This window comes from Caballeronia sp. LZ043, assembly GCF_031451075.1.
GTDB lineage: Bacteria > Pseudomonadota > Gammaproteobacteria > Burkholderiales > Burkholderiaceae > Caballeronia.
On sequence record NZ_JARUXT010000001.1, the window covers coordinates 2,341,625 to 2,442,830 of the forward strand.

84 protein-coding genes, 1 tRNA gene and 1 pseudogene are annotated in these 101,206 nt (G+C 64.7%); 30 read left to right on the forward strand and 56 right to left on the reverse strand.

The window, feature by feature from the left end; genetic code table 11:
• Both QCE64_RS10645 and QCE64_RS10650 read right to left on the reverse strand, forming a co-directional pair.
• Positions 1–3,769, reverse strand: a 3,769-nt coding sequence (locus QCE64_RS10645) for an ESPR-type extended signal peptide-containing protein (RefSeq protein WP_310003726.1), incomplete at its 3' end; no start/stop codon positions are given.
• 434 nt (positions 3,770–4,203) lie between these two features.
• Positions 4,204–6,498, reverse strand: a complete 2,295-nt coding sequence (locus tag QCE64_RS10650; protein WP_309918442.1) for an NADP-dependent malic enzyme — start codon at positions 6,496–6,498, stop codon at positions 4,204–4,206.
• A 253-nt stretch (positions 6,499–6,751) separates the two neighbouring features.
• Between QCE64_RS10650 and thiL the strand changes: the two genes are divergently transcribed.
• From thiL to QCE64_RS10670, 4 genes are read left to right on the forward strand one after another with little or no spacing between them, the layout of a single operon-like run.
• Positions 6,752–7,762, forward strand: a complete 1,011-nt coding sequence (gene thiL, locus QCE64_RS10655) for a thiamine-phosphate kinase (protein ID WP_309918444.1) — start codon at positions 6,752–6,754, stop codon at positions 7,760–7,762.
• Positions 7,752–8,273: a phosphatidylglycerophosphatase A gene (locus tag QCE64_RS10660; RefSeq protein ID WP_309931021.1), complete on the forward strand. Its 522-nt coding sequence runs from the start codon at positions 7,752–7,754 to the stop codon at positions 8,271–8,273. The genes thiL and QCE64_RS10660 overlap by 11 nt, the downstream gene beginning before the upstream one ends.
• A 28-nt stretch (positions 8,274–8,301) precedes the next feature.
• Positions 8,302–8,802, forward strand: coding sequence for a CinA family protein (locus tag QCE64_RS10665; RefSeq protein ID WP_309918449.1), 501 nt, complete (start codon positions 8,302–8,304; stop codon positions 8,800–8,802).
• A 16-nt stretch (positions 8,803–8,818) separates the two neighbouring features.
• Positions 8,819–12,148, forward strand: coding sequence for a DEAD/DEAH box helicase (locus tag QCE64_RS10670; protein ID WP_310003728.1), 3,330 nt, complete (start codon positions 8,819–8,821; stop codon positions 12,146–12,148).
• A gap of 9 nt (positions 12,149–12,157) precedes the next feature.
• Here the strand turns inward: QCE64_RS10670 and pyrF are convergent, their stop codons facing one another.
• The 16 genes from pyrF to mpl all read right to left on the reverse strand — a co-directional run bounded on the left by pyrF (position 12,158) and on the right by mpl (position 30,256).
• Complete coding sequence (gene pyrF, locus QCE64_RS10675; RefSeq protein ID WP_310003731.1) at positions 12,158–12,970, reverse strand: orotidine-5'-phosphate decarboxylase; 813 nt, start codon at positions 12,968–12,970, stop codon at positions 12,158–12,160.
• A gap of 78 nt (positions 12,971–13,048) precedes the next feature.
• Positions 13,049–14,173, reverse strand: coding sequence for an aldose 1-epimerase (locus QCE64_RS10680; protein WP_309918458.1), 1,125 nt, complete (start codon positions 14,171–14,173; stop codon positions 13,049–13,051).
• Positions 14,174–14,261: 88 nt separating this feature from the next.
• On the reverse strand, positions 14,262–15,140 hold the full coding sequence (locus QCE64_RS10685; protein WP_310003735.1) for an SMP-30/gluconolactonase/LRE family protein: 879 nt from the start codon (positions 15,138–15,140) through the stop codon (positions 14,262–14,264).
• Entirely contained in the window at positions 15,140–15,928 is a 789-nt protein-coding gene (locus QCE64_RS10690; RefSeq protein WP_309918465.1) for an SDR family oxidoreductase, read from the reverse strand. The genes QCE64_RS10685 and QCE64_RS10690 overlap by 1 nt, the downstream gene beginning before the upstream one ends.
• Positions 15,929–16,922: 994 nt before the next feature.
• Complete coding sequence (gene araH / locus QCE64_RS10695) at positions 16,923–17,939, reverse strand: L-arabinose ABC transporter permease AraH (RefSeq protein WP_310003737.1); 1,017 nt, start codon at positions 17,937–17,939, stop codon at positions 16,923–16,925.
• Positions 17,940–17,982: 43 nt separating this feature from the next.
• Entirely contained in the window at positions 17,983–19,497 is a 1,515-nt protein-coding gene (gene araG, locus QCE64_RS10700) for an L-arabinose ABC transporter ATP-binding protein AraG (protein ID WP_309918471.1), read from the reverse strand.
• Positions 19,498–19,557: 60 nt separating this feature from the next.
• Positions 19,558–20,565 (reverse strand): arabinose ABC transporter substrate-binding protein, encoded by a 1,008-nt coding sequence (locus QCE64_RS10705; RefSeq protein ID WP_309809827.1) that lies wholly within the window; start codon positions 20,563–20,565, stop codon positions 19,558–19,560.
• 142 nt (positions 20,566–20,707) lie between these two features.
• Complete coding sequence (locus QCE64_RS10710) at positions 20,708–21,487, reverse strand: SDR family oxidoreductase (protein WP_309918474.1); 780 nt, start codon at positions 21,485–21,487, stop codon at positions 20,708–20,710.
• Positions 21,484–22,173, reverse strand: a complete 690-nt coding sequence (locus QCE64_RS10715; RefSeq protein ID WP_309931030.1) for a 2-dehydro-3-deoxy-6-phosphogalactonate aldolase — start codon at positions 22,171–22,173, stop codon at positions 21,484–21,486. The genes QCE64_RS10710 and QCE64_RS10715 overlap by 4 nt, the downstream gene beginning before the upstream one ends.
• 16 nt (positions 22,174–22,189) lie before the next feature.
• Positions 22,190–23,167 (reverse strand): 2-dehydro-3-deoxygalactonokinase, encoded by a 978-nt coding sequence (locus QCE64_RS10720; protein WP_310003739.1) that lies wholly within the window; start codon positions 23,165–23,167, stop codon positions 22,190–22,192.
• Positions 23,164–24,108 (reverse strand): IclR family transcriptional regulator, encoded by a 945-nt coding sequence (locus tag QCE64_RS10725; RefSeq protein ID WP_309931035.1) that lies wholly within the window; start codon positions 24,106–24,108, stop codon positions 23,164–23,166. Before QCE64_RS10725 ends, QCE64_RS10720 begins: the two co-directional genes overlap by 4 nt.
• A 407-nt stretch (positions 24,109–24,515) precedes the next feature.
• A complete protein-coding gene (mtgA, locus tag QCE64_RS10730) occupies positions 24,516–25,277 on the reverse strand; it encodes a monofunctional biosynthetic peptidoglycan transglycosylase (protein WP_310003740.1) in 762 nt (253 codons plus the stop codon).
• Positions 25,277–26,119, reverse strand: coding sequence for a shikimate dehydrogenase (aroE, locus tag QCE64_RS10735; RefSeq protein ID WP_310003741.1), 843 nt, complete (start codon positions 26,117–26,119; stop codon positions 25,277–25,279). Before aroE ends, mtgA begins: the two co-directional genes overlap by 1 nt.
• Positions 26,116–28,176 carry an RNB domain-containing ribonuclease gene (locus tag QCE64_RS10740; protein ID WP_309918493.1) on the reverse strand — a complete coding sequence of 687 codons (2,061 nt, stop codon included), beginning with the start codon at positions 28,174–28,176 and terminating at the stop codon, positions 26,116–26,118. The genes aroE and QCE64_RS10740 overlap by 4 nt, the downstream gene beginning before the upstream one ends.
• 89 nt (positions 28,177–28,265) lie before the next feature.
• Positions 28,266–28,865, reverse strand: coding sequence for a YqiA/YcfP family alpha/beta fold hydrolase (locus tag QCE64_RS10745; RefSeq protein WP_309918496.1), 600 nt, complete (start codon positions 28,863–28,865; stop codon positions 28,266–28,268).
• A complete protein-coding gene (gene mpl / locus QCE64_RS10750; RefSeq protein WP_310003743.1) occupies positions 28,862–30,256 on the reverse strand; it encodes a UDP-N-acetylmuramate:L-alanyl-gamma-D-glutamyl-meso-diaminopimelate ligase in 1,395 nt (464 codons plus the stop codon). Before mpl ends, QCE64_RS10745 begins: the two co-directional genes overlap by 4 nt.
• 188 nt (positions 30,257–30,444) lie before the next feature.
• Here mpl and QCE64_RS10755 point away from each other — a divergent pair, with 188 nt between their 5' ends.
• The 9 genes from QCE64_RS10755 (at position 30,445) to QCE64_RS10795 (ending at position 38,608) form a co-directional block, all read left to right on the forward strand.
• On the forward strand, positions 30,445–31,092 hold the full coding sequence (locus QCE64_RS10755; RefSeq protein ID WP_309918501.1) for a UDP-N-acetylmuramate--alanine ligase: 648 nt from the start codon (positions 30,445–30,447) through the stop codon (positions 31,090–31,092).
• Between the two features lie 17 nt (positions 31,093–31,109).
• Positions 31,110–31,664 (forward strand): TlpA disulfide reductase family protein, encoded by a 555-nt coding sequence (locus tag QCE64_RS10760; protein ID WP_309918502.1) that lies wholly within the window; start codon positions 31,110–31,112, stop codon positions 31,662–31,664.
• 393 nt (positions 31,665–32,057) lie between these two features.
• The gene (gene accB / locus QCE64_RS10765) at positions 32,058–32,531 is read left to right on the forward strand and encodes an acetyl-CoA carboxylase biotin carboxyl carrier protein (RefSeq protein ID WP_309918504.1); all 474 of its coding nucleotides are present in this window, start codon (positions 32,058–32,060) and stop codon (positions 32,529–32,531) included.
• Positions 32,532–32,755: 224 nt separating this feature from the next.
• On the forward strand, positions 32,756–34,123 hold the full coding sequence (accC, locus tag QCE64_RS10770) for an acetyl-CoA carboxylase biotin carboxylase subunit (protein WP_309918506.1): 1,368 nt from the start codon (positions 32,756–32,758) through the stop codon (positions 34,121–34,123).
• A 34-nt stretch (positions 34,124–34,157) separates the two neighbouring features.
• Positions 34,158–35,060, forward strand: coding sequence for a 50S ribosomal protein L11 methyltransferase (prmA, locus tag QCE64_RS10775; RefSeq protein WP_309918509.1), 903 nt, complete (start codon positions 34,158–34,160; stop codon positions 35,058–35,060).
• A gap of 50 nt (positions 35,061–35,110) precedes the next feature.
• Positions 35,111–36,430 (forward strand): DUF3426 domain-containing protein, encoded by a 1,320-nt coding sequence (locus QCE64_RS10780; protein ID WP_310003745.1) that lies wholly within the window; start codon positions 35,111–35,113, stop codon positions 36,428–36,430.
• Between the two features lie 118 nt (positions 36,431–36,548).
• Positions 36,549–37,049, forward strand: coding sequence for a thiol peroxidase (gene tpx, locus QCE64_RS10785; protein WP_309809870.1), 501 nt, complete (start codon positions 36,549–36,551; stop codon positions 37,047–37,049).
• Between the two features lie 122 nt (positions 37,050–37,171).
• A complete protein-coding gene (locus QCE64_RS10790) occupies positions 37,172–38,110 on the forward strand; it encodes a carbohydrate kinase family protein (protein WP_309918514.1) in 939 nt (312 codons plus the stop codon).
• A gap of 18 nt (positions 38,111–38,128) precedes the next feature.
• The gene (locus tag QCE64_RS10795) at positions 38,129–38,608 is read left to right on the forward strand and encodes a hypothetical protein (RefSeq protein ID WP_309809876.1); all 480 of its coding nucleotides are present in this window, start codon (positions 38,129–38,131) and stop codon (positions 38,606–38,608) included.
• A 244-nt stretch (positions 38,609–38,852) separates the two neighbouring features.
• Here the strand turns inward: QCE64_RS10795 and QCE64_RS10800 are convergent, their stop codons facing one another.
• From QCE64_RS10800 to QCE64_RS10815, 4 genes and pseudogenes are all read right to left on the reverse strand, one after another.
• The gene (locus tag QCE64_RS10800) at positions 38,853–39,527 is read right to left on the reverse strand and encodes a histone H1-like DNA-binding protein (protein ID WP_309931047.1); all 675 of its coding nucleotides are present in this window, start codon (positions 39,525–39,527) and stop codon (positions 38,853–38,855) included.
• A gap of 30 nt (positions 39,528–39,557) precedes the next feature.
• Positions 39,558–39,891 (reverse strand): annotated as a pseudogene (locus QCE64_RS10805) (hypothetical protein).
• Between the two features lie 104 nt (positions 39,892–39,995).
• A complete protein-coding gene (locus tag QCE64_RS10810; protein WP_309809883.1) occupies positions 39,996–41,249 on the reverse strand; it encodes a ribonucleotide-diphosphate reductase subunit beta in 1,254 nt (417 codons plus the stop codon).
• A gap of 755 nt (positions 41,250–42,004) precedes the next feature.
• On the reverse strand, positions 42,005–42,223 hold the full coding sequence (locus QCE64_RS10815; protein WP_309811677.1) for a DUF3820 family protein: 219 nt from the start codon (positions 42,221–42,223) through the stop codon (positions 42,005–42,007).
• Positions 42,224–42,344: 121 nt separating this feature from the next.
• On the opposite strand from QCE64_RS10815, the gene QCE64_RS10820 reads away from it, so the two are divergent.
• Entirely contained in the window at positions 42,345–43,742 is a 1,398-nt protein-coding gene (locus tag QCE64_RS10820; protein ID WP_309918519.1) for an MFS transporter, read from the forward strand.
• A gap of 278 nt (positions 43,743–44,020) precedes the next feature.
• Here QCE64_RS10820 and QCE64_RS10825 read toward each other — a convergent pair whose 3' ends face one another.
• The 4 genes from QCE64_RS10825 to QCE64_RS10840 all read right to left on the reverse strand — a co-directional run bounded on the left by QCE64_RS10825 (position 44,021) and on the right by QCE64_RS10840 (position 49,552).
• Complete coding sequence (locus QCE64_RS10825) at positions 44,021–47,056, reverse strand: ribonucleoside-diphosphate reductase subunit alpha (RefSeq protein ID WP_310003747.1); 3,036 nt, start codon at positions 47,054–47,056, stop codon at positions 44,021–44,023.
• Positions 47,057–47,637: 581 nt separating this feature from the next.
• Positions 47,638–48,240: a 1,6-anhydro-N-acetylmuramyl-L-alanine amidase AmpD gene (ampD, locus tag QCE64_RS10830; protein WP_310003749.1), complete on the reverse strand. Its 603-nt coding sequence runs from the start codon at positions 48,238–48,240 to the stop codon at positions 47,638–47,640.
• Positions 48,237–48,578: a PP0621 family protein gene (locus QCE64_RS10835; protein WP_309918528.1), complete on the reverse strand. Its 342-nt coding sequence runs from the start codon at positions 48,576–48,578 to the stop codon at positions 48,237–48,239. The genes ampD and QCE64_RS10835 overlap by 4 nt, the downstream gene beginning before the upstream one ends.
• 29 nt (positions 48,579–48,607) lie before the next feature.
• A complete protein-coding gene (locus tag QCE64_RS10840) occupies positions 48,608–49,552 on the reverse strand; it encodes a cytochrome c biogenesis protein CcsA (RefSeq protein WP_310003751.1) in 945 nt (314 codons plus the stop codon).
• A gap of 121 nt (positions 49,553–49,673) precedes the next feature.
• Between QCE64_RS10840 and ffh the strand changes: the two genes are divergently transcribed.
• Positions 49,674–51,041, forward strand: coding sequence for a signal recognition particle protein (ffh, locus tag QCE64_RS10845; protein WP_309918533.1), 1,368 nt, complete (start codon positions 49,674–49,676; stop codon positions 51,039–51,041).
• 145 nt (positions 51,042–51,186) lie between these two features.
• On the forward strand, positions 51,187–51,738 hold the full coding sequence (locus QCE64_RS10850; protein ID WP_309809915.1) for a hypoxanthine-guanine phosphoribosyltransferase: 552 nt from the start codon (positions 51,187–51,189) through the stop codon (positions 51,736–51,738).
• 43 nt (positions 51,739–51,781) lie between these two features.
• Here the strand turns inward: QCE64_RS10850 and QCE64_RS10855 are convergent, their stop codons facing one another.
• Positions 51,782–52,381 carry a MarC family protein gene (locus QCE64_RS10855; RefSeq protein ID WP_309833395.1) on the reverse strand — a complete coding sequence of 200 codons (600 nt, stop codon included), beginning with the start codon at positions 52,379–52,381 and terminating at the stop codon, positions 51,782–51,784.
• Complete coding sequence (locus QCE64_RS10860) at positions 52,381–54,117, reverse strand: proline--tRNA ligase (RefSeq protein ID WP_309918536.1); 1,737 nt, start codon at positions 54,115–54,117, stop codon at positions 52,381–52,383. Before QCE64_RS10860 ends, QCE64_RS10855 begins: the two co-directional genes overlap by 1 nt.
• Positions 54,118–54,414: 297 nt before the next feature.
• On the opposite strand from QCE64_RS10860, the gene QCE64_RS10865 reads away from it, so the two are divergent.
• Both QCE64_RS10865 and QCE64_RS10870 read left to right on the forward strand, forming a co-directional pair.
• Positions 54,415–55,068 (forward strand): RNA pyrophosphohydrolase, encoded by a 654-nt coding sequence (locus QCE64_RS10865; RefSeq protein WP_309809923.1) that lies wholly within the window; start codon positions 54,415–54,417, stop codon positions 55,066–55,068.
• Positions 55,069–55,227: 159 nt separating this feature from the next.
• Positions 55,228–55,797: a CNP1-like family protein gene (locus QCE64_RS10870; protein WP_310003753.1), complete on the forward strand. Its 570-nt coding sequence runs from the start codon at positions 55,228–55,230 to the stop codon at positions 55,795–55,797.
• Positions 55,798–55,880: 83 nt separating this feature from the next.
• On the opposite strand, the gene proB is transcribed toward QCE64_RS10870, so the two are convergent.
• From proB to rplU, 4 genes are all read right to left on the reverse strand, one after another.
• On the reverse strand, positions 55,881–56,999 hold the full coding sequence (gene proB / locus QCE64_RS10875; protein ID WP_310003755.1) for a glutamate 5-kinase: 1,119 nt from the start codon (positions 56,997–56,999) through the stop codon (positions 55,881–55,883).
• 57 nt (positions 57,000–57,056) lie between these two features.
• The gene (cgtA, locus tag QCE64_RS10880; RefSeq protein WP_309918542.1) at positions 57,057–58,145 is read right to left on the reverse strand and encodes an Obg family GTPase CgtA; all 1,089 of its coding nucleotides are present in this window, start codon (positions 58,143–58,145) and stop codon (positions 57,057–57,059) included.
• A 193-nt stretch (positions 58,146–58,338) separates the two neighbouring features.
• Positions 58,339–58,599, reverse strand: coding sequence for a 50S ribosomal protein L27 (rpmA, locus tag QCE64_RS10885; RefSeq protein WP_014192314.1), 261 nt, complete (start codon positions 58,597–58,599; stop codon positions 58,339–58,341).
• A gap of 25 nt (positions 58,600–58,624) precedes the next feature.
• The gene (rplU, locus tag QCE64_RS10890; protein WP_008342953.1) at positions 58,625–58,936 is read right to left on the reverse strand and encodes a 50S ribosomal protein L21; all 312 of its coding nucleotides are present in this window, start codon (positions 58,934–58,936) and stop codon (positions 58,625–58,627) included.
• Between the two features lie 292 nt (positions 58,937–59,228).
• On the opposite strand from rplU, the gene QCE64_RS10895 reads away from it, so the two are divergent.
• The 9 genes from QCE64_RS10895 (at position 59,229) to yacG (ending at position 67,058) form a co-directional block, all read left to right on the forward strand.
• Positions 59,229–60,221 carry a polyprenyl synthetase family protein gene (locus QCE64_RS10895; protein ID WP_309918544.1) on the forward strand — a complete coding sequence of 331 codons (993 nt, stop codon included), beginning with the start codon at positions 59,229–59,231 and terminating at the stop codon, positions 60,219–60,221.
• 67 nt (positions 60,222–60,288) lie between these two features.
• Positions 60,289–60,365, forward strand: a tRNA-Pro gene (locus QCE64_RS10900).
• A 157-nt stretch (positions 60,366–60,522) separates the two neighbouring features.
• On the forward strand, positions 60,523–61,812 hold the full coding sequence (locus QCE64_RS10905) for an HlyC/CorC family transporter (protein WP_310003757.1): 1,290 nt from the start codon (positions 60,523–60,525) through the stop codon (positions 61,810–61,812).
• A gap of 73 nt (positions 61,813–61,885) precedes the next feature.
• Entirely contained in the window at positions 61,886–63,082 is a 1,197-nt protein-coding gene (locus QCE64_RS10910) for a GspE/PulE family protein (RefSeq protein ID WP_310003759.1), read from the forward strand.
• The gene (locus QCE64_RS10915) at positions 63,079–64,296 is read left to right on the forward strand and encodes a type II secretion system F family protein (RefSeq protein WP_310003760.1); all 1,218 of its coding nucleotides are present in this window, start codon (positions 63,079–63,081) and stop codon (positions 64,294–64,296) included. Before QCE64_RS10910 ends, QCE64_RS10915 begins: the two co-directional genes overlap by 4 nt.
• Positions 64,297–64,327: 31 nt before the next feature.
• Positions 64,328–65,251, forward strand: coding sequence for an A24 family peptidase (locus QCE64_RS10920; protein ID WP_309918554.1), 924 nt, complete (start codon positions 64,328–64,330; stop codon positions 65,249–65,251).
• Positions 65,252–65,282: 31 nt separating this feature from the next.
• Entirely contained in the window at positions 65,283–65,894 is a 612-nt protein-coding gene (gene coaE / locus QCE64_RS10925; RefSeq protein ID WP_310003762.1) for a dephospho-CoA kinase, read from the forward strand.
• Between the two features lie 152 nt (positions 65,895–66,046).
• Positions 66,047–66,802 carry a cell division protein ZapD gene (zapD, locus tag QCE64_RS10930; protein WP_309809957.1) on the forward strand — a complete coding sequence of 252 codons (756 nt, stop codon included), beginning with the start codon at positions 66,047–66,049 and terminating at the stop codon, positions 66,800–66,802.
• 64 nt (positions 66,803–66,866) lie between these two features.
• The gene (yacG, locus tag QCE64_RS10935; protein WP_309918562.1) at positions 66,867–67,058 is read left to right on the forward strand and encodes a DNA gyrase inhibitor YacG; all 192 of its coding nucleotides are present in this window, start codon (positions 66,867–66,869) and stop codon (positions 67,056–67,058) included.
• A 25-nt stretch (positions 67,059–67,083) separates the two neighbouring features.
• Here the strand turns inward: yacG and QCE64_RS10940 are convergent, their stop codons facing one another.
• The 4 genes from QCE64_RS10940 to secA all read right to left on the reverse strand — a co-directional run bounded on the left by QCE64_RS10940 (position 67,084) and on the right by secA (position 72,619).
• Entirely contained in the window at positions 67,084–67,515 is a 432-nt protein-coding gene (locus tag QCE64_RS10940) for an NUDIX domain-containing protein (protein ID WP_309918565.1), read from the reverse strand.
• Positions 67,512–68,375, reverse strand: coding sequence for an ATP-binding protein (locus QCE64_RS10945; protein WP_309918567.1), 864 nt, complete (start codon positions 68,373–68,375; stop codon positions 67,512–67,514). The genes QCE64_RS10940 and QCE64_RS10945 overlap by 4 nt, the downstream gene beginning before the upstream one ends.
• Positions 68,376–68,401: 26 nt before the next feature.
• Positions 68,402–69,643: a bifunctional glutamate N-acetyltransferase/amino-acid acetyltransferase ArgJ gene (argJ, locus tag QCE64_RS10950; RefSeq protein ID WP_310003764.1), complete on the reverse strand. Its 1,242-nt coding sequence runs from the start codon at positions 69,641–69,643 to the stop codon at positions 68,402–68,404.
• A 156-nt stretch (positions 69,644–69,799) separates the two neighbouring features.
• Complete coding sequence (gene secA, locus QCE64_RS10955) at positions 69,800–72,619, reverse strand: preprotein translocase subunit SecA (RefSeq protein WP_309809975.1); 2,820 nt, start codon at positions 72,617–72,619, stop codon at positions 69,800–69,802.
• Positions 72,620–72,917: 298 nt separating this feature from the next.
• On the opposite strand from secA, the gene QCE64_RS10960 reads away from it, so the two are divergent.
• Entirely contained in the window at positions 72,918–73,409 is a 492-nt protein-coding gene (locus QCE64_RS10960; protein ID WP_309931063.1) for a DUF721 domain-containing protein, read from the forward strand.
• Between the two features lie 53 nt (positions 73,410–73,462).
• Here the strand turns inward: QCE64_RS10960 and lpxC are convergent, their stop codons facing one another.
• From lpxC to coq7, 18 genes are all read right to left on the reverse strand, one after another.
• Positions 73,463–74,380, reverse strand: a complete 918-nt coding sequence (gene lpxC / locus QCE64_RS10965) for a UDP-3-O-acyl-N-acetylglucosamine deacetylase (RefSeq protein ID WP_310003766.1) — start codon at positions 74,378–74,380, stop codon at positions 73,463–73,465.
• A 263-nt stretch (positions 74,381–74,643) separates the two neighbouring features.
• Complete coding sequence (locus QCE64_RS10970; protein ID WP_309918579.1) at positions 74,644–75,147, reverse strand: peroxiredoxin; 504 nt, start codon at positions 75,145–75,147, stop codon at positions 74,644–74,646.
• Positions 75,148–75,437: 290 nt separating this feature from the next.
• Positions 75,438–76,646: a cell division protein FtsZ gene (gene ftsZ, locus QCE64_RS10975; RefSeq protein WP_309809990.1), complete on the reverse strand. Its 1,209-nt coding sequence runs from the start codon at positions 76,644–76,646 to the stop codon at positions 75,438–75,440.
• A gap of 109 nt (positions 76,647–76,755) precedes the next feature.
• Complete coding sequence (ftsA, locus tag QCE64_RS10980; RefSeq protein ID WP_309809993.1) at positions 76,756–77,988, reverse strand: cell division protein FtsA; 1,233 nt, start codon at positions 77,986–77,988, stop codon at positions 76,756–76,758.
• A 26-nt stretch (positions 77,989–78,014) separates the two neighbouring features.
• Entirely contained in the window at positions 78,015–78,767 is a 753-nt protein-coding gene (locus QCE64_RS10985; RefSeq protein WP_309809994.1) for a cell division protein FtsQ/DivIB, read from the reverse strand.
• A 50-nt stretch (positions 78,768–78,817) separates the two neighbouring features.
• On the reverse strand, positions 78,818–79,759 hold the full coding sequence (locus QCE64_RS10990; protein WP_309918582.1) for a D-alanine--D-alanine ligase: 942 nt from the start codon (positions 79,757–79,759) through the stop codon (positions 78,818–78,820).
• A 25-nt stretch (positions 79,760–79,784) separates the two neighbouring features.
• Positions 79,785–81,194, reverse strand: coding sequence for a UDP-N-acetylmuramate--L-alanine ligase (gene murC / locus QCE64_RS10995; RefSeq protein WP_309918585.1), 1,410 nt, complete (start codon positions 81,192–81,194; stop codon positions 79,785–79,787).
• A complete protein-coding gene (gene murG / locus QCE64_RS11000; RefSeq protein ID WP_310003768.1) occupies positions 81,195–82,313 on the reverse strand; it encodes an undecaprenyldiphospho-muramoylpentapeptide beta-N-acetylglucosaminyltransferase in 1,119 nt (372 codons plus the stop codon).
• On the reverse strand, positions 82,310–83,605 hold the full coding sequence (gene ftsW / locus QCE64_RS11005; RefSeq protein WP_309918590.1) for a putative lipid II flippase FtsW: 1,296 nt from the start codon (positions 83,603–83,605) through the stop codon (positions 82,310–82,312). The genes murG and ftsW overlap by 4 nt, the downstream gene beginning before the upstream one ends.
• A complete protein-coding gene (murD, locus tag QCE64_RS11010; protein WP_310003771.1) occupies positions 83,602–85,113 on the reverse strand; it encodes a UDP-N-acetylmuramoyl-L-alanine--D-glutamate ligase in 1,512 nt (503 codons plus the stop codon). Before murD ends, ftsW begins: the two co-directional genes overlap by 4 nt.
• A 71-nt stretch (positions 85,114–85,184) precedes the next feature.
• On the reverse strand, positions 85,185–86,354 hold the full coding sequence (gene mraY / locus QCE64_RS11015) for a phospho-N-acetylmuramoyl-pentapeptide-transferase (protein WP_309810012.1): 1,170 nt from the start codon (positions 86,352–86,354) through the stop codon (positions 85,185–85,187).
• A 17-nt stretch (positions 86,355–86,371) separates the two neighbouring features.
• Complete coding sequence (gene murF, locus QCE64_RS11020; RefSeq protein WP_309931067.1) at positions 86,372–87,802, reverse strand: UDP-N-acetylmuramoyl-tripeptide--D-alanyl-D-alanine ligase; 1,431 nt, start codon at positions 87,800–87,802, stop codon at positions 86,372–86,374.
• On the reverse strand, positions 87,799–89,343 hold the full coding sequence (locus QCE64_RS11025; RefSeq protein WP_309918597.1) for a UDP-N-acetylmuramoyl-L-alanyl-D-glutamate--2,6-diaminopimelate ligase: 1,545 nt from the start codon (positions 89,341–89,343) through the stop codon (positions 87,799–87,801). The genes murF and QCE64_RS11025 overlap by 4 nt, the downstream gene beginning before the upstream one ends.
• Positions 89,340–91,196, reverse strand: a complete 1,857-nt coding sequence (locus QCE64_RS11030; protein WP_310003773.1) for a penicillin-binding protein 2 — start codon at positions 91,194–91,196, stop codon at positions 89,340–89,342. Before QCE64_RS11030 ends, QCE64_RS11025 begins: the two co-directional genes overlap by 4 nt.
• Complete coding sequence (gene ftsL, locus QCE64_RS11035; protein ID WP_309810025.1) at positions 91,193–91,537, reverse strand: cell division protein FtsL; 345 nt, start codon at positions 91,535–91,537, stop codon at positions 91,193–91,195. Before ftsL ends, QCE64_RS11030 begins: the two co-directional genes overlap by 4 nt.
• Positions 91,534–92,475, reverse strand: a complete 942-nt coding sequence (gene rsmH / locus QCE64_RS11040; RefSeq protein WP_309931068.1) for a 16S rRNA (cytosine(1402)-N(4))-methyltransferase RsmH — start codon at positions 92,473–92,475, stop codon at positions 91,534–91,536. The genes ftsL and rsmH overlap by 4 nt, the downstream gene beginning before the upstream one ends.
• A gap of 28 nt (positions 92,476–92,503) precedes the next feature.
• Positions 92,504–92,932 carry a division/cell wall cluster transcriptional repressor MraZ gene (gene mraZ / locus QCE64_RS11045; RefSeq protein ID WP_309810034.1) on the reverse strand — a complete coding sequence of 143 codons (429 nt, stop codon included), beginning with the start codon at positions 92,930–92,932 and terminating at the stop codon, positions 92,504–92,506.
• Positions 92,933–93,383: 451 nt separating this feature from the next.
• On the reverse strand, positions 93,384–94,037 hold the full coding sequence (gene coq7 / locus QCE64_RS11050; protein WP_309811680.1) for a 2-polyprenyl-3-methyl-6-methoxy-1,4-benzoquinone monooxygenase: 654 nt from the start codon (positions 94,035–94,037) through the stop codon (positions 93,384–93,386).
• Positions 94,038–94,528: 491 nt separating this feature from the next.
• On the opposite strand from coq7, the gene QCE64_RS11055 reads away from it, so the two are divergent.
• Positions 94,529–95,692, forward strand: coding sequence for a porin (locus tag QCE64_RS11055; RefSeq protein WP_309918606.1), 1,164 nt, complete (start codon positions 94,529–94,531; stop codon positions 95,690–95,692).
• A gap of 155 nt (positions 95,693–95,847) precedes the next feature.
• Here the strand turns inward: QCE64_RS11055 and QCE64_RS11060 are convergent, their stop codons facing one another.
• Complete coding sequence (locus tag QCE64_RS11060; RefSeq protein WP_310003775.1) at positions 95,848–97,521, reverse strand: long-chain fatty acid--CoA ligase; 1,674 nt, start codon at positions 97,519–97,521, stop codon at positions 95,848–95,850.
• 125 nt (positions 97,522–97,646) lie between these two features.
• Positions 97,647–99,728 (reverse strand): molybdopterin oxidoreductase family protein, encoded by a 2,082-nt coding sequence (locus tag QCE64_RS11065; RefSeq protein WP_310003777.1) that lies wholly within the window; start codon positions 99,726–99,728, stop codon positions 97,647–97,649.
• A 164-nt stretch (positions 99,729–99,892) separates the two neighbouring features.
• Here QCE64_RS11065 and QCE64_RS11070 point away from each other — a divergent pair, with 164 nt between their 5' ends.
• Complete coding sequence (locus tag QCE64_RS11070; protein WP_309918614.1) at positions 99,893–101,083, forward strand: M20 aminoacylase family protein; 1,191 nt, start codon at positions 99,893–99,895, stop codon at positions 101,081–101,083.
• Positions 101,084–101,206 lie beyond the last annotated feature (123 nt).

Sequence of the window (101,206 nt, forward strand, 5' to 3'; positions counted from 1 at the left end):
TCGTCGCGAAGAGTTGCGAACCGTTCACCGCATCGGTCGAGCTGGCGGAGAGGCGGCCTGCGGCGACATTCGTGATGGTGCGTTCCGCGCCCAACGAACCCACCGATAACGTGCTCTGCGCATCGCTGCCCGCGAACGTGTAGTCCTTCCCGCCGATCGTCGCGCCTGCGGTATTCACGACGTCCGCCGTGATCGAGTTCGAACCGAGCGCGATGTCGTTTGCGTTGGTCGCCACCGCGCCCTGGCCGATCGCAACCGAGTCCTGACCCATGGCCGACGAATCCGCTCCCGTGCTGTTCGCGTGGAAGTACTTCGTGCCCGTGGCGACGATCGTGTTGATCGAATTGACCGCATTGTTGATGTCAGCGGCGTTCTGGTTGATTGCCTGATCGGCCGCGAAGAGTTGCGAGCCGTTGACGGCATCGGTCGAGCTGGCGGACAGGCGGCCCGCGGCGACATTCGTCACCGTGCGTTCCGCGCCCGACGAACCCACGGATAGCGTGCTCCCCGCGTTGCTGCCCGCGAACACGTAGTCCTTGCCGCCGAGCGTCGCGCCGGCGGTGTTCACCACGTTCGCCGTCGTCGAGTTGGCGCCGAGCGCGATGTCGTTCGCGTTGCTTGCCTTGGCGGCCGACCCCAGCGCGACCGACTTCGCACCGGCCGCGTTGCTGTTGCCGCCGAGCGCCGTCGCGCCGCTGGTCGCCAAGGCGCCATAGCCCATTGCCACCGCGAACTGTCCGGTGGTGCCTCCGCCCGTCGCACTGGCATAGCCGCCCACGGCGGTATCGCCGATATTTCCGGACCTGGAGTGGTTGCCGAGCGCCGACGAGAAGCTGCCATTGGCGCTTGCATTCACGCCGACCGCCGTGGCGCCGTCGCCGCCGCTTCCGGTCGCCTGCGCCATGCCGCCAATCGCCAGATCGCCATTGACCGACGTGGTGGCCTGGTATCCGATCGCCACGTTATTACCGCCCAGGGCCGTGGCGCTGGATCCGATCGCGATGGCTTCAAAACCCGAGGCCGTCGAATCCGCTCCCGTGCTGTTCGCGTGGAAGTACTTCGTGCCCGTGGCGACGATCGTGTTGATCGAATTGACTGCGTTGCTGATGTCGGCGGTGTTCTGGTCGATGGCCTGATCCGCCGCGTAGAGTTGCGAGCCGTTGACGGCATCGGTCGAGTTCGACGATACGCGGCCTGCCGCGACGTTCGTCACCGTGCGCTCCGAGCCTGCAGAGCCTACGGATACCGTGCTCCCCGCGTTACTGCCGGCAAACGTGTAGGCCTTGCCGCCGATCGTCGCACCAGTGGTGTTTGTGACTGCGCCCGTGGTGGAGAAGGATCCGAGCGCCACCGAGTTGTTCGTTGACGCGGTGGCTCCGTAGCCAAGCGCCTCCGAAAAGCTTCCAGACGAATTCGCATGTTCTCCGATTGCCACGCCGCCATTGTCAGCGGACACTCGCGAATCGACACCGATTGCCACGCCATTCATCCCGCTCGCCGTGGCCACCGCGCCGATCACGGTGTTGTTGCCATACGCAGCGCTGTTTGCATTGGCCGACATACCGATGGCAATGCTGCGGCCGGTTTGAAAGTCGCCGGCGGACGTTGCAGTCAGCGCCTGCGCGCCCGCGCCGATGGCGATGTTGCTGGGACCGGACGCCCCTCCCGCGCTCGCGCCATTGCCCATCGCTATTGCGTCCTTCGCGTCCGACGATGCGCCCTGCCCGACGGCGATGGCGTTCGAGCCTGACGCCACCGAATCCGCGCCCGTGCTGTTCGCGTGGAAGTACATCGAACCCGTGCTCTTGACGTTGTTGATCGCGGTGAATGCGTTGGCGATATCCGTCGTGTTCTGGTTCACGGCCTGATCGGTGGCGAAGATCTGGGAGCCGTTCACGGCATCCGTCGAAGTCGCCGACAACTGGCCGGCCGCGACGTTTGTCACCGTGCGCTCGCCGCCCGCCGAACCCACGGATACCGTGCTTCCTGCGTTGCTGCCGGCGAATGTATAGGCTTTGCCGCCGATCGTTGCACCCGTGGTGTTCACCACGGCCGCCGTGGTGGAGTTGGCACCCAATGCGACGCTATTCGTCTCGCTTGCTTTGGCACCGTAGCCCACTGCGGTTGCGCTGCTTGCGCTTGCCGTCGAACGTCCCCCGACCGATGACGCAGCGGTGGCCGAAGAGAGGGTGTTCGCCCCGAGCGCGAGTGCGTTATCGGCCGACGAAGTGGAGTCATAACCCAATACGATTGCTGCATTGACGTTGGCCAGTGCATTCACGCCCAGCGCCATCGTGCCCATCGCAGTGGCTTGCGCATTTCTCCCGATCGCCATGGCGGGATAACCGTACGCGCCACTCGTGGTCGCGTTCAAGCCGATCGCAATGTCCCCGGCGTATCCCGCTGTCGCCGCCTGCCCGATGGCAATCGCATTCGCACCCGCAGCCGTCGAATCCGCGCCTGTGCTGTTGGCATGGAAGTACATCGTGCCCGTGCTCTTGACGTTGTTGATCGCGGTGAATGCGTTGGCGATGTCCGTCGTGTTCTGGTTCACCGCCTGATCGGTGGCGAAGACCTGGGAGCCATTCACGGCGTCCGTCGAAGTCGACGACAACTGGCCCGCCGCGACGTTCGTCACCGTGCGTTCGCCGCCCACAGAACCGACGGATACCGTGCTTCCCGCATTGCTGCCGGCGAACGTATAGGCCTTGCCGCCAATCGTCGCACCGGTGGAGTTGACGACCGCAGCCGTCGATGAGTTCGCGCCCAGTGCTACGTCGTTCGCATTTCTGGCGTTTGCTCCGAAGCCCAAGGCCGTACCATTGGCTCCCGAAGCGGTGGTCCACGATCCGACTGCCACGCCATCGTTCGCCGACGTCAGAGCCTCGACACCAACAGCGGTCGAGTTAAAGCCGCCGGCGGTCGCTGTGGCGCCGATGGCCGTGTTGTTTCCCCACGAACTGCTTCCCGTGGCGTTCGCCTGATAGCCGATGGCCGTGCTTCGTCCGGTACCGTTGTTGTTGCCGCCGTTGCTTGCCGTTTGCGCCTGCGCTCCACCGCCGATGGCGATGTTGCCCCAGCCGGACGAGCCGCCTGCAACCGCGCCATTACCCATCGCGATGCCGTTCGAAGAGGATGCCGTCGCCGCCTGCCCGATCGCAATTGCATCTGAACCCGATGCCACCGAATCCGCGCCCGTGCTGTTGGCATGGAAATACGTGGTCCCGGCCGACTTCAGGTTATTGATCGACTGGTTCGTCGCGAACAGCTGCGAGCCATTCACCGCGTCCTGACTCGAGGTCGTGACGTCGCCCGCTGCCAGGCCCTTGATCTTGTGCGCCGTGCCCGTGCCGCCCAGCACGTTGTTCGCGCCGTTCATGTAAAGGTCGCTCCACGAGTACACGCCGTTCTGGCCATACATCGTCACATAACCCTGCATCACACCGGTGATGAACGCGGGTTCGCTGGTGGTAAAGCCCGCGCCGTTATTGGTGAACAGCCCCCAGCCATTCTGCACACCGCCGGAACTCGGAATCGCGCAAACACCGCTGTTGATGCCGGTGTCCGTGCCGTTCTCGCAAATCTCGATGCCCGCCGCGCCAACAGTTGCCTCCGCCGGCAGACTGCCGCCGCCCAGCGCCATCGCCAGCGAACTCACCGCTGCCGAGATCGCCTTCTGACTGCGCCTGGTTTTTCCCTTGGTGGTTTCGGGAGCCGCCACCCAGTTCCCGGTAGCCTCCGACCAAACAGTGCGGTGCGCCTTATTCATTTTCTGATCCTTATTAATTTGCCCATGGACACGACACGGAGAAAGCGACATGAATCACATCGCCCGGACGACGAAGGACCTTTGCTTCGTTTGATTCCGCTCGCGTGCGGGAACTCGTGTCAGCCGGATCGCATTCCGTCTGGAGTTCGTGCTGGAACATTAAGGTTCAGGACTAATCCCTGAAATGGCACGACTCTTAAAACCTCGGCGTGCCTCGGAGGCGTCTCATGGTGTACCGGGAATGCGCTCAATCCCGCGAAGGCGCTTCGGCGGGACTGTCAAGGACTGTACTGAAAAACTGCGCAGAGATGGGACAAGGAATCGAACAGACGCCGCAGCGCTCAGAAACCCCGCAGCTAAAAAAAAACGCGGCGGAAAAATCCGCCGCGCTCTACACCGCCATCTTGCGCCCGAAGCGCTCAGCTCGGCTTACCTCACCGCGCCGCCGACGCATCCGCCACCAGCAGCGCCGTCATGTTGACGATCCGCCGCACCGTCGCCGACGATGTCAGCACATGCACCGGCTGGGCCGCGCCGAGCAGGATCGGCCCGATCGCGATGCCGCTGCCCGCCGCCGTCTTCAGCAGATTGTAGGAGATGTTCGCGGCATCGATGTTCGGCAGCACCAGCAAGTTGGCATCGCCTTCGAGCGTCGATTCCGGCAGCACTTCCTTGCGCAGACGCGCATCCAGCGCGACGTCGCCATGCATTTCGCCGTCCACTTCCAGATCCGGCGCGCGTTCCTTCAGCAGGGCCAGCACGTCGCGCATCTTCTGCGCGGTCGGCGCGTTGCTCGTGCCGAAGTTCGAGTGCGACAGCAGCGCGATCTTCGGCACGATGCCGAAGCGCCGCACTTCTTCCGCCGCCATGATCGTGATTTCAGCGAGCTGCTCCGGCGTCGGGTCCACATTGACGTGGGTATCCACCAGGAAAATCTGCCGGCCCGGCAGCACCAGCGCATTCATCGCCGCATAGACGTTCGCGCCTTCCTTGCGGCCGATCACCTGATCGATGAAGTGCAGATGCCGGTGCGTCGTGCTCACCGTGCCGCAGATCATGCCGTCGGCTTCGCCTTTCTTGACGAGCATCGAACCGATCAGCGTCGTGCGCCGGCGCATTTCCAGTTTGGCCATCTGCTCGCTGATGCCCTTGCGCGCCATCATCTTCGCGTAGGTCTGCCAGAAGTCGCGATAGCGCTCGTCGTGATCCGTATCGACCACCGTGAAATCCACGCCCGGTGTCAGGCGCAGGCCGAACTTCTGGATGCGCTGCTCGATCACCGCCGGCCGGCCGATCAGAATCGGCTTGGCGATCTTCTCGTCCACCGCGATCTGCACCGCGCGCAGCACGCGCTCTTCCTCGCCCTCGGCGAATACGATGCGCTTCTTCTCCGGCTCCACGCTGCGCGCCAACTGGAACACCGGCTTCATGGTCGTACCGCTGTGATACACGAACTGCTGCAAGTGCTGTTCGTAGGCGTCCATGTCCTCGATCGGACGCGTCGCCACGCCGCATTCCATCGCGGCCTTCGCCACCGCCGGCGCGATCTTCACGATCAGGCGCGGGTCGAACGGCTTCGGAATCAGATACTCCGGACCGAACGACAGATCCTGGATGCCGTAAGCGGTCGCGACGATATCGCTCTGCTCCTGACGCGCCAGTTCCGCGATCGCGTTCACCGCTGCGACTTCCATCTCCTTCGTGATGACGGTCGCGCCGACATCCAGCGCGCCGCGGAAGATGAACGGGAAGCACAGCACGTTGTTGACCTGGTTCGGGTAATCGGTGCGGCCCGTGGCCAGTACCGCGTCCGGACGCACTTCGAGCGCGAGTTCCGGCAGGATCTCGGGCGTCGGGTTGGCGAGCGCGAGAATCAGCGGCTTTGCGGCCATCCCCTTGACCATGTCCTGCTTGAGCACGCCGCCTGCCGAAAGGCCGAGGAACACGTCGGCGCCTTCCATCACTTCGGCCAGCGTGCGCGCGCTGGTTTCGCGGGCAAACAGTTCCTTGTCCGGGTCCATCAGTTCCGTGCGGCCCTTGTAGACCACGCCGGCCAGGTCCGTCACGAAAATGTTCTCGCGCTTCATGCCGAGATCGACGAGCAGGTTCAGGCAGGCCAGCGCCGCCGCGCCCGCGCCGGACGCCACCAGCTTCACTTCGCCGATGTCCTTGCCGACCACTTTCAGGCCGTTGGTGATCGCCGCCGCGACGACGATGGCCGTGCCGTGCTGGTCGTCGTGGAAGACCGGGATCTTCATGCGCTTGCGGCACTCGCGCTCGACGATGAAGCAGTCCGGCGCCTTGATGTCTTCGAGATTGATGCCGCCGAAGGTCGGCTCGAGCGCGGCGATCACGTCAACGAGCTTGTGCGGATCGCTTTCGTTCAGCTCGATATCGAACACGTCGATGCCGGCGAACTTCTTGAACAGCACGGCCTTGCCTTCCATCACCGGCTTGGACGCGAGCGGTCCGATGTTGCCGAGGCCGAGCACGGCCGTGCCGTTCGACACGACGCCGACGAGGTTGCTGCGCGCGGTGAAGCGCGCGGCGTTCAGCGGATCCTCGACGATGGCCTCACACGCGAACGCGACGCCCGGCGAGTACGCGAGCGCGAGGTCGCGCTGGTTGATCATCTGCTTGGTCGGGGCGATGGCGATCTTCCCCGGGACGGGAAATTCGTGATAGTCGAGCGCTGCTTCGCGCAACTTGGTATTGGCGGGAGTCGTCATAAGGCGGGCCAGTGGTGCGGGATTTAGAATGGAAGTTCGAACGCATTGTAGCGCCAATCAGCGGGCGTTTCGGGCAGCGGCCCGTGCATTTCGGCTACAACTGCCATGACCGGAAAAGGTCTGATCGCCCGGCCAGGCAAGGCTCGCCGCCTGTCGTTCGATTTTTTTGAGATGTGCCGCGGGCGCCCGAGGGCGACGGCGGGCGCGCCTCGTTCCGTTCTTGCAGCGCACAAAAAACCCTTCACGGCAAACCATGCTTTCCGAGTTTTCACTGATCGACCGATACTTTGCCCGCCGCGCGACGGCGCCCGCACCGCGTCATGACGATGCCGCCGCGACGCCGCTCGGCATCGGCGACGACTGTGCGCTGATCGCGCCGCCCGCCGGCAGCCAGTTGGCCATTTCGACGGACATGCTGGTGGAAGGCCGCCATTTCTTCGCCGATGTCGATCCGGCCGCGCTCGGGCACAAGGCGCTCGCCGTGAACCTCTCCGACCTGGCCGCGATGGGCGCGCAGCCGCATGCGTTCACGCTGGCGCTGGCCTTGCCGCGCGCCGACGAAGCGTGGCTCGCCGCGTTCAGCGACGGGCTGTTCGCGCTGGCGTCACGGCACGGCTGCGCGCTGGTCGGCGGCGACACCACGAGCGGGCCGCTCAATCTCTGCATCACCGTATTCGGCGACGTGCCGCACGGCATGGCCCTGCGCCGCGATGCCGCACGTCCCGGCGATGACATCTGGGTGTCGGGCACGCTCGGCGACGGGCGCGCCGGTCTCGGCCTGCTGCGCGGCGAGTGGCAGGCGCCCGATGCCGCCGCGGCCGCTGACTGGCGCCGCGCGCTGGAGCGGCCCGAGCCGCGCATCGCGCTGGGGCTGGCGCTGCGCGGCGTGGCGCATGCGGCGCTCGACATCTCCGACGGTCTCGCCGGCGACCTGATGCACATCCTGAGACGCTCGCGGGTGCGCGCCGTCGTCGATGCCGATGCCGTGCCGTGCTCCGACGCGCTGCGTACGATGCCCGATGCCGTGCGCCGCCAGTGCGCGCTCGCCGGCGGCGACGACTACGAACTCTGCTTCACCGCGCCGCAGTCGGCGCGCGACACGCTCGCCGCGATCGCGCAGCGCGTGCAGGTGCCGCTGACGCGCATCGGTACAATCGAATCTCCGGATGAATCCGGGGATGCGCCCGCCCTCGCCTGGCGCGATGCCTCCGGCGCCCCGCTCTCCCTGACGTTGCAAGGCTTCGATCATTTCCATGCAGACTGACCCGACCCTCGCGGGTGAAACCGCGGCGCCGCGCCGCGCAAGCGCGCGCTTCATGCTCACGCATCCGCTGCACATCCTGTCGCTTGGCTTCGGCAGCGGGCTGTCGCCGGTCGCGCCCGGCACCGTCGGCACGCTGTTCGCGTGGCTGTCGTTCGTCGTGCTCAATCCGTATCTGACGGTGGCGGAATGGGGCGCGCTGATCGTCGTGGGCTTTATCGCCGGATGCGGGTTCACCGGCTTCACCGCGACCAAAATGGGCATCGCGGATCCGTCGCCGGTCGTGTGGGACGAGATCGTCGCGTTCTGGCTCGTGCTGCTGCTCGTCACGCCCGCCACCTTTACCGGGCAGATGTGGGCGTTTGTCGTGTTCCGCTTTTTCGACATGGTGAAGCCGCCGCCCATCCGCTATTTCGATCGCCATCTGAAAGGCGGATTCGGCATCATGTTCGATGACCTCGTCGCGGCGTTCTTCACGCTGCTCGTGATCGCGCTGTGGCGCATGACCGTCTGACTTCCACCTTCACCTTCGGATCTCTGCCATGCCAACCGACACCGTCGTACACCAACTTGCGATCCGCGTCGGCAACGCCCTGCGCGACGAGCGGCTGATGCTCGCCACCGCCGAATCCTGCACCGGCGGCATGGTCGCCGCCGCGATCACGGACATCTCGGGCAGCAGCGCATGGTTCGAGCGCGGTTTCGTCACCTATTCGAATCTGGCGAAGACGGAAATGATCGGCGTGCCCGCTGCGCTGATCGAGCAGCACGGCGCGGTGAGCGAGCCGGTCGCGAAGGCCATGGCCGAAGGCGCGCTGCGCAACAGCCGCGCGCAGGTTTCGGTGTCGATCACGGGGGTGGCGGGCCCGGCGGGCGGCAGCGAGGCGAAGCCGGTGGGCACGGTGTGCTTCGGCTGGAGCAACCGGCTGCACACGACGGTCGAAACGGTGTTGTTCAAGGGCGACCGCGATCAGGTGCGCACCCAGGCGGCAGCGCACGCGCTGCGTACGCTGCTGGAGTTCATCGATCAGCGCGAGCGTTGAGACACACGTTCATCGTATGAGCAAAGCACGCAGCGACGCGCCCCGTCCCGTCCGTTTCACGCGCGACCAGGTGGCCCGCTGGATGGGCCCGAAGACATTCGACAAGGCGCTCGGCTACGTCCGCGCCGTCGCCGACATCAGTTGGGAGGGAAACATTCTGCGCGCGCAGGTCAAGGGCACGCAGGCGCGGCCCTACGCAGTCGAAATCTCGCTTCACGAGGAGCGTCCGCACGGCTATTGCTCGTGTCCTGTCGGCCATGAATGCAAGCATGTCGCGGCGACGCTCCTCGCCTGCCTGGAGCGTGAAGACGAAGCCGCGCGGAACGGCGTGAGCGTTGAAGTCGGGCAATGGCTCACGCGCTTTCGCGCGAGCGTTCAGGCGGTCCAACTGGCGCAGGCGAAAGCGTCGAAACCCGCGACGGGTGCGAAACACCAGATTCTCTATGTGCTCACGCTGCCGTTTTCCACCGCGGCAAGCCTCGAACTGACCCTGCTGAAAGCGCGACTCGGCGTCGACGGCGACATTCGCGCAGTCGAACCGTGGTACCCGAACTACGCCGCGTGGAACAGCCCGCCCCGCTTCGTGACCCCTGAAGACGACGCCATCGCTCGCGCGCTGCGGTCGGAGCGTCAAGCGGCGAACCATGGTTACGCGTTGTGGGCTGCGCGCGGAGCGAAGATCTGGCACATGATGCTGACGACCGGCCGCCTCTACTTCGAAGCGAATCCCGGCGCCATGCGACTGCTCGAGCCGCTGCGAGAGGGCGCGAGCCGCCGCGCGAACATCGAATGGAATCCGCACGGCGACGACATGATCCTCGCGTCGCTCGAAACCGAGCCCGAATCCAACGTCGTGCTGCCGACCGAGCCGGCCTGGTACATCGACCTCGTCACGAGCGAAACCGGCGTCATCGACGCGCCGATGCCCGACGCGCTGCTCGCCGATTACTTGTCCATGCCCGCGCTGACCCCGCGGGAAGCGAACCTGGTACGCGCTGCGCTCGCCGAATGCGCGCCTGAACTGCCCGCCCCGCCAGAGGACGGCGACATGGGTATGCGCACGATCGAGGCCGAGCCGGTTCCGGTGCTGACGCTCGACACGCTTCTGCTCGATGCGCCCGGCAGGCTCGACATGCCTCCGACCGAACTCGACCTCGCGCGCCTCGAATTCGACTACGACGGCGTCAAGATCGCGGCGAACAGTCCGCACATGCTCGTGCGGCTCGCGGGCGGTGAACTGGCTCGCGTCGCGCGCCGGCGCGTTGCGGAAAACAGCTGCGCCCAACGCCTGCTCGACAGCGGTCTGAAGCCGGTCTCCGGCGCGCCCGTCAGCCACGATGATTCACCCTGTGCGGGCGCCTTCTTCATGCCGGACCGGGACGCGTGGCCGGGCTTCGTCGAACAGGACGTGCCCGCGCTGCATGCAGCGGGCTGGCGCGTGGTGATCGCGCCCAATTCGCGCTTCGACCGTGTCGAGATCGACGAAATCGATGCCACCGCGCGCGCCTCCGAAGACGGCTGGTTCGATCTCGAACTTGGCATCATGGTGGAGGCGGAGCGCGTGCGTCTCGAACCGCTGCTCGCCGAACTCTTCGCACGCGACCGTCGCTGGCTCAACGGCTCGATCGACATGATCGACGACCGCCATGCCATCGAATTCCGCACGCAGACGGGCCGTCGTTTCGAGTTGCGCGCAGCCCGAATCAAGCCGCTCGTGCATGACCTGCTCGACCTGTTCGACCGCACCGGGCCCGGCGCTGCGGCGCCCCTGCGGCTGTCGGCGCTGGAGGCCGGCCGCCTTTCCGGAACGAACCTCGCCGGAACGAATGACAAACAGCGCTGGCAGTTCGATGGCGACGCGTTGCTCGTCAAGCTGGCGCAACGGCTGGGCAGCGCCGCCAGACCGCGACGCATCGAGGCCCCGCGCGGCCTGCACACCACGCTGCGCGACTACCAGCGCGATGGACTCGACTGGATGCAGTTTCTGCGCGAGCACGACCTCGCCGGCGTGCTCGCCGACGACATGGGCCTGGGCAAGACCGTTCAGACGCTCGCGCACATACTCGTCGAGAAGGAAGCGGGCCGGCTCGCGCAGCCGGCACTGATCGTGGTGCCGACGACGCTTGTCAGCAACTGGATCGAAGAAGCGCGGCGTTTCGCGCCCGCGCTGAAAGTGCTGGATCTGCATGGGCCGCGACGCCATGAGCGTTTTGCGGAAATCGCCGCACACGATTTCGTCGTGACGACGTATCCGCTCGTCTGGCGCGATCAAGACACATTGGCGCAGCACGACTTTCATCTGCTGATCCTCGACGAAGCCCAGCAGGTCAAGAACGCGTCGAGCAAGGCGGCGGGCGCGCTGCGCACCTTGCGCTCGCGGCATCGGCTGTGCGTCACCGGCACGCCGCTCGAGAATCATCTGGGCGAACTCTGGTCGCAATTCGATTTTCTCTTGCCCGGGTTTCTCGGCACGCAGAAGGAGTTCTCCTCCCGCTGGCGCAGGCCGATCGAAAAGCTGAACGACACCACGCGCCGCGCTCTGCTTGCCCGCCGGATCCGACCGTTCATGCTTCGTCGCCGCAAGGACGAAGTCGCGACCGAACTGCCGCCCAAGTCGACGATCGTGCGCCGCGTCGAACTGGAAGGGCCGCAACGCGACCTCTACGAAACCGTGCGCGCCGCGATGCAGAAGAAAGTGCGCGACGCCGTTGCAAAACAGGGCGTCGCGCGCAGCCATATCCTGATGCTCGACGCGTTGCTCAAGCTGAGGCAGGTCTGCTGCGACCCGTCGCTCGTCAAAATGCCCGGCGCGAAGAAGGGACAAGGTTCGGCGAAGCTCGCCCTGCTGCTGGAGATGCTGCCGGAACTCATTGAAGAGGGACGGCGCGTGCTGGTGTTCTCGCAGTTCACGGGAATGCTCGCGATCATCGCGCATGCGCTCGATCAGGCGGGCCTCGCCTACGTGACGCTGACAGGCGAGAGCGTCGACCGGAAGACGCCGGTGCGGCGTTTCCAGGCGGGCGAGGTACCGATCTTCCTGATCAGCCTGAAGGCGGGCGGCGTGGGGCTGAATCTGACGGCGGCGGACACCGTCATTCATTACGATCCGTGGTGGAATCCGGCCGCCGAGAATCAGGCGACGGATCGCGCGCACCGCATCGGACAGGACAAGCCGGTGTTCGTGTACAAGCTCGTCGCGGCCGGAAGCATCGAAGAAAGGATTTTGGCGATGCAGGAGAGCAAGGCGGCGCTTGCGGCGGGAATCCTGTCGGCGAACACGAGCCTGACGCAGATGTTTTCCGCCGAGGATCTCGAAGCGCTGTTCGAACCTATCCCCGGCGAATGAGGCGTCGCGTTACCGATACTGATTGATGCTGTCGCGCGTCTTCTTCGCTGCATCGGCTGCGGCCTGCGCGTAGTCATCGCCCTTGCCGGCATAGATGATCGCGCGCGACGAGTTGATCAGCATGCCCGCGCCGTTCGCGGTGCGGCCGGCGCGCACGGTTGCTTCGACATCGCCGCCTTGCGCGCCGATGCCCGGAATCAGCAGCGGCATGTCGCCGACGATGCCCCGCACCGTTTCGATTTCCTTCGGGAAGGTCGCGCCGACCACGAGCCCGAGCTGCCCGCTCGCGTTCCACTTCTCCGCCGCGAGCCGGGCGACGACCTGATACAGCGGCTGGCCGTCGGTGGTGAGGAATTGCAGGTCGGAGCCGCCCGGATTCGACGTGCGGCACAGCACGATCACGCCCCGGCCCTCGTGTTCGAGATACGGCTGAATGGAATCGAAACCCATGTACGGATTGACCGTCACGGCATCGGCGCGATAGCGCTCGAAGGCTTCCTTCGCGTATTGCTCCGCGGTGCTGCCGATATCGCCGCGCTTTGCATCGAGAATCACGGGAATGCCGGGATGGCGCTCATGAATGTGCGCAATCAGCGCTTCGAGCTGGTCTTCGGCGCGATGCGCGGCGAAGTAGGCGATCTGCGGCTTGAACGACGACGCATAAGGCGCGGTGGCATCGGCGATGGACTTGCAGAACTCGAAGATCGCGTCGGAGCGGCCGTTGAGCGCGCCGGGAAACTTCGTGGGCTCGGGATCGAGGCCGACGCACAGTAGCGATTGAGTCCGCGACCACGCGGTCTGGAGGGTCTGGAGAAAGGACATGGCGGGGATTTCGTTGAACGTCGATGCGCCGCATTTTAACGTGCGGCGCAGCGCTTCCCCTTCCGCTTCATGACACGTTCAACGCGCGGCGGCCGTGCGCGTGCGTGCCTTGGCTCCGGCCCGGGTCTTCGGACGGCCGCGGCGCGTGGCCTCGCCGGTCCGTTCGACGGTGAAGCGGAAGGTCCGCGTCAGCCGTTCGCCCGGTTCGAGCGCGGTCATGCCGTGCGCTTCGGCGCCGCCGGGCAGGTTCACTGCGTTGATCGGGTGATCGACCGGTTCGAAGCAGAAGAAATCCTCGCCGGGCGGCGCATAGAGCACGTAGTAATCGGTGTCGGCGGCGATGGTCAGCGACAGCCGCCGCTTCGGCCACAGCACGCTGGTGCGCCCGCTCCAGCCGGTGAAGGCGTTGTTCACCATGGCGGTGGGCATCGGATAGGCGACGCCGAATTGCCACGCGGGCGGCGCCGGCACGTGCCGCACGGGAAGCCAGTCGTCGCCGCACAGCCACAGGCCGCCCGCCGCCGCCGAGAGTTCGGTGTCGGCCTCGCGCATCAGGAACGGATGCAGGCCGAGCCCGAAGGGCAAGACGGCGTCGCCGGCGTTCTCGATCTCGAGCGTGACGAGGAGGCTCGCTTCTTCCAGCGCAACCATCTGCGCCGCGCGAAAGGCGTACGGCTTGCCGTCGCTGCGATCGAGCGTCAGCCGCACGCGTCCGCCGTCCTCGCCGTCCGCGCGTCCCTCATTTTCCACGTCCCACGCGCCGAGCCAGCCGTCGCCGTGCAGCGGCAGCGGTTCGCCGGCACGGTTGCAGGGCACGTCGATGGCGCGGCCCGAGAACTGGAAGCGCCCGTTGCCGATGCGGTTCGAATACGGCAGGAGCGGATAGCACGCGAGCTGATTGGGATCGGTGTCGGGTCCAGGCTCGATGCATGGCCGGAAGATCGGCACGAGCGCGCCTTCGTCGCGCCAGTCGAAGCGCGTGATGCCGCCGCCCAGCGCGGGTGCAAGTTCGAGCCGGAGATGCGCATTGGAGAGCGTGATGCAGCCTTCGGTGCGCGTGCCGCCCATGGCGATGACGGCCGTGGCCGGACCCGGCCGCACTGGCGGTTCGGTGGCGGCGGCCAGACGCGAGCGGCGCGCCTGGGCTTGCAGCTGGGACGTCGATGCAGGATTCGGTCTGGGTTCTGTGCGGGCAACAGTCATGACGCGTGCTCCATCGAGAGGCGAAAAACCCGGCGCGGCCGGGACGGGTCGGGCGGCGCGTCATCGCGCGCCGCCTCGAATGCTGTTGTCAGGCGCGGCCCGCGAATGCCGTTTCCGGGAGGCCGCGCACGCCGGGCGTCGCGACGAACACGCCGCCTGCGTGGGCATCGCGACGCAGTGCGTCGTCATCGAGCCCGATGCGTGCGCTCGTCACGAACAGTGTGGCGAAATCCGGGCCGCCGAACGCGGTGCAGCTCGGCTGCGTGGTGGGCACGTCGATGCGTGCCGTCTCGCGGCCGTCGGGTCCGTAGCGGACGACGCGCGCGCCGCCCCATTGTGCGTTCCAGAGGCCGCCGTCGGCGTCGACGATGGAACCGTCCGGCACGCCGGTCATGTCGGTCAGTTCGACGAACACGCGGTCGCCGGTGAAGTCAGGATAGTGGCACGCGCGGATCTGGCGCGTCGGTGAATCGCAGTAGTACATGGTCTTGCCGTCGGGCGCGAAGCCGATGCTGTTCGAGATCGCGCACGCGCCGAGCGGCAGTCGCTCCAGCGCAAGATCCGGGTTGAGCCGATAGAACCCGCCCACGGCTTGCGCGTCTTCGACGTCGTGCTTGGTGCCGAACACGAAGCGTCCGTCGCGGTCGCAGCGGCCGTCGTTGAGACGGGTGGGCAGACCGGCTTCGACTTCCATGATGGTGTCGATGCGGCCGGTTGCGATCTCGTAGAACGCGAGCCGCGACGCGAGGCCGAGCAGCAGAAAGCGCGTGTCGGCGCAGGGCGTGAAGCACGCGAGGCGCTCGGGCATGTCGAACGACTCGCTCGAACCGTCGAGCGGATTGCAGCGCCATAGCCGGGCGCCTTCGATGTCGGTCCACCAGAGGCGGTGGCTGGCCGCGCACCAGGTTGCGCCTTCGCCGAGGGCGCATTGGCTGTCGACCAGGAGCCGGGCATGGGAGGTGTCCATCAGGCCCAGCCTCCGTCCACGATGATGTCTTGTGCGGTGATCATGGCGCTGTCGTCGGAGGCGAGGAAGAGCGCGGCGCGCGCGAGGTGTTCCGGCAGCAGTTCCCCGCCGATGCATTGGCCTTGCTTGATGGCTTCGCGGCCGGCGTCGTCGAGCCAGAGGCGCTTTTGTTTTTCGGTCATGACCCAGCCTGGCACGAGCGTATTGACGCGGATGCCGAACTTGCCGAGATCGCGGGCGAGGCCGCGTGTCATGCCTTGTACCGCCGACTTGGCGGTGGTGTAGACGGGGAAGTTGCCTTGCTTGAGCATCCAGCTGATGGAGCCCAGGTTGATGATGGAGCCGCCGCCGAGTTGCTTCATGTCGTCGATGACCGCCTGTGCGGCGAAGAACTGATGACGGATGTTGACGGCGATGCCTGCGTCGTAGGATTCGGGGGTGACGTCCTCGATGGCGTGGCGTTTGTCGTTGGCGGCGTTGTTGACGAGCACGCCGATGGGGCCGAGGGTGCTGCGGACGTCGGCGATGCCTTTGCGCAAGGCGTCAATATCGGTGAGGTCGACGTTCAGGAACGTCGGGCGGGTTTGGTGTTGCTGCAATGCCGCGCCGAGGCGGTCGGCGAGTGCTTCTCCCGCTTCTGTGTTGATGTCGAAGAAGGCGACTTTCGCGCCTTGGGCGAAGAAGTGTTCGACGAAACCCTCGCCGATGCCGGTCGCGCCGCCGGTGATCAGGATTGTTTTGCCTGACAGGCTGGGGTAGGTGGCAAGTTTGGGTTCGGGTTGGGGCATGGTTTTGAGGTCAGTGGATGGGTTGGTTTGCCCCTCGCCGGGGCGGGGGTCTTCGCTTGCGGCCCTTCGCGTGGTCTGTTTCTCTCGCCTGCGCTTCTATGGACTTCCCGGTTTCGCGTCGGTCTATTAGCACTGCCCCTCCCCAGGGCGAGGTTCTGCGCTTGGCCCTTCGCGTAGTCTGTTTCTCTCGCCTGCGCTTCTATGGACTTCCCGGTTTCGCGTCGGTCTATTAGCACTGCCCCTTCCCGGGGCAAGGTTCTGCGCTTGGCCCTTCGCGTGGTCTGTTTCTCTCGCCTGCGCTTCTATGGACTTCCCGCTTTCGCGTCGGTCTATTAGCACTGCCCCTCCCCGGGGCGGGGGTAACTTTCTTTGCTGCTGCAAAGAAAGTCACCAAAGAAAGCAGCTTTTTTCTCGCCCAGCGTCATTTAGCGGCACGACACAGAACCATGTTTCTGGCACTGCAGTAGAGAGTGCCCTCATAGGCCACACCGGGCGTGGATCGCGGACCCACTATGCAACCGCGCCCTCAATCAAACTGGTACAGCCCCTCAAAGCTCCGGCGCTGCGCTACGCGCCGCCGACCGGTCAATCAGGGATGCCAGTGCACTCTTGCTAACGCGTCCATCTCATTGCTCCTGCGTCCCCTGCCTCCCGCCGGCTTCCCTTGCATACCTTACGGCAGCGCGTAGCGCTGGGCCGGAATTTTCAGGTGCTGCACCAGTTCGTTAAACGGCAGTTTGTCTCAGTGGGTCCGCGATCCACGCCGGGTATGGCCTGTGAGGGCACTCTCTAGTGCCGGGCCAGTGAGGCATTTCTGTGTCGTGCCGCTAGTGGACCTTGGGCGGTAAGAAAGCTGCTTTCTTTGGTGACTTTCTTTGCAGCGGCAAAGAAAGTTACCCCCGCCCCGGGGAGGGGCAGTGCCAATAGACCGACGCGAACACAGGTATTCCATAGAAGCGCGAGCAGAGAACCAAGCGCAAGCAGAAGCAAAACATCAATCCCGCGAACCGCGATTCTTCAACTGATCGAGCAAGACTGCAGCAAGCAAAATCGCCCCTCTCACAAGATACTGATAAAACGCATCGATATTGAGAAGATTCATCACATTCTCAACCGTGCCCATAATGAGCACGCCAATCACCACGCCAGAGATCGTCGCCCGTCCGCCGAGCAGCGACACACCCCCCAACACACAAGCCGAGATCACGTTGAGCTCGAATCCTTGAGCAGCATTCGGCTGCCCCGACGTAATCCGCGATGCAAGAATCACCCCCGCCAGCGCCGTCACCGCGCCTTGAATCAAAAAGATCCAAACCCGCGTCCGCTCGACATTAATCCCCGCAAGCCGCGATGCCTCCGGATTACCCCCAATCGCCAGCGTGTTACGCCCATACACAGTCTGGTTGAGCAATACGCCAAAAACGATGAAACACGCAAGCGTGACCCAGATCGGCAGGGAAATCCCGAACATCGCAAGCCCGCCAAGCGCAATGAATGTATCCGACGACACACCCACCGCCTGCCCGTGCGACACGATAAAACCCAGTCCACGCACGATCTCCATCGTGGCCAGCGTCGTAATCAGCGCGTTGATCCGCAAGTACGCAATCACCGCCCCATTGACGAAGCCGATCACCGCACCCGCCGCCACCGCCGCAACAATCGCAATGGCCGTGTTATCCGTCGCGTTCAACACCATCGCGCACAACACACCCGCAAACGCGATCGTCGAACCCACCGAAAGGTCAAAGTCCCGCGACGCAAGACAGAACATCATCGTGCACGCGACCATGCCGATCTGCGAAATCGACAGCGCCAGACCCAGCATGTTCTCGATCGAAAAGAAGTGATCGACCGTCAGCGACATCGTCACGAACATCACGACGAAGATCACGATCAAACTGTATTCCGTGATCTGCTGCCACCACTTCTGCTTGTCACTCTTCTGCGGGATCAGCGTGCTCACCACCGTCTCGGCCGCCTGCCCCACGATGTTTTCTCTGGCTTCCATGTTTGACTCCTCTCTTGTCCTGTTCCGTCGCCGTCCGCCCGGCTCACGCCGCCTGCGCGACGCTGTCCGACTGCGGCAGCGCCAGACTCAGCACCGCCTGTTCATTCGCCTTCTCACGCGGCAGTTCGCCCGCAATGCGCCCCTGCCGCATCACCACGATGCGATCCGACACACCCAGCACCTCCGGCAACTCCGACGAAATCATCACGATCGCGCAGCCACGCTCCGCAAGCTGATAGATGACGTTGTAGATCTCATGCTTCGCGCCGACATCGATGCCGCGCGTCGGCTCATCGAGAATCACCACCTTGAGATCCGGCTCCGCCAGCCAGCGCGACAGAATCGCCTTCTGCTGGTTGCCGCCCGACAAAAAGCGGATGCGCTGCCGGCGGCTCGGCGTCTTGATCTTCAGCAAGTCGATAAACCGGTCCGCCGTCTGCGCTTCCTTCTTCCGGTCGAGAAACAAACCGCCACGCAGATAATGCCGCCGGCACGAAATGTTGATGTTCTCGGCAACCGTCGCCATCGCGACAATGCCCTCCTCCTTGCGGTCCTCCGGACACAGCACGATGCCGTGACGAATCGCCTCGCCGGTGCTGCGCACCTTGATCGGCTGGCCGTCGAGCGCAATCGCGCCGTCCTTCTTCTTGTCCGCGCCGTAGACGAGATGCATCAGTTCGCTGCGGCCGGCACCCACCAGCCCGAAGAACCCGACAATCTCGCCACGCTTCACCTCGAAGCTCGCCGGCGCGCTCAAGGCAGCGCCCTGCACGTTCTTCACCGAGAAACGCACGTCGCCGAGCGGCCGCGCGCGGTAGTTGTAGATATCGCTGATCTCGCGGCCGACCATCTCCTGCACCAGCGTGTCGCGCGGCACGTCGGCGAGCGACAGATGCGAGGCGATCTTGCGGCCGTCGCGGAAAATGGTGCACGCGTTGCACAGCTCGTAGATCTCGTCCATGCGGTGCGAGATGTAGATCAGCGCACGGTTGTCGGCCTGGAGATCGCGCACCAGCTTGAACAGCACCTCGGTCTCGCGATGCGAAAGCGAGCTGGTCGGCTCATCCAGCGCAATCACGCGCGCATTGCGCAGCAGCGCCTTGCAGATCTCCACCATCTGCCGCTGCGCGATGGAAAGCTTGCGCAGCTTCGCGTTCGGATCGAGATCGACGCCCATCGCCGCGAGCCGTTCGGCCACGTGCTTCCGCGCCGCGCGCTTGTTGACCCAGCCGAGCCGGTTCGGCAGCGCGCCGAGCAACAAGTTCTCGGACACCGTCAGGTCCGGCACGTACTGCAATTCCTGGTGAATCACCGCGATGCCCGAGGCGATCGACGCCGCCGCGCTCGCGAAATGCACTTCCTTTTCATCGATGAGCACGCGCCCCGAATCGGGCTGGTACTCGCCGCCGAGAATCTTGAGCAAGGTCGATTTGCCCGCGCCGTTCTCGCCCATCAAGCCGTGAACTTCGCCGGCGTTGACGTCGAACGACACGCCGTCGAGCGCGCGCACACCTGGAAACACCTTGCCGATATTGTCAAACCGCAGCGTCGCTGACACATCGCCTCCTGATTTCATCGGCGGGCCACGCATGCGCGGCCCGCTTGCTGCACGAAAGTCTTAGTTCGATGCCAGACCCATTTGCTGACGCACCGACGCAACGTTGTCACGCGTCGCCAGCATGCCGGTCGTGAGCGTCAGCGGCGGCGGCGCCTTGCCGTCCTTGATCCATGCGTACATCAGTTCGGAGGTCTCTTCGCCGTGACGCTTCGGGCTGATGATGACGGTGCCGAAGAAGCCGGTCGGGTTCGGCTTCTTGAACTCGTTCAACGCCGAGTCCGAACCGCCAATGCCGATGCCGATCATGTTGTCCGCCTTGAAGCCCCGGCCTTCCGCCGCGCGCACCGCGCCCAGCACGCCTTCGTCGTTCAGCGCATAGGCCACCCAGTGCTTGAACTGCGGGTTCTTCGTCAGCGCGATGTTGGCCGCGTTGAAGGCGTTCTCGGTGTCGGTCTTCGCCTGCGGCGCCATCACGATGTTCGCCTTCGGGAAGCCGGCGGCGACCAGCGCGTCGGTGGCGCCGGAGGTGCGGTCATGCGCGGTCGGCAGCTGTTCGTAAGTCACGTCGATCGCGCCGACATCCTTCATGTCCCAGCCGCGCTTCTTGATCTCGGCGGCAATGCCGTCGCCCACCTGCTTGCCGATGTTGTAAGCCGAAATGCCCATGTGCGGCACGGATTCGATCGGCTTGCCCGAGCCGTCGACGAGACGGTCGTCGACGGTCATCATCTTGAGCTTGTCGGCCTTCGCCTTCGCGACGATGCCCGGCCCGAGCTTCACATCGGGCGTGCAGATGATGAAGCCCTGCGCCTTCTGCGCAGCGAGGTTGTCGATGGCGCTCATCACCTTCTCACCCGACGGCGCGCCGATCTTCACGAGCGTGAAGCCCTTCTCCTTCGCGGCCATTTCGGCGAACTTCCACTCGTCCTGGAACCACGGCTCTTCCGGCTGCTTCACGAGGAAGCCGATCTTGACGTCGTCGGCGGCCTGCGCGACCGGCGCCGCGATCATGGAGGCGCTCGTGGCCGTGGCGGCAGCGATCAGCGTGAGGAACAGTCTGCGTTTCATCTTGTGTCTCCTGACTTTTTCCGTTATTTCAAAGATGCCCGCGTGCGGGCGCTACGAAGCTACGAAGGTGTGCGGCCGCTTTTTCTCATGTGTGATGTCGCACAGCGGCCAGTGCGTCATTCGTCCGGATCTGTCTTCTGCATCAGTCGTGATACAGCGCGCTGCGCCCGCCATCCACCGTGATGCAGCTCGCGTTGATGAACGGCGCCTCGTCGGACGCCAGGAACACCGCCGTCATCGCCACTTCGCGCGGCTGGCCGATGCGCTTCATCGGCTGCAGGTCGAGCGTCGCCTGGCGCGCGGCCCGCGGATCGTCCTGCGCATCCCACCAGTCCAGCGTCAGCTGCGTCTCGATGTAACCCGGCGCAATCGCATTCACGCGCACGTTGTTCGGCGCGTACTCGATGCCCAGCGCACGCGTCAGGCCGATCACGCCGTGCTTCGCCACCGGATACGGAAAGCAGCCCGGAATGATCTTGAAACTGTGCGTCGACGCAATGTTCACGATGCTCCCGCGCCCGCGTTCCACCATGCCCGGCAGCACCGCGCGGCAGCCGTTCCACACGCCGTCGAGATCGACGGCGAAGCAGCGGCGCCAGTCGTCGTCGGTCATGGTGAGCGGATCGCAGAACACGTTGATGCCCGCGTTGTTCACCAGCACGTCGAGCGGGCCGAGCCGCGCTTGCGCCTGCTCAACCGTGTCCTGCACCGACGCGCTCTGCGTCACGTCCGTGCGCAGCGCGATCACGCGCGCATGGTTCGTTTCCGCCGCAATGCGTTCGGCTGTGGCCTGCGCGGTGTCGATGTCGAGTTCCGCCAGCACCACCGCGGCGCCCTCGCGCGCGAAGGCCAGCGCGATCGCCGCGCCGATGCCGCGTCCCGCGCCGGTGACCATCGCCACCTTGCCGGCGAGGCGGCTCATTTCTTTTCGCCTCCATGTTCACGTCGCGCCAGCGCCAGCCCGTCGATGAAGGCCTTCGCGTGATGCGCGGTCACTTCGGCGCTCTGGCCCGGCTTGTACAGCGCCGAGCCCAGACCGAAACCGTTCGCGCCGGCCGTCAGGAACGGCCCCATGTTGTCCGGCGCAATGCCGCCAACCGGCACCAGCGGCACCTCTTTCGAAATCACCGCGCGCCAGGCCTTCGTCACGGTCGGATCGAGCTGCTCGGCGGGAAACATCTTCAGCACGTCCGCGCCCGCTTTCAGCGCGAGAAACGCTTCGTTCGGCGTCGCGACGCCCGGCGCGCACGCCATGCCCTGCGCCTTCGCGGCACGGATCACGTCGGCGTCGCTGTGCGGCATCACGATCAGCTCGCCGCCCGCCGCCTTCACGTTGTCGACGTAGCTCGGATGCAGCACGGTGCCCGCGCCGACAATCGCGTCGTCCGGCAGCGCCTGGCGGATGGCCGCGATGCTGTCGAACGGCTGCGGCGAATTGAGCGGCACCTCGATGATGCGAAAGCCCGCCGCATAAAGGGCGCGGCCGTGATCGGCGGCTTCGGCCGGCGTGATGCCGCGCAGGATCGCGATCAGCGGACAGGCGGCGAACGCCTTGGCCAGGCCGCCGTGCATGCCGTACGGCGCGGGCAGATTGATGGGAGGCTGCATGTCTCGTGACTCCATCTCAGGCCGCGCGCGACGGCGCGGACACGAGCCCGGCCTGCGCGGCAATTCGGTAAAGGCCGTGCTCGGTGGCGTGCGCGACCGTTCGTGCCTCGTGGCAACCGTAGCGCGCCAGTGCGGCGCGATACCGGTCGCACAGCGCGTCGTTGCCGATCAGGCGCAATGTCTTGCCCGCCAGCGCGCCCTGTTCGCGCACCAGCACTTCGTTGAGGCCGCGCAGCTCGTGTCCGATCAGCAAGCCCGACAGATAGTCCGACTGCTGTTCCGCCGTCAACTGGCCGGTGAGGCCGAGCGTGCGCGTGCTGAAGATCGTCGCGAGCACGCCCGGATGACCGGCGTCGCGCGCCGTATCGACGCCGCGCAGGAACGCCGCTTCGTCGTGCGTCGCGCTCGGATGCATGGTGCGGCCGAGGATCGTGTGGTCGCGCAGTGCGCCGAAGGTCTCGCCGGTCATGAAGGTATAGAAACGCTCGATGCGGTCCTGCCCGACGAACGCCCATTTGGCGTGCGTGCCCGGCAGGCCGATCAGCGCGCCGCCGGCGGCGCCCAGCGACGGTTCGCTCGCCAGCGCGCCGAAGATCTGGGTTTCCTCGCCGCGCATCACGTTGGGCAGCGTGCCGCGTTCGAGCACGCCGGGCACGACATGCAGCGCGACGCCGCGCGCCGTCCGCACCGTCACGATGCCGCCGACGAGCGCATCCGCGCCGGCCGGTGTTTCGACGTAAGGCACCTCGACCCAGCCTTGCGCGCTGCCGACCATGCCCGCCGCGATCACCGGCAGCTTCGGATGCGCATCGAGCCACGCGCCGCAGGTGTCCTCGAAGGCCTGATCGAAGCCGCCTTCGGGCAGTTTCATGATGCCCGCCGACGAGGCGCGCGTGTCGAGCGCGCCGGCATCGCCGCCGAGCAGATAAGCGCGCAGCGAGGTCGTGCCCCAGTCGAGCGCGATGAGTGCGGGTCCGGACGCGGTTGCGCTCATCGCTTGATCCTGCGCGACGGCTGCGGCGCGCGCCAGCCGAGTTCCTCGGAGATCGCGCGCGCCTCGCGCTGCACGACCGGAATCAGTTCTTCCATGCGTTCGTGCGGCATGTACGGAATCGTGCTCGCCACCGACAGGGCCGCGACGATCGACCCGGACGCGTCCCGCACCGGCGCCGCGACGCAGCGGATCGACGCTTCGTTCTCTTCGAGATCGAAGGTGAAGCCGCCTTGCGCATAGCGCGTCATGCGTTGCAGGAAGGTGTCGAAGTCGGGGCGGTTGTCGGGCTTGAAGCTGGTTTTCGCCAGCACGCGATGCGACGCGTCGAGCAGCCGCTTCCACGCGTTCGCTTCGAGGTCGAGCATCATCGCCTTGCCGATCCCCGTCGATGCCAGCGGCATGCGGTGCCCGACGCGCGAACGCATTTCCAGCCCGCGCGTGCCCGGAATCTTGTCGATGTAGAGGACGTCGTCGCCGTCGCGCACGCCGAGGTGAATGGTGTCGTGCGTATGGTCGGCGAGCGCCTGGAGATGCGGACGCGCGACCGCGGTCAGCGGCATCTGTTCCAGCGCGATCGTGCCCAGTTCGATCAGCTTCGGCCCGAGCAGATAGCCGCCCTGCACCTGGCGCAGATAGCGCGCCTGCACCAGCGAACTCACCAGCCGGTGCGTCGTGCTGCGCGTGGTGCCGAGCGCGGCGCCGAACGAGCGCAGATCGCGCGCGCCGTTGGCGGCAGCTTCTAGGATCGCGAGGCCGCGCAGCAGAGTTTGCGTACCGGCCTGCTGCGGCGTGATGTCGACGAGCGCGCTCGGCAGCGCGATCGCGTCCGGATCGGGCGCGTGGCGCGCGGCGCCGCTGCCGTTGCGTTTCAGGTCCGGAGCGCTCGCGGGAACGGCTTGCACGTCGGCGGCGTCGGTTTCGGGATTCTGGAACTGAGTCATGGCGCGGATCTCCTGTCGAATCACGAAGCGCGGCGAGCCGCGAATGACGGCGTCATCGCGTGCAACGCCGAAACCGCATGGCCCGACCAGGAAGTGTGCGCTGCCTGCTTGCCGGACGAAGGTGTCCGGTGCGAAGGTGCCCGCGAACGCGGGCAGGCGATCGATTGCATGACGTGTCTCCGTTGTTCTTGTCGCGTGCCGGGCGCCGCTTGGGCGGTCGATCCGGCGGCACGCGAAGTGCCGTTTGCCAGCTTTGGTCGGATTGTAGTTCTCCCCGTTTGATTTATTCAATATGTGATCGAGCGACTCACATAATGGGAGTTCAGTGTGTGACGAGTCGCTTTTCAAAAACAAAAAAGCCCTGATGAATCAGGGCTTTATCGTGTTTATCGAGCTTCAGCTAAAACTCATTGCGGCAGTTCTGCGGCGCCCATCCGGCGTGCGATCACGCCTGCTCGCTGCGACAGATACGGCGCGTTGCGATGGTCGTCGAAATACTTCGGGCGCGGCAGCATGACGGCAAGCCGGGCGCTCTGCCAGGCGGTGAGCTTCGCCGCCGAGGTCTTGTAATAGTGCTGGGCCGCCGCTTCCGCGCCGTACACGCCGTTGCCCCACTCGACCGAATTCAGATAGATCTCGAAGATGCGTTCCTTGTCCATCCAGAATTCGAGCATCCAGGTGATGACCAGCTCCTGCGCCTTGCGCACATAACTCTTCTCACGCGACAACAACAGGTTGCGGGCCAGCTGCTGCGAGATGGTCGAACCGCCCGCGACGATCTTGCCGCGCGTCTTGTTCTTCTCCCACGCCTGCAGGATGGCGTCGGTTTCGTAGCCGTTGTTGTTGACGAAGTTGGCGTCCTCGGACGCGATGATCGCGCGCTTCAGATTGCGCGAAATCTGGTCGTAGGGAACCCAGGTGCGCTGCAGCGTCACGCCCGGATGCGTTTTGGCGAGCGTCCATGCGTCGCTGCGCATGAAGGCTGTCGGTCCGGGATTCACCACCGTCCAGATGCCAACCTGCGCGAAGAACCAGACTTGCGTGGCGAAGAATGCGATACCCAGCACCGAGACGCCGTAGGCAATCCAGCGCGCCGGCCCGAGCCGCACCTCGCGGCGGCTCCGGGCGCTGCCCGATGGCGTACGGCCGCCGACCGGCGCGGTGGTCATCAGGCTTTCGCGGCCAGCGACTGGCGCAGCTCGCGCAGCACCGCGCCGCCGTCGGGACGCACGCCCCGCCAGACGAAGAACGATTCGGCGGCCTGCTCGACCAGCATGCCGAGCCCGTCCGCCGCGCGCGCGCCGAGCTGCGACGCGTGCTGCATGAAGACGGTGGGCTGCGCGCCGTACATCATGTCGTAGGCCAGCGTGGCCGTGCCGAAGGCGCTGTCGTCGCACTCGGGCAGCGCGGCATCGAGACTGCCGGCCGTCGCGTTGACGATCACGTCATAGGCGCCGCCCTCGACACTCGCCGCGCCGCCGCCCGAGAAGCGCACGCCGCAATCGGCCGCATTCTGCGCGAACTGGTTGACGAGCTGATGCGCCTTCGACGCCGTGCGATTGACGATGGTGAGCGCAGCCGGCGCGCGTTCGAAGATCGGCAGCACGACGCCGCGCGCCGCGCCGCCCGCGCCGAGCAGCAGGATGCGCGCGCCCTTCAGGCTCACGCCGAGATTCACTTCGATGTCGCGCACGAGCCCGACGCCGTCGGTGTTGTCGCCACGCACGCCATCGGGCCCGAACGCCAGCGTGTTCACCGCGCCCGCCGCGGCGGCGCGCGGCGACAGCGAATCGGCCAGCGCGTGCGCTTCGAGCTTGAACGGCACCGTGACGTTCAGGCCACGCCCGCCTGACGCGATGAAGCGCCGCACTTCAGGTTCGAAGCCGCCGAGCGGCCCGAGCATGCGGCCGTATTCGACCGGCTCGCCCGTCTGCACGGCAAACCGTGCGTGGATCCACGGCGACTTGCTGTGCTCGACCGGATTGCCGATCACCGCGTAACGATCTTTCATGATCCGCTCGGCTCCGAGGGTTGCGGCGCATCGTCAGGGGCAACCGGCGGTTCCGTCGACGCCTCCGCCGACGCCTCCGCCTCGCTTTGCGCCGAGAGATCGTCGGCTTCGATGATCTCTTCTTCGGCCTCGTCTTCCTCGGCCGGTGCGCTGACGGACGGCGCATCGATCACGTGCAGCAGGCGGCACGACGCCTCGACCGTCAGCTCATCGGTCGAGACGACTTCCAGCATCACGCGCGTGCCGCGCGCATGCACGCCGAGGCCCGGCACGTGCAGCATCAGCGGAATTTCTTCGAGACGCACGAGATCGTCCTTGATCACCGACGCCGGCACCTGCTTTTTATTCTCCTGCCTGAGCCAGCGCAGGCACCAGAAATACTCCATGCGGCGCTGATGATCCGCGTAGGCGCTGTAGGTGTCGTCGAAACCCTGCACGACAGCGAACAGATCCGCGTCCTTCGGCTTGAACGGCGCGGCCAGCTTGGCCATCACGCCGTGCTGCACGCAGGCGAGCAGCTGCCATTGATTGACGAGGTCGACATAGCGGCGCAGCGGCGACGTGCTCCACGCATATTGCGCGACGCCCAGCCCTTCGTGCGGCGCGGGCGTCGTCTGCATGCGCGTGCGCTTCGGACCAGGACCGCCGAAGCCGCGCTGCGAACGGTAGATGCCCGGCACGCCGTGGTCGTTGAGAAACGCGCCCCACGACGAATTCGCGAGAATCGCCAGTTCCGCGACGATCAGGTCGAGCGGCGAACCCCGGCGGCGCGGCGTGATCGTGATGTGCTCGCCGTCGACATAAAAGTTGAAGTCGTTGTTGCGCTGCACTTCACGACGCAGGCCATAGCCGGCGCGCGCTTCCTGGCGCTTCTCGAACAGCGCCTGCGCGAGCGGCCACAGCACCGCGATATCGTCCTTGTGCGGATACTCGCCCGTACCGGCGGCGAGACTTTCCTCGGTGACGTGCTCATCGAGATGGTTGTGGCGCAGGTTGCTCTTCACGAACACGCGCTCGGCGCGCGTCTCGGTGGCGACGATCTCCTGCGTCTCGCGATTCACGATGATGTACAGCGACAGCGCCGGACGCAGCCCGCCCTCGCCGAGCGTGAAGACCTCGACGACGTTGTCCGGCAGCATCGTGATCTTGTCGCCCGGCATGTAGACGGTGGACAGGCGCCCGCGCGCGATCGCGTCGATGGCGTCGTCGCGCGTGATGCCGAGCGCCGGCGCCGCGATGTGGATGCCCACGCGCACGCGGCCATCGGCGAGATGTTCAACGGAGAAGGCATCGTCGATTTCAGTCGTGGTGACGTCGTCGATGGAGAACGCCTGGACGTTCGCTTCCGGCAGATCCTCGGGCAGCGGCGCCGGCTGCACCGCCGGAAAGCCGATGCCATGCGGGAAGTGCTCCGACAGGAAACGCGCCTCGTGCAGCGCGCGCGGCGACGCGATGCCGCCGCATTCGAGCATCAGCCGCGCCTGCGAAATGCCGCGCGCGGCGGCGGCCGCCTCAAGCGCCTTGTACTCACTGGAATTCTTGTCCGGCTTCGTCAGGAGCCCGATGGCCTTGCCCTTCAGCGCGTCGGGCAGTTTGCCGGCCTTGAGTTCCTCTTCCCAGCCCTGCTGCACGAGCGCCTGCTGCCGCTTGCGCTCGAGCGAGGCGAGCGCCATCTGCAACTGCTCCTGCGGCGCGCGCTGATACTGGCCGCGGCCCTTGCGCCGGAAGTAGACCGGCGAGCCGTGCATCCGCAGCACGAGCGCGGCGCGTTCGGCGGGACCGAACTTGTCGCCGAAATAATCCGCGCCGAGCGTGGCGAACGGAAATTCCTCGTCGGGCGCGCATTCCCACAGGAAATCGAGATCGATCTCCTGCGCGATCGCGTCGGCCTCCTGCATCAGGTCGCCGGCGGCGGGCTTGTCGAATTCGATCAGCACGTCCTTCGCCCGCACCTTGGCGCGGCGTCCGCCCGGCAACTCGACCTGGAACGCGTCGCCCTGCTTGGACAGCACCGATCCGGCCTTGAAACTACCCGATTCCTCGAAGAAAACGTTCACTCAATACTCTCGTCAGACAGTGGACCGGAACGCAGACCGATTAGGTTTTGCCCGCGCGCCGGTGGTTGAATGGGTTCGACCGCCCGGATTCACGCCGCGGCGGGCGTGACCAGCGGCGGCGGCGCCTGATCGCAGAACGCGAGCACGTCGGCGAGATGCGCCGGAAAGTCGCTGATCGCATGATCGCCGCCCTGAATCAGCGTGGTGCGCACGCCGGGATAGTGGTCGAGCATCGTACGGTAATCGAGCACTTCGTCGCCCGTCGCCGCGATCAGGAAATAGCGTTCGGGCCGCGTGATCCGGTCGACCGCGAGCGCGCGCAGTTCGTCGAGATGACGCGGCAGCACGGTGATGCTGCCGCCACCGTGCCACAGCGGCTGTTCGCCGAGGAAATGGCTCAGGTCGCGCTGCGGCACGACGGCCGGATTCAGCAGCACGGCGCGCCAGCCATGTTTCTCCGCGAGATACGTAGCGTAGTAGCCGCCGAGCGAACTGCCGACCACCGTCACGTCACGCGCCGCTTCGTCCGCCACGAGCGACTCCGCCAGTTCGACGGCATCGGACGGCGAGACCGGCAGCGTCGGGCACCGCCATTCGCCGAGCCGCCCGAGTTCCGCGAGGCGCGCATGCATGACGCGCGCCTTGAAGGACTGGGGAGACGAACGAAAGCCGTGCAGGTAGAGAATCACGCCCGTCCTCCGGCGCCGCGCGCCGAAAGCGCGTCGAGCAATTTCTGATGGACGCCGCCAAAGCCGCCGTTGCTCATGACGAGCACGTGGTCACCGGGACGCGCGGCGGCCGCGACCGCCTTCACCAACGGTTCGATTTCGTTGAACGCCCGCGCCTTGTCGCCGAGCGGCGCGAGCGCGTCGGCCAGATCCCAGCCGAGCTTGTCGCGGCCTTCGCGTGCGCCGTAGCCGAATACCAGGTCTGCACCGGCAAGGCTGGCGGGAAGCTGCGCCTTCATCGTGCCGAGCTTCATCGTGTTGGAACGCGGTTCGAGCACGGCCAAGATGCGCGACTCGCCGATGCGCGTGCGCAGTCCGGCGACGGTCGTGTCGATGGCGGTGGGATGATGCGCGAAGTCGTCGTACACGGTGACGCCGTCGACGCTGCCCTTCACTTCCATGCGCCGCTTGACGTTGCGGAAGCTGCCGAGCGACTTCACGGACTGCGCCGCCGGCACGCCCACCGAGCGCGCCGCCGCGATAGCCGCGAGCGCATTCATGCGGTTGTGCTCGCCCTGCACCTGCCAGTCGACCACGCCCTGACGCTCGCCTTCCCAATACACGGCGAACTGCTCGTCGACGGCCACGCCGTCTTCAGCGGGCAACGCCTCCCAGCCGCCTTGCACGCCGAAGCGCTCCACGCCCGACCAGCAGCCGCGCGTCAGCACGCGTTCGAGCGCCGCTTCGCGCCCGTTCGTCACGACGCGCCCAATCCCGGGCACGGTCCGCACGAGATGATGGAATTGCGTTTCGATGGCGGCGAGATCCGGGAAGATGTCGGCGTGATCGAACTCGAGATTGTTTAGCACGGCGGTACGCGGACGGTAGTGGACGAACTTCGAGCGCTTGTCGAAGAACGCCGTGTCGTATTCGTCCGCTTCGATGACGAAGAAGCTCGAATCGGTCAACCGCGCCGAAATGCCGAAATTGAGCGGCACGCCGCCGATCAGGAAGCCCGGGTTCATGCCCGCGTCTTCCAGCAGCCAGGCGAGCATCGAGCTCGTGGTGGTCTTGCCGTGCGTGCCGGCCACCGCCAGTACCCACTTGCCGTTCAGCACATGCTCGCCGAGCCATTGCGGGCCGGACGTGTACGGCAGTCCGCGATCGAGGATGGCCTCCATCAGCGGATTGCCGCGCGTCACCACGTTGCCGATCACGAACAAGTCCGGCTCCAGCGCCAGCTGCTCGACCCCATATCCCTCGATCAACTCGATGCCCTGCGCTTCGAGCTGCGTGCTCATCGGCGGATAGACGCCCGCGTCGCAGCCAGTGACCTTGTGGCCCGCTTCGCGCGCCAGGACGGCGAGTCCGCCCATGAAGGTGCCGCAGATGCCGAGGATGTGGATATGCATAAAGCGTGTCGCGCCGCGCGGGCGATTCAGTGCGGAAAACAGGGAATGGCGCCTGGTTCGAGGCCCTTGCGGGAGCGCGCCGGAGAGAGGCTATTGTAACCGAGCGAACTCCGCCGCCCGGCGTCCGCGGCGGTGGTGTTCGCAGCCGGCCAAAATGGCTGCCTGCTGTTATCTAGTATCATTTCGGCATGGTTCGCAAATCACATTTCGATCCGCAGCGCGTGCGCGAGGAAATCGCGATCGCCGCCGCGAGAATGATCGCCGAAGACGGTCTCGACTACGCCACCGCCAAGCGCAAGGCCGCGAAGCAGGTGGTCGGCGAGACGAAGATCGGCGGCGAATTCCTGCCTGATAACGACCAGATCGAAGAGGAAATCCGCGAGTACCAGGCGATTTTCCAGAGCGACAGTCAGCCGGCGGTGCTCCGCCGCATGCGTGAAACCGCGCTCGACTGGATGGAGCGGCTCAAGCCCTTCGATCCCTATCTGACCGGCGCGGTGCTGAACGGCACGGCAGGCGAACATTCGGATGTCCATCTGCAATGCTTCTGCGACAACCCGAAGGAAGTCGCCATCTACCTGCTGAACAACAACGTGCAATACGACGTTTCGGAGACGCGGCATTTTGCCGGGCGCGGCTACGTCGAGACGCTCAGCTTCCTGCAGCGCACGCCGGGCGAGGAACCGGTCGGCGTGCACATCGCGCTGTATGATCCGGACGACCTGCGCGGCGCCGTGCGCGCGGACGGCCGCGGGCGGCTCGCGCGCGCCAATGCCGCCACGGTCCGCTCGCTGCTCGATTCTCCCGATGCGCCGCCGCTCGAAATCGGCGGCTGACACTTTTCCGGACGCTCATGAACACCACACGCATTCTCGCGGCCCTCGTCGTCGCGGTCGCCGCAACGGCCGGCGGCTTGTACGCGAGTCACGTTTTCCACGGCAATGACAGCGAGGCCGCGACACCTGCCAACAGCAGCGCGAGCGCCGGCAGCCCCGTCGAACAACTCTGGAAGACGGCGCCGCCGGGCGCGGCGGGCACGTCGCAACCCTTGTCGGCATTCAAGGGCAAGCCGGTGGTCGTCAACTTCTGGGCCTCGTGGTGCGGGCCGTGCGTCAAGGAAATGCCGGAACTGTCCGCGCTTCAGCGCGAGTACGAGAAGAAGGGCATCACCTTCATCGGCCTGGGCGTCGACAGCGAAAAGAACGTCAACGACTTCCTCAAGAAAGTTCCGGTGGCCTATCCGGTCTATGTCACCGGTTTCGGCGGCGCTGATCTGGCGCGCAGCTTCGGCAACAGTGCCGGCGCTCTGCCTTTTACCGTCGTGATCGATGCAAAAGGCACCGTTCGTTCAACAAAATTAGGCGAAGTGGACAGCGCTGAACTTAAACGCACTCTCGACAGCCTGTAAAATTTGACTCTATGCTGCGCGCGGATTGCATTAAGTAAGCCGCGAGTTAGGGTACATTACGGCGATCTTGAGCCAAATTCGAGATGAACCGTTGGCGCACGCGGTAATTTGTCCCGCGCCGGAGAGTTGGCCCAAACGGTAAAACTAGACAAAATTCTCTAAACGGCGCTAAAGTGCGCCCAATTCCGCACAACCCGAAGCGACCATGACGACTCTGCCGGTGCCGCGCGCTTACCTCGACGTCAGAGCCATCATGCACGTTCCCTTCGGGCAGGCGCGCCGGAACAGCGACGCCGCTGTTGCACCGGCTCGCGGCTGAAGCAGTCAGAGCACCCACAAATCAAGTCAAGCACCGGGCAGCCCGGTCTCCAAGTATTGAAAGGGGATTTTTCGATGGACCTTCGTAAACTCAAAACGCTGATCGACCTCGTCTCGGAATCCGGCATCTCGGAGCTGGAAGTGACGGAAGGCGAAGGCAAGGTTCGCATCGTCAAGAATGCCGCGCCCGTGTACATGCAGGCGCCGCAACAGTACGCGCCGCAAGCGCCGATGCAGTCGGGCCAGCACATGGGTGCGGTCAGCGAAGCCGGCGCCCCGGTTGCCGCCGGCGCACCGGCCGCAGCCGTGCAGGGCCACGTCGTGACCTCGCCGATGGTCGGTTCGTTCTACCGCGCACCCTCGCCGGGCGCAGACCCGTTCGTGCAGGTCGGCGATACGGTGAAGGAAGGCCAGACGCTGTGCATCATCGAAGCCATGAAGCTCCTGAACGAGATCGAGTCCGACAAGGCCGGCGTCGTGAAGGAAATCCTCGTCGAGAACGGCCAGGCGGTGGAATACGGCCAGCCGCTCTTCGTCATCGGCGACTGACGCGCCGCCGCGCCGGATGCGCCGCTTCTTCGTCGAACGCAGCCTGAACGCGCGCACTTTGCCCATGCCGTCGCCATTGCTGTCCGGCATTGCGTCCAGCGCGCAGACTCGCTCGCGAACCCGCTTGCGAACCCGTTCGCAGACCTCGTTCGCCCGAGCCGCGCGCGCCGCCGATTGGATCCCCGAGGGCCGCTCGCGCGTGCCCGTTGATGAGCCGACCCACCATGTTTGAAAAAATTCTTATTGCGAACCGCGGCGAAATCGCGCTTCGCATCCAGCGCGCGTGCCGCGAGCTGGGCGTCAAAACCGTTGTCGTCTATTCCGAAGCCGACAAGGAAGCCAAGTACGTCAAGCTCGCCGACGAAGCCGTGTGCATCGGACCGGCGCCGTCGAATCTCTCCTACCTGAACATGCCTGCGCTCATCAGCGCGGCGGAAGTCACCGACGCCGAAGCGATCCACCCCGGCTACGGCTTCCTGTCGGAGAACGCGGATTTTGCCGAGCGCGTCGAGCAGTCGGGCTTCACCTTCATTGGCCCGCGCCCGGAAACGATCCGCATGATGGGCGACAAGGTCACGGCGAAGCAGACCATGATCAAGACCGGCGTGCCGTGCGTGCCGGGTTCGGAAGGCGCATTGCCGGACGATCCGCGCGAAATCGTGAAGATTGCCCGCGTCATCGGCTATCCGGTGATCATCAAGGCGGCCGGCGGCGGCGGCGGACGCGGCATGCGCGTGGTGCATACCGAAGCGGCTCTGGTCAACGCGGTCAACATGACGCGCGAGGAAGCCGGCCGGGCCTTCGGTAATCCGCAGGTCTACATGGAGAAATTCCTCGAGAACCCGCGGCACATCGAGATCCAGGTGCTGTCAGATTCGTTCCGCAACGCCATCTGGCTGGGCGAGCGCGACTGCTCGATGCAGCGCCGTCACCAGAAGGTGATCGAGGAAGCGCCGGCGCCGGGCATCGCGCGGCGTCTGATCGAACGCATCGGCGACCGCTGCGCCGACGCCTGCAAGAAGATGGGCTATCTCGGCGCGGGTACCTTCGAGTTCCTTTACGAGAACAACGAGTTCTACTTCATCGAGATGAACACGCGCGTGCAGGTCGAGCATCCGGTGACGGAGCTCATCACGGGCGTCGACATCGTGCAGGAGCAGATCCGCATCGCCGCGGGCGAAAAGCTCACGATCCGCCAGAAGGACATCCAGTTCCGCGGTCATGCGATCGAATGCCGGATCAACGCGGAAGATCCCTTCAAGTTCACGCCGTCGCCAGGACGCATCACGTCGTGGCATACAGCGGGCGGCCCCGGCATCCGCGTCGACTCGCACGCCTACGCGAACTACTTCGTGCCGCCGAACTACGATTCGATGATCGGCAAGCTCATCGCCTACGGCGCGACCCGCGAGCAAGCCATCAACCGCATGCGCATCGCGCTGTCGGAGATGGTCGTGGAAGGCATCCAGACCAACATCCCGCTGCATCGCGAGATGATGATCGACGCGAAGTTCGTCGAGGGCGGCACGAGCATCCATTACCTCGAGAACAAGCTCGCCGCGCGTCAGGCGGCCGTGGCCGAAGAATCCTGAAGCCCGCAGCAAGAAAACCCGCAAGAGAGTCAGCATGAGTTATCGGGAACTGATCGCCGAACTGGACCGCGAGCACGCGGAAGCGCTGTCGGATGCGCTGCTCGACGTGGGCGCGCTGTCGGTTTCCGTCGAGGACGCCGACGCCGACACGCCCGACGAACAGCCGCTCTTCGGCGAGCCCGGTCTCGTGCCGGAAAAGAGTGCGTGGAAGCGTTCGCGCGTGGTGGCGCTGCTCGCCGAGGACGCCGAACCCGCCGTGTTGCTGGCGGCGGCCGCGAATGAAATCGGGCTGGACGCGACGCCGTCGTTCAGCGTGCGCGATGTCGCCGAGCAGGACTGGGTGCGATTGACGCAGGCGCAGTTCGATCCGATCTCCATCGGCGAGCGCATCTGGGTCGTGCCGTCGTGGCACGACGCACCGGACCCGGACGCGCTCGTGCTCGAACTCGATCCGGGTCTCGCGTTCGGCACCGGCAGCCATCCGACCACGCGCCTGTGCATGGAATGGCTCGAGCAATCGGTCAAGCCCGGACAGTCATTGCTCGACTACGGCTGCGGCTCCGGCATCCTCGCCATTCTTGCGAAGAAATGCGGCGCGGATCCGGTCACCGGCATCGATATCGATCCGCAGGCTGTCGAGTCCGCCCGCCACAACAGCGAGCGCAACCACGCGGCCGTGGCCTACGGCCTGCCCGATGAATGTCCGTCCGGCGAATTCGATATCGTCGTCGCGAACATTCTTTCGAACCCGCTCAAGCTGATGGCGTCGATGCTCTCGTCGAAGGTCAAGCCGGGCGGCCGGATCGCGTTGTCGGGCGTGCTCGCGCGCCAGGCCGACGAGGTTGCGGCGGCCTATGCGAAGTGGATCGACATCGGCGTCTGGCGTGAGCACGAAGGGTGGGTATGTCTGGCCGGAACGCGGCGCGAAAGTCATTAAAATAGCGCCATCGTCCACGAACCGGCCGCAAGGCCAACGGCACTTCTTATATGGCGCTGGCAACCCGCTGCCCCCACTGCGAAACCGTCTTCAAGCTCGACCCTCACCTGCTCGCGCCGCATGACGGCCGCGTGCGCTGCGGCCACTGCCAGGAAGTCTTCGACGCCGCGCATCATCGCTTCGAACTGCCCGACGAAACCGCCGCGTCCGCCATCCCGCAGCACGCCGCGATCATCGACGACGACGCCGCGATCGGCCCGTCCACGCACACGGCTCCCGCCGACCCGCCGCCCGTAGCGGACGCGCCGCCGAGGCCGCGGCCGTTCACGCCGCCGCCTGCTGCACCTGCTGCACCCGTTTCAGCGCCGGAGGAAGACGAAGACCGCACGGCCTACGCACACGCTCCGGCGTCGCCACAGACGCCGTCACCGGCGCCGCAAGACGACGCCACGCAGACCGCATCGAGCGACGCCGCCAACGAACCGTCCGCCGAACCGCAAGCGCCGCCGCGCGTGAAGCAGTTCGTTCGCGCGGGCGCGCCGCAGACGCGGCCCGATGCGCCGTTTGCTTCGCCGGTCGAACCGCCTCCGCCGCCGTTCAGGCCGGCCTCTTCGTCGTTCGATCCGGTCGACGATCGCGCCGAGCCGTTCATCGGTCCGGTGGACAAGGCGCCGGAGACGCCGCCTCAGCGTCCCGCGCCGGAACCCGCCTCAACCCCGGCCGCGCCCGCCTGGGCCGACGATCCCGAACCGGGTTTCGGCGATAGACGCGCCGGCAATGCGCGCGCGGCCAGCGCCAACGAAGCCTTTCCCGCGATGCGCGAAACGATGCATGACCCGATGCGCGACGCGCCCCGCCCGCCGGCCGCTGCGGAAGGCAACGCGCGCAAGGGCAAAGGCGGCCGTATCGCCGGGATCGTGCTGGCGGTGCTGCTGGTGCTGCTGCTCGTCGCGCAGCTTGCCTGGTGGGAGCGCGAGACCGTCATGGTGAACGTGCCCGGCGCGCATGCCATTTACGCCGATGTCTGCGATCAGCTCGGCTGCAAGGTTTCGCCGCCGCGCGACATCGACGGACTCCAGATCGAAAGTTCGGGACTGCGCCAGGTGGACGGCCCGCACAAGCTCGAACTGAAACTCTCGCTGCGCAACCGGATGGATGTCGCGCTCGCCTATCCCGCGCTCGAACTCACGCTGCTCGACGACAAGAACAATGTCGCCATCCGCCGCGTGCTCTGGCCGCAGGATTACGCGCGACCGGGTACGATATTCGCCATCGGCCTTCCGCCGCAGAGCGCGCAGCCGGTCGTCGTCCGGCTCGATACCGGCGACGCCGTCGCCGCGAACTACCGGGTTCAGGTCTTTTATCCGTAATGGCGGGCCGGCGCACGAGCGTCAGGCCTCCCTGTTCCACATGACGCGCGTCACGGCCTTCGCGGTTCGTGCACGCGCGGTTTTCCCGTCAGCATCTGACAATTCTCTGGAGCGCAACATGAGTCAAGTTACCCTCGGCGGCAATCCCATCGACGTAGGCGGCACGTTCCCGGGCAAGGGCCAGCCGGCCAGCGAGTTCACGCTCGTCGGCACGGATCTCGGCGACGTCAAGCTCGCCAGCTTCGCCGGCAAGCGCAAAGTGCTGAACATCGTGCCGAGCCTCGACACGCCGACCTGCGCCACCTCCACGCGCAAGTTCAACGAAGCCGCCAGCAAGCTGGACAACACGGTGGTCGTGGTGGTGTCGGGCGACCTGCCCTTCGCGATGAAGCGCTTCTGCACGACCGAAGGGCTTGAGAACGTCGTGTCGGCATCGACGTTCCGCGGCCACGAGTTCGCGCAGTCCTACGGCGTCGACATCACGAGCGGCCCGCTGCGCGGCCTGACGGCGCGCGCGGTCGTCGTGCTCGACGAAAACAACACGGTGCTGCATTCGCAACTCGTCCCTGAGATCAAGGACGAGCCGAACTACGACGCCGCACTCGCCGCACTGAAGTAACGCTGAAACGCGGGCCGCACTGAGCGGCCCGCGCGCATGCGAGGCGCGATGCCAGGCGCCGTCGCGCCCCGCATGCGCATGCGCTTTCCCTCTTCCGGCTTCCAACAATAAGGACGTTCGCCTTGGCTACGCTCATCTGCGGCTCGCTCGCCTACGACAACATCATGACCTTCCAGGGCCGCTTCGGCGACCATATCCTGCCGGACCAGGTGCACATGCTGAACATCAGCTTCCTGGTGCCGACGATGCGCCGCAACTTCGGCGGCTGCGCGGGCAACATTGCGTACGCGCTGAAGCTGCTGGGCGGCGACGCGAAGATCATGGCCACGCTCGGCGAAGCGGATGCGCAGCTGTATATCGACCGGCTCGACGCGCTCGGTTTGTCGAAGGAATACGTGCGCGTGCTGCCCGACCAGCATTCGGCGCAATGCTTCATCACCACCGACCTCGCGAACAACCAGATCACCGCGTTCCATCCGGGCGCGATGATGGAATCGCACCTCAACCGCACCGAGGAAGCACGCGGCGTCTCGCTCGGCATCGTCGCCCCGGACGGGGCACAAGGTATGCGGGAGCATGCCGAAGGGTTTGCCAAAGCGGGCGTGCCGTTCGTCTTCGATCCGGGTCAGGGATTGCCTATCCTTGAAGGTGTAGAGCTTTGTCGCATGATTGAACTTGCCACCTACGTGGCGGTCAACGATTACGAAGCCAAGCTGTTGAGCAACAAGACGGGATGGTCGATTGAAGACATCATGAGCCGCGTCAAGGCGCTCGTGATTACGCGCGGCGAACACGGCGCGCAGATCCATCACGCGGACGGCGTGCTCGAGGTGCCGGCGGTGCAGGCGCGGCAAGTGGTGGATCCCACCGGTTGCGGCGACGCGTTCCGCGGCGGCTTGCTCTACGGCATCGAGAATGCGCTTGGCTGGGAAAAGACCGGGCGCCTGGCAAGCCTGATGGGCGCGCTGAAGATCGAGCATCAGGGGCCGCAGACTTACGCGCCCACGCGCGCCGAGATTGAAGAACGCTATCAGCAGGCTTTTGGAAGCAGCCTGTCGTAACTGATTTGGAGCAAGGGTATGAAAACGGTAAGTCGTGTCGTGCTGGCGGCGGCGCTCATCGGCTCAGTAGCGATGACCGGCTGTGCCTATAACAGCAGTTCGCCGGACGTCTACACGTCCTCGCAGGCGCAGCGCGAGGAGACGGTCCGCATGGCCACCGTCGAAAGCGTGCGGGGCGTGAAGATCAGCTCGAACAACGGCCAGCCGAGCGGCCTGGGCGCCATCGGTGGCGGCGCGCTGGGCGGCGTCGCGGCGGCGAGCGCGATCGGCGGCGGCAACGGTTCGATCATCGCGGGCATCATCGGCGGCCTGGCGGGCGCAGTCGCGGGCAACGCGGTGGAGAACAACGTGGCCACGAAGAACGGCCTCGAGATCACCGTGCGCCTCGACAACGGCGACCTCCGCGCCATCACGCAGACCGCCAACGGCGAAGTCTTCCAGGCAGGCGAGCGGGTGCGCCTGCTGTCGAGCGGCGGCGTGACACGCGTGACGCACTGAACGTCCATCACACTTCAGCAGGACTGACCGGGCGCATGCATCGAACGATGCATGCGCTTTTTCTTTGCCCGCGCACAGCGAGCTTGCCGATGCGACTGGCTTGGCGCAATCACGCCTGCGCGTTCCCGCCATACGAATGAAAAACCCGCCGCCGGGTTGCCCCGGACGGCGGGTTCAGTCCGGGTAGCATTACCCGGACTCAAGGCACATCGCAATGTGCCGGTTTGCTGCCTGCTACGCGAACTTACGGACGGCTGCCCGTCGGGAACGGCCATGCTGCTGCCGGGTTCAACGCCGTCTTGACCGCTGCGGCCGGAGCCGGAGCAGGCGCCGAAACGGTCGTTGCCGTCGTGGCAGGAGCGGCAGCCGTGGTCTTCTTCGCAGCAGCGGCTTTCTTGGCCGGAGCTTTTTTCGCAGGGGCCTTCTTCGCAGCGGGTGCAGCAGCAGGCGCAGGGGCTGCGGTCTTCGCAGCAGCCTTTTTCGCGGGAGCCTTTTTCGCAGCGGCCTTCTTCGCTGCGGCCTTCTTCGCCGGCGCCTTCTTCGCGGCAGCCTTCTTCGCAGGCGCCTTCTTGGCGGCTACTTTCTTGGCTGCGACCTTCTTCGCTGCGGCCTTTTTCGCGGGCGCCTTCTTGGCTGCGACCTTCTTCGCTGCAACCTTCTTCGCCGCGGCCTTCTTCGCCGGCGCCTTCTTGGCTGCGACCTTCTTCGCTGCAACCTTCTTCGCCGCGACCTTCTTCGTTGCAACCTTCTTCGCCGCTACTTTCTTGGTTGCGACTTTCTTGGCTGCGACTTTCTTTGCCGCGACCTTCTTCACAGCGACCTTCTTGGCTGCGACCTTCTTCGCCGGAGCGGCCTTCTTGGCGGTGACTTTCTTTGCTGCAGCCTTTTTAACGGCGGTTTTTTTCTTGGCAAGTGCCATGGTTTACTCCTTCAGGTTTTCAGATGAGAGTCAGTTCAAACAACACCCTTCGTCAAAACCCGCTTCCCACGTGTCGCCTTTCTCGACAGCGCACGCTACGAAGCGGATTATTCATCGGCGTACGCTGATCCCACCTGCTTACGCTAATGAATACGGCAAGGCGCGCCGTGCCCCGAGGCACCGCGCGCCAAATTGAGTCAGCACCACGTCTTCGTGGCGCCGGCCATCGCTTGATCGAGCCAGCGGGCCTGCCGCTGGCATATTCCGGGGGGAAGTTTGCCCATCCCTTTGCAGGGAATGCACAACGCCTGTCTTCTGTTCGAGCCGATAATCGGCGCGTTGAATTGCTAGGCGCACATTGCATCAGGCGACCGTTCTCCTAAACCTTGTTGGTCCGGGCGCGCGTGAGCGACACGCTGCTGCCCGGCCATCCCATCGATTTCGTCTGCAACACGTCCTGGATTTTTATTATTCCCAGGTCAGCGCGCCGCCGGTTTGATACTCAATCACGCGTGTCTCGAAGAAGTTGCGTTCCTTCTTCAAGTCGATCATCTCGCTCATCCACGGGAACGGGTTTTCCTCGTTCGGGAAGAGCGGGTCCAGTCCGATCTGCTGGCAACGCCGGTTGCAGATGAACCGCAGGTAGCTTTTGAACATCGACGCATTCAGGCCGAGCACCCCGCGCGGCATGGTGTCTTCCGCGTAGCGATATTCAAGTTCCACCGCCTGCTTGAAGAGCTCGCGGATCTCGGCCTTGAATTCGGCGGTCCACAGTTGCGGCTCTTCCAGCTTGATCTGGTTGATGAGGTCGATGCCGAAGTTGCAGTGCATCGACTCGTCGCGAAGGATGTACTGATACTGCTCCGCCGCGCCCGTCATCTTGTTCTGGCGACCCAGCGCCAGAATCTGCGTGAAGCCCACATAGAAGAACAGTCCTTCCATGATGCAGGCGAACACGATCAACGACTTCAGCAATTTCTGGTCCGCTTCCAGCGTGCCGGTCGTGAAGGCCGGATCGGTCAGCGTCTGGATGAACGGAATGAGGAACTCGTCCTTGTCTCGGATCGACTTCACTTCGTGATACGCGTTGAAGATCTCGCTTTCGTCGAGGCCCAGCGATTCGACGATGTACTGGTACGCGTGCGTGTGGATCGCCTCTTCGAATGCCTGGCGCAGCAGGAACTGGCGGCACTCCGGAGCGGTGATGTGACGGTACGTGCCCAGCACGATGTTGTTCGCTGCAAGCGAATCCGCGGTTACGAAGAATCCGAGATTGCGCTTGACGATGCGGCGCTCGTCGTCCGACAGACCGTTCGGGTCTTTCCACAGGGCGATGTCGCGCGACATGTTCACTTCCTGCGGCATCCAGTGGTTCGCGCAGCCGGCGAGATACTTTTCCCACGCCCACTTGTACTTGAACGGCACGAGCTGGTTAACGTCGGTCTGGCCGTTGATGATGCGCTTGTCGGCGACATTGACGCGGGCCTCGCTCTGCGCGGCGATGGCGCCGGCGGAAGGCGTGGCGGCTGCGGGCGGAACGAAGCCATCGGAGAAGATGTTGGTCGTGTTCGCTTGCGCAGCTTGATGAGTGGCTTGATGAGCATGCGCAACTTGCGTTGCAGCTTGCGTACCGAAAGTCGTGCCTTGAGCGTTACGCAACGCGTTCGGTTGCGGAGCGCTCGAGGGAGCTACGGCAGTGGTCTCGTCATCCCAGTTGAGCATAAATTCTCACCATCAATTTAGATCGGTTTGTACCATCTTTTTCTGAGCGTTAAAAGAGTTTGCTCATGAAAAATCTCGTTTTCTTGCGATTTGGATTCCACGTTGCTACTTGCAAACAACACTCGACAGAGCGTGATGTGTTTGAAGCCTGATGCGATATCCGTTCAAACGTGTGTGAAGCGATCCTGATCGAGTGACTTCGACGACCTCGCGAGGTCAGTGCAGCGTGCTTCATGCAGCTTGTCTCGCTGCCTTGAGAGCCTCGCCGTACAAGGCTTTGCGGCTTGGGTACTCAACACGGCAGTGTCATGCGGACCGTTGTGCCGCGAGCATCGCGTCATGCAGCGCGCCCGATGATCGATGCAGCGAAGCGTCGCTCGCTTCATGCATCGACGATGTCGCTCGACGACACTCGATGCGAAACGAAAGATGCGTGAAGAGCGACTGCTTGCGAGGTGCCCGAACGATGACTCGCATCACGTGTTCTTGCCACTCACTCGCGCGCTTCGATGACCTCCGTTGCGCGTCATCGCACACCCTTCGCTCCACACCTTCGCTTCGCTCGCAACACGCTCGCGGCAGCCTGCTCATATGCCCTGCAAGACCGCTTCAAGACCGCTCGCGCGCTTCGGATTCGTTGCCGAAGTTTAGCATTCGATGCCTCGCTTTTCCACAATATCTTGTGCTTGCAAAATCCTTCAACACAACCTATAGCGCGTTAACACCACGACCCGAAACTCCGCGAAACCGCGCTGTCAGGCCTTCCCGCCACGCAAGGGATCGAGCAGCGAGCGCAGGTTGTTGTGGTCGATCTCATGCATCAACGCGAGCAGCCTGCCGAGCTTGCCCTCTGGAAAACCCTCACGCGCGAACCATGCGAGATAGTGCGCGGGCAGATCGGCGATGACGCGATCCTTGTACTTGCCATACGGCATCTTCATCGTGATGAGTCGTTGCAGGTCTTCCGGTTCCATCTGTCCTCACGCATTGAGCAATGTTCTTCGCGCCACGTTGCGCACAGCAATCCTTCAGCGACTGCTCCATATCGGTGCCATAATCGCCGCTCTCGCTGCCAAGAGTTGATCGCGATTCGCCATGCCGCTTGCCGTCAAAGCTTTCGTTGCCCCTCTCATCGTCGCGTGTGCGATGTTCATGGAAAGCGTCGACGCCAACGTCATCGTCACCGCGATCCCCGAGATGGCTCGCGCCTTCGGCCGCGATCCCGTCACGCTCAAGGTTGCCGTCACGAGCTACGTGCTCGGCCTCGGCGTCTTCATCCCGATCTGCGGCTGGGTCGCCGACCGCTTCGGCGCGCGAGTCGTGTTCCGCACCGCCATCGGCATCTTCGTCGTGGGCTCGCTGCTGTGCGCGGCGTCCACCTCGCTCGGACCGTTCACGGTGGCGCGGTTCATCCAGGGCGTAGGCGGCGCGATGATGGTTCCGGTCGGCCGCATCATCATCTTCCGTTCGGTGCGCCGTTCCGAGTTCATCCGCGCGATGAACTACCTCTCGCTGCCCGCCATGCTCGGGCCCGCCATCGGACCGCTGCTCGGCGGCTTCATCACGACCTACCTGCACTGGCGCCTGATCTTCTTCATCAACATCCCAATCGGCATCCTCGGCATCTGGCTCACGAATCGTCATATCGCCAACTCGCGCGAGGAGCATCCGGGACGGCTCGACTGGTTCGGCTTCTTCCTCTCGGGAAGCGCCGGCGTGCTGCTGCTGCTCGGGCTCTCGCTCGTCGGCGGCGAACTGATTCCGCAAGGCACCGCCTGGGCGATGTGCGCCGCCGGCGCGCTGCTGGTCGTGCTGTACTGCATTCACGCGCGCCGCGCCGACAAACCGCTGCTCGACCTGCGCTTCTTCCGCGTGCCGACCTTCCAGGCCAGCGTGCTAGGCGGCTCGATGTTCCGCATCGGTCTCGGCGCCGTGCCGTTCCTGCTGCCGCTCGCGTTGCAGGAAGGCCTCGGCATGACCGCGTTCAAGTCCGGCGCGATCACCTGTGCGTCGGCGTTCGGCGGCATGTTCATGCGCTCGCTCGCCTCGCGCGTGCTGCATCGCTTCGGCTTCCGGCAGACGCTGTTCTATAACGCGGCGCTGTCGGGCATCGCGATTGCGGCATGCGGTGCGTTCTTCCCCGGCACGCCCGCGTGGTTGATCTGGGCAGTCGTGCTGCTCGGCGGCTTCTTCCCCGCGTTGCAGTTCACGAGCCTCAACTCGCTCGCCTACGCGGAGATCGAGACGCGCGACGTCGGCCGTGCGACCAGCCTCGCGAGCTTCGTGCAGCAGGTGTCGCTGGGCCTCGGCGTGACGGTCGCGGGCATCACGCTGGAGTTGTCGCAGTATCTGAACGGCCATGCCACCGTGCAGTGGTCCGATTTCTGGCCGGCGTTCCTCGTCGTCGGCCTGTTCTCGTTCTTCTCGATGCCGATCACCGCGCGCCTCGCGCACGATGCGGGTACCGAGATCTCGCGGGGTACGCGCGGCTGAGCGTTCGGGAGTTCGACCGGGCGGCGTTTGCCTGCATGGTGCTCGTCGGCGTGGCGTTGAGCTTTGCGTCGTCTGGCTCCTTCGGCTGCGTGCCTTGAGCCGTTGCGGTTCGCCTGCCTGGCCTGCTTCGCTTTCGCCCTCACGCCCTTCGCCGTCACACCCTTCGCAACCGTCCCACCGCGCCCGCGACAATCCAGCCCGCACCGCAAAACAAACGGGCCGGCACCGGAGCGAAACGCTGCTCCGATGCCGGCCCGCCCGACCGGCTCAACCTGCGCTTACTGGCAGGCTTCGCACTCGTCGAAGCCCGGATCGCCCGGACGCATCATGCACACGGGACCATCCGCTTCCGGGGCCGTCTCGACCGCCTGCGCGCTCGCTGCCGCCGCGTTGAAGCCGCCGTTGCCCGCCGCCGATGCACCATTCGCACCGCCATTCACGCCGCCGCCGAAGCCGCCGTTCGCACCCGATGCACCATGGCCGCCGTTGCCGCCGTCGCCCGACGGCACCGCGTTCAGCGCGCCGTGCGCGACCGTCGACTTCTCGACGTGCGTCGCCGCCATCGTGCGGAGGTAGTACGTGGTCTTGAGGCCGCGAAGCCACGCGAGCTTGTAGACCTCGTCGAGCTTCTTGCCTGACGCGCCTGCCATGTAGATGTTGAGCGACTGCGCCTGGTCGATCCACTTCTGACGACGCGACGCCGCCTCGACCAGCCATTTCGGATCGACTTCGAAGGCCGTTGCGTAGATCGCGCGCAGGTCAGCCGGAACGCGGTCGATGCGCGACAGCGTGCCGTCGAAGTACTTCAGATCCGACACCATCACTTCGTCCCACAGGCCGCGCGTCTTCAGGTCGCGGACGAGGTAGTCGTTCACCACCGTGAATTCGCCCGACAGGTTCGACTTCACGTACAGGTTCTGGAAGGTCGGCTCGATGCACGCCGACACGCCGATGATGTTCGAAATGGTCGCCGTCGGCGCAATCGCCACGCAGTTGGAGTTGCGCATGCCGTGGGTGGAAATGCGCGAGCGCAGTTCCGGCCAGTCCATCGATTCCGACGCATCCACTTCCACGTAGCCGCCACGCGCTTCGGCCAGCAGCTTCAGCGAATCCTGCGGGAGGATGCCGCGATCCCACAGCGAGCCGCGATACGTCGCGTAACGGCCGCGCTCTTCCGCCAGCTCTGTCGACGCGTAGTAGGCGTGGTAGCAGACGGCTTCCATCGAGCGATCGGCGAACTCCACGGCTTCGTCCGACGCGTACGGCGTGCGCAGCAGGTGCAGGCAGTCCTGGAAGCCCATGATGCCCATGCCGACCGGACGATGCTTCAGGTTCGAGTTACGCGCCTTCGGCACCGCGTAGTAGTTGATGTCGATCACGTTGTCGAGCATGCGCATCGCGACGCTGATGGTGCGCTTGAGTTTCGCCTGATCGAGCGCGTAGCTGCCGTCGGCCTGCTTGACCATGTGCGCGACGAGGTTCACCGAGCCCAGGTTGCAGACGGCGATTTCCGTGTCGCTGGTGTTCAGCGTGATTTCCGTGCACAGGTTCGACGAATGCACGACGCCGACGTGCTGTTGCGGCGAGCGCACATTGCACGGATCCTTGAACGTGATCCACGGATGGCCGGTCTCGAACAGCATGCCCAGCATCTTGCGCCACAGTTGCGCCGCCGGAATCTTCTTGAACAGCTTGAGTTCGCCGCGCGCGGCTTTCTCTTCGTAAGCCGTGTACGCCTTCTCGAAGTCCGCGCCGAACAGGTCATGCAGGTCCGGGCAGGTGGACGGCGAGAACAGCGTCCAGTCGCCGCCTTCCATGACCCGCTTCATGAACAGGTCGGGAATCCAGTTCGCCGTGTTCATGTCGTGCGTGCGGCGGCGGTCGTCGCCGGTGTTCTTGCGCAGCTCGAGGAATTCCTCGATGTCCAGGTGCCACGTCTCCAGGTACGCGCACACCGCGCCCTTACGCTTGCCGCCCTGGTTCACGGCCACGGCCGTGTCGTTCACCACCTTGAGGAACGGCACGACGCCCTGCGACTTGCCGTTCGTGCCCTTGATGTGCGAACCGAGCGCGCGCACGCGCGTCCAGTCGTTGCCCAGGCCGCCCGCGAACTTCGAGAGCAGCGCGTTTTCCTTGAGCGCCTCGTAGATGCCGTCGAGGTCGTCGGCGACCGTCGTCAGGTAGCACGACGACAGCTGCGAGCGGTGCGTGCCCGAGTTGAACAGCGTGGGCGTGGACGACATGAAGTCGAACGACGACAGCACGTTGTAGAACTCGATGGCGCGCGCTTCGCGGTCGATTTCGTTGAGCGACAGGCCCATCGCGACGCGCATGAAGAATGCCTGCGGCAGTTCGATGCGCGTGCCTTCGACGTGCAGGAAGTAGCGGTCGTACAGCGTCTGCAGGCCGAGGTAGCCGAACTGCAGGTCGCGGTTCTGGTCGAGCGCGGCGCCGAGGCGCTTCAGGTCGAACTGTTGCAGCTTGTCGTCCAGCAGCCCGGCTTCGATGCCGCGCTTGATGAACTGCGGGAAGTATTCGGCGTAACGCTCGCCCATGTCGGCCTGCGTCACTTCCTCTTGAAGAATTTCGCGGCGGATCGTGTGCAGCAGGATGCGGGCGGTGACCTGGCTGTAGGCCGGGTCCTTCTCGATCATCGTGCGCGCGGCGAGGATCGCGGAGTCGTAGACCTGCGACATCGGCACGCCGTCGTACAGGTTCTTCACCGTTTCCGCGAGGATCGGGTCGGCCGACACGGCGTCGCCCAGGTTCGCGCAGGCGGAGGCGATCAGCGCCTTCAGTGCGTCGAGGTCCAGCGGGCGCGTGACGCCGTTGTCGGTCACGTTGATGACGCCGCCTTCATGCGACTGCGCGTTGGGGTTCGCCGAACGTTCCTGCGACCGCTGTTGCGTGCGCTTCTCGCGATACAGCACGTAGGCACGCGCGACGTTGTGCTCGCCGCCGCGCATCAGCGCGAGTTCGACCTGATCCTGGATGTCTTCGATATGGAACGTGCCGCCGTGCGGACGGCTGCGCACGAGCGCGCGCACGACCGCCTGGGTCAGTTGCTCGACGAGCTCGCGCACGCGCGCGGAGGCGGCGCCCTGGCCGCCGTTCACGGCGATGAACGCCTTGGTCACCGCGATCGCGATCTTCGACGGCTCGAACGACACCACGCTTCCGTTGCGACGAATGACCTTGTAGTCGGCGAACGTCGTGTTCGGCGCGAGCGCCTGGGCGCTCACGGGCTGCGCGCCGCCCATCGGCTGGGTGGAGGCGCCTTCGAAGGAAGTCGTGGCGGTGTCGGTGGTTTGCATGTGCAAAACTCCTGGTGTTCGAATGGTGCGGATGGTCCGCGGATTTATCACTTATGCCGCGCGTGCGTCATGAGTCGTCATGCGGCGCGCGGTGTTTTGGCGGTAAAGCCGGGCTGTGAATGCAGCAGGCTCTGGAACGCGATTCGCGGCGATGGCGGCCCGCATCGTTCTTGGCGTCCATGCGGTGCCCGCGTTGGCGCGCGGTGTCGGTCGACGCAACTCGCCCCCTTGCATGCTTCTTCACGGTGCTGCTTGCTGGCGCTCGATGCCCGCGCAGCCTCTTTCGCATCGAAACCTGTATCGAAAGAAACCGCCTCGCGCACCGCCCCGGGCCAGCCAAACTTCTTCTACGCCGGAAAGCCAACGGCGCCGGCTCAAGGAGCGGGCGCCGCTTCAACAACACAAGATCTAGTGCAAATTACGTCTGTCGGCACCAAGTATAGTGGGCATCCGCGCAGTCTCAAAAACTTTTTTCTGCTTCATTGGGATTGACTTTTTCCGCCTCAAGCGCGGTAAAGGTATCGCGCGTCTCCGTGCTGCGTCGCAACGAGAAAAATCTTGCTCGATGTCAGCAACCCGGCTCAGTCGCGCGGCAGGAACGGGAAGAACGAGGGCGGCAACGCGCTGTCGTGACGCAGGCGCGGCCAGTCGAAGTGAGTGCCGGGATCGGTCTTGCGTCCCGGCGCGATGTCGGCGTGCCCGGCGAGCGCGTCGATGGGATAGCGCTTCACGAGCAGGCGCACGAGCGGGCCGAGCGCGCCGTACTGCGCGTCCTCGAAGGGCAGGCGGTCGCTGCCCTCCAGCTCGATGCCGATGGAAAAGTCATTGCAGCGCTCGCGTCCCCGAAACGACGAGACGCCCGCATGCCACGCGCGTTCGTCGCAGGAAACGAATTGCTGGATCTCACCGTTGCGGCGAATGACGAAGTGAGCGGACACGCGCAACCCGCGCAGCTGATCGAAGTACGGATGCGCGTCGTGATCGAGCCGGTTGAGGAAGAAGTCGGCGATGGCGTTCGTCGTGAAGTCGTCGGGCGGCAGGCTGATGTTGTGTACGACGATGAGCGTCGGCGCCGCGTTGCCCGGACGCGCCTCGAAGTTGGGCGACGGCAGGCGCTGTGCGCTCGTGAGCCAGCCCTGCCCGTCGATGTGCGCCGGGTCCGTGCTGCCGCCGCCTGTGTTCATCGAGCGTCGCGGCCAGTCGGACGGTTGGCGTGGGCGCGCGCGTGATCGGTACAGCAGAAGCGCTCGCCCGCGACGACGATCGCTTCGCTGCGCGGCGTGTGCACGCCGCATTGCGCGCATTGGATCAAAGGATCGGCGAGTTGCGGCGGCTGGGCTGCCGAGGCGCCCGAGCCGTTGCCATTGCGCGCACGGCCCGCGCCGGCGCCGCTGAAGCCACCTGCGCTCGCGCCGCCGGCCGCGGTGTCGCCTTGTTGCGCGCGCTCGTTCGCGCGGCGCAGCTTCTTCAAAAGCCACTGGCTCAGGAAGAACAGGACGATCAGAAAGAGGAAATTTCGCATGAGTACGGTCAGAAAGAAGAGCGCGCCGCTCAGACCACCGCGCGATGCAGCAGCACTTCGAACACGAAGCGGCTGCCGACATAAGCGAGCAGCAGCGCGGCGAACGACGCCAGCACCCAGCGCAACGCAGCGCGTCCGCGCCAGCCGGAGATGCGGCGCGCGGTCAGCAGCGCGCCGAACATCAGCCACGAGAGAAACGCGAACACGGTCTTGTGATCGAGGCGCAGCGCGCGATCGACCAGTTGCTCATTGAACGCGATGCCCGAGACGAGTGTCAGCGTGAGCAGCACGAAGCCTGCCGCGATCAGCCGGAACAACAGCTTCTCGAGCGTGAGAAGCGGCGGCAATGTGTCGAGCCAGCTGGCGAGCCAGCCATTGCCGGTGTGACGCGTGGCCATTCCGCGCATGCGCTGCAGGCGGCGTTCGAGCATCAGCATCAGCACGGCGTGCAGCGCGGCGATGGCGAACAGCCCGTAGGCGATGTTCGCGATCAGGAAATGCACCTTGAACATCGGCGCGGCGGAATACGACAACACGCGCACGCCGCCGAACAGCAAGGGCATCAGCGACGCGATGCACGCGAGCGGCAGCACGAGCAGACGCAGGCCGTCGAGCGGGAAGAAAAAGCTTTCGATCCAGTAAATGCCCGCGCCGAGCCAGAACATCGCGGAGAGCGCGAACGCGAAGCCGAAGATCATCGCGTTCTGGGGAAAGATGGTGGTGTGCAGCAAGACGCCATGCACCAGCAACGCCACTAATAATAGTGAGCGTCCGACGCCGCTCATGCCGGACGCTTTCGACTGTGTTGCCGCCGGGACGGAAGACGGCACCGGAGACCGCACCGCCGCCCCGAATCCCGCCGGCGGCATGCCCGCCAGCGCCGGCTCCACGGCCGGGTGGCGATGCGCGCGCCAGCCCGCCACGGCAAGGCCGCCGTAGAGAAGCGCAGTGAGGGCATACAGTACAATATCCATGTTCGAAGTTTACACTAGGCCCCTGAGTCACGACGTTTTGCCCCTTGCGCCAGCGCGGGGCGAAACCTGAGCCGGCGTACGACACCGCGCCGAAAAGGGCCCCCTTTCCTACCGTTTCCCCATGCTCGATAACCTCACTCAACGGATGGCGCGCGTCGTCAAGACGCTGCGCGGCGAGGCCCGCCTCACTGAAGCCAACACCCAGGAGATGCTGCGCGAGGTGCGCCTCGCATTGCTCGAAGCGGACGTGGCGCTGCCGGTGGTGCGCGAGTTCATCGCGAAGGTGAAGGAGAAGGCACTCGGCGAGGAAGTGCTGTCGAGCCTGTCGCCGGGCCAGGCGCTCGTCGGCGTCGTCCAGAAGGAACTGACGGCCGTGATCGGCGGCGATTACGAAGGCAAGGCCGCCGAACTGAATCTCGCCGTCACGCCGCCCGCCGTGATCCTGATGGCCGGCCTGCAGGGCGCCGGCAAGACCACCACCACCGGCAAGCTCGCCAAGCTGCTGCGCGAGAAGCAGAAGAAGAAGGTCCTGACCGTTTCCGTCGACGTGTACCGTCCCGCCGCCATCCGTCAGTTGCAGACGGTGACGGAGCAGGTCGGCGCGGACTTCTTCCCGTCCGAACCCGACCAGAAGCCCGCGGATATCGCGCGCGCGGCCATCGACTGGGCGAAGCGTCACTTTCATGATGTGGTGATCGTCGATACGGCCGGCCGTCTCGGCATCGACGAAGCCATGATGAAGGAGATCAGCGAACTGCACGGGCTGCTCAAGCCCGCCGAGACGCTGTTCGTCGTCGACGCCATGCTGGGTCAGGATGCCGTCAACACCGCAAAGGCCTTCAATGACGCGCTGCCGCTGACCGGCGTCGTGCTCACCAAGCTCGACGGCGATTCGCGTGGCGGCGCGGCGCTCTCCGTGCGTCACGTCACCGGCAAGCCGATCAAGTTCGTCGGCGTCGCGGAAAAGCTCGACGGCCTCGAAGTCTTCCATCCGGACCGCATGGCGAACCGGATCCTCGGCATGGGCGACATCCTCGCGCTGGTCGAGGAAGCACAGCGCGGCGTCGATACCGCCGCCGCGCAGAAGCTCGCCGACAAGGTCAAGAAAGGCGGCGACTTCGACCTGAACGACTTCAAGGCGCAGCTTTCGCAGATGAAGAAGATGGGCGGGCTGTCGTCGCTGATGGACAAGCTGCCGGCGCAGTTCCAGCAGGCCGCGCAAGGCGCGGACATGAACAACGCCGAGAAGCAGATGCGCCGCATGGAAGGCATCATCAATTCGATGACGCGCCAGGAACGCGCCAAGCCCGAGCTCATCAAGGCCGCGCGCAAGCGCCGGATCGCGGCGGGCGCGGGCGTGCACGTGCAGGAAGTCAACCGCATGCTCAATCAGTACGAGCAGATGCGCGGGATGATGAAGAAGCTGAAGGGCGGCAACCTGCAGAAGATGATGCGTGGCATGAAGGGCATGATGCCGGGCATGCGCTGAGCTTCGCTTCCTTGAACCCGCGCTGCGCTCGTCCGACGCGACACAAGGAGCGACACAAGGCGCGGCACAGGGCGCGGGTTTATCATGTGGCGCACGCCGCCGTTTTTTTCCACACTAAGAAGTCTGCCTTTCCCCCGCTTGCCCTATGAATCGCGAAGAAGCCCTGCATATTTTCAGCCATTCCGAAGAGATCGTGACGGCCGCTGAAGTCAACGCCTCGATCGGCAAGATGGCCACGGCCATCAAGGCGGCGACGCAAGACGACTTCCCGCTGGTGCTCTCGGTCATGGGCGGCGCGGCCGTGTTCACCGGCATGCTGCTGCCGCATCTGGATTTCCCGCTCGAGTTCGATTACATCCACCTGACGCGCTATCGCAATGCCATCAAGGGCGGCAGCGAGATGCAGTGGCGCGTGGCGCCGGCGGAATCGGTGAAGGATCGCACGGTGCTCGTGCTCGACGACATCCTCGACGAAGGCGAGACCATGGCCGCCATCCGCGACCGCATCATGGCGATGGGCGCGAAGACGTTTCTCTCGGCGGTGCTGTGCGAGAAGATCATTCCGAAGGCCAAGCCGCTGCGTCCGGATTTCTGCGGCTTCGAAGTGCCGGACCGCTATGTGTTCGGCTGCGGCATGGACGCCAAGGGCTACTGGCGCAATCTGCCGACCATCCGCGCGCTGACCGAGGGCGCATGAGGCTTGTGCGCCTCCAATGAAAAAGCGGCCTTGGCCGCTTTTTTTACAGCTGATGCACGAAAGTGCGTATGCCGGTGAGCATCATCTCGACGGAAATCGCCACCAGCACGAGCCCCATCAGCCGCTCGAACGCCGTCACCACGCGCTCGCCGAGCCATTGCTGGATCTTCTCCGCGAGGATCAGCACGACGGCGCAGACGAGCATCGTCACCGTCAGCGCGCCGATCCACTCGAACATCTTGCCGGGCGCCTGCGAGGTCAGCAGCATCACCGTTGCAAGGGCCGACGGCCCCGCCAGCGCCGGAATGGCGAGCGGCACGATGAGCGGCTCGCCGCCGCGCGAGTCGCCGCCCATGGCGCCGTCCGGATGCGGAAAGATCATCCGCAGCGCGATCAGGAACAGCACGATGCCCCCGGCGATGCGCAATGAAACATCCGTGAGGTTCATTGCGCGCAGGAACCGGTCGCCGGCCAGCATGAATACCAGCAGGATCACGAACGCAATCGCCACTTCCCGCAGCACGACCACGCGACGCCGCTCCTTCGCGACGCCGCGCAGCGCGTTGATGAAGATCGGGATGTTGCCGAGCGGATCGGTGATCAGCAGCAACAGGATCGTCGCCGACAGGAAGTTGTATTGCATTACTTCCCGAGCGCGGCCCGGACCTTGCCCGTCACGACAGCGGCCGCTTCCTCGACCGGCAGCAGCGTGGCTTCGGTATCGCGACGGCCCTGGTACTCGAGCTTGCCTTCCTTGAGCCCGCGATCGCCGATCACGATGCGATGCGGCACGCCGATCAGTTCCCAGTCGGCGAACATCACGCCCGGACGCTCGCCGCGATCGTCGAGAATCACGTCGATGCCGGCTTCCTGCAGCGCGGAGTAAAGCGCATCGGCCTGCTCGCGGACGGCGTCGCTGCGGTCATAGCCCATCGGGCAGATCACCACTTCGAACGGCGCGATAGCTTCCGGCCAGATGATGCCGCGCTCGTCGAAGTTCTGTTCGATCGCCGCGCCCAGCACGCGCGTCACGCCGATGCCGTAGCAGCCCATCTGCATCGGCGCGGGCTTGCCGTTTTCATCGAGGATCGTGGCGCCCATCGCTTCCGAATACTTCGTGCCGAGCTGGAACACGTGGCCCACTTCAATGCCGCGGCAGATTTCGAGCGTGCCCTTGCCATCCGGCGACGGATCGCCCGCGACGACATTGCGGATATCCGCCACTTCGGGTTCCGGCAGATCGCGGCCCCAGTTCACGCCGGTGGTATGGAAATCCACTTCGTTGGTGCCGACGACAAAGTCGCTCATGTTCGCGACCGTGCGGTCGGCGATCACGCGCACCGGCTTCTTCGTGTTGAGCGGACCGAGGTAGCCCGGCGGCGTGCCGAACCACTCGACGATCTCGGCTTCGGTCGCGAAGCGGTATTCCTTCAGGCCCGGCAGCTTGTTGGTCTTGATGTCGTTGAGCGAGTGATCGCCGCGCAGCATCAGCAGCCAGATGGTGGGCTCGGCGCCGTCGTTTTCCGTCGCGAGAATGATCGACTTGATGGTCTTTTCGAGCGGAATGTTCAGCAGTTGCGCGACGGCTTCGCACTTGGCGGCGCCCGGCGTCGGCGTCTTCTTCAGTTCTTCCGTGGGCGCAGCGCGCTGCGCGATGAGCGGCAGCGCTTCCGCGGCCTCGACGTTCGCCGCGAACTCGGAAGCCGGGTTATAGGCGATGTCGTCCTCGCCCGTTTCGGCGATCACGTGGAACTCGTGCGAACCGCTGCCGCCGATGGAACCGTTGTCCGCCGCCACCGCGCGGAACTCCAGGCCGATGCGCGTGAAGATGCGCACATAGGCGTCGTACATCTTGCGATACGACTCGGCAAGGCCGTCGAGGTCCTTATCGAAGGAATACGCGTCCTTCATGATGAACTCGCGGCCGCGCATCACGCCGAAGCGCGGACGGATCTCGTCGCGGAACTTGGTCTGGATCTGATAGAAGTTCACCGGCAACTGGCGATAGCTCTTGATATCGCGGCGCGCGATGTCGGTCACGACTTCCTCGTGCGTCGGGCCCATCACGAAGTCGCGTTCGTGACGATCCTTGAAGCGCAGCAGTTCCGGACCGTATTGTTCCCAGCGCTTCGATTCCTGCCAGAGTTCGGCGGGCTGCACGGCGGGCATCAGCAATTCGAGCGCGCCCGCGCGGTTCATCTCTTCACGCACGATGGCTTCGACCTTGCGGATCGAACGCAGGCCGATCGGCATGTAGTCGTAGATACCGCCCGCGACGCGGCGGATCATGCCGGCGCGCATCATCAGCTTGTGGCTGACGATCTCGGCGTCGGCGGGAGCTTCCTTGAGAGTGCCGATGAAGAAACGGGATGCTTTCATTCAATTTTTCCAAGAGCGGCGCGTGCTGCGCTGCGGGTGAGCGCCGAAGCAGGCGAAACGAGGGTGAACAACGGAAACGGTCGACGGCGTTGCATGGAGCGGAGCTGTGTCTTGCGCCGGCCACTCGCCTGTCTGAAGCGAAGATTTTGCCGCCTTCCGGGTGGTCTGGCAAAGCGTCTGGCGCAGCGTTGCAGACGCGGCGCCGGATTCGTGCCCCGGATTGGGGTTCCTGCCGGTGCGCCAGGCCCGTTAACTGTTTATAATCAAAGCAATTTTAAAGGATTCGAAGGTGGTTGTATGCTGGATCGTGAAGGCTTTCGCCCGAACGTCGGCATCATCCTCTTGAACGCGCGCAACGAAGTGTTTTGGGGTAAGCGACTGCGTGAACATTCCTGGCAGTTTCCGCAAGGGGGTATCAAATACGGCGAGACCCCCGTGCAAGCGATGTATCGGGAGTTACACGAAGAAACCGGTTTGCTTCCTGAACACGTGAAGGTCATGGGTCGCACCCGTGACTGGCTGCGTTATGAGGTGCCGGACAAGTTCATCAAGCGCGAGGTGCGCGGACATTATCGCGGTCAGAAACAGATCTGGTTTCTGCTGCGCATGGTGGGCCGCGATTGCGACATCTGCCTGCGTGCGACGGACCATCCGGAATTCGATGCCTGGCGCTGGAACGAGTATTGGGTACCGCTGGATGCGGTCATCGAGTTCAAGCGCGACGTTTATCAACTGGCTCTCAACGAGCTGTCCCGCTTCCTGCGGCGCACCAACTCCCGCGGCGAACGCGGCGAGCGAGCCGCGCATCATGGGGCGCGCTATCCGCGCGTGCTCCAGACGATAACGATCGAAGCACCTGCGGTAACTGCCTCCGGCGCGGCAGTTCAGGCAGAATGCACGGTCAGCGAAGAAGTGACGGTGATCGTGCAGCAGCGTTCACCGTGCGACTGAGTTCCCTTGTTTCAGGTTCTCGGTTCTTCGCACACTTTGACACTCGGCATGACTTGAAGCGGCAGCCCGGCGATACACTCGCCGGGCTGTTGTTTCCATTTCGCCTTTAGCGCCGGGCGGGGTGCCCGAAGCCCGCGCGCATGTTTCCGGGAAATCCAATTGAAAGTCACAGCTTCACTCGCGTTGCTCGCGGCATCCACGGCCGCACTCGCCGTGCTCGCCGGCTGCTCAAGCTCCAAGACGCCGTCGAATCAGGATGACGGCGTCTTCACCTATCTGCTCGACCGCAAGAGCACCTGGGCCGAAGACAAGATCGACACGATGCCGCCGCTGCCGAAGGAAGCGAATCTGCTGCCCTTCAACGTGTCGCAGAACACGCCGCTCAACTTCGCCGTCGACAAATCCACGCTGACGGTCGGCAATGATGGCGTCGTGCGCTATGTGGTCGTCGTCACGAGTCCGGCCGGGGCGCGCAACGTCAACTATGAAGGCATCCGTTGCGACACGTATGAGTGGCGCCGCTATGCCAGCATCAATGACGATCAGGACGGCTGGGACCAGGGCGCCGCGTTCGACTTCAAACGCATCGAGAACGGCGAACTGAACGCCTACCAGGCCGCGCTCTATCAAGACTACTTCTGCACGAGCAAGCTGGTGGTCGGCACGGCCAAGCAGATTGTCGAGAACATCCAGTACAAGCGCACCCAGCGTTCGATCAACACGCGCTGATCACGGCCGCCACGCATGCAAAAAGCCCGCGGACCTTGCGGTCTGGCGGGCTTTTTTACGGCTGCGGTCTTGATGAACCGACGTCAGACGAGCACCAGGTTGTCGCGGTGGATCAGCTCGGGCTCCAGCATGTAACCCAGCACGCTCTCGATCTCGCCGCTCGGCCGCCGATGAATCAGTCGCGCTTCCGAACTGCTGTAGTTCGTGATGCCGCGCGCCACTTCGCGGCCCTGATCGTCGACGCACGCAATCACCTCGCCACGGCCGAACGCGCCCTTCACGTCGATCACGCCGATCGGCAACAGGCTCTTGCCGTCGGCGGTGAGCTTGTCCACGGCGCCCGCATCGATCACGACGTGCCCGCGCACCTGAAGGTGATCCGCCATCCACTGCTTGCGCGCCGCCATGCGCGCCGTGCGTGCGATAAGCTGCGTGCCGATCAGTTCGCCCGACGCAAGCCGCGTCAGCACGTCGGCCTCGCGGCCGCTCGCGATCACCGTGTTCGCGCCACTGTGCGCCGCGCGCTTCGCCGCCAGGATCTTGGTCAGCATGCCGCCGCGGCCGAGGCTCGAACCGGCGCCGCCGGCCATTTGCTCGAGCTCGGGCGTGCCGGCATCGGCCTGCTCGACGAGCGTCGCGCTGGCATCCTTGCGCGGATCCGCCGTGAACAGGCCGCGTTGATCCGTGAGAATCACGAGCGCGTCGCCTTCGATCAGATTGGCCACCAGCGCGCCGAGCGTGTCGTTGTCGCCGAACTTGATTTCGTCGGTGATGACGGTGTCGTTCTCGTTGATGATCGGCACCGCGCCCAGCCGCAGCAGCGTGAGCAGCGTCGAACGGGCGTTGAGATAGCGTTCGCGGTCGGCCAGGTCGGCGTGTGTCAGCAGGATCTGCGCGGTGCGGATGCCGTGCGCGCCGAAGCTGCTCTCGTACACCTGCGCCAGCCCCATCTGTCCGACGGCCGCCGCCGCCTGCAATTCGTCGATCTCGCGCGGCCGCTTGCTCCAGCCGAGCCGGTGAATGCCTTCCGCGATCGCGCCCGAACTCACGAGCACGACTTCCTTGCCCTGTTCGCGCAGCGCCGCGATCTGCGCCGCCCAGCGGCCGATGGCCGCATGATCGAGCCCGCGCCCGTCGTTGGTGACGAGGCTGGACCCGACTTTCACTACGATTCGCTTCGCTGCGGCGATGACTGAACGCATCGTGCGCTTTCTCCCTCGGAAGGCGTGTTCTTGAAGCTCGTTCTTTGATGCTCGTCGTTACTCTTTGCTGGCCTGGTCGTCGCGGAAACGCACGTCGGCGGCGAGATCTTCCTCTTCCGCCGCGCGCGACGCATCCGAGTGCTGCGAGATGTAGTCGAACACCGCGTAGGTCAGCGCTTCGCAGCCCTGGCCCGTCAGCGCCGAAATCTCGAACACCGGACCGTCCCACTCGAAGCGCTCGACGAAGTCCTTCACGCGCGCTTCGCGCTCGTCTTCCGGCACCATGTCGAGCTTGTTCAGCACGAGCCAGCGCGGCTTTTCATAGAGCTGCTCGTCGTACTTGCGCAGTTCGTTGACGATTGCCTTGGCCTCGGCCACCGGATCGACGTTTTCATCGAACGGCGCCATGTCGACCAGATGCAGCAGCACGCCGGTGCGCTGCAGATGGCGCAGGAAGCGGTGACCGAGCCCCGCGCCTTCCGCCGCGCCTTCGATCAGGCCCGGAATGTCGGCGATCACGAAGCTCTTGCTCGGCCCGACGCGCACCACGCCGAGATTGGGCGCGAGCGTCGTGAACGGATAGTCGGCGATCTTCGGCCGCGCGTTCGACACCGACGAAATGAACGTGGACTTGCCCGCGTTCGGCATGCCGAGCAGGCCGACGTCGGCGAGCACTTTCAGTTCGAGCTTGAGCATGCGGCGCTCGCCCGGCTTGCCCTCGGTCTTCTGCCGCGGCGCGCGGTTCGTGCTCGACTTGAAATGCAGGTTGCCGAGGCCGCCCGCGCCGCCCTGGCCGACGAGCACTTGCTGATTGTGTTCGGTCAGGTCGGCGATCAGCTCGCCGGTTTCCTGATCCGTGATGATGGTGCCGACCGGCATGCGCAGCGTGATGTCGTCGCCGCCCTTGCCGTAGCAGTCGGCGCCGCGGCCGTTCTCGCCGTTGCGCGCCTGGTGTTTCTTCGCGAACCGGTAGTCGATCAGCGTGTTGATGTTGCGGTCCGCGACCGCGTAGACGCTGCCGCCGCGGCCGCCGTCGCCGCCGTCCGGCCCGCCGAACGGAACGAACTTCTCGCGGCGCATCGACGCGCTGCCATCTCCTCCGTCGCCGGCGATGACTTCGATCCTCGCTTCGTCAATGAACTTCATGCGTTGCTCCGTCCCGTGTAATTCGAGCTATTGTGCCGCGACCCGGCGCTGCCGGTCACTGGCCTTGATGAATCCTGCCGATGCGCAATTGCTGCGCATCAAATGAAAAAGGCCCCGCGAACTTCGCGGGGCCCTGGATTTTCGACCTTGCGGCCTTGATCCTTTTTTCGGTCCTGAAGCCCGTGCGTAAAATTTACGCTGCCGGGACGACGACGACCGTATGCTTGCGGGCAGCGCCCTTGGTCACGAACTTCACGTGACCGTCGGCCAGTGCGAACAGGGTGTGATCCTTGCCGATGCCGACATTTTCACCCGGGTGCATGCGCGTGCCGCGCTGGCGAACGATGATGCCGCCTGCGTTGATTGCCTGGCCGCCGTACACCTTCACGCCGAGACGCTTCGACTCGGAGTCGCGGCCGTTGCGGGAAGACCCGCCTGCTTTTTTGTGTGCCATTTGCTTAGCTCCTTAACCGGTGCGCTTACGCGTTGATCGCGTCGATGCGCAGTTCGGTGTAGTTCTGGCGATGGCCAGCGTGCTTTTGGTAGTGCTTCCGGCGACGCATCTTGAAGATGGTCACTTTCTTGTGACGACCTTGGGACACGACGGTAGCCTTGACGGAAGCCCCACTGACCAGCGGCGTACCGAACTGAATCGATTCACCTTCGCCTACTGCGAGAACCTGGTCGAGCGTGATTTCAGCGTCAATGTCTGCCGGTATCTGTTCTACTTTCAATTTTTCGCCGACAGCAACCTTATACTGCTTGCCGCCGGTTTTTATGACCGCGTACATTGAGAACCTCACTCTGAATTCAAACTTGTTTCTCCGGATTTCCTGTAGCTTCCTGGAGATCACGAAGACTTTCCACGCACCACGCGCGGAAAACACGCGATTATACATGGGGTTACGCCCGAGGTCAAAGCGCTTTGCCTGTCGCCGCGCTGAGCCGGGCCCCATGCGAACCCCGGTCAAATGCCGTCGAACGGCGTCCGAAATTCCCTCATACCCGCGGATGCGTGACGGCGTGCCCCCGTCGTCCGGCCGATTCGCCTTATAATCCGCCGGATTACCTTAACCGCCCATCATGTCGTCCACCGCCACTTCCTCCCCCAACGCCGCCGCGCTGCTCGCCCCGATTGCCGAGGACATGCAGCAGGTCAATCGCGTCATCCGGCAGCGCCTGGCATCAGAAGTGATGCTCATCAACCAGATTTCGGAGTACATCATCGGCGCGGGCGGCAAGCGGCTGCGTCCGGCGCTGTTGCTGCTGGTTTCGGGCGCGCTGGGGGACACCACCGGACATCGCCATGAACTCGCCGCCGTGGTCGAGTTCATCCACACGGCAACGCTCCTGCACGACGACGTAGTCGACGAATCCGACCTGCGGCGCGGCCGCCAGACGGCCAATGCGCTGTTCGGCAACGCGGCGAGCGTGCTGGTGGGCGATTTCCTGTACTCGCGCTCGTTCGAAATGATGGTGAGCGTCGGCAAGATGCGCGTGATGGAAATCCTGTCGGTGGCGACAAACATCATTTCCGAAGGCGAAGTGCTGCAGTTGCTCAACATGCACGATCCGGACGTCGACGAAGCGCGCTACATGCAGGTGATCCGCTACAAGACGGCGAAGCTGTTCGAAGCGGCGGCGCAGCTCGGCGCGGTGCTGTCGGGCGCGGATGCGCGCACCGAAGCGGCGGCAGCGGAATTCGGCCGGCGCATCGGCACGGCGTTCCAGATCATGGACGACTGGCTGGACTACACCGGCACGCCCGAGTCGATGGGCAAGAACGCCGGCGACGACCTGCGCGAAGGCAAACCCACGCTGCCGCTCATCTACCTGATGGAGCACGGCACGCCGGAACAGGCGGCGCTCGCGCGCGAGGCAATCGAACAAGGCGGCACGGACCGCTTCGACACGATCTTCCATGCCATCACCACGTCCGGCGCGCTCGATCACACGCTGGAGTGCGCGCGCAAGGAAGCAGAAGCGGCGGCGAACGCGATTTCTTCGTTCCCCCCTTCCATCTACAAAGAGAGCCTGCTAGAATTATGTTCTTACTCGACATCGCGGCAGTCTTGAAAGAGACTAAATCGGTGCAAGAGTCTGAGTCGAGTAGGTCTGCAGTAGTCAGTCAGCAGTAAAAATTCGGGGTGTAGCTTAGCCTGGTAGAGCGCTACGTTCGGGACGTAGAGGCCGGAGGTTCGAATCCTCTCACCCCGACCAGAATTTCCGAAACCCGCATGGTCCGCCATGCGGGTTTTTTGTTTCCGGCGACCGTGTTTCAGCTTGCTTCTCCTGTATCAGCCAGAAGGGCTGGCGGCAAGGTCGGAAACCCCGTCTGCTATATTTCCTTCCATCTCCGCCCCTACCGACCAATCGCGTGGACAGCCTCCCCTTATGGGCGCAAATTTGCGCCATCTTTCTGCTGCTCTTCCTGTCCGGTTTTTTCTCCATTTCCGAAACATCGATGATGGCGCTCAACCGTCATCGGCTGAAGTATCTCGCGAACCAGGGTTCGCTGCGGGCCCGCACTACCCAAGGCCTCCTCGCCAAGACTGACCAGTTGCTGTCCGTGATCCTGATCGGCAACAACCTGATCAACACGATCATCCCGGTGCTGACCACGTCGATCGCGCTGCGCACCTTCGGCCACAACAACATGGTGCTGTCGATCACGACCGGCGTCATCGCGTTCCTCATCATCGTGTTCGCGGAAATTGCGCCGAAGATCGTCGGCGCGACTTATCCCGAGAAGGTTGCGCTGCCCGCGAGCCTGATTCTCGCGCCGCTGATGCGCATCGCGCGGCCGCTCATCTGGTTCGTGAACCTGTTCGCCAACGCGATCCTCGCGGCGCTGCACATCAACACGAAGAACAAGCGCGACCAGCGCATCTCGCCGGAGGAATTGCGCACCATCGTGCTCGAAACCGGCAGCTTCATGCCGACCAAGCACCGCAGCATCCTGCTGAACCTGTTCGATCTCGAGAACATTTCCGTCGATGACGTGATGATTCCGCGCCGTCGCATCGAGGCGCTGGATTTCGATGCGCCGTTCGAACAGATCCTGCATCAGCTCGAAACCTGCTATCACAACAAGCTGCTGGTGTATCAGGGCGACATCGACCGCGTGATGGGCATCCTGCACGTGCGCAAGACGCTTTCGGCGCTGCATAACCAGGAGCTGGAGCGCGAGACGCTGCGCGAACTGCTTGCCGAGCCCTATTTCGTCCCGACAGGAACGCCCGTCTTCCAGCAGTTGCAGTACTTTCAGGAAAGCGGCCAGCGGATTGCCATCGTGGTCGACGAGTACGGCGAACTGCAGGGACTCGTGACGCCCGAGGACATCATCGAGGAACTGATCGGCGAATTCACCACGACCATTCCACGCGGCGCCGGCTCACGCGGCGGCTGGGATGCCAAAGGCGAATGCATCGTGGCGGGCAGCATGCCGTTGCGCGAACTGAACCGCTGGCTGCACCTGACCCTGCCAACCGACGGCCCGAAGACGCTCAACGGCCTGATCCTCGAAACGCTTGAGGACATTCCGGACGGCGACGTCTCGGTGCGCATCGCGGGCGTGACGTTCGAAGTGATGCGCAGCGACGATCAAGCCATCCGCACGGTGAAGATTTTCCAGCCGACACCGCCGGCCCGGCGCAGCGCGCGCTAGCCGTTCGGACGACTGGGCGCACCGGCGTGCAAGCGGGATGATCGTTTCATTCCGACTGCGACGACCCCACGCCATGACCCACCCTTCACGCGAAGCATTCGCGCGCCCGTCTCACCTCGCCGACCCCGCTCCGGACAACGAGGCGCCTGCCGTCTCGCTGCTTGCCGAAACGCTGCGCGAGGCGGCGGCGCGCGGCGCGTCCGACATTCACGTCGAACCTGCCGAGCATGACTGGCGCATCCGTGTGCGCGTCGACGGCGTGCTGCACGTGCTCAGGCGTCCGCCGCCGCATCTGCGCGACGCCTTCGTTACGCGCATCAAGGTGCTGGCGCGCATGGACATCGCCGAGCGGCGCGTGCCGCAGGACGGCCGGCTGCGTCTGCATCTGGCGGGCGGGCAGGTCGGCGACTATCGCGTGAATTCGCTGCCTACGCTGTTCGGGGAAAAGCTGGTGCTCCGGAGGCTCGACGCGCTGCCGCCCGATCTGTCGCTCGGCGCGCTCGGGCTCGACGAAGCGCAGAGCCGCGTCGTCGAAGGAGCGATCCGCGCGCCGCACGGGCTCGTGCTCGTGACGGGGCCCACCGGCAGCGGCAAGACGCTGTCGCTCTATTGCTTCCTGCAACTGCTGAACGCCGAGGCGCGCAACGTATGTTCGGTGGAGGATCCGGTCGAGATCCAGCTCGCCGGCATCAATCAGGTGAGCGTGCGCGAAAAGGCCGGGCTGACCTTCGCTGTCGCGCTGCGGGCGTTCATGCGGCAGGATCCGGACGTCATCATGGTGGGCGAAATCCGCGACGCCGAAACCGCCGATGTCGCCGTGAAGGCCGCGCAGACCGGCCATCTCGTGCTCTCCACGCTGCACACCAACGACGCGCCCGCCGCTATCGCGCGGCTCATCGACATCGGCATCGCGCCTTATAACCTCGCGTCGGCGCTGCGGCTCGTCACGGCGCAGCGGCTGGTGCGCAAGCTTTGCACGGCGTGCCGCGCAGCCTCGGCGCTGGCGCTGGACGGCGGCTTCCATCCCTTCGAGCCGCGCGGGTGCCCGGCATGTCATGGCATCGGCTATCGCGGGCGGATCGGTGTGCATCAACTGATGCCCGTGTCGGATCAACTGCGCGAACTGATCGTCGCGCGTGCCGCCACGCATGCCATCGCGCGCGCCGCTCAGGCGCAGGGCATGCCCGCGCTGCGCGAGGCGGCCTTCGCCCGCGTGCGCGAAGGCGTGACGAGCGTCGCCGAGGCCGCCGAAGCAACGGAGCTCGGATGATGCACGCCGCCAAGCAGGAAGGATCGGAGCTGCGCTACGCCTGGCGCGGGCTGGATGCGGACGGCCGCGAACAGCGCGGGCGGATCATCGCCGTCGATGCGCCGTCGGCCCGCGCGGCGCTGCGGCGCAACGGCGTCATCGTCACCGTGCTCGATATGACGGGCGTCGCGCCGCCGCCGAAAGCCACCGCCGCCGAGATCACCCTTTTCACGCGCCAGCTGACCAGCCTGCTGCGCGCGGGACTGCCGCTCGCCGGCGCCCTCGATCTGATCGGAAACAGCACGACGCGCAGCGGACTGCCGCGCATCGTGCGCGCGCTATCCCGTGGCATCACGCGCGGCCTGCCGTTTTCGGCCGCGCTCGCGCATCATCCGGACGCGTTCGGCACGCTCTACTGCCAGCTGGTCTCGGTGGGCGAAGTGGCCGGCGCACTGCCCGCGGTACTCGCGCGTCTCGCCGACGATCGCGAGCGCGCCGCGTCGCAACGCGCCCGGCTGCGTACCGCGCTGGCCTATCCGGTGATGGTGCTGCTGCTGTCGCTGGCGATCACGGCGGGACTGCTGATCGGCGTCGTGCCCACCTTCAAGACGATCTTCGACGGCTTCGGCGCCGCGCTGCCCGCGCCCACGCGCTTCGTGCTTGCGCTCTCCGACGGCGTCGCTCGCTTCGGTGTGCCGTTCTTCGCTGCGTCGGGCTGCCTCGCGCTGGCCGCGTGGCGCTGGCTGAAGCGCTCGCCGGATGCGCGCGAAGCGGCGGATCGACTGAGCTTGCGCCTGCCGCTGATCGGCTCGCTGTTGCGCGCGCTGGCCGTGGCGCGCTGGAGCCGTGCGCTCGGCACCTTGCTGTCCGCCGGCACGCCGCTGTCCGATGCCTTCGATTCGCTCACCCACGCCACCGGCAACCGCGTCTTCGACCGCGCGACTGTCGAGATCGCCGCGCGCCTGCGCAACGGCGAGCGGCTCGCGGTCGCCATGCGCGCGCCAGGTTGCTTCCCGCCGGACGTGGTGCAGCCTATCGCCGTCGCTGAGGAATCCGGTTCGCTCGACGCCATGCTGCTCGACCTCGCCGCCTTGGCCGATCGTCAGGTCGACGAGCGCATCGGCGGCTTTGCCAGCCTGTGCGAACCCATCGTCATTGCCGTGCTGGGCGCGCTCGTGGGCGGTCTCGTCATAGCGATGTATCTTCCCATCATTCAGCTCGGCAACGTGGTGTAGCATCGCGGGCCAAAGCCATCCATCGTTCATCATGCAACCCTCGTTCGATCCGTCCGCCGCGCATGTCGCCAGCCGCTACGCGGAAGCCTTCGCGATGCTGCCCGTCGCCGCGCAGTACGGGTTCGCCATCGTGTTCGGTCTCGTGATCGGCAGCTTTCTGACGGTGGTCGTGCATCGCCTCCCGGTCATGCTGGAGCGCGCCTGGCGGGCGGAAGTCGCCGCCGCCGCCGCGGATGGTCCGAACACGTCGAGCCCCGCCGAAACCGACTCCTACCCCGCGCGTTACAACCTCGCCGTGCCGCGCAGCGCGTGTCCGCACTGCGGGCATGTGTTGCGCGCCTGGGAGAACATTCCCGTGGTGAGCTATCTCGCACAACGCGGACGTTGCTCGGCATGCGGCGCGCGCGTGAGCCCGCGCTATCCGCTGACGGAACTGGCAACCGGCGCGCTCGCCGCGCTCGCGCTGTCCGCGTACGGTCCGGGATGGGACGCGCTCGCCGCCTTCGGACTGTGCGCGACGCTGCTCGTCGCGGCCCTCATCGACTACGACACGCGCTATCTGCCCGATGTGCTGACGCTGCCGCTGCTGTGGGCGGGCCTCATCGTCAATCTGGGCGACACAGGCTTCACCAGCTTGCAGAACGCGGTAAGCGGCGCGATCGCCGGGTATCTGTTCCTGTGGTCCGTGTACTGGCTCTTCAAGCTCGCGCGCGGCGTGGAAGGCATGGGCTACGGCGACTTCAAGCTGTTCGCCGCCATCGGCGCCTGGCTTGGCTGGGCGCCGCTCGCGCAGGTGGTCCTGATCGCAGCCATCGCGGGCGCGGCATTCGGCATCGTCGCGACGATGCGCAAGCGCATGCGCTTCGAAGAGCCCCTGCCGTTCGGACCGTTTCTTGCGGCCGGCGGAGCAATCACGCTGTTCGTCGGCACCCCGCTGTACGCCATGTTCGGATGAACGCATCGGCATCTTAGGAGAACCTGCGCGCATGTTCAGCATCGGACTTACCGGAGGAATCGGCAGCGGCAAGAGCACGGTCGCGGATCTGTTCGCCGCACGCGGCGTACCGCTGATTGACACCGATCTCATCGCACACCAGATCACGGCGCCGGGCGGCGTCGCCATGCCGCTGATCGCCGCGGAGTTCGGCCAGGACTTCGTGGCGGCGGACGGCTCGCTGGACCGCGCGAAAATGCGCACGCTCGTCTTCTCCGACGACACCGCGAAAGCACGCCTCGAAGCCATCGTGCATCCGCTCATCCGCGCCGAGACAGAACGGCAACGTCATAGTGCAGCGGGTCCGTATCACATCGTGGTCGTGCCTCTGCTGGTGGAATCCGGCTCGTGGTCGGAGCGCGTGTCGCGCGTCCTCGTGGTCGACTGTCCGGTCGAAACGCAGATCGCGCGCGTCATGCGCCGCAACGGCTTTGCGCGCGAACAGGTGCTCGCGATCATGGCGAAGCAGGCAGCACGCGAGACCCGGCTCGCCGCCGCCGACGACATCGTCCTCAACGACGATTCCGCCACGCTCGATCACCTCGCCGAACAGGTGAACACGCTTCACGCGCGCTATCTGACACTCGCGAACGGCAGCGCCTGAGTTGCCCGAACGTCTCGAAAGTTCCCGCTTTTGCTTCGAAAGACGCAACGAGAGGCCCGATTTTGCCCTGATTTGCTAGGGTGAGGATGCGGCATTAGAATGTGCTCACTTCCGCTCATGGAAGCAACCGACCCACGCCGAGGCGAGCGCGCTTGATCCTTTACGAGTACCCCTTCAACGAGCGCATCCGGACGCTGTTGCGGCTCGAAGACCTGTTCGAGCGCTTCACGTTCTTTCTGACTCAGGAAGACGCGCGCGAACATCACGTCGCGCTCACGACGCTCTTCGAAATCGCCGAAGTGGCGGGCCGTACGGATCTGAAAGCCGACCTCATGAAGGAACTCGAGCGGCAGCGGCAAACGCTCGCACCGTTCCGCGGCAATCCGGGCATCGAACAGGAAGCGCTGGAAGCGGTGCTCGGTGAAATCGAGCAGACGCTCGCCGGCCTCACCGACATGCACGGCAAGACGGGCCAGCACCTCGCCGACAACGAATGGCTCGCGAGCATTCGCAGCCGTACGATCATTCCCGGCGGCACCTGCAAGTTCGATCTTCCGTCGTACTACGCGTGGCAGCAGTTGCCCGTGGAGGAACGTCGCCAGGACATCGCCAAATGGGTCATGCCGATGCTCGCACTGCGCGACGCGGCCGCCATCGTGCTGCGCCTCGCCCGTGAATCCGGTCAGGCGTCGAAAGTGATGGCGATGCAGGGCAGCTATCAGCAGATGTTGTCCGGGCGCACTTATCAGCTGATGCAGGTGCGCGTCTCGCCCGATACGCGCGTCATTCCCGAAGCGAGCGCGAACAAGTACATGCTGTGGGTGCGCTTCACGGTGCAGGACGGCGACCTCAAGCCGCGCGCAGTGGACGTCGACGTGCCCTTTCATCTGACGCTTTGCAGCCTTTGAATCCGGAGCGGTCTGGCCTCATATGGTCAAATACCGTCTGTAACCGGCTCGAATCGCACCCGTCATGACCACTGTCGTCAAATGCCCGACCTGCAGCAAGGATGTCCGCTGGGTCCCTGAAAACCGCTTTCGCCCGTTCTGCTCGGAGCGCTGCAAGCAGATCGATCTCGGCGCGTGGGCGGCCGAGAAATACAAGATCGCGGGGAATGCGCAGGAAACGCCGCCGGACGACGACCAGCACGGCGGCCTGAACTAAAGCTCGATCAGAGCCTCGAAAAGTCTTATTCCCGCTCTTCTTCTTCGAGCCATTCCAGAATGGGAATGGCCGCCGGAAGCAGCGGCGCCACTTCGACAGGCAGCGTCTGCCACGCAATCGCCTGTCCCTCGCGGCCGAGCGGCGTGCCCTTCCACTCCGTCACCTTGCAGAAGAACAAGCGCACGTAGGCATGCGGGTAATCGTGCTCGAGCGTGCGCCACAGCTGGCACGCGGTGACATCGATGCCCAGTTCCTCGTGCAGTTCGCGCCCGAGCGCCGCCTCGATGCTCTCGCCCGCCTCCAGCTTGCCGCCCGGAAACTCCCAGTAACCCTCATACGGCTTGCCGGCGGGGCGTTGCGCGAGCAAATAGCGGCCGTCGTGCTGCACCATCACGCCGACGGCCACTTCCGTCACCTTGCGGCCGTCGGGCGCGAGATCGCTCTGTGCGCCGCTCACTGCTTGCGTCCCGACCAGTCGCGCGCGAACTGCCACGCCACGCGTCCCGAGCGCGAGCCGCGTTCGAGCGCCCACACCAGCGCATCGCCGCGCGCGCCTTCGATCTCCGCGTCAGCGCAGCCGAAATGCTTCAGCCAGTGGCCGACGATCGCCAGGTAATCATCCTGCTTGAACGGGTAGAAGCTGACCCACAGGCCGAAGCGCTCGGACAGCGAGATCTTCTCTTCGACGACTTCGCCCGGATGAATCTCGCCGTCGGACGTGTGCTTGTAGGTCTCGTTGTCGCTCATGTACTCGGGCAGCAGATGGCGGCGGTTCGAGGTTGCGTAGATCAGCACGTTGTCGGACTGCGCGGCTACCGAGCCGTCGAGCGCCACCTTCAGCGCCTTGTAGCCCGACTCGCCTTCCTCGAACGAGAGGTCGTCGCAGAACACGATGAAGCGCTCGGGCCGCGCCGAAATCAGATCGACGATATCGCCGAGATCGTGCAGATCGTCCTTGTCCACTTCGATCAGACGCAGGCCGTCCTTCGCGTAGGCATTGAGGCACGCCTTGATCAGCGACGACTTGCCCGTACCCCGTGCGCCCGTCAGCAACACATTGTTCGCAGGCAGCTTCTTCACGAATTGCAGCGTGTTCTGCTGGATCAGCCCTTTCTGGCGATCGATGTTCTGCAGGTCGTCGAGCGAGATGAGCGAAATGGCCGGCACCGGCTGCAGGAAGCCGCGGCCCTGACGCTTGCGCCAGCGGAACGCGACCGCGGCTTCCCAGTCGATGTCCGGCGCCGCGGGCGGCAACATGCCTTCGATGCGCGCGAGCACTGCTTCGGCGCGCGTGAGAAATTGTTCGAGCTTGTCCATTGTCGGTATCGTTGCGCGCCGCCCGATCAGGAGCGATAGTCGGCGTTGATGCTCACGTAATCGTGCGAGAGATCGCACGTCCAGATGGTGGCCTGCGCGTTGCCGCGACCAAGCAGCACGCGAATCGCGATTTCGCTCTTCTTCATCACGCGCTGGCCGTCTTCTTCCTTGTAATCCGGATTGCGCCCGCCCGCTTTCGCGACCAGCACGTCGTCGAGATAGAGATCGACCTTGCCGACATCGAGGTCCGTCACGCCGGCATAGCCGATCGCCGCGAGAATGCGGCCGAGGTTCGGATCCGATGCGTAGAACGCCGTCTTCACGAGCGGCGAATGACCGATCGCGTAGGCAATCTGACGGCATTCCGCTGCATCGCGGCCGCCTTCGACGGTCACGGTCATGAACTTGGTCGCGCCTTCGCCGTCGCGCACGATGAGTTGCGCCAGTTCCTGCGCCACTTCGGTCACGGCATCGCGCAGCGCGGCGTAGGCCGGGGAATCGGTGGACGTGATGGCGGGCAGGCTCGACTTGCCCGACGCGATCAGGATGAACGAATCGTTCGTCGAGGTATCGCCGTCGATCGTGATGCAGTTGAACGAGCGATCCGCCACATGCTTCACCAGCGCGTCGAGCACCGGCTGCGCGACGTTGGCGTCGAAGGCGAGGAAGCCGAGCATCGTCGCCATGTTCGGCTTGATCATGCCCGCGCCCTTGCTGATGCCCGACAACGTGACCACGTGCCCGTCGATGGTGACCTGACGCGACGTGGCCTTCGGCAGCGTGTCGGTCGTCATGATGGCCTGTGCGGCGTCGAACCAGTGCGCCGGCTGCTGGTTCGCGAGCGCGGCAGGCAGGCCGGCCTTCAGGCGGTCGAGCGGCAGCGGCTCCAGAATCACGCCGGTCGAGAACGGCAGGATCTGTTGTGCGTCGAGGCCGGCGAGGCGCGCCAGTTCCGCGCAGGTTTCGCGCGCGATCACCATGCCCGGCTCGCCCGTGCCCGCGTTCGCATTGCCGGTATTCACGACGAGCGCGCGAATGCCCTTGCTGCCCTGACCCGCCGCCGCGAGATGCTCGCGGCACACGATGACCGGCGCGGCGCAGAAGCGGTTCGTGGTGAACACGCCGGCGACGCTCGCGCCTTCATCGACGCGGATGACGAGCACATCCTTGCGATTGGGCTTGCGGATATTCGCCTCGGCCCAGCCTAGCGTGACGCCGGCGACGGGATGAAGCGCTGCGGGATCGATCGAGGGAAAGTTGACGGCCATGTTCGCGTCTCGCTGAGGATGGCGCGTGCCGGCGGATGCACCGGCACGGGATGAAAGACTGACGCGGACCGGCTGAGCCGGACCGGCGCCGTGAAAAAGGGAATCTGCAAAAACAAACGACGCATCGCTGCGTCGCTTGTTCTGTGTCAGCAGCGATTAAGCCAGCTTGCCGTGACAGTTTTTGTACTTCTTCCCGCTGCCGCACGGGCAGGGATCGTTGCGGCCGACCTTCGGCACGTCGTCGACACCGCGCGTCACGACGCTGACGTCCTCGCTGCCCGCGCCCGCCATGGCCTGGCTGACCATCTGCGCGGCGGCGTTCGCGGCGCTGGCGGCCGGGGTGGGTTCGGCGGCGGGCGCGTTGAAGTCCGCGTGCTGGAACGACACGTTCTCCAGATGGCTGCCCTTCTCTTCGTACTGCTCGGCCGCTTCTTCCAGTTGTTCCGGCGACTGGATCTGCACGTTCATCACGACCCGCGTCACTTCCTGCTTCACGGAATCGAGCATCGCGGCGAAGAGTTCAAACGCCTCGCGCTTGTATTCCTGCTTCGGATTCTTCTGCGCATAGCCGCGCAGATGGATGCCCTGACGCAGGTGATCGAGCGCGGCCAGATGCTCGCGCCAGCGGCTGTCGAGCGTCTGCAGCATGATCGAACGCTCGAACGCGCTGAACGATTCGCGGCCCACCAGCGTCACCTTCGCTTCATACGCTTCGTCGGCGGCGGCGAGCACGGCTTCGGAGATTTCCTCGGCGTCGATCGAATTCGACTCGTTGATCATCTCCTGCACCGCGAGATCCAGCGACCACTCGTTGCGCAGCACCTCTTCCAGCTCGGGCGCTTCCCACTGCTCCTCGATGCTGCCCGCCGGCACGAACGTGCGCACCACGTCGCCGATCACGCTCTGGCGCATCGCCGCGATGGTTTCCTGCACGTCGTTGGCTTCGAGCAGTTCGTTGCGCTGCTGGTAGATCACCTTGCGCTGGTCGTTGGAGACGTCGTCGTATTCGAGCAGCTGCTTGCGGATGTCGAAGTTGCGCGCTTCGACCTTGCGCTGCGCGCCCTCGATGGAACGCGTGACCATGCCCGCTTCGATCGGCTCGCCTTCCGGCATCTTCAGACGATCCATGATGGCGCGCACGCGGTCGCCCGCGAAGATGCGCAGCAGCGGATCGTCCAGCGACAGATAGAAGCGCGACGAACCCGGATCGCCCTGACGGCCGGCACGGCCGCGCAGCTGGTTGTCGATACGGCGCGACTCGTGACGCTCGGTGCCGATGATGTGAAGGCCGCCCGCGGCCTTCACGTTGTCGTGCAGCGTCTGCCATTCGTCGTGCAGCTTCTGGATGCGCGCGGCTTTCTCGTCTTCGGGAATCGAAAGATCCGCCTCGATGAACGACGCCTGCTTCTCGACGTTGCCGCCCAGCACGATGTCGGTGCCGCGGCCGGCCATGTTCGTCGCGATGGTGACGACGCCCGGACGCCCCGCTTCCGCGACGATGGCCGCTTCACGTGCGTGCTGCTTCGCGTTGAGGACTTCGTGACGCACGCCGGCCTTGCCGAGCAGGTCCGACAGCAGTTCGGACGCTTCGATCGACGTCGTGCCGACCAGCGTAGGCTGACCGCGCTCGACACAGTCCTGGATGTCGCGGATCACCGCGTCGTAGCGCTCTTTTGAGGTCTTGTAGATCTGATCCTGCTTGTCGACGCGCTTCGGCGGCCGGTTGGTCGGGATCACGACCGTTTCGAGACCGTAGATCTCGTTGAATTCGTAGGCTTCCGTGTCCGCCGTGCCGGTCATGCCGGACAGCTTCGCGTACATGCGGAAGTAGTTCTGCAGCGTGATGGAGGCGAGCGTCTGGTTCTCGGCCTGGATCTGCACGTGCTCTTTCGCTTCCACAGCCTGATGCAGGCCGTCCGACCAGCGGCGGCCGGTCATCATGCGGCCGGTGAATTCGTCGACGATCACGACTTCGCCGTTCTGCACCACGTAGTGCTGGTCGCGATGGAACAGCGTGTGCGCGCGCAGTGCGGCGTACACGTGGTGCATCAGCGTGATGTTCTGCGGCGCGTAGAGGCTTTCGCCCTCGCCGATCAGGCCCCACTCGGCCAGCAGGCGTTCGGCCTTCTCGTGGCCGGATTCGGTCAGGAACACCTGACGCGCCTTTTCGTCCAGCGTGTAGTCGCCCGGCTTCTCGACGCCGGTGCCGTCGGCCTTTTCCTCGCCGATCTGCTGTTCGAGCAGCGGCGGCAGCGCGTTCATGCGGACGTACAGGTCCGTATGGTCTTCCGCCTGGCCGGAGATGATGAGCGGCGTACGCGCTTCGTCGATCAGGATGGAGTCCACTTCGTCGACGATCGCGAAGTTGAGCGGACGCTGCACCCGCGCGTTCGGCTCGTAGACCATGTTGTCGCGGAGGTAGTCGAAGCCGAATTCGTTGTTGGTGCCATACGTGATGTCCGCGGCGTAGGCTTCCTGCTTCTGCTCGTGCGCCATCTGCGAGAGATTCACGCCGCAGGACAGGCCGAGGAAGTTGTAGAGGCGCGCCATCCATTCGGCATCACGCTGCGCGAGGTAGTCGTTCACCGTGACGACGTGCACACCGCGGCCCGACAGCGCATTCAGATACGCCGCGAGCGTGGCGACGAGCGTCTTGCCTTCGCCGGTGCGCATTTCCGCGATCTTGCCGTAGTGCAGGACCATGCCGCCGATCAGCTGGACGTCGAAGTGACGCATCTTCAGCACGCGCCGGCTGGCTTCGCGGCACACCGCGAACGCCTCGGGCAAGATCACGTCCAGCGACTCTCCGCCCGCGACACGTTGACGGAATTCGTCGGTCTTGGCGCGCAGTTGATCGTCCGAATACTTCTCGACGGTCGGCTCGAGCGCATTGATCGCCGCAACGGTCTTTTGGTACTGCTTGACCAGCCGCTGATTGCGGCTGCCAAAAATCTTTTGAAGGAAACCGGTCGTCATCGGATCAGTGTCTGCGTCGCGGCTTCGGACGGGCGACAGCACCAAGCTGCGTCCGGGCTCGGAGAACCTCGGCGACTTAAGTCCATAGGGTGAAATTCGAATCGGGAATTTTAGCACGCGACTATGGCAGAGCTTGCGTCGGCTTGCCTGAGCGCGCGTCGGCGCAATGCGACAGTCAACCCGCCGAAAGCTTGCCGCGCCATGCGTTTTCCTGCGGGCCTCGTCCAGCGCTGCCGTCTGCCTCACGTACAATCGAACGTGTCTTTGAACGGTCCTGTCAGGGTCCGCACCCATCAAAATGAGCCGCTTTTCTACAAATTCAAGGCAAGGCACCCGGAAGGTCGATCCGCGACGCCCGCAGGCTGTCGCCGACGTGCTCGGCCGCACCGATGCGTTCCAGGCGTTGCGCGCGGGCGTCGAGCAGGTTGCCGCCCTGCAGCGCGATCTGGGCGCGCTGCTGCCGGATTATCTTGCTTCGAACGTGGAGCCGGGCTTCATCAAGGACGGCGTGCTGGCGCTGTTCGCCGCGCACAATGCGCTCGCCGCGCGCCTGCGGCATCTCGAACCCCGTCTGCTCTCGGACCTCCAGGCGCGCGGCTGGGCCGTGAATGCGTTGCGCATTCGCGTGCGTCCGCAGCCGATGAAAGAGCCCGCGCAGCCGAAGCAGGCGCGCATGTCGCAAGCGGGCGCGTCTGCGCTGCAGGACCTGGCCGAGGCGCTCGAACCGTCGCCACTTCAGGAAGCGCTGGCGCGAATGGCGTCACGTCATCGCCTCACGCAAAAAAAATGAGCGGCGCTTGCGCGTCGCTCATCTCATGTTGCCGCCGGCTGCTGCCGCTTTGATCAGGCAAATGCCGTTTGCGTGTCGAAGCCGAAACCGCGCGGCGCCTGCTTGCTGTCCTCGAACGTGACGATCTCGTAGGCGTCCTCGTGTGCGAGCAACTCGCGCAGCAGCATGTTGTTCATCGCGTGGCCGCCCTTATACGCGTTGTACGAAGCCAGCAGCGGATGTCCCACCACGTAGAGGTCGCCGATCGCGTCGAGCATCTTGTGCTTGACGAACTCGTCGTCGTAACGCAAGCCGTCGTTGTTCAGGATGCGGTATTCGTCCAGCACGATCGCGTTGTCCATGCTGCCGCCGCGCGCCAGACCCAGCTCGCGCATCATCTCGACTTCATGCGCAAAGCCGAACGTGCGGGCCCGGGCGATCTCGCGGACATACGACGTGGTCGCGAAATCCACTTCCAGCGCCTGACCGGTCTTGTCGACGGCCGGATGACGGAAGTCGATAGTGAAGCTCAGCTTGAAGCCGAAGTACGGCTCGAGACGGGCGAACTTGTCACCGTCGCGGACCTCGACGGGCTTCGTGACCTTGATGAATTTCTTCGGCGAATTCTGCTCTTCGATACCCGCCGACTGGATCAGGAACACGAAGGAAGCCGCGCTGCCGTCCATGATCGGGATTTCCTCGGCGGTGACATCGACGTACAGATTGTCGATGCCGAGGCCCGCGCACGCCGACATCAAGTGCTCGATGGTGGACACGCGCGCCCCGTCCTTCTGCAACACGGACGCGAGCCGGGTATCGCCGATCGACATCGCGGACGCGGGGATATCGACTGCCTGGGGCAAATCGATACGCGAAAACACGATGCCCGTGCCAGCCGGCGCGGGCTTCAGGGTCAGCTCGACCTTGCGGCCGGAATGGAGCCCGATTCCCACGGTCTTGACGACGGTCTTGATTGTTCGCTGCTTCAACATGATGTTCTTTTCCGATTTACATTCCCTATAAAGAGAATCAATCACTCACTTTATTCCAATAGGCCGAATTATACTCTATTCGCCAGGCGCCGTCGTGCTTCGGGACGTATCAACTGTTTCCCTGTGTTACTCGCGCACGGCATTTTTGAAAGTAGAACGGGCCGATGCCCGGAATGGAGGCATTTCCGGTCATCGGCCCCAAGTTGCGGCGGATTACGAGGGCGCCATCAGCGTTGCGCTACGGCAACGCGGCGCCGCTGGAATCAGCGCAACGTCGCGAGGATGCTTCGAGCGTCGCTGACTTCGAACTTGCCGGGCGCTTCGACGTGCAGCGTCTTGACCACGCCGTCGTCGACCACCATCGCGTAACGCTGGGAACGGATTCCCATGCCACGCTCGGTCAAATCCTGATCCAGTCCGAGTGCCTGGGCGAAACGCGCACTGCCGTCCGCGATCATCTTCACCTTGCCCGCGGTTTGAAGATCGCGTCCCCACGCGCTCATGACGAACGCGTCGTTGACGGAAACGCACCAGACCTCGTCGATGCCGGCAGCGGACAGCTCCGCCGCCGCCTCGACATAGCCGGGCACGTGCCTGGCGGAGCACGTCGGCGTGAACGCGCCCGGCAATCCGAAGATCACCACGCGTTTGCCTGCGCACCGCTCGCGCGCCTGGAACCCGTTCGGTCCCACGGCGCAGCCTTCCGTCGCCTCCTCGATGAACTCGAAGAGACGCACATCCGGCAGCGTGTCACCCACTTTGATCATGCTCGGTCCTTCCCTTGTCAGTGCTCGTGAACCTGCTCGCGATCGCATCGTCCCGCGAATCCTGCCCGACGGCGTGACGGTCATGCGGCTTCCATCCGGATTCCCCAGCCTCGGGGAGCGAAAGCGTGGGGGTCGGCTGGCCACGGCCCGGCGTCCGTCTGTGAATCAGGACGCGGCCTTGGACAGTCGCCCCACGTGATGCCTGCATGAACCGCGCAAGACGTCCGGCGCGGCAACGCGGTGAGCTGCTTCGTCAGACTTCGTTCAGCAGCAAATCACGTGCGCGACGCTCAGTCGGCCTGCTTGCGCAGGAACGCCGGAATGTCATACGTATCGACACCCTTTTCCTGCAAAGCCTGCACATGCGATGCCGCCGTCTCGCGCGTCGAACGCCACACCGCCGGGGTGTCGAGCTGACCATAATCCGTGGTCGACTGGCCGTGCTGCGAACCGTACGAATTGTGCGCCGTTTGGGGACCGTGTGCGATCGGCTGGTTGTCGGTGCCGGTACGGAGCAGGGTCATCGGCGCTTGCTGCTGCTTCTTCGCCGCGCGGCCCAGACCCGTCGCCACCACCGTCACGCGCAGGGCGTCGCCCATTGCGTCGTCATACACTGCACCGAAGATCACGGTGGCATCGTCAGCCGCGTAGGACTTGATGGTGTTCATCACTTCACGCGTTTCCGACAGACGCAGCGAACGGCTCGACGTGATATTCACCAGCACGCCGCGCGCACCCGACAGATCCACACCTTCCAGCAGCGGGCTGGCAACAGCCTGCTCGGCAGCCAGACGCGCGCGATCGACGCCGGCAACCGTCGCCGTGCCCATCATCGCCTTACCCTGCTCGCCCATCACGGTCTTCACGTCTTCGAAGTCGACGTTGACCAGGCCATCGACATTGATTATTTCAGCGATACCCGCGACAGCGTTGTTCAGCACGTCATCCGCGCACTGGAAGCACTTGTCCATCTCGGCGTCATCGCCCATCACCTCGAACAGCTTGTCGTTCAGCACGACGATCAGCGAGTCGACGTGATCCTCCAGTTGCTGCGAACCAGCTTCTGCAACACGCATGCGGCGGCCGCCTTCGAACTCGAACGGCTTGCTCACGACGCCAACGGTCAGAATGCCCATTTCCTTGGCGATCTGCGCGACCACCGGCGCCGCGCCCGTGCCCGTGCCGCCGCCCATGCCTGCCGTGATGAACACCATGTGCGCGCCGCGCAGTGCATCGGCGACACGCTCGCGTGCATCTTCCGCCGCTTCCTTGCCCTTCTCAGGCTTGGCGCCTGCGCCGAGACCGGTCATGCCCAGTTGCAGCACCGTCGGCGCGCGCGAACGGGCCAGCGCTTGCGCGTCGGTGTTCATCACGATGAAGTCGACGCCCTGCACACCGCGGTTGATCATGTGCTGAACTGCATTACCGCCCGCACCACCAACACCCACGACCTTGATGATCGTGCCGTTGGTTTCCGTTTCCAGCATTTCGAAATCCATGTTGCCTCCGTCAAGAATGAAGATCGGCGTTATTCGATGAGAGATCGGGCAACCTCACATCGCGCGCCAGCCGCCGGTACCAGCGCGTAATTCGTTTGCTGCGTATTCGTCAGAAATTCCCGAGGAACCAGTCCTTCATCCTCGTAAAAACTTGTCCCATCGATCCGTTCTGCACCGCGACCTTGCGGCCGCGCATGCGTTGCGAGCGTCCTTCGGCGAGCAGGCCCATCGCGGTGGAGTAGCGCGGATTGCGCACCACGTCCGCGAGACCGCCCGCGTATTCCGGCACGCCGATGCGCACCGGCTTCAGGAAGATGTCTTCGCCGAGTTCGACCATGCCGGGCATCATCGCGGCGCCGCCGGTCAGCACGACGCCGCTCGACAGCAGCTCTTCGTAGCCCGACTCGCGCACCACCTGCTGCACCAGCGAGAACAGCTCCTCGACGCGCGGCTCGACCACCGCCGCCAGCGCCTGGCGCGACAGCGTGCGCGGGCCGCGTTCGCCGAGTCCCGGCACTTCGATCATTTCGTCCGGATCGGCGAGCGCCTGCTTCGCGATGCCGTAGCTCACCTTGATGTCTTCCGCGTCGGGCGTCGGCGTGCGCAGCGCCATGGCGACGTCGCTCGTGATCTGGTCGCCGGCGATGGGGATCACGGCTGTGTGGCGGATCGCGCCTTCGCTGAAGATGGCGATGTCAGTCGTGCCGCCGCCGATATCGACGAGCACCACGCCCAGTTCCTTCTCGTCCTCGGTCAGCACCGCCAGCGACGACGCCAGCGGCTGCAGCACGAGGTCGTTCACTTCGAGGCCGCAGCGGCGCACGCACTTGACGATGTTCTGCGCCGCGCTCACCGCGCCCGTGACGATGTGCACCTTCACTTCCAGCCGGATGCCGCTCATGCCGATCGGCTCGCGCACGTCTTCCTGGCCGTCGATGATGAATTCCTGCGTCAGGATGTGCAGCACCTGCTGGTCGGTCGGGATGTTGATCGCCTTGGCCGTTTCGATCACGCGCGCGACGTCCGCCTGCGTGACTTCCTTGTCCTTGATCGCCACCATGCCGCTCGAATTGAAGCTGCGGATATGGCTGCCCGCGATGCCGGTGAAGACGTTCGTGATCTTGCAGTCGGCCATCAGCTCGGCTTCCTCCAGCGCGCGCTGGATGGACTGCACCGTGGCCTCGATATTGACCACGACGCCCTTCTTCAACCCCTTCGAGTCGGCCTGACCGAGTCCGATCACCTCATAGTGGCCTTCGCCCTTCAGTTCGGCGACGATCGCGACCACCTTCGACGTTCCGATGTCGAGGGAAACCAGCAGGTCTTTGTAGTCTTTGCTCATAGCGTGCTCATGCCCGTGATGTCTGCTTACTTCTTGGCCTTGTCGGTGTCATTGATGAAGCGCATGTTCGCTGCTCGTATCGCGAAGCCGTTCGGGTAACGCAAATCCGCATATTCGATCTCCTTGCCCCAGCGCCCCGTGACCGCCGGCCACGACGCGACGAAGCGCTTGCTGCGCTCGAGCAGCGTGTCCTGATTGCGCTCACGCCCGAGTTCGACCTGCATGCCGTTCGAGAGCTTCACCGTCCACGCGAAACGCGGCGACAGCGTCACTTCGTCCGGCTTCGCATCCAGCGGCGCGAACCACTTCTCGAAGTCGTGATAGCGCGCGACCACTTCCTTCGCGGTGCCTTCCGGTCCGTCGAACGCGGGCAGGTCGTCGTCCAGCTCGCCCTGGTTCGCGGTGAACAACTCGCCGTCCGTGCTCACCAGCTGATCCGTGCCCCACGTGCCGAGCGGCTTGTATTCCTCGAGCGTCACTGCAAGCGCGTTCGGCCAGACCCGGCGCACGCTCGCATGCCGCACCCACGGCACCTGTTCGAACGCGGTCCGCGCCGAATCCAGGTCCACCGTGAAGAAATTGCCCTTCACGCGCCCGACCACGCTCGCACGGATCACCGGCGAACTGATGTGGGTCGTGTCGCCGTCGATCTGGATTTCGCGCAGCCGGAACTCGGGACGCTGGATCGCCCAGTAACCCGCGGCGCCCAGCAGCAGCAGCACGAGTACGACGTGCAGCGCATTGGCGGCGAGGTTGAGTTGGCGAACGTTGTTCCACATAGTTTCGCTGCTACAGGTCCGGTGAGTGATCGCTTTATTGCTTTGCTGCTTTATTGCTTCAAGGTCAGGGACAGCACCTGCACGACGAGATCGCTGTAGCTGATGCCGACCGCACGCGCGGCTTTCGGCGGCAGCGAGTGATCCGTCATGCCGGGCGCCGTGTTCACTTCCAGGAAATACGGATTGCCGTCGGCGTCGAGCATGAAGTCGGCGCGGCCCCAGTCGGTGCAGCCGAGGATGTCGAACGCGCGCTTCGTCAACTGCTTCATGCGCGTTTCCTCGGCTTCCGTCAGGCCGCACGGAATCAGGTACTGCGTGTCGTCGGCGACGTACTTCGCGTGATAGTCGTAGAACTCGCCGGCCGGCACGATCTTGATGACCGGCAAATCCAGGTCGCCCGCGATGCAGCAGGTGTATTCGCCGCCGCCCTCGATGCTCTGCTCGACGATCACGATCTTGTCGAAACGCGCGGCTTCCGCCAGCGCCGCGCCGAGCGTTTCGGCGCTCTTCACCTTGATGACCGCGACGCTCGACCCTTCGCTCGCCGGCTTCACGAAGAGCGGCAAGCCGAGCTTCGCGATGATGTCCTGCGCGCGCGCTTCATAGTCTTCGTCGCGGAAGACGGTTTCGAACGGCGGCGTCGGGATGCCGGTCTGCTGCCACACGAGCTTGGTGCGCAGCTTGTCCATGCCGAGCGCGGAACCCAGCACGCCGCTGCCCGTATAACGGATGCCGTAGAAATCCAGCGCGCCCTGCAACTGTCCGTTCTCGCCGTAACCGCCGTGCAGCGCGATGAACGCGCGCTCGAAGCCTTCGCTCTTCAGTTCCGCCAGCGGACGCTCGGCCGGGTCGAACGGATGCGCATCCACGCCGGCGGCGCGCAGACCTTCGAGCACGAGCCGCCCGGAGTTGAGCGACACCTCGCGCTCGGCGGAATGACCGCCCAGCAGCACCGCGACTTTGCCGAAGAGTTTCGGATCGATTCGATTCACTTGATTGCTCGTTACGTCTGTCATGTCAGTTCTGACCGCTCGTCGTGCTTGTGGCATTGGCGAGCTTGCCGCACACCCCGCCGATGGAACCCGCGCCCATCGTGATCACCACATCGCCGTTGCGCGCGAGCGTCGTGATCGCATCCGGCATCTCGTCCACCGTGTCGACGAACACCGGCTCGACCTTGCCCGCCACCCGAATGGCCCGCGCGAGCGCCCGGCCGTCGGCGGCGACGATCGGCGCTTCGCCCGCGGAGTACACCTCGGTGAGCACGAGGGCATCGACCGTCGACAGCACCTTCACGAAGTCTTCGAAGCAGTCGCGCGTGCGCGTGAAGCGATGCGGCTGGAACGCCAGCACCAGACGGCGCCCCGGAAACGCGCCGCGCGCCGCCGCAATGGTCGCGGCCATTTCCACCGGGTGATGACCGTAGTCGTCGATCAGCGTGTACGCGCCTTCGCCTGCGTTCGCGTTCACTTCGCCGTAGCGCTGGAAGCGCCGGCCCACGCCGTTGAATTCGGCGAGCGCACGCTGGATATCGGCATCCGGCACTTCGAGTTCAGTCGCAATCGCAATGGCCGCGAGCGCGTTCTGCACGTTGTGCGTACCCGGCAGGTTCAGCACGATGTCGAGCGACGGCGCGTCGGTGCGCAGCGTCGTGAAATGCATGCGGCCATTGCGCGCCTCGACGTTCACCGCGCGCACTTCGGCTTCCGCGCCGAGGCCATAGCGGATGATCGGCTTCGATACGAACGGCAGGATCTCGCGCACGTTCGGATCGTCGACGCACAACACCGCGATGCCGTAGAACGGCAGACGGTGCGTGAACTCGATGAACGCCTGCTTGAGCCGCGCGAAGTCGTGGCCGTAGGTGTCCATGTGATCGGCGTCGATGTTCGTGATGACTTCGATCACCGGGAACAAATTCAGGAACGACGCATCCGACTCGTCCGCTTCGGCCACGATGAAGTCGCCGGTGCCGAGCCGCGCGTTCGCGCCCGCGCTGTTGAGACGCCCGCCGATCACGAAGGTCGGATCGAGCCCGCCCGCCGCCAGCACGCTCGCGACGAGCGAGGTGGTCGTGGTCTTGCCGTGCGTGCCGGCAATCGCGATGCCCTGCTTCAGGCGCATCAGCTCCGCGAGCATCACGGCGCGCGGCACGATGGGCACGCGGCGATGGCGCGCGGCCAGCACTTCGGGATTGTCGGAACGCACGGCCGTCGACACGACGACCGCGTTCGCGCCTTCGATGTTGTGCTCGTGATGGCCGATCTCGACACGCGCGCCGAGTGCGCGCAGGCGTTCGGTCACCGGGCCGTTCGAGAGATCCGAGCCGCTGACGTGGTAGCCGAGATTGAGCAGCACTTCGGCGATGCCGCTCATGCCCGCGCCGCCGATCCCGACGAAGTGAATATGCTTGACGATATGTTTCATTCAGTGTGCCTCCCGAGCTTGCGCGTCGAAACGCGCGCCCGCCACGTCGGCGCAAATACTCGCGACCTTCTCGGTCGCGTCCGGCTTCGCCAGCTCGCGTGATCGCACGGCCATTCCGGCCAGCGTTTCGCGGGTCTGTACGCGCAACCAGTCGGCGAGCTTTTGCGCCGACAAATCATGTTGTTGTATCAGCTCGGCCGCGCCGTTCTTCGCGAGGAACGCGCCGTTGGTCGTCTGGTGATCGTCGACGGCGAACGGGAACGGCACGAACAACGCAGCCACGCCCACGGCCGCAATTTCGGAAACGGTCATGGCGCCCGAGCGGCAGATCACGAGATCCGCCGCCGCATAGGCGCTGGCCATGTCTTCGATGAACGGCACGAGTTGCAGGTCTTCGTCCTGCACGAGGCCCACCGCCGCGTAATGTGCTTCGAGCGCCGCAATATGCTTCGCGCCCGCCTGATGCACGATGCGCGGACGCTGGTCCGATGCGAGCAGCGCGAGCGCCTTCGGCACGGTTTCGTTCAGCGCCGCAGCACCAAGACTGCCGCCGACGACGAGCACATTCAGGCGTCCCGAACGCGCGGCGTAGCGTTCTTTGGGTGGCAAAGCGCTGGTTAGTTCCGCACGGATCGGATTACCCGTCCATTCCGCATTCGGCAGAGCATTGGGGAACGCCACCAGCACGCGCTTCGCGAGATGCGCGAGCAGCTTGTTCGCGAGTCCGGCGATCGAATTCTGTTCGTGCAGCACGAGCGGGCAGCCCGCGAGCTTCGTCATGATGCCCGCCGGAAACGTGATGTAGCCGCCCATGCCGAGCACCACATCCGGCTTCACGCGGCGCAGCGCAGCGAGACTCTGCGTGCAGGCGCGCAGCAGGTTCACCGGCAGCATCAGCTTGGTCTTGAGACCCTTGCCGCGCACGCCGCCGAAGCGCACGTATTCCATCGGAATGCCGTGCTTCGGCACGAGCGTCGCCTCCATGCCGGACGCGTTGCCGAGCCATACCACGCGCCAGCCGCGCGACTGCATCCAGTGCGCGACCGCGAGCCCCGGGAACACATGGCCCCCGGTGCCGCCCGCCATCACCATCAAGGTGCGGTCGCGTCGCGCGCTCATACTTTTCCTCCGCGCATCAGCACCCGGTTTTCATAGTCGACGCGCAGCAGCACCGCCAGCGCGACGCAGTTCAGCAGAATGCCCGAGCCGCCGTAGCTGACGAGCGGCAGCGTGAGACCCTTGGTCGGCAGCAGGCCGAGGTTCACGCCCATGTTGATGAAGGTCTGCGCGCCAAACCAGATGCCCACGCCCTTCGCCATCAGGCCGGCGAAGGTGCGGTCGAGCGCAAGCGCCTGGCGACCGATCTCGAACGCACGGCGCACGATCCAGTAGAACAGCAGGATCACGCAGATCACGCCGACGAAACCAAGCTCCTCGCCGATCACAGCCAGGATGAAGTCGGTATGCGCTTCCGGCAGGTAGTTGAGCTTCTCGACACTGCCGCCGAGTCCGACGCCGAACCACTCGCCGCGTCCGAACGCGATCAGCGAGTGCGTCAGCTGATAGGCCTTGCCTTGCGCGTAACGGTCGTCCCACGGATCGAGGTAGGCGAAGATCCGTTCGCGACGCCACGGCGACGCCCACACCAGCAGCGCGAAAGTGCCGACGGCCGTTGCCACCAGGCCGCCGAACAGCTTGCCGTTCACGCCGCCGAGGAACAGCACGCCCATCGCGATGGCCGCGATCACCATGAACGCGCCCATGTCCGGTTCGAGCAGCAGCAGCGCGCCGACGAAACCGACCGCGACGGCCATCGGCAGGAAGCCCTTGCCGAAGCTGTGCATGAACTCCTGCTTGCGCACGGTGTAGTTCGCGGCGTAGATGGTCACCGCGAGCTTCATGATTTCCGACGGCTGCATGTTCGTGATGCCGAGCGGAATCCAGCGGCGCGCGCCGTTCACGCCCTTGCCGATGTGCGGGATCAGCACGATGATCAGCAGCACCAGCGAGATGAGGAAGAACTTCGGCGCGTACTTTTCCCAGACCTTGATCGGAATCTTGAAGGCGATCACCGCGCCGACGAGCGCTGTCGCAATCGAGATCAGGTGGCGCACGAGGAAGTGCCAGTCGCGGTAGCTCGAATACTTCGGCGAATCCGGCATCGCGATGGACGCCGAATACACCATCACCACGCCCAGGCCGAGCAGCGCGATCGTCACCCACAACAGCGAATAGTCATAGTCGAGCATGCGCGAGCGCGCGGGACGCACGCCGTTCACCGCGCTCGAAATGCCGCCCGCGCTTTCGCGGCGCGAACGCATGCCGGAGTCCGTGCGGCCCGCGAGCGAGTCGTGCGAGACCACGTTGCGCTGGCCCGTCAGTTTCGATCCGAAGCGTTCCGTCCAGCTCATAGCATCACTCCCCGCGCGGCGGCGATTTCTTCGACCGCGCCGCGAAACACGTCGGCGCGATGTGCGTAGTTCTTGAACATGTCGAGGCTCGCGCACGCGGGCGAGAGCAGCACGGCGTCGCCGGCTTCCGCGATGCGCGCGGCGGCGTTCGTCGCCGCTTCGAGCGTGGCGTGGTCTTCCAGCGCGACGCCGGTGGCGGCGAGCGTCTCGCGCAGGCGCGGCGCGTCGCGGCCGATCAGCATCACCGCGCGCGCCCAGCGGCCGACCGGCGCTTCGAGCGGCGAGAAGTCCTGGCCCTTGCCGTCGCCGCCGGCGATCAGCACGACGCGTTGCGCGAGGCCGTCGAGCGCCGCGACCGTGGCGCCGACATTGGTGCCCTTGCTGTCGTCGACGTAATCGACGCCGTCGATCTGCGCGATCACTTCCACGCGATGCGGCTCGCCGCGATATTCACGCAGCCCGTGCAGCAGCGCCGCGAGCGGCAGGTCGATCGCGCGCGCGAGCGCCAGCGCGGCCAGCGCGTTCGCCGCGTTGTGCAGGCCGCGGATGCGCAGCGCGTCGGCGGGCATCAGACGCTTCGACACGAGGTTCGGCTCGGCGGCTTCCTGCTTGCGGCGACGCGACGGCGCGGGCTCGCCCGAGGCGTCCTGATCGATGCCTGCCACCAGCCACAGCATGCCGTTGTCACGCAGCAGCCCGTAGTCGCCGACGAACGACGGCTCGTTCAGACCGAAGCTCACCACGCGGTCCTGCGCGATGTTCTTCGCGAGCGCCATGGTGCGCGAGTCGTCGCGGTTCAGCACGCGCACCGTGCGCGGCCCGAAGATGCGGCCCTTCGCGGCGGCGTAGGCATCGAGGCCGCCGTGCCAGTCGAGGTGATCCTGCGTGATGTTGAGCACCGCGGCGGCGTCCGGCGCGAATGTGTGCGCGGTTTCCAGCTGGAAGCTCGACAGTTCGAGCACCCACACGTCAGGCAGCGCGGTCTGGTCGATGGCTTCGGTCAGCTTGTCGAGCATGGCCGGGCTGATGTTGCCCGCCACCGCCACCGTCTTGCCCGCGCGCTGGCACAAGAGGCCGGTGAGCGCGGTGGTCGTGGTCTTGCCGTTGGTGCCGGTGATCGCCAGCACCTTCGGCGCATAGCCATTCGCGCCGAGCCCGGCAAGCGCCTGCGCGAACAGTTCAAGTTCGCCCCACACCGGAATGCCGCGCTCGTTGGCAGCGGCGATCAGCGGCGCGAGGTCTTCCGCGAGCGGCGACAGCCCCGGGCTGATCGCGACCAGCTCGATGCCGCCGTCCAGCAATTCGGGCGTGAAGGCGCCGCCGACGAAGTCCGCATCGATCCTGTGGACGGCCAATTCGGAGAGATTGGGCGGCGTCTCGCGCGTGTCGGCGATACGCAGGCGGCAGCCGTGCCTGGCGCACCAGCGCGCCATCGCCAGACCGGATTCACCCAGTCCCAGCACGAGCACCATCGGACTTTGCCGACCCACGAACTTCTCGCCAAACATCGCTTTACCTTTCCCGGAGAACTACAAAAAGACCTGAACAGCTTTGGGTGCTGCAAACGCTCAGCAAACGCTCAACGCAGCTTCAGCGTCGAGAGGCCAAACAGGCACAACATCAACGTGATGATCCAGAAGCGCACCACCACCTGCGTTTCGGTCCAGCCGGACAGCTCGTAGTGGTGATGCAGCGGCGCCATCTTGAAGAAACGGCGGCCTTCGCCGTAACGGCGCTTCGTGAACTTGAACCAGAACACCTGCAGCATCACCGACAGCGTTTCCGCCACGAAGATGCCGCCCATGATGAACAGCACGATCTCCTGACGCACGATCACCGCCACCGTGCCGAGCGCGCCGCCGAGCGCGAGCGCGCCGACATCGCCCATGAAGACCTGCGCGGGGTGCGTGTTGTACCAGAGGAAGGCGAGGCCCGCGCCGCCCATCGCCGAGCAGAAGATCAGCAGTTCGCCCGCGCCGGGAATGTGCGGGAACAGCAGATACTTCGAGTACACCGAGCTGCCCATCACGTATGCGAACGCGCCCAGCGACGCACCCACGAGCACGACGGGCATGATGACGAGGCCGTCGAGGCCGTCGGTGAGATTCACGGCATTGCTCGAACCGACGATCACGAAATACGTCAGCGCGATGAAGCCCCACACGCCGAGCGGATAGCTGATGGCCTTCACGAACGGCAGCATCAGGTCGGCGCGCGCGGGCAGGCCCATGGAAAGACCGCTGCGCACCCACGCCATGAAGAGATCGAATACGCGCGTGTTGCTCGCTTCGGACACGCTGAACGCGAGATACACGGCGGCGAACAGGCCGATCACCGATTGCCAGAAATACTTCTCGCGCGACGACATGCCGCGCGGGTCCTTGTGCACGACCTTGCGGTAGTCATCCACCCAGCCGATCACGCCATAGCCGAAGGTGACGAGCATCACGATCCACACGAAGCGGTTCGTGAGGTCGGCCCACAGCAGCGTGGACACCGCGATGCCGATGAGGATCAGCACGCCGCCCATGGTCGGCGTGCCGGACTTGACGAGGTGCGACTGCGGACCGTCCTTGCGCACGGCCTGGCCGACCTTCAGCGCGGTCAGCTTGCGGATCACCCAGGGGCCGCAGACGAGGCCGATCAACATGGCCGTCGCCGTGGCGCCCACGGCGCGAAACGTGAGGTAGTTGAACACGCGCATGAAGCTGGCGTCATTCTGGAGCCATTGCGCGAGTGCGAGTAGCATGCTGGTCCTTCAGTGAATCAATGTGCGGCGGGCGCTTGGCCCGCTGCGGGTTGATGTGGACTCGTCAAGGCGTCCACCACGCGCTCCATCTTCATGAAGCGCGAGCCTTTCGCGAGATACGTGGCGTGCTCGCCGTAGCCGGCGTGTTCGAGCGCGTCGATCAGGCTGGCCGCGTCATCGAAATGCGCGCCGGTCTGCTTCGATGCCTGCGCGTTGAATGCGTTCACCGCATCGCGGCTGGCTGCGCCCAGCGCGAACAGCGCATCGATGCCGCGCTCCGCCGCATACGCGCCGACTTCGCGATGAAACGCCGGGCCTTCCTCGCCGACTTCACCCATGTCGCCCATCACGAGCACGCGCGGCGCGGCCTGCGAGGCCAGCACGTCGATGGCGGCGCGCATCGAATCCGGATTCGAGTTGTAGGTGTCGTCGATCACCGTGGCGCCGGCCAGCGCGCCGAGCTGCGCGCGCTTCACTTGCAGGCGGCCCTTTACCGGCTGGAAGGCTTCGAGGCCGCGCTTCACGGCATCCAGCGCAACGCCTGCGGCCAGCGCCGCCGCCGCGGCGGCCAGCGCGTTGCGCGCGTTGTGCTCGCCGAGCACGGCCAGCGCGACATCGCACGCGCCCTGCGGCGTGTGCAGATGGACCGTCGTGCCGTCGAGCGTGCCGGTGACGGCGGCTTTCGAGGTGTCGTCGGTGAGCGCGAAATCCATGATCGGATTGCCCGTCGCCGCGACGCGCCAGATGCTGGCGTAGTGATCGTCCGCCGGGAACACGGCCGTGCCGGTCTCGCCGAGCGCATGGATCACGGACGCATGTTCGAGCGCAACGGCTTCGACCGTCGCCATGAATTCCTGATGCTCGCGCTGCGCGTTGTTGACCACGGCGACAGTGGGCGCCGCGATCTTGCCCAGCAGTTCGGTTTCGCCCGGATGATTCATCCCGAGCTCGACCACGGCCAGCTTGTGCGACGCGTTCAGGCGGAACAGCGTGAGCGGCAGGCCGATGTCGTTGTTGAAGTTGCCCGCGGTCGCGAGACGCGTCTCTTCGCCGACGGCCGCAGCGAAGATCGAGGCGATCATTTCCTTGACCGTGGTCTTGCCGTTGCTGCCCGTGACGGCGACGAGCGGCATCGTGAAGCGCATGCGCCAGCCGTGTGCCAACGCACCGAGGCCCGCGCGCGTGTCCTTTACCTTGATGGCAGGAAGCGGCCAGGCACTGCCGTTGCTTGATTCGCGTGACACGAGCGCGGCGGCCGCGCCGCTTTTCGCCACCTGATCGAGGAAATCATGCGCATCGAAACGATCGCCCTTCACCGCGATGAACAGGTCGCCGGGCTGCACGCCGCGACTGTCGGTGACGATGCGTTCGATCGCAATGTCGTTCTCGCCGTGGAGCGTGGCGCCCGGGATCAGCGCGGCGGCGTCGCGCAAGGTGAACATCGTCATTCGCCACCTCCGCGCGGTTGCGTGGCGCGCGATGCCAAGGCGAGGCGCGCGTGATCCTGGTCCGAGAACGCGCGCTTCTTGCCCATGATTTCCTGCGTGGCCTCATGCCCCTTGCCGGCGAGCACGACGACGTCCTCGCGCGCGGCTGCGCGGATGGCCTGCAGGATGGCGCTCGCGCGATCCTCGATGCGGCGCGTCCGCGCCGCGTCCTTCATGCCGGCGGCGATCTGCTCGATGATCGACATCGGGTCTTCGCTGCGCGGGTTGTCGCTCGTGATGACGACCTGATCGGCAAGACGCTCGGCGATGGCGCCCATCAACGGACGCTTGGTCGCGTCGCGGTCGCCGCCGCAGCCGAACATGCAGATCAGTTCGCCGCCGCGCGCCGCCGCCATCGGGCGCAGCGCGGCCAGGGTCTTGTCCAGTGCGTCCGGCGTGTGCGCGTAATCGATCACGACGAGCGGCTCGTCGTTCTGCAGGCGGCCGCCCAGCCGTTCCATGCGTCCGTTCACCGATTCGAGCTTCGCGATGCGCGTGATCGCGGCATCGAAGGGCACCCCCACTTCCAGCAGCACGCCGAGCACCGCGAGCAGGTTGCTCACATTGAAGTCGCCGAGCGTGCCGACTTCGACATCGGCCTCGCCCCAGTCCGACGACAGGTGGAACGCCGTGCCCGTCGCGGTGGCGCGCACCTGCGTGGCGAGCAGCAGCGCGTCGGCGCCGGGCGTGGCGCTGACGGGCATCTCGACGCCATAGGCAATCGTGCGGACCTTGCCGCGCAGGGATTCGATCAGGCGCTGGCCCGCCGCGTCGTCGCGGTTGACGATGGCCGTCTTGAGCGTCGGCCACGCGAACAGGCGCGCCTTCGCGGCTTCATAGGCCGTGAACGTGCCGTGATAGTCGAGATGATCCTGCGTGAGATTCGTGAAGATGCCGATGTCGAAATCCACGCCGTTCACGCGCCCCTGATGCAGCGCGTGCGAGGACACTTCCATCGCGATGCCTTCAACACCCTGCGCCTTCAGCTGCGCGAGATTGCGTTGCAATTGCGGCGCGTCAGGCGTGGTGAAACCGGTATGCGTGAGCTTGCCCGGCATGCCGATGCCGAGCGTGCCGATGATCGCGCACGGGCGGCCGAGCGCCGTCAGCGCGGTGGCGATCCACTGGCTGCACGAGGTCTTGCCATTCGTGCCGGTCACGCCGACGGTCAGCATCGACGCCGTGGGCTCGCCGTACCACGCAGCAGCAATGGGACCGGCGAGCTCGTTGAGCGCCTTCACGGCGAGCGTCTTCGCTGCGTCCGGCTTGCCCGCGAAATGCTCGGGCTGATAGAGCGCGCAGGCGGCGCCCGCGGCGAGCGCTGCATCGAGGTACGGACGGTTGTCGGCGCCATCGACGGCATACGCCAGGAACACGTCGCCGCTCTTCAGCGAACGCGTGTCCGCATGCAGGTGCGCGTCCGGGCGAGCATGCGCGCGCAGCCAGTCGACGGCGTGCGACATGTCCTTCTGCATGCGCGTCTGACGGGCTTGCGCGCTCATCGCACGACTCCCGGATGCGTCTTCGCATTGCTCGACACCGCGACCTTTTTCGCGGTGTTCGGATTCGACGGCTGGGCGCCCTCGGAAGCATTCACGGCATTCGCCGGATTCGACTCGTCGTTCACGACCATCTGCTTGACCGGCATGTCAGGCGGCACGTTGAGCGCGCGCAGCGTGTCGCCGACCACGCCCGAAAACACCGGACCCGACACCTGGCCGCCGAAGTGGCTGCCGGCCGTCGGCTCGTCGACCGACACGGCCACGACGATGCGCGGATTGGGCATCGGCGCCATGCCGACGAACGACGCGCGGTACTTCGAATGATCGTAGCCGTGGCCGCCGTGCTTGTAGGCCGTGCCCGACTTGCCGCCGACGCGATAGCCCGGCACCGCCGCATCCGGCGACGTGCCGCCCTTCGACACCACGGTTTCCAGCATCGCGCGCACTTCACGCGCGGTGGCCGGCGCGAAGACACGCTGGCCGAGCGGCGGCTGGTCGGCCGGCGTGCGGAAGATGGAGACCGGCAGAATGGTGCCGTCGTTGGCGATGGCCGTATAGGCGCGCGCCAGCTGGAACAGCGAGGCGGACAGGCCGTAGCCGTAGGACATGGTCGCCTGCTCGATGCGGCGCCAGCTCTTCCACGGCCGCAGGCGTCCGGTCACCGCGCCGGGGAAGCCGACCTTCGGCGCCTGACCGAGCCCGATGCTCGTGTACATGTTCCACATTTCTTCGGGACGCAGCTGCATCGCGATCTTGGTCGCGCCGATGTTGCTCGACTTCTGGATCACGCCGCCCACCGTGAGCGTGCCGAAACCGGCGTCGTCCGTGATGCGCGCGCCGTCCAGCACGAAGGAGCCGCCGCCGGTTTCGACGAGCGTGTTCGGCGTCACCCGGTGCAGATCCAGTGCGAGCGAAACGGTGAACGGCTTCATGATCGAGCCCGGCTCGAAGGTGTCCGTGAGAATGCGGTTGCGCAACTGCTCGCCGGTCATGTGCGAGCGGTCGTTCGGGTTGTAGGTGGGATAGTTGACGAGCGCGAGCACCTCGCCCGTCTTCACGTCGATCACGATCGCCGCGCCCGCCTTCGCCTTCGACTTCTCGACGGCCGCCTTCAGGTTCGTGTACGCGATGTACTGGATCTTGCTGTCGATCGACAGTTCGACATCCTTGCCGTTGTGCGGCACCACCTGCTCGTCGACGTCCTCGACGATGTGCCCCATGCGGTCCTTGATCACGCGGCGCATGCCCGGCGTGCCGGCGAGCACGCCCTGGTCGCCGAGTTCGACCCCTTCCTGTCCCTTGTCTTCAATATTAGTAAAGCCGATCAGGTGTGCCGTGATTTCGCCTTCCGGATAGAAGCGCTTGTATTCGCCGCGCGAATAAATCCCGGGGATGTCGAGCGCCGCGACTTTCTGCGCGACTTCGAGCGGCACCTGGCGCTTCACGTAGACGAAGGTCTTGTCCATCGAGAGCTTCGTGCGCAACTCTTTCTGCGACATGTCGAGCAGCTTCGACAGCTCCGCGAGCTTGTCCGCGCCGAGATCGTTCGGCACGGCTTCGGGAATCGCCCAGATGGCCTTCACCGGCAGGCTCGTGGCGAGCACGAGACCGTTGCGGTCGCGAATCTGCCCGCGCGTGGCCGGCATTTCGAGCGTGCGCTGATAGCGGCTCTCGCCCTGCTTCTTGAAGAAGGCGTTGCCCGGGCCCTGGATCCAGAACGCGCGCCCGGCCAGCGCGACGAACGCCATGAACAGCAGGAACACGACGAACTTCGAACGCCACATCGGCAGGCGCACGGCGAGGAGCGGATTCGGCGTATGAGCGATGTCTCTCTGCTTCGCGGCTTTTTTCATCGCTTGGCTCCGCGGGCAGGCGGCGCCGACGCCGGCAGCGGCGGCGGCATGGGGGCGTCGGCGGCCTTGTTGGCGGCCGCGTCATAGGTGAGATATTGGGTACGTCCGGTCGTCACGGGCTGCATCTTGAGGGACGTGTTGGCCAATTGCTCGATGCGCGAAGTCTTCGACAGCGCGCTCTGCTGATACTGCAGTTGCGAATAATCCTGCTGCAGCTGACGCTCCTGCGATTGCGCCCGCTGCAGTTCGATGAACACCTGCCGCTGCTTGTTGGTGGCGCTGACGACCGACAGCGCGCACCCGAGCACGACGATCAGCAGCAGGATGTTGAGACGGTTCATGGCGCGATCCGCTCCGCGATACGCATCACCGCGGACCGTGCCCGGGGGTTGTCGGCCACTTCAGCCTCGCTCGGAAACACGCGGCCCACCACCCGCAACGGCGGGCTGGGAAGATCGACCGCACGGATCGGCAAGCGCCGGTCCACGGCGGGCGCGCTTGCGTGCGCCTGCATGAACCGCTTGACGATCCGGTCTTCGAGCGAATGAAAGCTGATCACGACCAGCCGCCCCCCTTGCTCCAACAATGCCAGTGCCGATTCGAGAACTACCTGCAGCTCCGCAAGCTCTTGATTGACGTGAATCCGTATAGCTTGAAAGGTGCGAGTTGCCGGGTCCTTGCCCTTTTCACGGGTTTTGACGACGTGACCCACGATTTCGGCAAGCTCGCGCGTGGTGTCGAGAGGCCCAAGACGGTCGGACTCTGCCCGGCGAGCAACAAGCGCCTTTGCAATCTGAAAAGCAAACCGTTCTTCCCCATAATCTCTTATCACCTCCGTCAGTTCCTGCACCGTGGCTCGCGCGAGCCACTCAGCCGCCGACTCCCCTCGAGTCGGATCCATCCTCATGTCGAGCGGACCTTGTGCGCGGAAGCTGAAGCCGCGCTCCGGATCGTCCACTTGCGGCGACGACACGCCCAGGTCCAGCAGCACACCCGACACTTTCTGCACGCCGCGCTCGCTGGCCGCTTCACGCATGACCGCGAAGCTGTCGTGAACGATCGCAAAGCGCGAATCCTGAATCTTTTCCGCCGCGGCGATGGCCTGCGGGTCTTTATCGAAAGCGATCAGCCGCCCCGCTTCGCCCAGCCGCTGCAAGATTGCTCCGCTGTGTCCGCCGCGCCCGAACGTGCCATCCATGTAGATGCCGTCGGTCCGCGTGATCAGCCCGTCTACCGCTTCCTTCAGCAGCACCGTGCGATGCTGCAGTTCATTTCCCATCGCAGGTGCCATGTTCTTCAGCGCCGCGTCAGAAGGTGAAGTTCTTCAGCGCGTCGGGCATGCCCTGCGCCATGGCCGCGGCTTCCTTCGCGGCGTAGGTTTCGGCATCCCATAATTCGAAGTGCGCGCCCATGCCAAGCAGCGTCACGTCTTTTTCAAGCGACGCAGCCGAGCGCAACTCGGGCGAAACCAGCACGCGCCCGCTGCCGTCCAGTTCGACGTCCATTGCATTACCGAGAAAGATGCGCCGCCACCACATCGCTTCCATCGGAAGCGCGGCGACCTTTGCGCGAAAGACTTCCCATTCGGGGCGTGGAAACAGCAACAGGCATCCATCCGGGCTCTTTGTGAGCGTCACCCGGCTTTCTGCCTGCCCTTGCAGCGCTTCCCGATAGCGGGACGGAATCGACATCCGCCCTTTCGCATCGAGCGTCAGCGCCGACGCCCCTTGGAACACTCGCCCCTCTCCCCTGTGCCTTCTGCCTTGTGCCCGTCCGGGTGCGCGCCTTGGCGTGCGTCCGGACCTTCTGGCCGGCTCCGGCGCCACGATGGCGCCCCTCCCGCCGCTGTTTTGCTCAAAAATGGCCTGTGAATCACACAAAAGACCACTTTCTCACACTGTCTCCCACTTTAGAGGAAGGCATTTCCTCGGTCAAGACGCGTAACTTTTTTTCGAGACGTTTTTTTCCGCTAGAACAAGGACTTAGCGCACGAGCTTGAAGTGACGGGAAAACAGAAAAGCGTTATGAATTAGAGAGCTAGTGACGGATCTGAAGGTGATACGTGAAATCAGCGCGTGAAATGAGGGAAATGTAACGGTTCTTGCGGGCGTTTCTCAGGCCAAAAGTGGAATTTCGCCGAGAAGCGGCCCGATTGGCCATCCATGGGCGACCGGGACCGTGGTCATACTATATATAGTAGGCGGTAGTGGTCATGACTTTCGATGCCGCGCGCATCAGCGCGCGCACGGGAAAGGGCATCTCGCTGCCGCCGGCGCTGGTTGCCGCGGCGGCGTGCGCACTTTCGTCGAGTCGCATCTGCTCGACAATGGCACGCGACGCGCGGTCATTGGCCGGCAACGTCTTCATGTGGCCGTCGAGATGCTGCTCGACCTGACGTTCGGTCTCGGCCATGAAGCCGAGGCTCGCGCGATCGCCGAACCGTCCCGCGACAAAACCGAGTGCCAGCGCACCGGCATACCAGAACGGATTGAGGAGGCTCGGACGCGACTCGAGATCCTTGAGCCGTTGCGACGTCCACGCCAGGTGATCTTCTTCCTCGCGTGCCGCGTGCTCGAAACTGGATTTCAGTTCAGGCGAAGTTGTCGCGAGCTTCTGCGCCTGATAAAGCGCCTGTGCGCAGACTTCGCCGACATGATTCACGCGCATCAGGCCGGCCGAGTGCGCGCGCTCCTTGTCGGTGAGTTGCAGTTCCTCAGGGAAGAGATCGTCTTCGGCACTCGTGCCCGGCGCCGCCTCGGGAAGCGGCCGCGACATGCGGCTCACACCGGTCATGGAGCGCAGCCCCCGATCGAACTCGCTGATGACTTCATCGAGCGTCATGTTCTCACCTCTCTTCGTTATCCGCCGACGGTGGCTGGAACCACCCGATCCAGCAATCCGCGTTCTTCACTCCAGCGTATCGCGGCGGCAAAACGCGGATTCTAGCGTACCTCGAATGCGTCCGATGGCTCGCTCCGCTGCGTCTGAGCTCCGCAACGGCCCTCGAAAATGGCAGCGACATGACAGGAATCTGGCTGTTGCCACTGCGCCGGCGTGGCCAAAAAGCACGGAACCGACCGCTCGAATCAGCCACAATTTGGAATTAGGGCAAACACGGGTCGCAAAAATCCTGCAAAACCAACATTTTAGGGCCTGTTGCGTAAACGTCACATGAGTCTCAAGGACGGGCCCCTTTTCCTTTGTCCGTAAAAGTCTCTTTGTTACATTACGTGTCAACTTCGTTAAGAAGCCCGGCAGGGACCGTCAACACACTGGCGCCAAGAACAGTGACCTTGCCAAAAAGTCGCAATCACTCCCTGGAGATCTATTCAATGAAAAAGTCGCTTCTCGCTCTCGCAGCTTTGGGCCTTTTCGCTGGTGCTGCCCATGCGCAGAGCAGCGTGACGCTGTACGGCATCATCGACGCAGGCTTCGTGTACACGAATAACGCCAACGGCCAAAAGCAGTACCAGATGAACAGCGGCAACCTGCAAGGCAGCCGTTGGGGCCTGCGTGGTACGGAAGATCTGGGTGGCGGTCTGAAGGCCATCTTTGTGTTGGAAAACGGCTTCAACGTGTTCAACGGCCGTCTGGGCCAAGGTGGTGCTGAATTCGGCCGTCAGGCATATGTCGGCCTGGGTTCGACGCAATTCGGTACGGTCACGCTGGGTCGCCAGTACGACTCCGTGGTTGACTACACGGGCGCATTCGAAGTCGGTAGCCAGTGGGCCTCGTACTTCGGCGCACACCCGGGCGACCTCGACAACCTGAACAACTCGAATCGCGTGAACAACGCGGTCAAGTACACGAGCGCGAACTACGCTGGCTTCACGTTCGGCGGTCTGTACAGCCTGGGCGGCAACGCTGGCCAGTTCAACCGCAACCAGATCTGGTCGGTTGGCGCAGGCTACGCACAAGGCCCGCTGCAATTGGGCGCCGGCTACCTGAACGTCAAGGATCCGAACTACTCGTTCTTCGGCAACACGCCGTCGTCGAGCGCTACGGCCTCGAACATGGCTGCCAGCCGCGTGTACTCGGGCTTTGCTTCGGCGAAGACGCAGCAAGTCATCTCGGCAGGCGGTGCTTACACGTTCGGCGCAGCGACCGTTGGCGCAACGTATAGCAACACGCAGTTCAAGGATGTCGCTTCGGAAGCCGGCACGGGCCTGAACCCGGCAGGTTACACGGGCGGTTCGGGCAAGTTCCACAACGCCGAAATCAACTTCAAGTATCAGCTGACCCCGGCTCTGCTGCTCGGCGTCGCTTACGACTACACGAAGGGCTACGGCCTGGGCGATGCCAAGTACCATCAGGCAATGCTCGGCGCGGACTACTTCCTGTCGAAGCGTACCGACGTGTACCTCGACGGTGTGTACCAGCACGCAAGCGGCACGGATTCGACTGGCCGCAGCGCAGTTGCCAGCATCAACGGCCTGTCGCCGTCGTCGACGACGAACCAGGTCGCTGCTATCGTCGGCATCCGCCACAAGTTCTAATAAGAACAAAGCAGCATGCTCTGAAAGGCGCCTTCGGGCGCCTTTTTTTCGTCTGCGTTCCGGTCCGGCATTGTCTGCGGCGGCTGTCGCTCGCAGCCAACAAAAAAGCCTTCATGTCTCACGACACGAAGGCTTTTTCTCGACTGGCCGATTTTTCAGAGTCGTCCGTCGCGTAGTTCGCGCCGCAGGATCTTGCCGACATTGCTCTTCGGCAGTTCGGTGCGAAATTCGATCATGCGCGGACGCTTGTAGCCCGTGAGCCGCTCCTTGCAATAGGCGATCACGTCCGCTTCGGTCAGGCTCGGGTCCCGGCGCACGATGAACAGCTTTACCGCCTCGCCGGAATTCTGATCCTTGACGCCGACCGCCGCCACTTCGAACACGCCGGGCAGCATCGCGACGACGTCCTCGATCTCGTTCGGATAAACGTTGAAGCCGGACACCAGGATCATGTCCTTCTTGCGATCGACGATCTTCACATAGCCCCGCTCGTCCAGCACGCCGACATCGCCGGAACGGAAAAAGCCGTCGGGCGTCATCACCTTGGCGGTTTCATCCGGACGATTCCAGTAGCCCGCCATCACCTGCGGCCCGCGAATGCAGATCTCGCCGGGCTGACCGAGCGGCACGTCGCGATTGTCGTCGTCGCGGATGGCGACTTCCGTCGAAGGCAGCGGCAGGCCGATCGTGCCGGTGTATTCGGTGGCCGTCGACGGATTGCAGGTGACGCACGGCGACGTTTCCGACAACCCGTACCCTTCGACAATCGGCACGCCCGTGCTCGCGAACCAGCGCTTGGCCACCGCTTCCTGCACGGCCATGCCGCCGCCGTTCGCGGCGATGAGCTTCGAGAAATCCAGCTTGCCGAAATCGGGATGATTCAACAGCGCGTTGTAGAGCGTGTTGACAGCCGGGAACGTGTTGATCCGCACGCCCTTCAGTTCCTTGATGGTGCCCGCGATGTCGCGCGGATTCGGAATCAGCATGCCGACGCCGCCGCAGCGGATCGTCAGGAAGCCGCAGACCGTCAACGCGAAGATGTGATACAGCGGCAACGCAACCACGCACACGAACTGGTCGATGTCCGGCCGACGCTTGCGCGCCGGATCGAACCACGCCTGGGATTGCAGCGTGTTCGCCACCACGTTGCCGTGCGTGAGCGTCGCGCCTTTCGCGACGCCCGTGGTGCCGCCGGTATATTGCAGGAACGCGACGTCGTCGGGGCCCTGCGTCACCGCTCGAAGCGTCGCGCGGCCGCCTTCGGCCAGTGCGTCATTGAAGCGGATGCTTCCGGGCAAACTCCATTCGGGCACCAGCTTTTTCACGCGGCGCACGACGAAATTGACGAGCAGGCCCTTCACGCCCATCAGGTCGCCCATCGCAGCGACGATCACGTGTTTGATCGCAGTGTTCCGGACCACGGCCTGCAAGGTGCCCGCGAAGTTTTCCAGAATGACGATCGCTTCCGCGCCGCTGTCCTTGAGCTGATGCTCCAGTTCGCGCGGCGTGTACAACGGATTCACGTTGACGACGATATATCCCGCGCGCAACACGGCCGCGATCGCCACCGGGTATTGCAGGACGTTCGGCATCATCAGCGCGACGCGCGCACCGCGCGCCAGGCCCTTCTGCTGGAAAAACGCGGCGAGGTTGCGCGACATCGTGTCGAGCTCGCCGTAGGTGATGGCCTGCCCCATGCACACGAACGCGCGACGGTCGCGATTGGCGCGGAAGCTGTCCTCGAGCAACTCGGAAACCGACCGATACGCCGATACATCGATTTCCGCTGGCACGCCGGCCGGATACGACTTCAGCCACGGTTTCTCCACGGCGTCTCCTTTATCAGCTTTTAGAATGGTCGTGCGGAAATGAAATCCTAGCTGCTTGGATTACGTCCGACAACTGGGTTAGACGCCATGCTGCACACTTGTTTCGTCCCTCGTGAACGAACTCATCAATGCATGGGTTCCACTTCCACCAGGCAATCGTAGAAGGTTGCCGATCGGCCGAGGTCCGTCAGCGCCTGGCTGGTCACTTCGTTCGCGTTGCGGCCGTCCGGCGACAGCTTCTTCCACCAGATCGACAGACCGACGACGACGCCCTCGCGCGCCCGCTCCGTCACGCGCGCACGGGCCTGCATCGAACCGCGGTCGTTGAAGATGCGCACCAGGGCACCGTCTGCAATACCGCGAGCCGCAGCGTCGGCGGGATGGAGGTCAAGATGAGGCTCGCGCTCCGCAGCGCGCAGACTCTCGATATTCACGAAACTGCTGTTCAGGAAGTTGCGCGCGGGCGGCGAGATCATCGAGAGCGGATAGCGCGCGTGCAGTTCCGGCGAGCCGTCGGCCGATTCATAGGGCGGCAGATAGTCCGGCAGCGGGTCGAGTCCTTCCTGTTTCAGGCGTTCGCTGTAGAACTCGCACTTGCCGGAGGGCGTGCGAAACCCGCCATTCGCCAGCGGCGCGTCGTCCAGTCGGAGCTTCAGCCAGCCCGCTTCCTTCAGGCTGTCCCAGCCTTCGCCTTCGAGCGTCGAATCGTTCCAGTGAAACGCCTTCGAAGCAATCGCCTCGTCGGTCTCGTATAACGCCGGCTCGTCCAGGCCCATCGCGCGGGCGATGCCACGAAAGATGTCGGTATTCGGCCGCGATCCGCCAACGGGCTCGATTGCCGGCATGTTCGCCATGATGTGCGTATGGCCGTATGACTTATGGACGTCGAGATGTTCGAGCTGCGTCGTCGCCGGGAAAATCAGGTCGGCGTAGTCGGCGGTATCGGTCTGGAAATGCTCGAGCACGATCGTGAACAAGTCCTCACGCGCGAAACCCGCGGCGACCTTCGCCGAGTCCGGCGCAACCGCGACCGGATTGGAGTTGTACACGATCAGCGCCTCGACCTTCGGGCCGAAGGTCTCGTCGCCCGGATGCAGCAGCGCATCGCCGATCGCATTCATGCTGATCGCGCGGGGAAGCTTAGTGGGCCAGCCGGGCAGGAGATCGGGACGCTCGAGCGCGGCGCCATCGATGGGCGCCCAACCCGATGACGACAGCAGCAGCCCGCCCGAACGTTCACGCCATGCGCCCGTGAGCGACGGCAGACAGGCAATCGCGCGCACCGCGTTACCGCCGCCGCGCACCCGCTGCATCCCGTAGTTGAGACGGATCGACGCTTTCTTCGTCGAGCCGAAGGCGCGCGCCAGTTCGACCACGACGCCCTCTTCGATGCCGCAGATTTGCGCGACGCGCGAAGGCGGAAACTGCGCTGCTCGCGCGGCGAGCGCGTCGAAACCGAGCGTATGCGCGCGGATGTAGTCGGGATCGATGAGATGCTCGCGAATCAGCACGTCGATCATGCCGAGCGCGAGCGCTGCGTCAGTGCCGGGCCGCAGCGCGATGTGCTGATGACACTTCTCGGCCGTCAGCGATCGATAGGGATCGATGGCAATCAGCTTGGCGCCGCGGCGCTTGGCTTCCTGGGCAAGGGTCCAGAAATGCAGGCTCGATGCGATCGGATTGGCGCCCCAGATCAGAATGATTTCGCTCTCGGCATAGAACTCGGTGTGCATGCCGAGACTGGCGCCGTAGGTATAGCGGAGGCCGGCAGCGCCCGCGGCGGCGCAGATCGTGCGCTCGAGCCGCGACGCGCCGAGTACGTTGAAGAAGCGCGCCGCGATGCTTTCGCCCTGAACGAGTCCCATGGTGCCGGCATAGCTATACGGCAGGATGGCTTCGGGGGCGCGTTTCGCGATTGGCTTAAGCCGTTCGGCTGCGAGCTTGAGCGCTTCATCCCAGCCGATCGCCTCGAATCGTCCTTCGCCCTTTCGGCCAATACGCCGCAATGGCGTGAGCAGGCGATCCTTGTGATGCGTGCGTTCGGCGTAGCGCGTTACCTTTGTGCAGAGCACGCCTTGGGTGGGCGGATGGTCGGGATCGCCGCTGACTTTGATCGCCTTGCCGTCCTTGACGGTCACGCGCAAGGCGCACGTGTCGGGACAATCATGCGGGCAAACGGCGCGGGCGAACTCGGCTGGGGCGTTCATTGGAAAGTCCGAAAAAACATGAAAAACGGCGGCAGATAACGGAATTCTATTACGCCCGCTATGCGACCGTCCGCCCGATCCGGCAAATAGTGGCGGCGTAGAATGGGAGAACACCATACGTAGTCAATACGCGCATTCCGAATTCAAATCCAAGAGTAGTTCAAATGAACCTGATCCCTGAAATCGAAGCATCACACGACGAAATCCAGACCCTTCGACGAACCATTCATGCTCATCCCGAACTGCGTTATGAGGAGGTCGGCACGGCTCGGCTGGTAGCCGAAAGCCTCGAACGATGGGGCATTGAAGTTCATCGCGGGGTGGGCAAGACGGGTGTGGTCGGCGTGTTGAAACGCGGCGACGGTCATGCTTCGATTGGCCTGCGTGCCGACATGGACGCCTTGCCCATCCAGGAACTGAACACCTTTGGTCACCGGTCGACTTACGATGGGCGCATGCACGCCTGCGGTCACGATGGCCATACGGCCATGTTGCTCGGGGCCGCGAAGCATTTGTCGCAACACGGTCAATTCGATGGCACTGTCGTCTTCATATTTCAGCCGGCGGAGGAAGGCGGCGCGGGCGCGAAAGCGATGATCGAGGATGGACTCTTCGAGCGCTTTCCCGTCGATGCCGTGTTTGGCATTCACAACTGGCCCGGCATGCCGGCTGGCCACTTCGGTGTGACTGCAGGGCCGATCATGGCGTCGAGCAACGAGTTTCGCGTGACGATCCGCGGAACGGGTTCGCACGCGGCAATGCCTCATAACGGACGCGATCCGGTTTTCACGGCAGTGCAGATCGCGAACGGGCTTCAGGGCATCATCACGCGCAACAAGAAGCCCATGGATACCGCGGTGCTCTCGATCACGCAGATTCATGCCGGCGATGCCGTCAATGTCGTCCCGGATCAGGCCTGGCTGGGTGGGACTGTGCGGACTTTTACGGTCGAGACGCTCGATTTGATCGAGGCGCGCATGAGGAAGATCGTCGAAGCGACTGCGTCCGCTTACGACTGCGAAGCTGACGTGCACTTCTTGCGCAACTATCCCCCTACGATCAACGCACCCGAGGAAGCACGGTTCGCAGCCGCGGTCATGGCAGAGGTTGTCGGGGAAGACAAGGTGGACAGTTCCGTCGAACCGACGATGGGCGCGGAAGATTTTTCGTTCATGCTGCTTGCGAAGCCGGGCTGTTATGCGTTTCTCGGCAACGGCGACGGTGGACATCGCGATCACGGACACGGCGCCGGACCATGCATGTTGCATAACGCCAGCTACGACTTCAACGATGACCTGCTATCGATCGGCTCATCGTATTGGGTACGTTTGGCTGAGCGATTTTTGGCGCGTTGAACTTGGATTAGCGTGAGTCACTGCGTAAGCGTCAATCTGAGGCCGTCTTGACGATCAGAACTTGACCTCTGAGAGCCGCTGATTCGTTAGCACGAGATCGAAGGCGGCGGGATCGAAGCTGCC

Excerpts from the sequence above, each read along its gene's own strand:
- QCE64_RS10725 (WP_309931035.1), bottom strand. The coding sequence starts at position 24,108 with ATGACTCAGTTCCAGAATCCCGAAACCGACGCCGCCGACGTGCAAGCC.
- QCE64_RS10820 (WP_309918519.1), top strand. The coding sequence starts at position 42,345 with ATGCCGCTTGCCGTCAAAGCTTTCGTTGCCCCTCTCATCGTCGCGTGT.
- pyrF (WP_310003731.1), bottom strand. The coding sequence starts at position 12,970 with ATGTCCTTTCTCCAGACCCTCCAGACCGCGTGGTCGCGGACTCAATCG.
- QCE64_RS10670 (WP_310003728.1), top strand. The coding sequence starts at position 8,819 with ATGAGCAAAGCACGCAGCGACGCGCCCCGTCCCGTCCGTTTCACGCGC.
- QCE64_RS10865 (WP_309809923.1), top strand. The coding sequence starts at position 54,415 with ATGCTGGATCGTGAAGGCTTTCGCCCGAACGTCGGCATCATCCTCTTG.
- proB (WP_310003755.1), bottom strand. The coding sequence starts at position 56,999 with ATGCGTTCAGTCATCGCCGCAGCGAAGCGAATCGTAGTGAAAGTCGGG.
- QCE64_RS10960 (WP_309931063.1), top strand. The coding sequence starts at position 72,918 with ATGAGCCGCTTTTCTACAAATTCAAGGCAAGGCACCCGGAAGGTCGAT.
- murG (WP_310003768.1), bottom strand. The coding sequence starts at position 82,313 with ATGAGCGCGCGACGCGACCGCACCTTGATGGTGATGGCGGGCGGCACC.
- QCE64_RS10720 (WP_310003739.1), bottom strand. The coding sequence starts at position 23,167 with ATGAGCGCAACCGCGTCCGGACCCGCACTCATCGCGCTCGACTGGGGC.
- coq7 (WP_309811680.1), bottom strand. The coding sequence starts at position 94,037 with ATGACGCTCGATGAAGTCATCAGCGAGTTCGATCGGGGGCTGCGCTCC.
- araH (WP_310003737.1), bottom strand. The coding sequence starts at position 17,939 with ATGGAAGCCAGAGAAAACATCGTGGGGCAGGCGGCCGAGACGGTGGTG.
- QCE64_RS10860 (WP_309918536.1), bottom strand. The coding sequence starts at position 54,117 with ATGAAAGCATCCCGTTTCTTCATCGGCACTCTCAAGGAAGCTCCCGCC.
- ampD (WP_310003749.1), bottom strand. The coding sequence starts at position 48,240 with ATGAACACAGGCGGCGGCAGCACGGACCCGGCGCACATCGACGGGCAG.
- rpmA (WP_014192314.1), bottom strand. The coding sequence starts at position 58,599 with ATGGCACACAAAAAAGCAGGCGGGTCTTCCCGCAACGGCCGCGACTCC.
- QCE64_RS10760 (WP_309918502.1), top strand. The coding sequence starts at position 31,110 with ATGAACACCACACGCATTCTCGCGGCCCTCGTCGTCGCGGTCGCCGCA.
- QCE64_RS10910 (WP_310003759.1), top strand. The coding sequence starts at position 61,886 with ATGACCCACCCTTCACGCGAAGCATTCGCGCGCCCGTCTCACCTCGCC.
- QCE64_RS10660 (WP_309931021.1), top strand. The coding sequence starts at position 7,752 with ATGCAGACTGACCCGACCCTCGCGGGTGAAACCGCGGCGCCGCGCCGC.
- mpl (WP_310003743.1), bottom strand. The coding sequence starts at position 30,256 with ATGCATATCCACATCCTCGGCATCTGCGGCACCTTCATGGGCGGACTC.
- murC (WP_309918585.1), bottom strand. The coding sequence starts at position 81,194 with ATGAAACATATCGTCAAGCATATTCACTTCGTCGGGATCGGCGGCGCG.
- coaE (WP_310003762.1), top strand. The coding sequence starts at position 65,283 with ATGTTCAGCATCGGACTTACCGGAGGAATCGGCAGCGGCAAGAGCACG.
- QCE64_RS10690 (WP_309918465.1), bottom strand. The coding sequence starts at position 15,928 with ATGCCCCAACCCGAACCCAAACTTGCCACCTACCCCAGCCTGTCAGGC.
- rsmH (WP_309931068.1), bottom strand. The coding sequence starts at position 92,475 with ATGGGAAATGAACTGCAGCATCGCACGGTGCTGCTGAAGGAAGCGGTA.
- QCE64_RS11030 (WP_310003773.1), bottom strand. The coding sequence starts at position 91,196 with ATGAAAAAAGCCGCGAAGCAGAGAGACATCGCTCATACGCCGAATCCG.
- QCE64_RS11055 (WP_309918606.1), top strand. The coding sequence starts at position 94,529 with ATGAAAAAGTCGCTTCTCGCTCTCGCAGCTTTGGGCCTTTTCGCTGGT.
- QCE64_RS10685 (WP_310003735.1), bottom strand. The coding sequence starts at position 15,140 with ATGGACACCTCCCATGCCCGGCTCCTGGTCGACAGCCAATGCGCCCTC.
- rplU (WP_008342953.1), bottom strand. The coding sequence starts at position 58,936 with ATGTACGCGGTCATAAAAACCGGCGGCAAGCAGTATAAGGTTGCTGTC.
- QCE64_RS10895 (WP_309918544.1), top strand. The coding sequence starts at position 59,229 with ATGTCGTCCACCGCCACTTCCTCCCCCAACGCCGCCGCGCTGCTCGCC.
- yacG (WP_309918562.1), top strand. The coding sequence starts at position 66,867 with ATGACCACTGTCGTCAAATGCCCGACCTGCAGCAAGGATGTCCGCTGG.
- ftsZ (WP_309809990.1), bottom strand. The coding sequence starts at position 76,646 with ATGGATTTCGAAATGCTGGAAACGGAAACCAACGGCACGATCATCAAG.
- aroE (WP_310003741.1), bottom strand. The coding sequence starts at position 26,119 with ATGAAAGATCGTTACGCGGTGATCGGCAATCCGGTCGAGCACAGCAAG.
- secA (WP_309809975.1), bottom strand. The coding sequence starts at position 72,619 with ATGACGACCGGTTTCCTTCAAAAGATTTTTGGCAGCCGCAATCAGCGG.
- QCE64_RS10755 (WP_309918501.1), top strand. The coding sequence starts at position 30,445 with ATGGTTCGCAAATCACATTTCGATCCGCAGCGCGTGCGCGAGGAAATC.
- prmA (WP_309918509.1), top strand. The coding sequence starts at position 34,158 with ATGAGTTATCGGGAACTGATCGCCGAACTGGACCGCGAGCACGCGGAA.
- QCE64_RS11070 (WP_309918614.1), top strand. The coding sequence starts at position 99,893 with ATGAACCTGATCCCTGAAATCGAAGCATCACACGACGAAATCCAGACC.
- QCE64_RS10680 (WP_309918458.1), bottom strand. The coding sequence starts at position 14,173 with ATGACTGTTGCCCGCACAGAACCCAGACCGAATCCTGCATCGACGTCC.
- QCE64_RS10815 (WP_309811677.1), bottom strand. The coding sequence starts at position 42,223 with ATGGAACCGGAAGACCTGCAACGACTCATCACGATGAAGATGCCGTAT.
- murD (WP_310003771.1), bottom strand. The coding sequence starts at position 85,113 with ATGTTTGGCGAGAAGTTCGTGGGTCGGCAAAGTCCGATGGTGCTCGTG.
- QCE64_RS10920 (WP_309918554.1), top strand. The coding sequence starts at position 64,328 with ATGCAACCCTCGTTCGATCCGTCCGCCGCGCATGTCGCCAGCCGCTAC.
- QCE64_RS10780 (WP_310003745.1), top strand. The coding sequence starts at position 35,111 with ATGGCGCTGGCAACCCGCTGCCCCCACTGCGAAACCGTCTTCAAGCTC.
- QCE64_RS10825 (WP_310003747.1), bottom strand. The coding sequence starts at position 47,056 with ATGCAAACCACCGACACCGCCACGACTTCCTTCGAAGGCGCCTCCACC.
- QCE64_RS10985 (WP_309809994.1), bottom strand. The coding sequence starts at position 78,767 with ATGTGGAACAACGTTCGCCAACTCAACCTCGCCGCCAATGCGCTGCAC.
- QCE64_RS10650 (WP_309918442.1), bottom strand. The coding sequence starts at position 6,498 with ATGACGACTCCCGCCAATACCAAGTTGCGCGAAGCAGCGCTCGACTAT.
- QCE64_RS11025 (WP_309918597.1), bottom strand. The coding sequence starts at position 89,343 with ATGAGCGCGCAAGCCCGTCAGACGCGCATGCAGAAGGACATGTCGCAC.
- QCE64_RS10710 (WP_309918474.1), bottom strand. The coding sequence starts at position 21,487 with ATGAGCCGCCTCGCCGGCAAGGTGGCGATGGTCACCGGCGCGGGACGC.
- ftsA (WP_309809993.1), bottom strand. The coding sequence starts at position 77,988 with ATGAGCAAAGACTACAAAGACCTGCTGGTTTCCCTCGACATCGGAACG.
- QCE64_RS10850 (WP_309809915.1), top strand. The coding sequence starts at position 51,187 with ATGAATCGCGAAGAAGCCCTGCATATTTTCAGCCATTCCGAAGAGATC.
- thiL (WP_309918444.1), top strand. The coding sequence starts at position 6,752 with ATGCTTTCCGAGTTTTCACTGATCGACCGATACTTTGCCCGCCGCGCG.
- mtgA (WP_310003740.1), bottom strand. The coding sequence starts at position 25,277 with ATGACCACCGCGCCGGTCGGCGGCCGTACGCCATCGGGCAGCGCCCGG.
- QCE64_RS10915 (WP_310003760.1), top strand. The coding sequence starts at position 63,079 with ATGATGCACGCCGCCAAGCAGGAAGGATCGGAGCTGCGCTACGCCTGG.
- tpx (WP_309809870.1), top strand. The coding sequence starts at position 36,549 with ATGAGTCAAGTTACCCTCGGCGGCAATCCCATCGACGTAGGCGGCACG.
- QCE64_RS11065 (WP_310003777.1), bottom strand. The coding sequence starts at position 99,728 with ATGAACGCCCCAGCCGAGTTCGCCCGCGCCGTTTGCCCGCATGATTGT.
- accC (WP_309918506.1), top strand. The coding sequence starts at position 32,756 with ATGTTTGAAAAAATTCTTATTGCGAACCGCGGCGAAATCGCGCTTCGC.
- murF (WP_309931067.1), bottom strand. The coding sequence starts at position 87,802 with ATGACGATGTTCACCTTGCGCGACGCCGCCGCGCTGATCCCGGGCGCC.
- ftsW (WP_309918590.1), bottom strand. The coding sequence starts at position 83,605 with ATGAGCTGGACGGAACGCTTCGGATCGAAACTGACGGGCCAGCGCAAC.
- accB (WP_309918504.1), top strand. The coding sequence starts at position 32,058 with ATGGACCTTCGTAAACTCAAAACGCTGATCGACCTCGTCTCGGAATCC.
- QCE64_RS10840 (WP_310003751.1), bottom strand. The coding sequence starts at position 49,552 with ATGGATATTGTACTGTATGCCCTCACTGCGCTTCTCTACGGCGGCCTT.
- ftsL (WP_309810025.1), bottom strand. The coding sequence starts at position 91,537 with ATGAACCGTCTCAACATCCTGCTGCTGATCGTCGTGCTCGGGTGCGCG.
- mraY (WP_309810012.1), bottom strand. The coding sequence starts at position 86,354 with ATGCTACTCGCACTCGCGCAATGGCTCCAGAATGACGCCAGCTTCATG.
- QCE64_RS10800 (WP_309931047.1), bottom strand. The coding sequence starts at position 39,527 with ATGGCACTTGCCAAGAAAAAAACCGCCGTTAAAAAGGCTGCAGCAAAG.
- QCE64_RS10970 (WP_309918579.1), bottom strand. The coding sequence starts at position 75,147 with ATGATCAAAGTGGGTGACACGCTGCCGGATGTGCGTCTCTTCGAGTTC.
- lpxC (WP_310003766.1), bottom strand. The coding sequence starts at position 74,380 with ATGTTGAAGCAGCGAACAATCAAGACCGTCGTCAAGACCGTGGGAATC.
- ffh (WP_309918533.1), top strand. The coding sequence starts at position 49,674 with ATGCTCGATAACCTCACTCAACGGATGGCGCGCGTCGTCAAGACGCTG.
- QCE64_RS10855 (WP_309833395.1), bottom strand. The coding sequence starts at position 52,381 with ATGCAATACAACTTCCTGTCGGCGACGATCCTGTTGCTGCTGATCACC.
- argJ (WP_310003764.1), bottom strand. The coding sequence starts at position 69,643 with ATGGCCGTCAACTTTCCCTCGATCGATCCCGCAGCGCTTCATCCCGTC.
- QCE64_RS10705 (WP_309809827.1), bottom strand. The coding sequence starts at position 20,565 with ATGAAACGCAGACTGTTCCTCACGCTGATCGCTGCCGCCACGGCCACG.
- QCE64_RS10810 (WP_309809883.1), bottom strand. The coding sequence starts at position 41,249 with ATGCTCAACTGGGATGACGAGACCACTGCCGTAGCTCCCTCGAGCGCT.
- QCE64_RS10665 (WP_309918449.1), top strand. The coding sequence starts at position 8,302 with ATGCCAACCGACACCGTCGTACACCAACTTGCGATCCGCGTCGGCAAC.
- QCE64_RS10795 (WP_309809876.1), top strand. The coding sequence starts at position 38,129 with ATGAAAACGGTAAGTCGTGTCGTGCTGGCGGCGGCGCTCATCGGCTCA.
- QCE64_RS10715 (WP_309931030.1), bottom strand. The coding sequence starts at position 22,173 with ATGCAGCCTCCCATCAATCTGCCCGCGCCGTACGGCATGCACGGCGGC.
- QCE64_RS10835 (WP_309918528.1), bottom strand. The coding sequence starts at position 48,578 with ATGCGAAATTTCCTCTTTCTGATCGTCCTGTTCTTCCTGAGCCAGTGG.
- cgtA (WP_309918542.1), bottom strand. The coding sequence starts at position 58,145 with ATGAAGTTCATTGACGAAGCGAGGATCGAAGTCATCGCCGGCGACGGA.
- QCE64_RS10945 (WP_309918567.1), bottom strand. The coding sequence starts at position 68,375 with ATGGACAAGCTCGAACAATTTCTCACGCGCGCCGAAGCAGTGCTCGCG.